101 protein-coding genes, 3 tRNA genes and 3 pseudogenes (1 of these 107 only partly in view) are annotated in these 112251 nt (G+C 70.2%); 40 read left to right on the forward strand and 67 right to left on the reverse strand.

Annotation, left to right across the window (positions count from 1 at the left end):
* Positions 1 to 62: 62 nt before the first annotated feature.
* A complete protein-coding gene (locus Q0863_RS14370) occupies positions 63 to 380 on the forward strand; it encodes a hypothetical protein (protein ID WP_298579816.1) in 318 nt (105 codons plus the stop codon).
* Positions 381 to 393: 13 nt separating this feature from the next.
* On the forward strand, positions 394 to 918 hold the full coding sequence (locus Q0863_RS14375; protein WP_298579819.1) for a hypothetical protein: 525 nt from the start codon (positions 394 to 396) through the stop codon (positions 916 to 918).
* A 22-nt stretch (positions 919 to 940) separates the two neighbouring features.
* Here the strand turns inward: Q0863_RS14375 and Q0863_RS14380 are convergent, their stop codons facing one another.
* Complete coding sequence (locus tag Q0863_RS14380; protein WP_298579822.1) at positions 941 to 1387, reverse strand: hypothetical protein; 447 nt, start codon at positions 1385 to 1387, stop codon at positions 941 to 943.
* A gap of 1383 nt (positions 1388 to 2770) precedes the next feature.
* Between Q0863_RS14380 and Q0863_RS14385 the strand changes: the two genes are divergently transcribed.
* Positions 2771 to 2846, forward strand: a tRNA-Ala gene (locus Q0863_RS14385).
* 48 nt (positions 2847 to 2894) lie between these two features.
* A tRNA-Glu gene (locus Q0863_RS14390) sits at positions 2895 to 2970 on the forward strand.
* A gap of 135 nt (positions 2971 to 3105) precedes the next feature.
* Here the strand turns inward: Q0863_RS14390 and Q0863_RS14395 are convergent.
* Together Q0863_RS14395 and Q0863_RS14400 are read right to left on the reverse strand one after the other, a co-directional pair.
* Positions 3106 to 3600 (reverse strand): DUF1249 domain-containing protein, encoded by a 495-nt coding sequence (locus Q0863_RS14395; RefSeq protein WP_298579825.1) that lies wholly within the window; start codon positions 3598 to 3600, stop codon positions 3106 to 3108.
* Positions 3601 to 3806: 206 nt separating this feature from the next.
* Positions 3807 to 4628: a pyruvate, water dikinase regulatory protein gene (locus tag Q0863_RS14400; protein WP_298579829.1), complete on the reverse strand. Its 822-nt coding sequence runs from the start codon at positions 4626 to 4628 to the stop codon at positions 3807 to 3809.
* A gap of 117 nt (positions 4629 to 4745) precedes the next feature.
* Here Q0863_RS14400 and ppsA point away from each other — a divergent pair, with 117 nt between their 5' ends.
* On the forward strand, positions 4746 to 7157 hold the full coding sequence (gene ppsA / locus Q0863_RS14405; RefSeq protein WP_298579832.1) for a phosphoenolpyruvate synthase: 2412 nt from the start codon (positions 4746 to 4748) through the stop codon (positions 7155 to 7157).
* A gap of 72 nt (positions 7158 to 7229) precedes the next feature.
* Here the strand turns inward: ppsA and Q0863_RS14410 are convergent, their stop codons facing one another.
* Positions 7230 to 8087 carry an EcsC family protein gene (locus tag Q0863_RS14410; protein WP_298579835.1) on the reverse strand — a complete coding sequence of 286 codons (858 nt, stop codon included), beginning with the start codon at positions 8085 to 8087 and terminating at the stop codon, positions 7230 to 7232.
* A 55-nt stretch (positions 8088 to 8142) separates the two neighbouring features.
* Positions 8143 to 8724, reverse strand: coding sequence for an oligoribonuclease (orn, locus tag Q0863_RS14415; protein WP_298580249.1), 582 nt, complete (start codon positions 8722 to 8724; stop codon positions 8143 to 8145).
* A gap of 64 nt (positions 8725 to 8788) precedes the next feature.
* Between orn and Q0863_RS14420 the strand changes: the two genes are divergently transcribed.
* Positions 8789 to 9259: a DUF2721 domain-containing protein gene (locus Q0863_RS14420; protein WP_298579838.1), complete on the forward strand. Its 471-nt coding sequence runs from the start codon at positions 8789 to 8791 to the stop codon at positions 9257 to 9259.
* A gap of 99 nt (positions 9260 to 9358) precedes the next feature.
* On the opposite strand, the gene tadA is transcribed toward Q0863_RS14420, so the two are convergent.
* The 6 genes and pseudogenes from tadA to Q0863_RS14450 all read right to left on the reverse strand — a co-directional run bounded on the left by tadA (position 9359) and on the right by Q0863_RS14450 (position 15766).
* Positions 9359 to 9880 (reverse strand): tRNA adenosine(34) deaminase TadA, encoded by a 522-nt coding sequence (gene tadA, locus Q0863_RS14425; protein WP_298580254.1) that lies wholly within the window; start codon positions 9878 to 9880, stop codon positions 9359 to 9361.
* A gap of 63 nt (positions 9881 to 9943) precedes the next feature.
* Positions 9944 to 10381, reverse strand: a pseudogene (locus Q0863_RS14430) (GNAT family N-acetyltransferase); the annotation flags it as partial.
* Positions 10381 to 11367 (reverse strand): aldo/keto reductase, encoded by a 987-nt coding sequence (locus Q0863_RS14435; RefSeq protein ID WP_298579841.1) that lies wholly within the window; start codon positions 11365 to 11367, stop codon positions 10381 to 10383. The gene Q0863_RS14435 and the pseudogene Q0863_RS14430, both read right to left, overlap by 1 nt.
* Before the next feature lie 135 nt (positions 11368 to 11502).
* Positions 11503 to 13131 (reverse strand): glutamine-hydrolyzing GMP synthase, encoded by a 1629-nt coding sequence (gene guaA, locus Q0863_RS14440; protein ID WP_298579844.1) that lies wholly within the window; start codon positions 13129 to 13131, stop codon positions 11503 to 11505.
* A gap of 66 nt (positions 13132 to 13197) precedes the next feature.
* On the reverse strand, positions 13198 to 14655 hold the full coding sequence (guaB, locus tag Q0863_RS14445; protein WP_298579846.1) for an IMP dehydrogenase: 1458 nt from the start codon (positions 14653 to 14655) through the stop codon (positions 13198 to 13200).
* Between the two features lie 136 nt (positions 14656 to 14791).
* Positions 14792 to 15766 carry a cytochrome c oxidase assembly protein gene (locus Q0863_RS14450; protein ID WP_298579849.1) on the reverse strand — a complete coding sequence of 325 codons (975 nt, stop codon included), beginning with the start codon at positions 15764 to 15766 and terminating at the stop codon, positions 14792 to 14794.
* 3 nt (positions 15767 to 15769) lie between these two features.
* Here Q0863_RS14450 and Q0863_RS14455 point away from each other — a divergent pair, with 3 nt between their 5' ends.
* Entirely contained in the window at positions 15770 to 16288 is a 519-nt protein-coding gene (locus tag Q0863_RS14455; protein WP_298579852.1) for a CopD family protein, read from the forward strand.
* Here the strand turns inward: Q0863_RS14455 and Q0863_RS14460 are convergent.
* From Q0863_RS14460 to folD, 5 genes are all read right to left on the reverse strand, one after another.
* Positions 16231 to 16758, reverse strand: coding sequence for a DUF2231 domain-containing protein (locus tag Q0863_RS14460; RefSeq protein WP_298579854.1), 528 nt, complete (start codon positions 16756 to 16758; stop codon positions 16231 to 16233). The genes Q0863_RS14455 and Q0863_RS14460 overlap by 58 nt on opposite strands.
* Positions 16759 to 16766: 8 nt before the next feature.
* Positions 16767 to 17102 (reverse strand): hypothetical protein, encoded by a 336-nt coding sequence (locus tag Q0863_RS14465; RefSeq protein ID WP_298579856.1) that lies wholly within the window; start codon positions 17100 to 17102, stop codon positions 16767 to 16769.
* Complete coding sequence (gene ctaD, locus Q0863_RS14470; protein WP_298579859.1) at positions 17099 to 19624, reverse strand: cytochrome c oxidase subunit I; 2526 nt, start codon at positions 19622 to 19624, stop codon at positions 17099 to 17101. The genes Q0863_RS14465 and ctaD overlap by 4 nt, the downstream gene beginning before the upstream one ends.
* Entirely contained in the window at positions 19621 to 20298 is a 678-nt protein-coding gene (coxB, locus tag Q0863_RS14475; RefSeq protein WP_298579862.1) for a cytochrome c oxidase subunit II, read from the reverse strand. Before coxB ends, ctaD begins: the two co-directional genes overlap by 4 nt.
* Positions 20299 to 20451: 153 nt before the next feature.
* Entirely contained in the window at positions 20452 to 21330 is an 879-nt protein-coding gene (gene folD, locus Q0863_RS14480; RefSeq protein ID WP_298579865.1) for a bifunctional methylenetetrahydrofolate dehydrogenase/methenyltetrahydrofolate cyclohydrolase FolD, read from the reverse strand.
* A gap of 71 nt (positions 21331 to 21401) precedes the next feature.
* On the opposite strand from folD, the gene Q0863_RS14485 reads away from it, so the two are divergent.
* Positions 21402 to 21710, forward strand: coding sequence for a DUF1244 domain-containing protein (locus Q0863_RS14485; RefSeq protein WP_298579868.1), 309 nt, complete (start codon positions 21402 to 21404; stop codon positions 21708 to 21710).
* Positions 21711 to 21756: 46 nt separating this feature from the next.
* Here Q0863_RS14485 and Q0863_RS14490 read toward each other — a convergent pair whose 3' ends face one another.
* The 11 genes from Q0863_RS14490 to ndk form a co-directional block, all read right to left on the reverse strand.
* Complete coding sequence (locus Q0863_RS14490; RefSeq protein ID WP_298579870.1) at positions 21757 to 22770, reverse strand: DUF2272 domain-containing protein; 1014 nt, start codon at positions 22768 to 22770, stop codon at positions 21757 to 21759.
* Between the two features lie 143 nt (positions 22771 to 22913).
* Positions 22914 to 24041 (reverse strand): molybdopterin-synthase adenylyltransferase MoeB, encoded by a 1128-nt coding sequence (gene moeB, locus Q0863_RS14495; protein WP_298579873.1) that lies wholly within the window; start codon positions 24039 to 24041, stop codon positions 22914 to 22916.
* A 72-nt stretch (positions 24042 to 24113) separates the two neighbouring features.
* Entirely contained in the window at positions 24114 to 25343 is a 1230-nt protein-coding gene (gene glp, locus Q0863_RS14500; RefSeq protein ID WP_298579876.1) for a gephyrin-like molybdotransferase Glp, read from the reverse strand.
* A gap of 4 nt (positions 25344 to 25347) precedes the next feature.
* On the reverse strand, positions 25348 to 25944 hold the full coding sequence (locus tag Q0863_RS14505; RefSeq protein WP_298579879.1) for an NTP transferase domain-containing protein: 597 nt from the start codon (positions 25942 to 25944) through the stop codon (positions 25348 to 25350).
* A gap of 8 nt (positions 25945 to 25952) precedes the next feature.
* Complete coding sequence (gene der / locus Q0863_RS14510; RefSeq protein WP_298579882.1) at positions 25953 to 27344, reverse strand: ribosome biogenesis GTPase Der; 1392 nt, start codon at positions 27342 to 27344, stop codon at positions 25953 to 25955.
* A 338-nt stretch (positions 27345 to 27682) separates the two neighbouring features.
* Positions 27683 to 28909 carry an outer membrane protein assembly factor BamB gene (bamB, locus tag Q0863_RS14515; protein WP_298579885.1) on the reverse strand — a complete coding sequence of 409 codons (1227 nt, stop codon included), beginning with the start codon at positions 28907 to 28909 and terminating at the stop codon, positions 27683 to 27685.
* Positions 28909 to 29541 carry a tetratricopeptide repeat protein gene (locus Q0863_RS14520; RefSeq protein WP_298579888.1) on the reverse strand — a complete coding sequence of 211 codons (633 nt, stop codon included), beginning with the start codon at positions 29539 to 29541 and terminating at the stop codon, positions 28909 to 28911. The genes bamB and Q0863_RS14520 overlap by 1 nt, the downstream gene beginning before the upstream one ends.
* Before the next feature lie 107 nt (positions 29542 to 29648).
* Complete coding sequence (locus Q0863_RS14525; RefSeq protein ID WP_298579891.1) at positions 29649 to 30479, reverse strand: helix-turn-helix domain-containing protein; 831 nt, start codon at positions 30477 to 30479, stop codon at positions 29649 to 29651.
* Entirely contained in the window at positions 30476 to 31291 is an 816-nt protein-coding gene (locus Q0863_RS14530) for a type IV pilus biogenesis/stability protein PilW (protein WP_298579893.1), read from the reverse strand. Before Q0863_RS14530 ends, Q0863_RS14525 begins: the two co-directional genes overlap by 4 nt.
* A complete protein-coding gene (gene rlmN / locus Q0863_RS14535; protein ID WP_298580256.1) occupies positions 31278 to 32468 on the reverse strand; it encodes a 23S rRNA (adenine(2503)-C(2))-methyltransferase RlmN in 1191 nt (396 codons plus the stop codon). The genes Q0863_RS14530 and rlmN overlap by 14 nt, the downstream gene beginning before the upstream one ends.
* Positions 32469 to 32560: 92 nt before the next feature.
* Positions 32561 to 32986, reverse strand: a complete 426-nt coding sequence (ndk, locus tag Q0863_RS14540) for a nucleoside-diphosphate kinase (RefSeq protein WP_298579896.1) — start codon at positions 32984 to 32986, stop codon at positions 32561 to 32563.
* Between the two features lie 199 nt (positions 32987 to 33185).
* Here ndk and Q0863_RS14545 point away from each other — a divergent pair, with 199 nt between their 5' ends.
* From Q0863_RS14545 to Q0863_RS14555, 3 genes are all read left to right on the forward strand, one after another.
* Complete coding sequence (locus Q0863_RS14545; protein WP_298579899.1) at positions 33186 to 33800, forward strand: TetR/AcrR family transcriptional regulator; 615 nt, start codon at positions 33186 to 33188, stop codon at positions 33798 to 33800.
* Between the two features lie 39 nt (positions 33801 to 33839).
* Positions 33840 to 36212: a 3-hydroxyacyl-CoA dehydrogenase/enoyl-CoA hydratase family protein gene (locus Q0863_RS14550; protein ID WP_298579902.1), complete on the forward strand. Its 2373-nt coding sequence runs from the start codon at positions 33840 to 33842 to the stop codon at positions 36210 to 36212.
* A gap of 113 nt (positions 36213 to 36325) precedes the next feature.
* A complete protein-coding gene (locus Q0863_RS14555; RefSeq protein WP_298579906.1) occupies positions 36326 to 37531 on the forward strand; it encodes an acetyl-CoA C-acyltransferase in 1206 nt (401 codons plus the stop codon).
* A gap of 184 nt (positions 37532 to 37715) precedes the next feature.
* Here the strand turns inward: Q0863_RS14555 and galU are convergent, their stop codons facing one another.
* The 8 genes from galU to cmk all read right to left on the reverse strand — a co-directional run bounded on the left by galU (position 37716) and on the right by cmk (position 45987).
* Entirely contained in the window at positions 37716 to 38618 is a 903-nt protein-coding gene (gene galU / locus Q0863_RS14560) for a UTP--glucose-1-phosphate uridylyltransferase GalU (RefSeq protein WP_298579909.1), read from the reverse strand.
* Entirely contained in the window at positions 38615 to 40525 is a 1911-nt protein-coding gene (locus Q0863_RS14565) for a nucleoside-diphosphate sugar epimerase/dehydratase (protein WP_298579912.1), read from the reverse strand. Before Q0863_RS14565 ends, galU begins: the two co-directional genes overlap by 4 nt.
* Positions 40526 to 40527: 2 nt before the next feature.
* Positions 40528 to 41541 carry a hypothetical protein gene (locus tag Q0863_RS14570; RefSeq protein WP_298579915.1) on the reverse strand — a complete coding sequence of 338 codons (1014 nt, stop codon included), beginning with the start codon at positions 41539 to 41541 and terminating at the stop codon, positions 40528 to 40530.
* A gap of 1 nt (position 41542) precedes the next feature.
* A complete protein-coding gene (gene lapB, locus Q0863_RS14575) occupies positions 41543 to 42721 on the reverse strand; it encodes a lipopolysaccharide assembly protein LapB (RefSeq protein WP_298579918.1) in 1179 nt (392 codons plus the stop codon).
* Positions 42722 to 42724: 3 nt separating this feature from the next.
* The gene (locus Q0863_RS14580) at positions 42725 to 42994 is read right to left on the reverse strand and encodes a lipopolysaccharide assembly protein LapA domain-containing protein (RefSeq protein WP_298579921.1); all 270 of its coding nucleotides are present in this window, start codon (positions 42992 to 42994) and stop codon (positions 42725 to 42727) included.
* 26 nt (positions 42995 to 43020) lie between these two features.
* Positions 43021 to 43323, reverse strand: a complete 303-nt coding sequence (locus tag Q0863_RS14585; RefSeq protein ID WP_298579924.1) for an integration host factor subunit beta — start codon at positions 43321 to 43323, stop codon at positions 43021 to 43023.
* Positions 43324 to 43433: 110 nt separating this feature from the next.
* Complete coding sequence (rpsA, locus tag Q0863_RS14590) at positions 43434 to 45122, reverse strand: 30S ribosomal protein S1 (protein ID WP_298579927.1); 1689 nt, start codon at positions 45120 to 45122, stop codon at positions 43434 to 43436.
* Between the two features lie 181 nt (positions 45123 to 45303).
* Positions 45304 to 45987: a (d)CMP kinase gene (cmk, locus tag Q0863_RS14595; RefSeq protein ID WP_298580259.1), complete on the reverse strand. Its 684-nt coding sequence runs from the start codon at positions 45985 to 45987 to the stop codon at positions 45304 to 45306.
* A 163-nt stretch (positions 45988 to 46150) separates the two neighbouring features.
* Between cmk and ykgO the strand changes: the two genes are divergently transcribed.
* From ykgO to Q0863_RS14630, 7 genes are all read left to right on the forward strand, one after another.
* Positions 46151 to 46276 carry a type B 50S ribosomal protein L36 gene (gene ykgO / locus Q0863_RS14600; RefSeq protein ID WP_010342887.1) on the forward strand — a complete coding sequence of 42 codons (126 nt, stop codon included), beginning with the start codon at positions 46151 to 46153 and terminating at the stop codon, positions 46274 to 46276.
* A 209-nt stretch (positions 46277 to 46485) separates the two neighbouring features.
* Positions 46486 to 46812 (forward strand): hypothetical protein, encoded by a 327-nt coding sequence (locus Q0863_RS14605; protein ID WP_298579930.1) that lies wholly within the window; start codon positions 46486 to 46488, stop codon positions 46810 to 46812.
* A gap of 25 nt (positions 46813 to 46837) precedes the next feature.
* Positions 46838 to 47872 carry an agmatine deiminase family protein gene (locus tag Q0863_RS14610; protein ID WP_298579932.1) on the forward strand — a complete coding sequence of 345 codons (1035 nt, stop codon included), beginning with the start codon at positions 46838 to 46840 and terminating at the stop codon, positions 47870 to 47872.
* A 59-nt stretch (positions 47873 to 47931) separates the two neighbouring features.
* Complete coding sequence (locus Q0863_RS14615) at positions 47932 to 48834, forward strand: carbon-nitrogen hydrolase (RefSeq protein ID WP_298579934.1); 903 nt, start codon at positions 47932 to 47934, stop codon at positions 48832 to 48834.
* 134 nt (positions 48835 to 48968) lie between these two features.
* A complete protein-coding gene (locus Q0863_RS14620; RefSeq protein WP_298579937.1) occupies positions 48969 to 49580 on the forward strand; it encodes a TetR/AcrR family transcriptional regulator in 612 nt (203 codons plus the stop codon).
* Between the two features lie 21 nt (positions 49581 to 49601).
* Positions 49602 to 50669: an alpha/beta fold hydrolase gene (locus tag Q0863_RS14625; RefSeq protein WP_298579939.1), complete on the forward strand. Its 1068-nt coding sequence runs from the start codon at positions 49602 to 49604 to the stop codon at positions 50667 to 50669.
* 202 nt (positions 50670 to 50871) lie between these two features.
* Entirely contained in the window at positions 50872 to 52083 is a 1212-nt protein-coding gene (locus Q0863_RS14630) for a TraB/GumN family protein (protein ID WP_298579944.1), read from the forward strand.
* Between the two features lie 172 nt (positions 52084 to 52255).
* Here the strand turns inward: Q0863_RS14630 and Q0863_RS14635 are convergent, their stop codons facing one another.
* Genes Q0863_RS14635 through Q0863_RS14645 form a run of 3 tightly spaced genes read right to left on the reverse strand, consistent with a single transcriptional unit; the run spans position 52256 to position 59893 of the window.
* The gene (locus Q0863_RS14635; protein WP_298579947.1) at positions 52256 to 55342 is read right to left on the reverse strand and encodes an efflux RND transporter permease subunit; all 3087 of its coding nucleotides are present in this window, start codon (positions 55340 to 55342) and stop codon (positions 52256 to 52258) included.
* Between the two features lie 4 nt (positions 55343 to 55346).
* Positions 55347 to 58829: an efflux RND transporter permease subunit gene (locus Q0863_RS14640; RefSeq protein WP_298579950.1), complete on the reverse strand. Its 3483-nt coding sequence runs from the start codon at positions 58827 to 58829 to the stop codon at positions 55347 to 55349.
* A complete protein-coding gene (locus Q0863_RS14645; protein WP_298580261.1) occupies positions 58829 to 59893 on the reverse strand; it encodes an efflux RND transporter periplasmic adaptor subunit in 1065 nt (354 codons plus the stop codon). The genes Q0863_RS14640 and Q0863_RS14645 overlap by 1 nt, the downstream gene beginning before the upstream one ends.
* Positions 59894 to 60269: 376 nt before the next feature.
* Between Q0863_RS14645 and Q0863_RS14650 the strand changes: the two genes are divergently transcribed.
* Together Q0863_RS14650 and Q0863_RS14655 are read left to right on the forward strand one after the other, a co-directional pair.
* Positions 60270 to 60722 (forward strand): c-type cytochrome, encoded by a 453-nt coding sequence (locus Q0863_RS14650; RefSeq protein ID WP_298579952.1) that lies wholly within the window; start codon positions 60270 to 60272, stop codon positions 60720 to 60722.
* Positions 60723 to 60829: 107 nt separating this feature from the next.
* Positions 60830 to 61153 carry a cytochrome c gene (locus Q0863_RS14655; protein WP_298580264.1) on the forward strand — a complete coding sequence of 108 codons (324 nt, stop codon included), beginning with the start codon at positions 60830 to 60832 and terminating at the stop codon, positions 61151 to 61153.
* 318 nt (positions 61154 to 61471) lie between these two features.
* On the opposite strand, the gene Q0863_RS14660 is transcribed toward Q0863_RS14655, so the two are convergent.
* Together Q0863_RS14660 and Q0863_RS14665 are read right to left on the reverse strand one after the other, a co-directional pair.
* Entirely contained in the window at positions 61472 to 63133 is a 1662-nt protein-coding gene (locus Q0863_RS14660; protein WP_298579955.1) for a hypothetical protein, read from the reverse strand.
* Between the two features lie 15 nt (positions 63134 to 63148).
* The gene (locus tag Q0863_RS14665; RefSeq protein WP_298579959.1) at positions 63149 to 63742 is read right to left on the reverse strand and encodes an NfuA family Fe-S biogenesis protein; all 594 of its coding nucleotides are present in this window, start codon (positions 63740 to 63742) and stop codon (positions 63149 to 63151) included.
* Between the two features lie 126 nt (positions 63743 to 63868).
* Between Q0863_RS14665 and Q0863_RS14670 the strand changes: the two genes are divergently transcribed.
* A complete protein-coding gene (locus tag Q0863_RS14670; RefSeq protein WP_298579962.1) occupies positions 63869 to 64210 on the forward strand; it encodes a 4a-hydroxytetrahydrobiopterin dehydratase in 342 nt (113 codons plus the stop codon).
* A gap of 35 nt (positions 64211 to 64245) precedes the next feature.
* Here Q0863_RS14670 and Q0863_RS14675 read toward each other — a convergent pair whose 3' ends face one another.
* The 11 genes from Q0863_RS14675 to Q0863_RS14725 all read right to left on the reverse strand — a co-directional run bounded on the left by Q0863_RS14675 (position 64246) and on the right by Q0863_RS14725 (position 75563).
* On the reverse strand, positions 64246 to 65502 hold the full coding sequence (locus Q0863_RS14675; protein WP_298579965.1) for a glutamate-5-semialdehyde dehydrogenase: 1257 nt from the start codon (positions 65500 to 65502) through the stop codon (positions 64246 to 64248).
* A 101-nt stretch (positions 65503 to 65603) separates the two neighbouring features.
* Positions 65604 to 66743 (reverse strand): glutamate 5-kinase, encoded by a 1140-nt coding sequence (gene proB, locus Q0863_RS14680; protein ID WP_298579968.1) that lies wholly within the window; start codon positions 66741 to 66743, stop codon positions 65604 to 65606.
* Between the two features lie 4 nt (positions 66744 to 66747).
* Positions 66748 to 66987 (reverse strand): YciI family protein, encoded by a 240-nt coding sequence (locus Q0863_RS14685; protein ID WP_298580267.1) that lies wholly within the window; start codon positions 66985 to 66987, stop codon positions 66748 to 66750.
* Positions 66988 to 67013: 26 nt separating this feature from the next.
* Positions 67014 to 68306, reverse strand: a complete 1293-nt coding sequence (argH, locus tag Q0863_RS14690) for an argininosuccinate lyase (protein ID WP_298579969.1) — start codon at positions 68304 to 68306, stop codon at positions 67014 to 67016.
* Positions 68303 to 69286: an N-acetyl-gamma-glutamyl-phosphate reductase gene (gene argC, locus Q0863_RS14695; RefSeq protein WP_298579972.1), complete on the reverse strand. Its 984-nt coding sequence runs from the start codon at positions 69284 to 69286 to the stop codon at positions 68303 to 68305. The genes argH and argC overlap by 4 nt, the downstream gene beginning before the upstream one ends.
* Positions 69283 to 69894 carry a GNAT family protein gene (locus Q0863_RS14700; protein ID WP_298579975.1) on the reverse strand — a complete coding sequence of 204 codons (612 nt, stop codon included), beginning with the start codon at positions 69892 to 69894 and terminating at the stop codon, positions 69283 to 69285. Before Q0863_RS14700 ends, argC begins: the two co-directional genes overlap by 4 nt.
* Before the next feature lies 1 nt (position 69895).
* Complete coding sequence (locus Q0863_RS14705) at positions 69896 to 71218, reverse strand: acetylglutamate kinase (protein ID WP_298579978.1); 1323 nt, start codon at positions 71216 to 71218, stop codon at positions 69896 to 69898.
* Positions 71215 to 72309 (reverse strand): acetylornithine deacetylase, encoded by a 1095-nt coding sequence (locus tag Q0863_RS14710; protein ID WP_298579981.1) that lies wholly within the window; start codon positions 72307 to 72309, stop codon positions 71215 to 71217. The genes Q0863_RS14705 and Q0863_RS14710 overlap by 4 nt, the downstream gene beginning before the upstream one ends.
* 138 nt (positions 72310 to 72447) lie before the next feature.
* The gene (locus Q0863_RS14715; protein ID WP_298579983.1) at positions 72448 to 73698 is read right to left on the reverse strand and encodes an argininosuccinate synthase; all 1251 of its coding nucleotides are present in this window, start codon (positions 73696 to 73698) and stop codon (positions 72448 to 72450) included.
* Positions 73699 to 73750: 52 nt separating this feature from the next.
* Entirely contained in the window at positions 73751 to 74794 is a 1044-nt protein-coding gene (locus Q0863_RS14720) for an N-acetylornithine carbamoyltransferase (protein ID WP_298579986.1), read from the reverse strand.
* Between the two features lie 256 nt (positions 74795 to 75050).
* Positions 75051 to 75563, reverse strand: coding sequence for a hypothetical protein (locus tag Q0863_RS14725; protein ID WP_298579989.1), 513 nt, complete (start codon positions 75561 to 75563; stop codon positions 75051 to 75053).
* Between the two features lie 227 nt (positions 75564 to 75790).
* Here Q0863_RS14725 and cysS point away from each other — a divergent pair, with 227 nt between their 5' ends.
* The 3 genes from cysS (at position 75791) to Q0863_RS14740 (ending at position 79091) form a co-directional block, all read left to right on the forward strand.
* The gene (gene cysS, locus Q0863_RS14730; RefSeq protein ID WP_298580270.1) at positions 75791 to 77245 is read left to right on the forward strand and encodes a cysteine--tRNA ligase; all 1455 of its coding nucleotides are present in this window, start codon (positions 75791 to 75793) and stop codon (positions 77243 to 77245) included.
* A 143-nt stretch (positions 77246 to 77388) separates the two neighbouring features.
* The gene (locus Q0863_RS14735; RefSeq protein ID WP_298579992.1) at positions 77389 to 77829 is read left to right on the forward strand and encodes a SufE family protein; all 441 of its coding nucleotides are present in this window, start codon (positions 77389 to 77391) and stop codon (positions 77827 to 77829) included.
* A gap of 44 nt (positions 77830 to 77873) precedes the next feature.
* On the forward strand, positions 77874 to 79091 hold the full coding sequence (locus Q0863_RS14740; RefSeq protein ID WP_298580273.1) for an MFS transporter: 1218 nt from the start codon (positions 77874 to 77876) through the stop codon (positions 79089 to 79091).
* Positions 79092 to 79199: 108 nt separating this feature from the next.
* On the opposite strand, the gene dksA is transcribed toward Q0863_RS14740, so the two are convergent.
* Positions 79200 to 80174 carry an RNA polymerase-binding protein DksA gene (gene dksA, locus Q0863_RS14745; RefSeq protein ID WP_298579995.1) on the reverse strand — a complete coding sequence of 325 codons (975 nt, stop codon included), beginning with the start codon at positions 80172 to 80174 and terminating at the stop codon, positions 79200 to 79202.
* 99 nt (positions 80175 to 80273) lie between these two features.
* Between dksA and yidD the strand changes: the two genes are divergently transcribed.
* From yidD to Q0863_RS14760, 3 genes are read left to right on the forward strand one after another with little or no spacing between them, the layout of a single operon-like run.
* Complete coding sequence (gene yidD, locus Q0863_RS14750) at positions 80274 to 80507, forward strand: membrane protein insertion efficiency factor YidD (RefSeq protein WP_298579998.1); 234 nt, start codon at positions 80274 to 80276, stop codon at positions 80505 to 80507.
* Positions 80508 to 81854 (forward strand): dihydroorotase, encoded by a 1347-nt coding sequence (locus Q0863_RS14755; RefSeq protein WP_298580001.1) that lies wholly within the window; start codon positions 80508 to 80510, stop codon positions 81852 to 81854.
* Positions 81854 to 82723 carry a M23 family metallopeptidase gene (locus Q0863_RS14760; protein WP_298580004.1) on the forward strand — a complete coding sequence of 290 codons (870 nt, stop codon included), beginning with the start codon at positions 81854 to 81856 and terminating at the stop codon, positions 82721 to 82723. Before Q0863_RS14755 ends, Q0863_RS14760 begins: the two co-directional genes overlap by 1 nt.
* Before the next feature lie 689 nt (positions 82724 to 83412).
* On the opposite strand, the gene Q0863_RS14765 is transcribed toward Q0863_RS14760, so the two are convergent.
* From Q0863_RS14765 to efp, 8 genes are all read right to left on the reverse strand, one after another.
* Positions 83413 to 84363, reverse strand: coding sequence for a hypothetical protein (locus tag Q0863_RS14765; protein ID WP_298580007.1), 951 nt, complete (start codon positions 84361 to 84363; stop codon positions 83413 to 83415).
* A 17-nt stretch (positions 84364 to 84380) separates the two neighbouring features.
* Positions 84381 to 86054: a diguanylate cyclase gene (locus Q0863_RS14770; RefSeq protein WP_298580009.1), complete on the reverse strand. Its 1674-nt coding sequence runs from the start codon at positions 86052 to 86054 to the stop codon at positions 84381 to 84383.
* Positions 86055 to 86104: 50 nt separating this feature from the next.
* Positions 86105 to 87022 (reverse strand): GTP cyclohydrolase FolE2, encoded by a 918-nt coding sequence (gene folE2 / locus Q0863_RS14775; RefSeq protein ID WP_298580011.1) that lies wholly within the window; start codon positions 87020 to 87022, stop codon positions 86105 to 86107.
* A gap of 73 nt (positions 87023 to 87095) precedes the next feature.
* Positions 87096 to 87755, reverse strand: coding sequence for a phytoene/squalene synthase family protein (locus tag Q0863_RS14780; RefSeq protein WP_298580014.1), 660 nt, complete (start codon positions 87753 to 87755; stop codon positions 87096 to 87098).
* A 136-nt stretch (positions 87756 to 87891) separates the two neighbouring features.
* Positions 87892 to 88584, reverse strand: a complete 693-nt coding sequence (gene gph, locus Q0863_RS14785; protein WP_298580017.1) for a phosphoglycolate phosphatase — start codon at positions 88582 to 88584, stop codon at positions 87892 to 87894.
* Positions 88585 to 88595: 11 nt separating this feature from the next.
* The gene (gene ubiG / locus Q0863_RS14790) at positions 88596 to 89312 is read right to left on the reverse strand and encodes a bifunctional 2-polyprenyl-6-hydroxyphenol methylase/3-demethylubiquinol 3-O-methyltransferase UbiG (protein WP_298580020.1); all 717 of its coding nucleotides are present in this window, start codon (positions 89310 to 89312) and stop codon (positions 88596 to 88598) included.
* Positions 89313 to 89433: 121 nt separating this feature from the next.
* A complete protein-coding gene (locus tag Q0863_RS14795) occupies positions 89434 to 90777 on the reverse strand; it encodes a TRZ/ATZ family hydrolase (RefSeq protein ID WP_298580023.1) in 1344 nt (447 codons plus the stop codon).
* A 289-nt stretch (positions 90778 to 91066) separates the two neighbouring features.
* Positions 91067 to 91633, reverse strand: a complete 567-nt coding sequence (gene efp, locus Q0863_RS14800) for an elongation factor P (protein ID WP_298580027.1) — start codon at positions 91631 to 91633, stop codon at positions 91067 to 91069.
* A gap of 86 nt (positions 91634 to 91719) precedes the next feature.
* Between efp and epmB the strand changes: the two are divergent.
* Positions 91720 to 92718 (forward strand): annotated as a pseudogene (gene epmB / locus Q0863_RS14805) (EF-P beta-lysylation protein EpmB); the annotation flags it as partial.
* Between the two features lie 65 nt (positions 92719 to 92783).
* Positions 92784 to 94874 (forward strand): EAL domain-containing protein, encoded by a 2091-nt coding sequence (locus tag Q0863_RS14810; protein WP_298580031.1) that lies wholly within the window; start codon positions 92784 to 92786, stop codon positions 94872 to 94874.
* 139 nt (positions 94875 to 95013) lie between these two features.
* On the opposite strand, the gene htpX is transcribed toward Q0863_RS14810, so the two are convergent.
* Positions 95014 to 95913 (reverse strand): protease HtpX, encoded by a 900-nt coding sequence (gene htpX / locus Q0863_RS14815; protein WP_298580034.1) that lies wholly within the window; start codon positions 95911 to 95913, stop codon positions 95014 to 95016.
* 116 nt (positions 95914 to 96029) lie between these two features.
* On the opposite strand from htpX, the gene gluQRS reads away from it, so the two are divergent.
* From gluQRS to phbB, 4 genes and pseudogenes are all read left to right on the forward strand, one after another.
* On the forward strand, positions 96030 to 96944 hold the full coding sequence (gluQRS, locus tag Q0863_RS14820; protein WP_298580036.1) for a tRNA glutamyl-Q(34) synthetase GluQRS: 915 nt from the start codon (positions 96030 to 96032) through the stop codon (positions 96942 to 96944).
* Between the two features lie 43 nt (positions 96945 to 96987).
* On the forward strand, positions 96988 to 97728 hold the full coding sequence (locus Q0863_RS14825) for a beta-ketoacyl-ACP reductase (protein ID WP_298580039.1): 741 nt from the start codon (positions 96988 to 96990) through the stop codon (positions 97726 to 97728).
* A gap of 370 nt (positions 97729 to 98098) precedes the next feature.
* Positions 98099 to 98524, forward strand: a pseudogene (gene phaR, locus Q0863_RS14830) (polyhydroxyalkanoate synthesis repressor PhaR); the annotation flags it as partial.
* Positions 98525 to 98653: 129 nt separating this feature from the next.
* Positions 98654 to 99394 carry an acetoacetyl-CoA reductase gene (phbB, locus tag Q0863_RS14835; protein ID WP_298580042.1) on the forward strand — a complete coding sequence of 247 codons (741 nt, stop codon included), beginning with the start codon at positions 98654 to 98656 and terminating at the stop codon, positions 99392 to 99394.
* Positions 99395 to 99452: 58 nt separating this feature from the next.
* Here phbB and Q0863_RS14840 read toward each other — a convergent pair whose 3' ends face one another.
* Both Q0863_RS14840 and Q0863_RS14845 read right to left on the reverse strand, forming a co-directional pair.
* A complete protein-coding gene (locus tag Q0863_RS14840; RefSeq protein WP_298580045.1) occupies positions 99453 to 100370 on the reverse strand; it encodes a M48 family metallopeptidase in 918 nt (305 codons plus the stop codon).
* 33 nt (positions 100371 to 100403) lie between these two features.
* Positions 100404 to 102275 carry a formylglycine-generating enzyme family protein gene (locus Q0863_RS14845; protein ID WP_298580048.1) on the reverse strand — a complete coding sequence of 624 codons (1872 nt, stop codon included), beginning with the start codon at positions 102273 to 102275 and terminating at the stop codon, positions 100404 to 100406.
* 131 nt (positions 102276 to 102406) lie between these two features.
* Between Q0863_RS14845 and rnd the strand changes: the two genes are divergently transcribed.
* The 7 genes from rnd (at position 102407) to chrA (ending at position 109410) form a co-directional block, all read left to right on the forward strand.
* On the forward strand, positions 102407 to 103534 hold the full coding sequence (rnd, locus tag Q0863_RS14850; protein ID WP_298580051.1) for a ribonuclease D: 1128 nt from the start codon (positions 102407 to 102409) through the stop codon (positions 103532 to 103534).
* A gap of 13 nt (positions 103535 to 103547) precedes the next feature.
* Positions 103548 to 103623: transfer RNA gene (locus tag Q0863_RS14855), tRNA-Ala, on the forward strand.
* Between the two features lie 324 nt (positions 103624 to 103947).
* A complete protein-coding gene (locus Q0863_RS14860) occupies positions 103948 to 104991 on the forward strand; it encodes a patatin-like phospholipase family protein (protein WP_298580054.1) in 1044 nt (347 codons plus the stop codon).
* Between the two features lie 142 nt (positions 104992 to 105133).
* Positions 105134 to 106303, forward strand: a complete 1170-nt coding sequence (nirK, locus tag Q0863_RS14865) for a copper-containing nitrite reductase (RefSeq protein WP_298580056.1) — start codon at positions 105134 to 105136, stop codon at positions 106301 to 106303.
* A 166-nt stretch (positions 106304 to 106469) separates the two neighbouring features.
* Positions 106470 to 107369, forward strand: a complete 900-nt coding sequence (locus Q0863_RS14870) for a pirin family protein (RefSeq protein ID WP_298580059.1) — start codon at positions 106470 to 106472, stop codon at positions 107367 to 107369.
* A 39-nt stretch (positions 107370 to 107408) separates the two neighbouring features.
* A complete protein-coding gene (locus Q0863_RS14875; protein WP_298580061.1) occupies positions 107409 to 108029 on the forward strand; it encodes a trimeric intracellular cation channel family protein in 621 nt (206 codons plus the stop codon).
* A 166-nt stretch (positions 108030 to 108195) separates the two neighbouring features.
* Positions 108196 to 109410: a chromate efflux transporter gene (gene chrA / locus Q0863_RS14880; RefSeq protein ID WP_298580064.1), complete on the forward strand. Its 1215-nt coding sequence runs from the start codon at positions 108196 to 108198 to the stop codon at positions 109408 to 109410.
* 15 nt (positions 109411 to 109425) lie between these two features.
* On the opposite strand, the gene Q0863_RS14885 is transcribed toward chrA, so the two are convergent.
* The 4 genes from Q0863_RS14885 to Q0863_RS14900 all read right to left on the reverse strand — a co-directional run.
* Positions 109426 to 109827 (reverse strand): SirB2 family protein, encoded by a 402-nt coding sequence (locus Q0863_RS14885; RefSeq protein WP_298580066.1) that lies wholly within the window; start codon positions 109825 to 109827, stop codon positions 109426 to 109428.
* Between the two features lie 179 nt (positions 109828 to 110006).
* The gene (locus tag Q0863_RS14890) at positions 110007 to 111230 is read right to left on the reverse strand and encodes an NnrS family protein (protein ID WP_298580069.1); all 1224 of its coding nucleotides are present in this window, start codon (positions 111228 to 111230) and stop codon (positions 110007 to 110009) included.
* A 138-nt stretch (positions 111231 to 111368) separates the two neighbouring features.
* Positions 111369 to 111647, reverse strand: a complete 279-nt coding sequence (locus Q0863_RS14895) for a DUF6522 family protein (protein WP_298580072.1) — start codon at positions 111645 to 111647, stop codon at positions 111369 to 111371.
* A gap of 141 nt (positions 111648 to 111788) precedes the next feature.
* On the reverse strand, positions 111789 to 112251 hold the end of the coding sequence (locus Q0863_RS14900) for a nitric-oxide reductase large subunit (protein ID WP_298580075.1). Its footprint extends 1820 nt past the window's final position; 463 of the gene's 2283 nt are visible here — the last part of the coding sequence; its start codon lies beyond the right edge, outside the window; it ends in the stop codon at positions 111789 to 111791.

Below are 112251 nucleotides of genomic sequence, written 5' to 3' on the forward strand. Positions count from 1 at the left end.
CGAGGCTACGGGGTCGACCCGGAGGTGCGTAAATCTGGGTGTCGCCTTAGAGGCAAATTAGGGTGTCGCCTTACAGCAAGGACTTCAAGAGCCAGCTGAAGGAGCTCGAGAAGGAATCTGTGGCGGCCGAACGAGCGCACCTCAAGGCAGTCGAGCAGGGCAGCGCCAAAGCTGCCGACGCCATCCGCCAGGCCGAGATCCAGCGGGCGCGGGCCGACGCGCTTGAGCAACAACTGATCAGGCTCCGAGATCTACCCGCAGCCTTGGAGGCGACGCTACGCCGTTCCGCGCGCCCGGCGGCGAAGGCCCGCAAAACTGCCGCAGAGAAGGTGGTCCGCAGATCGACCGATCGCGCTAAAGTCCCTGCCGGAAGCCAGTAGGAACTAGGCCTGCATGAAACACGCCGATTTCACCATCGGGATGGCGTTTGAAACGTCCACAGGTCAGCGCTGGCGCTGTACCGACGTCAGCAGACGTACGATCACAGCCATCGAACTTGCACCCGATTTGGATTTGGCTTGGTTCAATGGGCCCCCTTATTCGGTCTCGGAAGTCGTGTTCGATGAAGTGGACATCGCTCGGGCATTTCGCAGTCAGGAAGAAGCCATTCGCGATGCCCTCGCGGAAGCGAAGAATGCTGTACATCCCGGCTACCCCCACGAGGTTGTTGATCGGATGATGAAGGCGCGGTTTCCCGAAGAGGCTCGCCGTTATCCCCATCCGCGACTGCTGCGCGTTGACCGAGTCGATGCTGACGGTGAGATCCTGCATCCGTACGCGGCGGAGGCGACGCACGATGGTTGGCAGATCCTGCTGTATGCGCCGTTCACGGAAACTTTCAGCGCGCTACCGGAGTCGGACTTCCTCCGCCTGCGGTCGGCAAGCCGAGACGACCTCCTTGCGCGAAAGCATCGCTGAAACCGTGGCTTCTTCGGATTGCTCAGAATCCGCCTAGATTGCCCTCTTCAATGTACTCAACACGCGCGGCTTCAAGAACGGCTTTCGGATCGTGCTGCAGCACGTCAGCAGGGCATTCGCCGTTGAGAAGTACGTGCCCGGACAGGAACCACTCAACTTCACCCCAGCCTGTGGTGCGCCCTTCCTTGTCCAGATACGGGCCGTCTTCGCGAATGATGCTCAGAATCTCAGCGAAATGAGACACAGGTTGCCCATCTGGCTGAAACTGCCAGACCGGGTATCTGAAGTGGTGATGCGGCTCGGTCAAGTACACGCCCAGCAGTTGGCCAGACTTGCGTTGCTCCGTGGCATGCGGGCCCACCTGGGCTGCTGTTGGCCACCGATTGGAGAGTTCCACGCGCTTCGCGGCAGCCGCTTCCAGCATCTCAGAGATTGATGAATGACTAGGCTGTTCTGAATCAGAGTTCATGGATCAGCTCCCAAACGATGGACTCGCATCAGTGTGGCAGCGAATTATGGTCCAATCGATTGGGTACGGTTGGCGCATGTGCTAGGGAGACTTCGACGCGTACAACACTCGCAGCTCGGTATGTATCAGTTTTACTTGTCCCGGCTCTTGACCGCATGCGCTGGAGGGTTGTCGCACGTGCGGGCAAGAAACAGCGGGATCGGTGCACACCGAAATCTACGGAAGTCGCAAGAGTGCACAAACCTTTGTACGGTAGAAATTTGGATGTACACCAAAAGTGTTCACGCGGTACACCAAAGAGTGCGGTGCCCAAGCCGCAGTGCGCTGGGGTCGCGGGCGGGGACGATTGAGCGTGGCGGTCGGAGGATGGGGAGACGTGAGCGCGCCAGCTGGGGAGGGTTAACGCATGTACTGTGGATCCTTCGACGCATCTAATACCTGTACTGGGAATGCTTCGACGCGCCTAGCATCAATCTCTGTACCCCCAAGAATGCGCAAGGTTCCGGTTGGTGCCCACATCAGTGCGGACCTCCATCCGATGTACCCACTGGAGTGTGTGATTTGTACCCTAAATGTGCAGAGTCAGGCCCCACTTGAGTGCGGTGCCCAGCAAGGTTCGCGCATGTATAGGGGTTACTTCGCGGCGTACAACACGCGCACAACTAGAGTTCCAACGCTTGGGGGGCAGTTTGAACGGGCGATCTGCGACGCGGGGACGGTTTCTCAAGCTATCTATCACTTGGGGGCGCTTGTCTGAAGATGCCCGAGTGAGTGTCTGAAGCCCCGGGGGTGATTCAAGTTCGTCAGACAGGGACAAGCCGCCGTACGACGACGACACAGGTCAAAACGAGGTCAGAACGGGCAAGGCTGCCTTGGAATTGCGGATCTCCAATTTCGCATACTGCATCTTATGTAAAGAACAGCCCATTCGAACGGGCCCGGGCACGATGTCATTCCACCGGCCCCTCGGGACGGCGCGCAACAGCGCGCCCCAAGCAACACTGCACGCACCTCGCGACACGTCTATGACGCCCGACACCGCAGCTTTCATTCGAATCCACTGTCGAGGTTCGTTCCAATGTAGCTGCGAATGTCATCGCCTGGCCATGCGCACACAGTCCCACGCCGCGGTGGCTGACGCCCGCTGGCCTCGGTGACCGACATTTGCTGCGATCAGATCGCACCGTCTTCGACGCCAGGAGCCCAACCGGTTGGCGGGTCACGCGCGGACGGTCTCCGCGCAGCTCCATTGCGCCTCGACGCTGTCCAGCGGCGCTGCAACTGAACCGTCGCGACCCGGAATGCCCGTCGTGCGATCCGATCGTTCAAGACTGTTGACGGACTTCGCGGGCGCCCCTACAATTTCGCGCTTTCCAGCCCCGTGGGGCCATAGCTCAGCTGGGAGAGCGCCTGCATGGCATGCAGGAGGTCGGCGGTTCGATCCCGCCTGGCTCCACCACGTTTCCGCTGCAAAGGCCGCAGGGAAACAGGCAACAGGTTTTACAGCGTCCCCATCGTCTAGAGGCCTAGGACATTACCCTTTCACGGTAGCGACCGGGGTTCGAATCCCCGTGGGGACGCCACTTTTCGATGGGCCCGGAGAAATCCGGGCCCATTTTTTTATTTCGTCGATCGGGCTCGGAGCTTGCCTTCGCGGCCGCATCTGGCATCACCGGCAACCGGCGCGCCACTGCCAGCCGCGACTCCCGGGCCGGGGCTCAGTTCGCGTTTGCTTCGGCGACGGCTTCCGCCGGCACAGGCCGCAGCGTGGCCACGCCATGGCCGCTTTCGGCCAGGTATTGCAGCCACTTGCCGAGGAAGGTGTTCATCCGCATGCGGTGGCCCAGCACTTCTGCCGCGGGCGGGTACATGCCGATCACGTCCTGCCAGCGCCGGCCCACGTAGCAATGCGTGGCCTCGGCCTGCCGCGCGTCGCGGTACAGGCGCAGGAAGGCGGACGGGTCCGGCTCGCCGGTGAGCGGGTCGCGCACGGTGTAGGTCAGGCGCAGCTCGGTGGTGTAGGCGTGCTGCTCGAGCACGTCCAGCTGCACGTCCAGTCCGTTGCCGATGCTCGACACGTAGCGCCCCACGGCCAGGTCGGCGGGTTCGAACAGGCGCGTCATGCGCTGGAAGTTCTCCGCGTACAGCGCCATCAGCCAGCCGAAACGGCCGAGCCGGGGGATCTGCGAACTGCGTGCGACGACCTGGTGCATGCATCGATCCTACACGCTGGCGCCGTGCGCGGGCAGGATTGAAGATTCAGCGCGAAGCCCCTACGTTAAGGGAGTTCCGCGTGCGGACGAGGCGCCGGACGGACGTGGAATCCGGGCCGATCACTGCGCCGCACCGTCCCGAACCCGGATCCACCGACCGCAGCTTCCCGGCGGCCGGTCGCCGCGAGCGCAGGCGCCCTCCCCCGTCAGTACATGACCCGCTGGAGGCCCAGGGTCGACATCACCTTGCTGGAGATTTCCTCGATCGAAACGTGCGTGGTGCTGAGCACCGGAATGCGCTCGGCGCGGAACAGCTTCTCCGCGGCCAGCACTTCGCTCCGGCAGGTCTCCAGGTCCGCGTACTTCGAGCCGGGCCGGCGCTCCTGGCGGATCTGCTGCAGCCGCGTCGGATCGATGGTGAGTCCGAACAGCTTGGAGCGGTGCGCGCGCAGGCGGGGCGGCAGGCGGTCGTGCTCCAGGTCCTCGTCGGTGAGCGGATAGTTGGCCGCGGCCACGCCGTGGTGGAGGGCCAGGTAGATGCAGGTGGGGGTCTTGCCTGCCCGAGACACGGCGACCAGGATCACGTCGGCCAGGTCGTAGTTGATCGACATGCCGTCGTCGTGCGCGAGCGCGAAGTTCATGGCGTTGATGCGGCGATGGTAGGTCTCGAAGTCGACCATCCCGTGCGCCTGTCCGACCTTGGCCTGGCGCTGCTCGCCGAGTTCGGACTCGAGGCGCTCGATGAACGGCTCGAACACGTCCAGCATCAGCGCGCCGCTATGGGCCAGCGCGGCGGAGATGTCCGGATTGACCGACGAGTTGATCACGATCGGGCGCTGGCCCTGGGCCTCGCCTGCCACGCGGATGCGTTCGGCCACCTCGAGCGCGCGCTCGACGCTGTCGACGAATGGGATCCGGCTGGTGTTGAACTGCATCCCGCCGAACTGGGTGAGGAGGCTGTGGCCGATGGTCTCGGCGGTGATACCGGTCCCATCGGATACATAGAACACGAGTCTGGTCGTTGACAACGCTGTCTCCCTGGGCGCGGACGTCTGTGGCGGCCGATGTGGGCGCTAAAATAGCGTCTTTTCGACCGGGCGCCGCCCGGTCCTTTCGTCTTTCGCCACGCTTTCGGGAGTTCCGCCTTGAACCAGCCCACACAGCAGCCGTCCGGATCGACGGCCAACATCCTCTGGCTGCACGATCTGCGGCTGACCGACCTGGCCCAGGTGGGCGGCAAGAACTCCTCGCTGGGCGAGATGATCGGCCAGCTGTCCGGCCTGGGGGTGTCCGTGCCCGGCGGCTTCGCGACCACGGCCGAGGCCTTCAAGGCCTTCATCGCATTCAACACGCTGCACCAGCGCATCTTCGACCGGCTGGCGCCGCTGGACGTCGAAGACGTGGCCGCACTCACCGCCGCCGGTGGCGAGATCCGCGGCTGGGTGATCGACGCCCCGCTGCAGCCCGAACTCGACGCCGACATCCGCCATGCCTACGCGAAGCTGTGCGCGGACAACGGCGGCGGCGAAGTCGCGGTGGCGGTGCGCTCCTCGGCCACCGCCGAGGACCTGCCCGATGCGTCGTTCGCTGGCCAGCAGGAAACCTTCCTCAACGTCACCGGTGCCGACGATGTCGTGCGCAAGGTCAAGGAAGTCTTCGCCAGCCTCTACAACGACCGCGCGATCGCCTACCGCGTGCACCACGGCTTCAAGCACGAGGACGTGTTCCTCTCCGCCGGCGTGCAGCTGATGGTGCGTTCGGACGTCGGCGCCTCGGGCGTGCTGTTCACGCTGGACACCGAGTCGGGCTTCCGCGACGTGGTGTTCGTGACCTCGAGCTTCGGCCTCGGCGAGATGGTCGTGCAGGGCGCGGTCAATCCCGACGAGTTCTATGTCTACAAGCCCACGCTCAAGGCCGGCAAGCCGGCCATCCTGCGCCGCTCGATCGGCGCCAAGCAGCTGCGCATGGTCTATTCCGACCGGCCCGGCGAGCGCGTGCGCACCGAGGACACGCCGGCTGAGCTGCGCCGCACGTTCTCGATTTCCGATGCCGACGTGCACGAGCTGTCGAAGCAGGCGCTGGTGATCGAGCAGCACTACGGGCGACCGATGGACATCGAGTGGGCCAAGGACGGCGTCAGCGGCAAGCTGTTCATCGTCCAGGCGCGGCCGGAGACGGTGAAGTCGCGCGCCAAGGCCACCCAGATCGAGCGCTATGCGCTGGAGCGGCGTGGCGATGTGATCGCCGAAGGCCGCGCCATCGGCCAGAAGATCGGCAGCGGCGTGGCGCGCGTGGTGCGCAGCCTCGACGACATGGCCCGTGTGCAGCCGGGAGACGTGCTGGTGGCGGACATGACCGACCCCGACTGGGAGCCGGTGATGAAGCGTTCGTCCGCCATCGTCACCAACCGCGGCGGGCGCACCTGCCACGCCGCGATCATCGCCCGCGAACTGGGCGTGCCGGCCGTGGTCGGCACCGGCAATGCGCTCGATGCGATCGAGGACGGCAAGGAAGTCACCGTCAGCTGCGCCGAGGGCGACACCGGCTTCATCTATGGCGGCGCCCTGCCCTTCGAGCGCATCACCACCGACCTGACCTCGATGCCCGAGGCGCCGCTCAAGATCATGATGAACGTCGCCAACCCCGAGCGCGCGTTCGACTTCGGCCAGCTGCCGAATGCAGGCATCGGCCTGGCGCGCCTGGAGATGATCATCGCCGCGCACATCGGCGTGCATCCCAATGCGCTGCTGGAGTACGACCGCCAGGATGCGGAGACCAGGCGGAAGATCGACGAGAAGACCGCCGGGTATGCCTCTCCGGTGGATTTCTACGTGGGCCGCCTCGCCGAGGGCATCGCCACCCTCACCGCCTCGGTCGCGCCCCACCCGGTGATCGTGCGCCTGTCGGACTTCAAGTCCAACGAGTACGCCAACCTGATCGGCGGCTCCAACTACGAGCCGCACGAGGAGAACCCGATGATCGGCTTCCGCGGCGCCAGCCGCTACGTCGATCCGTCGTTCGCCAAGGCCTTCGCGCTGGAGTGCCGCGCGGTGCTGCGCGTGCGCAACGAGATGGGCCTGGACAACCTCTGGGTCATGATCCCCTTCGTGCGCACGCTCGAGGAAGGCCGCAAGGTGGTCGAAGTGCTGGCCGAGAACGGACTGCGCCAGGGCGAGAACGGCCTGAAGATCATCATGATGTGCGAGGTGCCGTCGAACGCGCTGCTGGCCGACGAGTTCCTGGACATCTTCGACGGCTTCTCGATCGGCTCCAACGACCTGACCCAGCTCACCCTGGGCCTGGACCGCGACTCCTCGATCGTGGCGCACCTGTTCGACGAGCGGAACCCGGCGGTCAAGAAGCTGCTGTCGATGGCGATCAAGGCCGCCCGCGCCAAGGGCAAGTACGTGGGCATCTGCGGACAGGGCCCGAGCGACCATCCGGACCTGGCGCAGTGGCTGATGGAGGAAGGCATCGAGTCGGTGTCGCTGAACCCCGACACCGTGGTCGACACCTGGCTGAAGCTGGCCAGGTCGAAGGCGAAGGCCGGCGGCTGAGCTGGCGCGCGCCGGAGTTCCCGCGGCCGCGGGTCCGGCGCGCCCTCCCGCCGGCACGCGTCCGCGGCGGGGTCAGCGCCCGCCGTGCGCCGCGATCCGGTTGTAGGCCTCGCGCACGGCCGCTTCGCCGTAGCGCAGTTCCAGGCGCTTGACGATGAAGTGGCCGCGCGCCACGTCCTGGTAGTAGTCGGTGAACATCGTATTGAGCGCCGCGCCGGTCGCGGCGCCGACGATCGGCACCGCCTGGGCCGCGAATTTCTCGGTCACGACCACGCCGAAGCGGCTGGCCACCTTCTCCACGAGCTTGGCCAGCCATTTGCCCGTTTCCTTCGAGCCGATCCCGCCGGTGAGGCCGTGGCCGGCGAGGCTCCGGCCGGCCAGTTCGGCGGACAGATGGCGCATCACGTCGGCGGTGAAGCCGCGCGCGAGGTAGTAGCCGGTTTCGCTGGCGTCGTCCTTGCCGGACTTGCCGCCCAGCGCGAACACTTCCAGGCAGGCGTGCCGCGTAGCCGGATCGGACAGGTCGCGACCTTCGCTGCGGGCCACGTCGGCCACCGCGCGCATCATGATCGTGGTCGACACCGGCAGTTCCAGGAACAGCGCGGTGAAGCCGAACGCGCCGCCGACCGCGCCCGTGGTGGCCGCGGCCAGCTTGTGCCAGCGCGTGGACGCGCTCCGACCGGGGCGGTTCTCCATGCTCAACAGCGCGGCCTGGGCCGAGCGGTACAGCGCAGCCTCCACCGCGCCATGGATGCGTCCGGACACCGATGCCGGCAACGCGCGCACCGCGAACTCGAGCGGCGTACCGACCAGGTTGGCCATGCGCGCGGTGATCGTGGGCGCTTCCAGCAGGGCCACCGCACGTTGCAGGTCGGCGCGGTCCAGGGTCGCGGCGGACAGGCCTTCGGCCGGTTCGATCATCTGGTTCATGACGCGATGCTAGCGCCCCCGCGGGCTGCGCTGCAGCCCCGTCGAGCGTCGCGGTTCAGCCCTGCGCGGGCTGTCCCGACAGCGGCCCCATGTGGCGACGGTAGTGGCGCAGTTCCTCGATCGAGTCGTGCACGTCGCTCAGCGCGGTGTGGGCGGCGGCCTTCCTGACGCCGGTCAGCACCTGCGGCGCCCAGCGGCGGGCGAGCTCCTTGAGCGTGCTCACGTCGAGGTTGCGGTAGTGGAAGAAGCGTTCCAGCTCCGGCATCTCCCGGTGCAGGAAGCGGCGATCCTGGCAGATCGAGTTGCCGCACATCGGCGATTGCTTCGGCCCCAGCCACTCCTGCAGGAAAGCCAGCGTGCGCTGCTCGGCTTCCGCCAGCGGCACGCCCTCTTCCAGCACCCGTCGCCACAGCCCCGACTTGCCGTGCTGGTTGCGGTTCCATTCGTCCATGGCCTCGAGCGCTGCCAGCGGCTGCGCGATCGCGAGGGCCGGGCCTTCGGCGAGTACGTTGAGGCCGGCATCGGTGACGACGGTAGCGATCTCCAGGATCGAGTCGCGATCGGTATCCAGGCCGGTCATCTCCAGGTCGATCCAGACCAGCCGGCCTGCACCCTGGGTATTGTCGTGCGATGCCATGCGCTCGCGGAGGTAGTCGGGACGCGGCATCATAACCTGCCGCCCTCCCCCGCCCCGAGCCGCCATGCCCTCCAACGCTTCGCTGGCCCACTACGCGATCCTCACCGCCATGCTGGCGCCCGCGTTCTTCCTGACCGCGACGGCGGCGCTGCTGGCGTCGGCGAATGCGCGTCTGGCGCGCATCATCGACCGCGCGCGCCAGCTGCTGAAGGATCTTGCGGAGATCGAGGACGCCACCGAGCGCGCGGTCCTGGAGCGCCGCATTTCGGTGCAGCGCCGGCGCAGCCAGATCATCCTGCGCGCCAGCCAGCTGCTGTACGTGGCGATCAGCTGCTTCGTGGGCACCAGCCTGCTGGTGGCCGGCGATTCGTTCTTCGATCACGTGTTCGGGCAGGGGCCCACGATCATGGCGGTGCTGGGCGTGCTGTCGATGTTCGGATCGAGCCTGCTGCTGGCGAGCGAGGCGTCGATGGCGGTGCGGGCGGTCAACGACGAGATGGACGACCGCCACCGCCTGGCGAACCGCGGCACGTAGTCGCAGGCTGGCCGGCGGTCCGGATTGGCGGCCGGCAGGCCGGCGAGGCGTGCGCGCGCTGTCATGCGCCCGCCCGGCGACAGCACCCGGCCGCATCCGCTACAGCGGCGGCTTGCCCCGTTTGGCGCGGAAGTAGTTGGACAGCCGGCGCCCCGCTTCCTCGCCCAGCAGGCCGCCCTGCACCGCGATGCGATGGTTGTGCCGCGGGTCGGCGACCAGGTCGAAGACGCTGCCGCAGGCGCCGGTCTTGGGATCGGCCGCGCCATAGACCAGGCGCGCGACGCGGGCATGGACCATTGCCATCGCGCACATGGCGCAGGGTTCCAGCGTCACGTACAGCGTGCTGCCGACCAGCCGGTGGTTGCCCAGCGCGCGCCCGGCTGCGCGCAGCGCCACGATCTCGGCGTGCGCGGTGGGGTCGTGGTCGGAGATGTTGCGGTTCCAGCCCTCGCCCAGGAGTGCGCCCTCGGCCGACACCAGCACCGCGCCGACCGGGATCTCGTCGTCCTCCTGGTGCGCACGTTCGCCAAGGGCCAGCGCATGGCGCATCCAGCGTTCGTCGGTCGCCGGATCGATCGCCAGTGGTCCGGGCGCCTCACGCGCGTCCAGCAGCTTCCACATCACCCGCGTCGCCGCCAGCCCGCCGAGCGGTTTGTAGGCGTACTCGGGGATGTCCCCGGCGGCGCGGTAGCCCAGGCGACGGTAGAACGCGATGGCGCCGTCGACCAGCGACGCATCCAGCGTGATCAGCCGCCGGCCGCGATCGCGCGCGCCCTGTTCCAGTGCACCGACCAGGGCCGCGCCGATGCCGCCGCCGCGCGCTGCGGCCGTGGTCATCACCTTGGTCAGCTCGGCGCGGTGCGGCTGGCTGGGCGCGGACACCAGCGCAAGCGTCCCGGTGGCGACCAGCTGCCCGTCGCGCCATGCGCACAGCACGATGCGCTCGCCGCGCGCTGCCGACTGCAGCGCGCCATCCCAGAATGCGCGCGCCTCGGCCATCGCGAGCGGATGCATGAACCCGACCGAGCCGTTCGCGGCCACGGTCTCCACCAGCATGGCCGCCAGTGCGTCGCGATCGTCCTCGCGGGCGAGAACGATGCGCAAGGAACCTGCGTCGTCCATCACCAGCGCTGGTGCACGTACGGCCGGATGTCCTGTTCGTAGATGCGGGCCACCGCGTCCATGGTGGCCTGCGGCAGCGCCGGCAGCTCGGCGGCGGAGATGTTGGCCAGCGCCTGCTGCGGATTGCGCGCACCGGGAATGACCACCGACACCGCCTCGTCCATCAGGATCCAGCGCAGCGCCAGCTGCGCGAGCGTCGCGCCCTCCGGCACCAGCGGGCGCAGCTTCTCCACCGCCGCCAGGCCGACCTCGTAGGGCACGCCCGAGAACGTCTCGCCGACGTCGAAGGCCTCGCCGTGGCGGTTGAACTGGCGATGGTCGTCCGCCTCGAACCGGGTATCGGCGCAGAACTTGCCGCTGAGCAGGCCGCTCGCGAGCGGCACGCGCACGATCACGGCGACGCCTCGCCGCTGCGCCTGCCGGAAGAGCAGCTCCGCGGGTCGCAGGCGGAACATGTTGAAGATGATCTGGACGCTGGCCACACCCGGGTACTCGATCGCCTTGAGCGCTTCCTCTACGCGCTCGACGCTGACGCCGTAGCGCGCGACCTTGCCGCGCTCGACCAGCCGGTCCATGCGCTCGAAGATCTCGGGGTGGTAATAGGCATCGGTGGGCGGGCAGTGCAGCTGCAGCAGGTCGAGCGTGTCGACCTCGAGGTTGCGCAGGCTGCGGTCGATCCAGGCTTCCAGATTCTCAGCGCTGTAGCCCTCCGCCGTCTGCGCCGGCAGGCGCCGGCCGGCCTTGGTGGCGACGAACGGGCGCTCGCCGCCGCGCTCGCCGAGCACGCGCGCGATCAGGCGCTCGGAATGGCCGTCGCCATAGACATCGGCGGTATCGATGAAGTCGAGTCCGGCATCGAGCGCCGCGTGCAGGGCCGCAATGGACTCCGAGTCGTCGACCTTGCCCCACGCCGCGCCGATCGCCCAGGCGCCGAATCCGATCTCGCCCACGTTGCGGCCGGTTCGGCCGAAGGGTCTGCTGCGCATTGGGGTCTCCTCCCGGCGTACGTTGTCAGGGACGCGGCGACAGGGCCTGCGTCGGATGGAAAGGATCCGCGGTGACGGCGAACGGCCGGCGATCATGCACAGCGTCGAACCCGCGCCGGTCCGTTGCCGCCATGCTCACTCCCACTCGATCGTCGCCGGCGGCTTGCCGCTGATGTCGTAGACCACGCGCGAGACGCCGCGCAGTTCGTTGATGATGCGGTTGCTCACCGTGCCGAGGAAGTCGTACGGCAGGTGCGCCCAGTGCGCGGTCATGAAGTCGATGGTTTCGACCGCGCGCAGCGCGATCACCCATTCGTAGGCACGCGCGTCGCCGACCACGCCAACCGACTTGACCGGCAGGAACACCGCGAAGGCCTGCGACGTTCTGTCGTACAGGTCCGCCTTGCGCAGTTCCTCGATGAAGATCGCATCGGCGCGCGCCAGCAGCTCGGCGTATTCGCGCCTGACCTCGCCGAGGATGCGCACGCCAAGGCCCGGGCCGGGGAACGGGTGGCGGTAGACCATGGTGCGCGGCAGGCCGAGCTCCACGCCCAGGCGCCGCACCTCGTCCTTGAACAGTTCGCGCAGCGGTTCGACCAGGCCCAGCTTCATGTGCTCGGGCAGGCCACCGACGTTGTGGTGGCTCTTGATGACGTGCGCCTTGCCGGTGCTGCTGCCGGCCGATTCGATCACGTCCGGGTAGATCGTGCCCTGCGCCAGCCACTTCGCGTTCGCCAGCCTGCCCGCCTGCTCGTCGAAGATCTCGACGAACAGGTTGCCGATGATCTTGCGCTTGGCTTCGGGGTCGGACACGCCTTCGAGCGCCTTGAAGTAGCGATCGGCCGCATCCACGCGGATCACCTTGACGCCCATGTGCTCGGCGAACATCGCCATCACCTGGTCGCCTTCCTGCCAGCGCAGCAGGCCGGTGTCGACGAACACGCAGGTCAGCTGCTCGCCGATGGCCTGATGCAGCAGCGCGGCGACCACGGACGAGTCGACGCCGCCGGACAGGCCGAGGATCACTTCGTCCGACCCCACCTGCTCGCGCACGCGGGCGATCTGGTCGTCGATGATGTTGGCCGCGGTCCACAGCGTCCGGCAGCCGCAGACATCGACCACGAAGCGGCGCAGCAGGGTCTGGCCCTGCAGGGTGTGGGTGACTTCCGGATGGAACTGCACGCCGTACCAGCGCTTGTCCTCGTTGGCCATCGCCGCGACCGGGATGCGGTCGGTGGTGGCGGTGACGCTGAAGCCCGGGGGCACCTTCGCGACATGGTCGCCGTGGCTCATCCACACGTTCAGGCGGCTCGCGCCCGGATGGTCGGTCAGGCCGGAGAACAGCGCGTCGGGCTTGACCACGTCCACCTCGGCGTGGCCAAACTCGCGCTGGTCCGCCGCCTCGGTGGCACCGCCCAGCTGCGCGGCCAGGGTCTGCATCCCGTAGCAGATGCCCAGTATCGGCAGGCCGCTGTCGAACACCTGCTGCGGCGCTGCCGGCGCGCCCGGCAGCGTGGTCGATTCCGGGCCGCCCGAGAGGATGATGCCCTTCGCCCCGAAACCGGCGATCTCGGCCGGATCATGGTCCCAGGCCCAGATCTCGCAATAGACGCCGATCTCGCGGATTCGGCGTGCGATCAGCTGCGTGTACTGCGCGCCGAAGTCGAGGATCAGGATCTTGTCGTCGTGGAGCCGGGATGACCGGCCTTCGGCCGTTGAAGAACTCTCGGGGTTCGGGAGCCCGGATTGGGAAACGCTGGACATGGTCTTGTTGTGCTACCTGCTTGATCGAATCCCGGATCTCGAATTCCGAATGCCGCCAGGGCGGCCTCAGCCGATCTGGTAGTTCGGCGGCTGCTTGGTGATCGTCACGTCGTGCACGTGGCTCTCCCTCTGGCCGGCACCGGTGATGCGCACGAACCTGGGCTGCGTGCGCATGTCCTCGATGCTGGCGCAGCCCACGTAGCCCATGGTGGCGCGCAGGCCACCGGCGAGCTGGTGGATGATGCTGCTGAGCGGACCGCGGTACGGCACGCGGCCTTCGATGCCCTCGGGCACCAGCTTGTCGGCATCGCTCGCATCCTGGAAATAGCGGTCCTTGGACCCCTTCTCCATCGCGCCCAGCGAACCCATGCCGCGATAGCTCTTGTAGCTGCGGCCCTGGAACAGTTCGACCTCGCCCGGCGATTCCTCGGTACCCGCGAACAGTCCGCCGATCATCACCGTGGACGCGCCCGCCACCAGTGCCTTGCCGATGTCGCCCGAATAGCGGATGCCGCCGTCGGCGATCAGCGGGATGCGGTCCTGCAGCGCCTCGGCCACCAGGTCGATGGCGGTGATCTGCGGCACGCCCACGCCCGCCACCACGCGCGTGGTGCAGATCGAACCCGGACCCACGCCGACCTTCACCGCGTCCGCACCCGCGTCCATCAGCGCCAGCGCGGCGTCGCCGGTGACGATGTTGCCTCCGATCACCTGCACGTTCGGGAAGTTCTTCTTGACCCACGCCACGCGGTCGATCACGCCCTGCGAATGCCCGTGCGCGGTATCGACGATCACCACGTCCACGCCGGCGGCGGCCAGCGCCGCGACGCGTTCCTCCGTGTCGCCGCCCGTGCCCACCGCGGCGCCGACCAGCAGCTGCTCGTCGGGGTCGTAGGCGGCGTTGGGGTTGTCGCTCTTCTTCTGGATGTCCTTGACGGTGATCAGGCCGCGCAGTTCGAACGCGTCGTTGACCACCAGCACCTTCTCGATGCGGTGCTTGTGCAGCAGCCCGATGACTTCCTCGTCCGAAGCGCCTTCCTTCACCGTGATCAGGCGATCCTTCTTGGTCATGATGTTCCTGACCGGATCGTCGAGCTTCTTCTCGAAGCGCATGTCGCGGCCGGTGACGATGCCGACCAGTTGCCCGCCGTCGACCACCGGCACGCCGGAGATGTTGCGCGCCCGGGTGAGCTTGAGCACTTCGCCGATCGTGGTCGTGGGCCCGACCGTGAACGGTTCGCGGATCACGCCGGCCTCGAAGTTCTTGACCCGCGAGACCTCGGCCGCCTGCTGCTGCGCGGAGAGGTTCTTGTGGATGATGCCGATGCCGCCGAGCTGGGCCATGGCGATGGCCAGGCGGGCTTCGGTCACCGTGTCCATCGCGGCCGAGACGATCGGCAGCTTGAGCTGGAGCGAGCGCGTGAGGCGGGTGGCGAGGGAGACGTCCTTGGGCAGGACGGTGGAGTGCGCGGGGACGAGCGAAACGTCGTCGTACGTCAGTGCTTCAGCCTGGATGCGGAGCATCGGCAGTCCCGGGAGAGGTGGGGAAGCGCGTCATTATACCGCGCTGCGGCATCGCCGCGCGCCACCGGCGCTGCCCTGCCGGCGCGATCACCGCTCATCCACCCGGGCCGGCCCAGAATGTCGCCCTGCCCCGCCCTTACCGGGCCTGGCGCAGCCGCCCGAACTCCCGCGCCAGCAGCCAGATCGCCCCGGCCAGGTACGGCAGGCAGGACGGCACCCACATGATCAGGCCCGCCAGCTGCTGGTCGGCGAGCACATCTAGGCCCAGCCGCGGCGCGCGTCCGGCATAGAAGGGGTACAGCGCGCGCCGCGAGAACGTCAGCAAGGCACCGAGGAATCCCATCTGCATCATGACCACGACGATGGCGACCGTTCCGGCAAGTGCACCGCCGGCCGCATCGTCGCGCAGGCGCTGCCACAGCAGGGTCCAGAGCCAGAGTCCGGCCGCGAGGAAACTCGCATGCATGAGCCAGTGCACGGCCTCGCTCGCCAGCGCCAGCGCCAGCGCCGCCGGCATGTGCCAGCCCCACATCACCGCCACGTTGGCCAGGGTAGCCGCGGCCAGCGAGCGCAGGGGGGAGATCGCGCAGGCCTGCAGGCCGCGATGCAGTGCGCGCGACCAGTCCGGCGGCAGCGCGGCGGCCAGCGCGGCGCGCGGCCGCGCCGCCAGCAGCAGCGGCGGCGCGACCGCCAGCAGCAGCATGTGCTGGGCCATGTGCGCGGCCAGCGACCACTCGCCCAGTGCATCGAACGGCCACACCCCGGCCAGCAGCAGCGCCAGCATGCCGCTGACGAAGCCCGCCGCTTCGGCCCGTGAGACGCCGCGGCCGGCATGGCCGCCGCGCCACAGCCGCCACAACCCGCGCAGGTACAGTCCGGCGAACAGCGCCAGCGGGACCAGCAGCAGCGGCGACAGCGTCCACGCCGTCGCCAGGTCGGGGACGCCATCGCCGGTCTCGTGGGCCTGCGCCAGGCCCGGTGCGGCGCAGGCGGCGGCCAGCGCCGCCCGTCCGGCAAACAGCGGCGCGGTCGTGGATCTCGAACCGCCGACGCCCACCCTGCCCCACCCGGGCGGACGCGGGCAGTTGCCCTCTCCCGTCACTGGAGCCATCGCATGTTCTTCTGGCTGAAGGTCGCCCACATCGCCGCGATGGCGGTCTGGTTCAGCGGACTGTTCCTGCTGCTGCGGCTGTACGCCGCACGCAGGCGCGGCGAACGCGACGCGCGGCCGGCCTTCTTCAACCCGGTCGCCAACCGCCTGTTCTTCCGGATCGCCACCCCTGCCGGGGTGCTGACGATCGCGCTGGGCATGCTGCTGATCCCGTGGGTGGAGCCCGGCGCCTGGCTGATCGCCAAGCTGGTCCTGGTGGCATTGGTGGTCCTGGTCCACCTGTGGATGGGCGCGCAACTGCACGCGCTGGGCAAGGGCCAGGCGCGCCGCGGCACGATCCTGGCCCGGCTGCTGGGCTGGGCGCCGCTGCTGCTGTTGCTGGCGATTGCCGCCCTCACCGGCGCCAAGCCGCGCAGCGTGGGCGATGTCCCGCCGCCCGGCGAACATGCAGCGGCCGCGCCGGCTCATTCGTCCAGCGCCCGGTCGGCCGAGGATGCTTCGTCGCGCTCGCGGTGGCCGTAGACGCCGATGCCATGGCCGAAGGTGAGCGTGCCGCCCAGCCAGCCCACCACCAGCACCATGCCCGCGGTCGCCGCGGACTGCAGCAGCGCCCACCACCCCGCCGCGGCCGGCTCGGGATAGCGCAGCCATACGCCCAGCGCGGCCAGGGCCAGCAGCATCACCCCGGCGATGAAATGGCTCCAGGCCGAGACGTGCCGGCGCGCCACGCGGATCAGGAACATGTCGCTGATCCCCAGTATCGCGGCCAGCAGGCCGGCGGCCAGGCCGACCAGGTTCAGCCACCACGCCACGTCGGCCCAGAACGCATCCCCGCTCCACAGGAAGACCACGTCCGCCGGCAGGAGCAGGGTCAGGCAGGCGATCGGATACACCACCACGATCGGGTGCAGCGGATGGCGGTGGATCGCCACCCGGCTCTCCACCGATGGGCTGCGCTGTTCGGGCACCGGCTGCTTGAGCGTGTTGCGCATACCGGTCCCTACTCGCAAGGCTGCAGCAGCAGCGCAGGAATGATCGTGAACGCCATCGCCAGCAGCGAGAGCAGCGAGAGCATCGCGACCAGCCGCGCGGTGAACCGTCGCTCGGAGGCAGCCGACGCCGCGTCCGCCTCGCGCCACGCGCGCAGGCCGATCCATGCCACCGCGGCGACGGCCAGCAGCGTGGCCAGGCCGATCCCCAGCCAGGCGGTCCAGCCCGGCCACCCGCGCCCGCAGGCCAGGCCCTGCAGGGAGTACACCGTGACGAAATGCAGGCCCCAGGCCACGAACGGACTGGCGATCCAGCTCAGGCGCCGCGGGCGTCGCGAGCGGATCATTGCAGCACCGGGAACAGGTGGATGACGGCCCAGCCGATCGCTGCCTGCACCAGCGCATAGCGCAGGAATGCGTGCGCGACGCGCCATTCCAGCGGCCGCGCCATGTCCACCAGCCGCCGCCCGACGCGCACGCACACGTGCAGGCACAGCAGCGCGGCCACCAGCAGGTGCAGTGCGCAGAAACCCGCCAGGGTCCACACCACGGAGGCGTAGGCGTGCGCCTGCGGCGCGCCGGGCGAGCCGGCCAGCAGCGACACGTAGATCGCGACGAACGCCACCGCCGCCGACGCCGCGAGGATCGCCGGCACCACCACGCGGCGGCGACGCCTGAAGCCCGCGCGCACCGCCGCCGTGGCCACCGCACCGCACAGTCCGGCAAATGCCAGCAAGGCCAGCGCCAGCCAGTGCATCGCACCGGGCGCCGCATCGCCCATGCCCGGCGGCGGCCAGCCGTCGCTGCCCAGCCACAGGTAGAAGTAGGCGAACACCAGCGACGCGAACAGCGAGCCGACGATCAGCATCGTCACCACGGTCGCCCACCATCCGGGTGCATTGCGGCAGGCGTACTGCGACGGCAGCGACAGCCCCCCGCCCGCATCCACCGACACCGGTGCGCCGCGCCAGCCCGTGCTCCAGGCCCAGGTGCAGAACAGCGCCACCAGCGGCAGCACGCAGGCCGCGGCCAGCAGGTACCAGCCGGCGATGAAGCAGGCCAGCAGCACCGTGATCACCGCGGCCGCCGCCAGCGGCAGCCACGACGAACCCGACAGGAACACCACCTGCTCGGGCCGCGCCGACACGATGCCGGTGCCCAGCAGCTCGCGCCGGCCGTGCGCCGGATCGCCCAGCAGCCCGTCGGTGCGCGCGGTGCGGGACGCCAGGCCGCGGTCGTGCCACAGCGGGTAGGCGTCGTCGACGTGCGGCGCGGAGGCGAAGTTGTAGTTGGGCACCGGCCGCGGCACCGCCCACTCCAGCGTACCGGCACGCCAGGGATTGGCACGCGCGCGGCGCCCGTGCGCGAAGCACAGCCCGGCGTCGACCAGGATCGCCACGATGCCCACCGCCAGCACGAAGCCCGCCGCGGTCGAGAGCAGGTTGAGCCATTCCACGCCCAGCGCCGGCGAGTAGGTGTACACCCGCCGCGGCATGCCCAGCAGCCCGGTCAGGTGCATCGGCACGAAAGTCAGGTGGAAACCGATGATCACCAGCCAGAACGCCATGCGGCCGAGGCTCTCCGACGGCATCCGCCCGCTTGCCAGCGGCAGCCAGTAGTACAGCCCGGCGAACAGCGGGAACATCATCCCGCCGATCAGCACGTAGTGCAGGTGCGCGACCACGAAATGGGTGTCGTGCGCCTGCCAGTCGAAGGGCACGAAGGCGAGCATCACGCCGGTCAGCCCGCCCAGCACGAACACCACCAGGAAGCCCACGATGTGCAGCATCGGCAGGCGCAGCCACGGCCGACCGGCCCACAGCGTCGCGATCCAGGCGAACACCTGGATCGAGGTCGGGATCGCAACGGCCATGCTGGCCGCGCTGAAGAACGCCAGCGCCAGCAGCGGGATGCCGACCGCGAACATGTGGTGCACCCACAGCCCGAAGCTGAGGAAGCCGGTGGACACCAGCGCCAGCACGATCCAGGCATAGCCCACCACCGGGCGCCGCGCGAAGGTCGGCACGATCATCGACACCACCCCGGCCGCCGGCAGGAAGATGATGTAGACCTCGGGATGGCCGAACAGCCAGAACAGGTGCTGCCACAGCAGCGGGTCGCCGCCCAGCGCCGGATCGAAGAACACGAAGCCGAACGCGCGCTGCAGTTCCAGCAGGATGCTGGCCAGGATCAGCGGCGGGAAGCCCAGCGCGATCATGAAGGCCATCACCAGGATCGCCCAGGCGAACAGCGGCATGCGGCGGATGTCCATGCCCGGCGCGCGGGTGAGCAGGATCGCCACAATCAGCTCCACCGACGCGGTCACTGCGGCGATCTCGGCGAAGGTCACCCCGATCAGCCAGAAGTCCGGCCCCTTGCCGGGCGAGTACGTGGCGTCGGTGAGCGGCACGTACATGAACCAGCCGCCGTCGGGCGCGGCGTCGAACAGCAGGCTCGAATACAGGAACAATCCGCCGAACAGATAGCACCACCAGCCGAAGGCGCTCAGCCGCGGGAACGGCAGGTCGCGCGCACCCAGCATCTTGGGCAGCAGGTACATCGCGAAGCCTTCCATGATCGGCACCGCGAACAGGAACATCATCGTCGTGCCGTGCAGGGTCACGAACTGGTTGTAGCGCTCCGGATCGAGCACGTCGGCGTCGAACCACGCCAGCTGCAGCCGGATGAACATCGACAGCAGGCCGCCGACCAGCATGAAGCCGAACCCGGTGACGATGAACCGCATCGCGATGGTGCTGTGGTTGACCGCCGTGAGCTGACCGCCCAGGCCGGGACCATTGCTCCAGATCCGCGCCAGCGCCTCGAGCCGGCGCGCATGCGGGCTTGCCGCTTCCGCCGCCGCGCTCACCGCCCTGCCCCGCTGACGTCGTTGATGGCGTGGTCGCGCAGCCACCGCGCATAGGCATCCGGCTCCAGCACGCTCACCTCGAAGGCCATCACCGCATGTTCGAGGCCGCAGAATTCCGCGCATTGCCCGCGCATCGGCCCGGCGCGGTCTGCGCGCAGCCGCAGCACGTTGCTGCGCCCGGGGATCGCGTCGATCTTGCCGCCCAGGCGCGGGATCCAGAAGCTGTGGATCACATCCTCGCTCCGCACATGGAACTCGACCATCGTGCCCAGCGGCATCGCCAGGTGGTCGACCGAGGCCGCCTGCGCGGTCCCGTCGCGGGCCAGGTATTCGAATTCCCACTGCCACTGGCGCGCGGTTACGCGCACCACCTGCCCGGCCTGGGCACGCTCGCCGGTGATCTCGTCGCTGGCCAGCGTGCCGTAGACCAGCAGCGCGACCAGCAGCGTGGACGGCAGCAGCACGCCGCCGGCGAGGATCAGGCGACGGCCCGATGCCGGCGCGAGCCTGCGCCTGCGGCGCATGGCCAGCGCGGCCAGGACGAGGACGATGCTCCAGGCGGCCAGCGCGCCCGTGGCCATCAACCACCAGCTGGTGGCGATCGCGCCCGCAGCGGGACCGGCCGGATCGAGCGTCGACTGCGGGCCACCGCAGCCGCCCGCCAGCGGCAGCATGCAGGCCGCACAGGCCGTCCAGGCGATTGCACGTCGATGACGCTCGATGACCCCACCCCTCCGGCAGCCGCGATCGCGCGGCCCATGCACAGGAAAAGCGAGTCTGCAGAGGCGGTCGTGAAGTCCCCGCGATTCCGCGCGCGGCGGCGGCGATCAGCCGTGCACGGCGTCGGCGGCTTCCGCGGCTTCGGTGGCCTCGAGCGTGTTCTGCATCAGCGTTGCCACGGTCATCGGACCCACGCCGCCGGGGACGGGGGTGATCCAGCTGGCGCGGCGCGCGGCGGCGTCGAAATCCACGTCGCCGGTGAGGCGGCCGTCGTCGAGCCGGTTGATGCCCACGTCGATCACCACCGCGCCGGGCTTTACCCAGTCGCCAGGGATCAGGCCGGGACGGCCCACCGCCACCACCAGAATGTCGGCCTCTCCCACGTGCCGGGCAAGCACGTCCCGGGGCGTGAACTTGTGGCAGCTGGTGACCGTGCAGCCGGCGATCAGCAGTTCCAGCGCCATCGGCCGGCCGACGTGGTTGCTCACCCCGACGATGGTCGCGCTGCGTCCGCGCACCGGCTGGTCGGTATAGGCCAGCAGCGTGGTGATGCCACGCGGCGTGCACGGGCGCAGGCCGAACTGGCGCAGGGCCAGGTGGCCGACGTTCTCCGGATGGAAGCCGTCGACGTCCTTGCGCGGATCGATGCGATGGATCAGGTGCGTGGCATCCGCAATCCCGGGCAGCGGCAGCTGCACGAGGATGCCGTGCACGGAGGGATCGGCGTTGAGCCTGTCGATCAGGTCCAGCAGCTCCGCCTCGCTGGTGCCGGCCGGCAGGTCGTAGTCCAGCGCCTGGATGCCGACCTTCTCGGCCGCGCGGCGCTTGTTGCGCACGTACGACTGCGAAGCCGGATCGCTGCCCACCAGCACCACGGCCAGGCCGGGCCGCGGCAGGCCGGCCGCGACGCGCGCGTCCACGCGCAGGCGCAGTTCGTCGAGCAGGGAATCGGCGATGCGCTTGCCGTCGAGGATGCGTGCGGTCATGCCGTCGTGGAGGGCGGAAACGGGAACGCGTATTGTCTCACGTCATCCCCGCACGCCGCCAAGGAGCGCCCATGCCGCCCAGCCACGACGACACCGTCCAGATCGAGGCCGCCGTCTTCCGCCGCCTGCGCGAGCACCTGCTGCAGCGGCGGCCGGACGTGCAGAACATCGACCTGATGATCCTCGCCGGCTTCTGCCGCAACTGCCTGGCCGACTGGTACCGCGACGCCGCCCAGGCGCGCGGCATCGACATGGGCAAGGACGAGGCCCGCGAAGCGGTGTACGGCGAACCCCTCGCGCAGTGGAAGTCGAAGCATCAGCGCGACGCCACGCCCGAACAGCTGGCCGCATTCGACGCCGCTCGCGCGCGCCACGACTGAGGGCCCACGTTGCGCCGCCGCGCGGGCGCGGGCCGGAAGTGCGGTGTCAGGGACCTGCGGGACAGCGCGGCAATCCCACCTCTGGATCGCAGTGGTTGCAGCAGCGCTGCCGTTCGGGGGCCGCAGCGCCGGCCTGCCCGGCGCTGGGCGCGACAGCGGGGTGCCCGGCCGGAGGCGCCGGCTGCGGCGGACGCAGCGACGCCAGTTCACTGTCCGGGCGGAGCTGCAGCAGCACCGACCAGTCCTGGCGGTTGAGGTCGCAGACATGGCGGCTCTCGGGCGTGCACTCGGGATCTCCGGCGGTTCGCATCGGCAGATCGGCAAAGCGCCCGCCGGGACTGAGCGGCAGCTCGCGCATGGTCACGCTGTCGAGCACGTTGCCGCCAACGAGGTAGGCGTACCACGCGCCTTCGCGCACCGACTTGCCCACCACGATGTCGCAGTGCATGCCAAGACCCGGCTCGTTACCGCTCAGCAGCGAGGCCAGCTCGGCGAACCCGTAGATGCGGCTGCCGCCACGCACGCTGCACAGCATGTCGCCCACCGCGGCCTGTCCGGTCTGCGGACTGGAGACGCGGTAGGGATTGCGCAGTGGCTCGCGGTAGGCGCGACGCACATAGCCAAGGTGGCTGGCCGAACCGCCGAAGGCCGGCAGGCCCGCGCGCTGCATCACCCAGGACACGAACGCCGCCGACCAGGGCGTGTCCAGCACGAATGCGCGGCATGCGGGCGACGCCGAATCGCCTTGTGAACAGTCCCCGGCACCGGCCTGCCAGAGCAGGCCACTGCCGCGCCAGTACTCGATCACCCGCTCCCACGCCGGCTGGCCGTTGGCCAGCCGTTCGCGCTGGGCCTCGCGGACCGGCACAACGCCGATGCGACCGTCGGCTTCGATGAAGGGCCGGTACCAGAGGCGGTGTTCCTCGCAGGCCGCCGCGGCAATGCGGCCGCGCACATCCTGCGCGTCGGGCGGGGCCAGGCGCATGCACGGATCGGACGCGCGGGACGGCAGCACCGGCAGGCAGGCGAGCAGCAGGCACAGCATGACCAGACGCAGCAAGGGCACACCTCGGAACGGAAAAGGTCGGACAGCGGCCGCTTAGACGCATGCACCACGGCCGCACCAGCGCGACGCTAGCATGCAGACGTGCAGGCCGCGTGGCGGCTAGCGCGGCCGCAACCGGCCGGCCTGCGGGCGGACGCTCAGCCCGCGCAGAACGCCGCGTAGTCGATGTATCCCGGGAACGGCACGCCTGGCGCGCAGACCGGGCACTCGGGGTCGGCGGCGAGCCGGGTCTCGCGGAACCGCATCGCCAGCGCGTCGAAATGCAGCAGGCGCCCGGTGAGCGGTTCGCCCACGTGCAGCAGCAGCTTCAGCGCTTCGGTCGCCTGCAGCATGCCGACCACGCCGGGCAGCACGCCCAGCACGCCGGCCTCGCTGCAGTTGGGCGCCGCCTCGGGCGGCGGCGGTTCGGGGAACAGGCAGCGGTAGCAGGGCACGCGGCCCCGCTCGCGGCCCGCGTCGAACACGCTCACCTGGCCTTCGAACCGGTGCACGGCGCCGTAGACCAGCGGCTTGCCCAGGTGCACGCAGGCATCGTTGAGCAGGTAGCGCACCGGGAAGTTGTCGCCGCCGTCGAGCACCACGTCGGCCTCGGCGATCAGGCGCTCGACGTTGGCCGAGTCCAGGCGCTCGGCCACCGGTTCGACCGTGACGCGCGGGTTGAGCGCCGACAGCCGGGTGTGGGCGGATTCGACCTTGGCCACGCCGACGTCGGCATCGGTGTGCAGGATCTGCCGCTGCAGGTTGCTGCGCTCGACCACGTCGTCATCGATCAGCCGCAGCTGGCCGACGCCGGCCGCCGCCAGGTAGAACGCGGCGGGCGAGCCCAGGCCACCCGCGCCCACGACCACCACGCTGGCGGCTTCGAGCCTGCGCTGGCCGCTGGCGCCGATCTCGGGCAGGAGCAGGTGGCGCGAGTAGCGCTCGTGGAAATCCTCGTCGACCGCGCCGGCCGGACGCGTCAGCGGCAGGCCTTCGGCCTGCCACATCAGGGTGCCGCCACGCACCGAGCACACGCGCTGGTAGCCCAGCCGCAGCAGTTGCTCGGCAGCCAGCAGCGAGCGGCCGCCGGTCTGGCAGATCAGCAGGATCTCCGCGTCCGGCCCCGGCAGGTACCGGTGCGGCGCAGCTTCGAGTTCGGCACGCGCCACGCCCAGCGCACCCTGGGCCATGCCCAGTTCGCGCTCGTGGTCTTCGCGCACGTCCACCAGCACCGCGCCCTGGGCAAGGCGGTAGCCGGCGTCGCGCGGAGTGATTTCCCTAGCCATGCGGCAATTATCGCGCCGGCCGGGGCGCGACGGTACCCGGGCTGGCATCAGGTGCGATGCGGCCGGGCCGGATCAGTAGGGCAGCACCTCGACGACCTCCCCCGCGGCGTAGTCGCGTTCGCCCTCGCCCAGCACGATCAGCGCATCGGCGTCGGCAGCCGCGCGCATGCGGTGGGATCCGTCGGCCGGATCCGGTTCGACCAGCAGCCCGCCATCGGCGCCGCTGCCGAGCCGGCCACGCAGGAATTCGAGCCGCTCGTGGCGCTTGTGCCAGGGCGCGGCCAGCCGCGCCCGCCACGTCCGCCGCGCCGCCCTGCCCTGCAGTCCGTCCAGCAGCGGCCGCGCAAGCGCCAGGCAGGTGGCCAGCACCGACACCGGATTGCCGGGCAGGCACAGGAACAGGGCCGGCCCCAGCGTGCCGCCATCGGCAAGCAGCACCGGCATGCCCGGACGCATCCGCACCTTCCAGAAGTGCACCTTGCCGCGACGCTGCAACAGCGCGGGCAGGTGGTCCTTCTCCCCCGCCGACACGCCGCCGCAGGTCAGGACCAGGTCGAAGGCCTCGCCAGCGTGGCGCAGCGCCGATTCGATCGCCGCCGGGTCGTCGGGCAGCGTGGGCCAGGCCACCGGCTCCAGCCCTTCGGCGCGCAGCAGGCCCATCAGCAGTTCGCGATTGGAGTTGTAGACCTGGCCGTGCGCCAGCGGCAGACCCGGTTCGACCAGTTCGTCGCCGGTGGAGAACACCGCGACCGTCGGCCGGCGCGCCACCGCCACGCTGGCGATGCCCTGCGCGGCCAGCAGCGCGACGCGCGCGGGCGCCAGCACCTCGCCTGCCGCGGCCAGCAGGTCGCCCTCGCGCACGTCCTCGCCACGCCGGCGCACGTTGCGCCCGGCCGCGACCGGTTCGAGGATGCGCACGCGCGCACCCTCTTCCATCGCGTGCTCCTTCATCACCACCGTGTCCGTGCCCGGCGGCAGCGGCGCGCCGGTGGTGATGCGCGCGCATTCGCCGGCGCCGACCGCGGCCACGGTGGCAGGCCCGGCGAACTGTTCGCCGCACAGCGACAGCACGCTCGCGCCGCTGGCGGCGAGGTCGGCGTGGCGCAGCGCGAAACCATCCATCGCCGAGTTGTCGAAGGCCGGGGTCGCCATCGGCGCCAGCACGTCGGCGGCCAGCACGCGCCCATGCGCGCGCGCGATGGCGACGTGCTCGGGCGCGAGGCGGCGCTGCCCCGCCACCCGGGCGATGGTCGCGAGGGCGTCGGCATAGGAAATGCGGAGGGGAAAGGCGTCGACGGTCATTGCGTCAGGGCGGATCGATGCCGGCGGCCCGCAGGTCGTCCGGCGTATTGAGGTTGCCGAAGCGTACCCCCGCGAAGCGGACCGTGCCCATGCCCATGCGCGCCTGCAGCGCGCGGACCGCCAGCTCGCCCTGGTCCAGCGCCGCGACCAGCGCCGTGCGCAGCGCCTCCACGCGCCACAGCGCGACCAGCGGCTGCAGCCCGGAGTCGTCCTGCGCCGCCACGCCGCTGTCGCCGGCGGCCGCGACCAGGCTGCGCACCAGGCAGTCGTTGCCGTCGACCAGGTCCACCGGCAGGGTCAGCAGCCACGGCGTGCGGCAGGCGGACGCCAGCGCATCCAGCCCGCCCAGCGGACCCGCGCCGTCGATGCGGTCGGCAATGGTGGCGAGCCCGGCCTGCGCGTAGCGCGGCAGGTTCCGGTTCGCGCTCACCAGCACCGCGCCGGCCTCCGCGCCGAAGCGCTGCGACAGGCGCAGTACCTGGGCCTGCCCCCCGCGTTCCAGCCAGGCCTTGTCGCGTCCGCCCAGGCGCGTCGCGCGCCCCCCGGCCACGAGGCCCAGGGTGATGTCCTGCCGCGCGATCCCGGCCGCGCCACCCGTCACGCCGCGGTCTACCTGCGCTTGACGTGGCGGATCAGGCGCTTCTTCTTCGCCACCTGGCGCTCGGTCAGCACGTTCTTCTTGTCCTTGTAGGGGTTGTCGCCCTCCTTGAACACGAAGCGCACCGGCGTGCCGACCAGCTTGAAGCGCTTGCGGAAGAAGTTCTCCAGGTAGCGCGAATACGTGGCCGGCAGCGACTTCAGGCGCGAGCCATGGACGATGAAGGTCGGCGGGTTCTCGCCGCCCGGATGCGCGAAGCGCAGCTTCGGCGCATGGCCGCGCACCACCGGTGGCGGGCTGGTCTCGTAGGCGATCTCGAGCGCGCGGGTGACGTCGGAGGTGCTGAACTGGCGCGTGGCCGAGGCATGGGCACGATGGATCGCGCGGAACAGCTCGCGCAGGCCCGAACCATGCTTGGCGCTGATGCGGACCGCCTCTGCCCAGGACACGAAGGCGAGCTTGCGCGACAGCAGCGACTCGGTCTGTTCGCGCTGGTAGGTGCTCAGCCCGTCCCACTTGTTGACCGCCACCACCAGCGCGCGCCCGGCGTCGAGCACGGCGCCGAGCACGGCGGCGTCCTGGTCGGTCACGCCCTCGCTGGCATCGATCATGATCACCGCGACCTGGCATTCCTCGATCGCCTGCAAGGTCTTGATGATCGAGAACTTCTCGACCACCTCGTCGACCCGGCCCTTGCGGCGCAGGCCGGCGGTGTCGATCAGGCGGTAGCTGCGGCCGTCACGCTCCAGGTCGACCGCGATCGAGTCGCGCGTGGTGCCGGGGACGTCGGAGGCGATCATCCGTTCCTCGCCGAGGATGCGGTTGACCAGGGTCGACTTGCCCACGTTGGGACGACCGACGAAGGCCACGCGCACCCGGCCAGGCTCTTCGGCGGGCTCTTCGCTTTCGGCCGGCAGCCGCGCGAGCACGGCTTCGAGGACGTCGTCGATGCCCTGGCGATGCGCCGAGGACACCGCGAAACTGTCGGCGTAGCCGAAGCGCGCGAACTCCGCCAGCGCGGCGCGCGCATCGATGCCGTCGGTCTTGTTGACCACCAGCATCACCGGGCGCGCGGTCTTGCGCAGCCACTGCAGGATCTCGTCGTCCAGCGCCGACGCGCCTTCGCGCCCGTCCACCACGAACAGCACCAGGTCGGCTTCGGCCGCCGCGGCGCGCGCCTGCCGGGCGGTGGCGCCGGCCAGGCCTTCTTCCTGGCCGGCGATGCCGCCGGTGTCGATGACCACGAACGGCCGCGTCTCGTCCAGGCGGCAGACGCCGTAGTGGCGGTCGCGGGTGACGCCGGGCTGGTCGTGCACCAGCGCGTCGCGGGTGCGCGTCAACGCATTGAACAGCGTCGACTTGCCGACATTGGGGCGGCCCACGAGGGCGACAGAGGGGAGCATGCTGGACCGTTGAGGGAATTCGGAATGGAAGAGCAGGCGGCCGCGGGAACCCGCGCGCCACCGTCGATCGCCGCCCGCGCGGCGCGGGATCGGGCGTCAAGCCTACCTTGCCGGCGCCGTCGGCGCAGCGTGGGCAGCCGTGAGTCCGGCCACCGCGACGGCCGTCGCGCGACGGATCGATGCAGGTCGGCCGGCGAAACGACCGCTACGCCTTTCGGCTGCCAGCCCGGCGGCACAGCGGGCCGGGCTGCGGTGGCCGCGACGCCCCGCCACGCGCAGGCGGCGTCGGAAGAAAGAACCTGTCGACCCAAGGAGCCGGGACTGGCCCGGCATCTCGGTCAGTCGATGCGCCAGGCGGTCAGGTCGCCCTTGACGTTCTGGACCACGAGGATGCCGTCGGCCACCACCGGCGCACCCTTGATCGCGGCGCGGCCGGCGCGCTCGCGGGCCGCGAACTCGCCGTTGTCCAGGCGCAACCAGTGCAGGTAGCCGTCGAGGTCGCCGACCACGGCGTAGTCGCCGTGCACCGCCACGCCGCCGAGGTTGCGCCGCGCCAGGCCGGCCTGCTCCCAGGCGGGGCTGCCGGAGCTGCGGTCCAGGCCCCACACGGTGCCGTTGCGATCGGCGACCAGCACCTTGTCGACCGACAGTCCCGGACGCGAGGAGCCGCCGCGGTCGCTGCCCCAGATCGGGCGGCCGCTCGGGGCGTCGACGGCCATCGTCGCCTGCTTGTAGCTGCTGGCATACAGCACGGTGCCGTCGAGCACCGGGGTGCCGTCGATGACGGCCATGCGGTCGAGCTCGGTGCGGCCATCCGGCTGCGCAACCGGCAGGTCCCACATCTGGCGGCCGTCGGCCAGCGACAGCGCCGCCAGGGTGCCGTCGTCATTGCCGATGAAGACGAAGCCGGGCCCGAGCACGGGGCCGTCGTTGCCACGCACGGTCAGGGTCGGCAGTTCGCGCGTCCAGAACCAGCGACGTTCGCCACTGGCCGCGTCGAAGGCGCTCAGGCGACCATCGTTAGAACGCACGAACACCAGGCCCTGCCCGATCACGGGCGCGGCGATTACTTCGTTGGGGACGGTGGCGTGCCAGCGTTCGGCGCCGGTGGCCGCGTCCAGTGCGACCACTTCGCCATCGAGGCTGCCGACCACCACCAGGCCGTCGCCGACGCCGGGACCACCGCTCAGGCGCAGGTCCGAGTCGTAGTGCCAGACCGACGCGCCGCTCTGCAGGTCGAACGCCCGCACGCCGCCATCGACGGCCGCGGCATAGACGCGGCCATCGGCCACCACCGGCCCCTGGCGGACGCCCAGCTGGTCCTCGCCCTTTCCGGCGCTGGCCGACCATAGCCGCGAGGCGCTGGCCGACGGCGTGAACTCGACCAGTTCGGCCGGCTCGGCCGCGCGCTTGGCGGCGGCCTTCTCGCCATCGCCGCCAAACCAGCCCTTGATCGTGCTGCAGCCGGCGAGCATGGCGACACAGGCGATCACGGCGACCGCGCGCCCACCACGGGGCCAGGCGCCCGCTCGTGCGAGCGCTGGCGTATTGCGTTGCGGCTTCATCAGGATTCGGTCCCCGTCGTTTCCGGCGAACCGCCGGTCTGGGTCAGTTTGAGTTCGAGCAGGCGGCGCTGCGGCGCAGCCGGGTCCAGCTTGCGCAGCGCCTGTTCGTAGTCCTGGCGCGCCTGATCGGTTTCGCCCTTGGCGTAGCGCGCGTCGCCACGCGTCTCCAGGGCGGCGGGATCCCCCGCGTCGGCCAGCAGGGCCAGCGCTTCGTCGCTCTTGCCGGCATCGATCAGCAGCCGCGCGAGACGGTGTTCGATCACTGCGGCGAGCGCCGGTTCCTCGCTGCCCGCGGCACGCAGGGTGGCGATCGCCTCGTCGCGCTTGCCGGCAGCGACCTGCGCCTTGGCCAGGTCAAGCGCGACCAGCGGCGCATAGGCCGTCCCGGCCAGGGTCGCGGCCTGCTCGGAAGCCTTGGCGGTGTCGCCGGATTCGAGGGTGGCCACGAGGCTGCTGTAGGACTCGCCCAGCGCCACGCGCTTGTCGTGCGCCTCCTGCAGCCACCAGCGGCCGCCCCAGATCAGGGCCAGACCGAGTGCGAGGCCGCCGATCAGGCCGAAGCTGTTCTGCTTGAGCCAGTTGCGGACTCGTTCGCCTTGTTCGTGCTCGTCGAGCAGTTCATCCAACGCCATCGTGTGCTGCCATGAAGTCCTGTCCGCGGCCGATGGCGGGACAAGCAAGCGATCGGGAACGCCCGGCGTCTGGGCCGGGCGCGCATTCCACCAGGGCTGTCGCGGCGCTAGTGGCCGGCAGGCTCGATGGAGCCGTCAGAGGATACCGTAAAGCGCGCGACGTTCGCGCGCTGGAACTCGGCCAGATCCTGAATGTTGCCGTTGCCGCGCACTTCCACCGCATCGGCGTTGCCGAGCACGACACGGCCCACTTCGCCCTTGTCGTAATCGCGACGCTCGCCGGCCTTGAGCAGCCCGCGCTCGAGCGCACTGCCATCGGCGGCGAAGATCTCCACCCAGCTGTCGGCGGTGAACCGCAGCGACAGCATGGGCGCCGGTTCGGCCTGCCTGGCCGCACGCGGCGGCAGCGAAGCCATCGACGCCACCAGCGGGCGCGGGCCTTCGTCGGCCTGAGCCGCGGGCTGCTGCCGGACCGGCTCGGCGCTTGTCCCGGCCGGCAGGTCGAGCGAGGCATCGACGCGGATCTGCGAGTCCAGGTGCGAGCGGGTCGCCATCCACGCCGGCACCGCGATCAGCGCGGTGATGACGATGTAGACCATGCGTCCCATCATCCGGTCCAGGGTGCGGCGCAGTGGCGGCGTAAAGGTGCGCGGCTGCAGCCGGGCCGGCTCGATCGGCACCGAGTGCGAGGCCGTGGGCAGGTCCTCGTCGATGCGCACGCCGAGCAGGCGCGCGTAGCTGCGCAGCTGGCCGCGCACGAATACCGGCGCATCGAGCCGGTCCCAGTTGCCCGCTTCGAGCGACTCGACCACCCGCACGGGCATCTTCAGGCGTTGTGCCACATCGGCCACGGCAAGGCCGGCCGCCTCGCGCGCCTGGCGCAGGCGTTCCCCGTGGCCGCGGTCGATCTGGCCAGGCATCTGGTCGGACGACGTCATGGTTGCGTACTGTCCCCTGGGATCGTGTTCCGTGCCTGCGGAAACTCCGTCCTCAGGCGCTGAACATAGCGAGTGGCGGCGACGGTGTCGCCAAGTTGTTCTTCAATCCGTGATGCAAGTTCGAGTGTAGCGGGTGTGGCGGGGGCCGCTGCAAGCCTGCGCTCGGAAAAAGCACGCGCCTCGAGATGGCGGCCGGCGGCGAAGGCATGCGTGGCCATAGCTTCGAGGGCGACGGCGTTGACCGGGTCGAGTTCGAGCGCGGCGCGCAGGTCGCGTTCCACCCGATCGTGCTGCCCCGCCCGGCTCGCGCAGGCGCCGGCATTGGCCAGCGCCCCTGCCCGGTCGCCATAGGACGGGTCGGTGACCGCGTCGTCGAACCAGCGCAGCGACTCCTGGGCACGGCCGTTGCCGCACAGCCACGCGCCGTAATTGTTGTAGGTGGCGCCGGACGGCCCGAGGCGAGCGGCCTCGGCGTAATGCGTTCCGGCCAGTTCGCTGCGCCCCTGGCGGGTGGCGACCAGGGCCATCATGGTGTGCGGCTCGGGCAGCGAGGCGTCGGCCTTGAGCGCCGCGCTGGCCGCGGCCGCGGCATTCTCAAGCTCGCCGGCGCGCAGGTTCCGGTCGGCGATCGCGACCTGGTTGCGGGCTTCGAGCCGCGCCCTGCTCTCCCGCGTTTCCTTGAAGCTGTACTCGGGCGCGACCCGTTCGCCGCCGCGGCGCTCGGCGCTGGGCTTGACGAAGGTCAGCCGGGAGCAGCCGCCAGCGAGCAACGCCACGGCCACCGCCAGCAGGCACCACTCAGGCAGCCGCATCGCTGCCTCCGGCTGCTTCGACGCGCTTGCGGAACTCCGCCTGGCGGCGGGTACGGTCCATCACCTGACCCTTGAGCTGGCCGCAGGCCGCGTCGATGTCGTCGCCGCGGGTCCGGCGTACCGGCGCGATGCGCCCGGCCTCGTTGAGCAGCTTCTGGAAGCGGCGGATTGCCGCGTCGTCCGGACGCTGGAAACGGGTGCCCGGGAACGGGTTGAACGGAATCAGGTTGACCTTGGCCGCATCCTTCATCTGCAGCCGGTTGTCGAACTCCCGCATCAGCCGGACCAGCTCGCGCGCGTGCCCGGGCTGGTCGTTGACATCCTTCATCAGCGTGTATTCGAACGTCACCGACGCGCCGCGCTTGCGCTGCGCATAGCGCACGCAGGCATCCATGAGCACCGCGATCGGGTATTTCTTGTTGAGCGGCACCAACCCGGTACGCAATTCGTCGTTGGGCGCGTGCAGGGAGACCGCCAGCGACACGTCGCTGACCTCGCCCAGCCGATCGATCATCGGCACCACGCCGGCGGTCGACAGCGTCACCCGCTTGTTGGCCAGGCCGTAGCCCAGGTCGTCGCGCATCACGCTCATCGCGCGCACCACGTTGTCGAAGTTCATGAGCGGCTCGCCCATGCCCATCATCACCACGTTGGTCAGCCTGCGCTGCTTGTGCGGCACGTTGCCCAGGTGGCGCGCGGCCGTCCAGACCTGGCCGATGATCTCGGCGGTGGACAGGTTGCGGTTGAAGCCCTGGGTGGCGGTGGAACAGAACTGGCAGTTGAGCGCGCAGCCCACCTGCGAGGACACGCACAGCGTGCCGCGGCCCTTGTCCGGGATGTAGACCGTCTCGATGGCGTTGCTGCCGTCCATCGCCAGCAGCCACTTGTGGGTGCCGTCGCTGGAGGGCTTCTCGAACTGGATCTGCGGTACGCGCACTTCCGCGTGCTCGTGCAGCTTGGCCCGCAGCGCCTTGCCCAGGTCGGTCATCTCCTCGAAATCGGTGACGTGCCGGTGGTGGATCCACTTCATCACCTGGTGCGCGCGGAACCGCTTCTCGCCGAGCGTATCGGCGAAGAAATGCTCCAGCCCCTCGCGATCGAGGTCCAGGAGGTTCTGCTTGGCGGCGGTTGCGGTCACTGGGATGTCTGGGTCAGGGCAGGAGCGTGTGCCACGGATCGAACGGGAACGACGCGGACAGGTCGAGCGGACTGGCGTCCGCCCTTCGTGTTACCCGCGTCCCTCCGCGCAATCCGTGGCAGACGGTACGATCAACGCGCGTAGACGTCGGTCGTCGGGAAGAAGTACGCGATCTCCACGGCGGCGGTTTCGGCCGCATCCGAACCATGCACCGCGTTGGCGTCGATGCTGTCGGCGAAGTCGGCGCGGATCGTGCCCGCAGCGGCTTCCTTCGGGTTGGTCGCGCCCATCAGTTCGCGGTTCTTCGCGATCGCGTTCTCGCCTTCGAGCGCCTGGATCATCACCGGGCCGCTGATCATGAACTCGACCAGCGCGTTGAAGAACGGACGTTCGCGATGCACCGCGTAGAAGCCTTCGGCTTCCTTGCGCGAGAGCTGCTTCATCCTCGAAGCGACGACCTTCAGGCCGGCCTTCTCGAAGCGGGAATAGATTTCGCCGATGACGTTCTTGGCAACGGCATCGGGCTTGATGATCGACAGGGTGCGCTCCAGCGCCATGGATCCTCTCCGGGCAGGGGGCCGCTCGCTGTGGAGACGGCCAGATTAACATGGAAAAACCCGCGTGTGGACGCGGGTTTAGCCGACAAGGCTCCGGTAATTCTATCGGATTGCGCGGCAAAGCAGCAGCCCCCGTTTGCGCCCGGGCGCCGCTGGGCCTAAGATCAAACAAGCGTTTGAATGAGGCGGAGGTGGACGGGTGACGGGCCAGCAGTTCTCCACAAAGGAGCGGATCCTCGGCGCGGCCGAGGAACTGTTCGCCCAGCACGGGTTCTCCGGCACCTCGCTGCGCCAGGTGACGAGCCGGGCCGACGTCAACATCGCGGCGGTCAACTACCACTTCGGCAGCAAGGAGAACCTGGTCAACGAGGTGTTCCGGCGGCGCATGGACGTGATGAGCGGACACCGCCTGGACCGGCTGCGCCTGGCGCTGGCAGAGCGTCCGGGCGACCTCGAGGCGATCCTGGCCGCGTTCGTCGAACCTGCGCTGGACCTGGCCCAGGACCGCCACGGCGGCGCCTTTATCCGGGTCATCGCCCGCGCCTACGCCGAGAAGAACGAGGGCCTGCGCAAGTTCCTGTCCGACCAGTACGGCCACGTGCAGCGCGAGTTCGCCCGCGCCCTCGCCGCCTGCCTGCCGCACCTGGACAAGGAGCAGCTGTACTGGCGCCTGGACTTCCTTGGCGGCGCGCTGACCTATGCCATGGCAGATTTCGGCCTGATCAAGCGTCCGGCCGGGGTCACCGAGGCCGCCCACCGGCGCCATGCCGCGCAGGAACTGATTCGATTCTCTGCCGCCGGCTTCAAGGCATGAAGCCGCTATTTTCCTTTGCCCCACAGATGGATACAGAACATGTCTGAGAAACTGCTTGTACGACGCGCCGCGGTCCTGGGCGCTGGCGTCATGGGCGCGCAGATCGCCGCGCACCTGACCAACGCCGGTGTCGACACGGTCCTGTTCGACCTGCCGGCCAAGGAGGGGGACCCCAACGGTGTCGTCACCAAGGCGCTGGCCAACCTGGGCAAGCTCAGCCCGGCGCCGCTGGCCAGCCGGTCGCTGGCCGAGGCGATCACCCCGGCCAACTACGAAACCGGCCTGGAGCTGCTCAAGGACTGCGACCTGGTGATCGAGGCGATCGCGGAACGGATGGACTGGAAGCAGGACCTCTACAGGAAGATCGCGCCCTTCGTGCCCGCACATGCCGTGCTTGCCAGCAACACGTCCGGCTTGGGCATCAACAAGTTGGCGGAAGTTCTTCCGGAACAGCTTCGCCCGCGCTTCTGCGGCGTGCACTTCTTCAACCCGCCGCGCTACATGCACCTGGCCGAACTGATCCCGGCCAGGACCACCGACGCGGCGGTGCTGCAGGGGCTCGAGACCTTCCTGACCACCACCCTGGGCAAGGGCGTGGTCTATGCCAAGGACACGCCGAACTTCATCGGCAACCGCATCGGCGTGTTCTCGATCCTGGCCACGGCCCACCACACCGCCGAGTCCGGCCTCGGCTTCGACGAGGTCGACGCACTGACCGGCCCGCTGATCGGGCGCCCGAAGTCGGCCACCTACCGCACCTCGGACGTGGTCGGCCTGGACACCATGGCCCACGTCATCAAGACCATGGCCGACACCCTGCCCGACGACCCCTGGCACGCCTACTTCAAGTCGCCGAAGTGGCTGGAGGCGCTGATCGCCAAGGGCGCGCTGGGCCAGAAGACCGGCGCCGGCGTGTTCCGCAAGGCCGGCAAGGACATCGTGGTCCTCGACCTGGAGAATCAGGACTACCGTCCGGCCGACCGCAAGGTCGCCGACGAGGTGGTCGAGATCCTCAAGACGAAGAACCCGTCCGAGAAATTCCGGAAGCTGCGCGAAAGCCAGCACCCGCAGGCGCAGTTCCTGTGGGCGATGTTCCGCGACCTGTTCCACTACAGCGCCTTCCACCTGGCCGACATCGCCGAGACCGCGCGCGACGTGGACCTGGCCATCCGCTGGGGCTACGGCTGGTCGCTCGGCCCGTTCGAGACCTGGCAGGCGGCCGGCTGGAAGCAGGTGGCGCAGTGGATCGCCGACGACATCGTGGCCGGCAAGGCCATGAGCAGCGCGCCGCTGCCGGACTGGGTGTTCGACGGCCGCGAGGGCGTGCACGGCGCGGAAGGCAGCTACAGCCCCGGCCAGAACGCCAAGCTGCCCCGCTCCCAGCTGCCGGTGTACAAGCGCCAGCGCTTCCCCGATCCGCTGCTGGGCGAGTCGTTCGCCCAGGGCGACACCGTGTTCGAGAACGATGGCGTGCGCCTGTGGACCGACGGCGACGACATCGGCGTGGTCAGCTTCAAGACCAAGCTGCATACCGTTTCCGACCAGGTGCTCGACGGCCTGCAGGAAGCGATCGGCATCGCCGAGCGCAAGTTCGCCGGACTGGTGATCTGGCAGCCGAAGGAGCCCTTCTCCGCCGGTGCCGACCTCGCCGGTGCGCTGGGCCTGCTGCAGGCGGGCAAGGTCGATGCCTTCGAGGCGATGGTCGCCAACTTCCAGGCCACCAGCCAGCGCATCAAGTACTCGCTGGTGCCGGTGGTCGCTGCAGTGCGCGGGCTGGCGCTCGGCGGCGGCTGCGAGTTCCAGATGCACTCGGCGCGGACGATCGCCCATCTCGAAAGCTACATCGGCCTGGTCGAGGCCGGCGTCGGCCTGCTGCCGGCCGGTGGCGGCCTGAAGGAACTGGCGGCGCGCGCCTCGATCGCGGCGGGTCCCGGCGGCGACGTGTTCGCCGAACTCAAGAAGACCTTCGAGACCATCGCCATGGCCAAGGTGTCGACTTCCGCGGTCGAGGCGAAGGAGCTGGGCCTGATGCGCGCCGACGACCGGGTCGCCTTCAACGCCTTCGAGCTGCTGCACATCGCCAGGGCCGAAGCCCGCGGCCTGGCCGAGACGGGCTACCGTCCGCCCCTGCCGGCGCGCCGCATCCGCGTGGCCGGCGACGTCGGCATCGCGACCTTCAAGATGCTGCTGGTCAACATGCTCGAGGGCCGTTTCGTCAGCGAGTACGACTACGAGATCGCCAGCCGCATCGCCACCGTGCTGTGCGGCGGCGAGGTCGATCGCGGCGCGGTGGTGGACGAGGAATGGCTGCTGCGCCTGGAGCGCCAGCACTTCGTCGAACTGGCCCAGCAGGAAAAGACCCAGGCCCGCATCGCGCACATGCTCAAGACCGGCAAGCCGTTGCGCAACTGACCGATGTCCGCTGCCCTGCCCGCTCGCGGGTGGGGATCGAGGTGGGGGCCGCCCCCTTCCCAGCCTTCCCCCGCCAACGGGGGAAGGAGCACAACCCAAGGGATTCCAGACTCATGAGCAAGCAAATCCAGGACGCCTACATCGTCGCCGCGACCCGCACCCCGGTCGGCAAGGCGCCCAAGGGCGTGTTCCGCAACACCCGTCCGGACGACATGCTCGCGCACGTGCTGCGCAGCGTGGTCGCCCAGGCGCCGGGCATCGACCTCGGCCGCATCGACGACGCCATCATCGGCTGCGCCATGCCGGAGGGCGAGCAGGGCATGAACGTGGCGCGCATCGGCGTGCTGCTGGCCGGCCTGCCCGACACCATCGCCGCGCAGACCATCAACCGCTTCTGTTCCTCCGGCCTGCAGGCCGTGGCGCTGGCGGCCGACCAGATCCGGCTCGGCAACGCCGACCTGATGCTGGCCGGCGGCACCGAATCGATGTCGATGGTGCCGATGATGGGCAACAAGGTCGCGCTGTCGCCGTCGGTGTTCAAGGACGACCATGTGGCGATCGCCTACGGCATGGGCATCACCGCCGAGAAGGTGGCGGAGGAATGGAAGGTCTCGCGCGAGGACCAGGACGCGTTCGCCGTGGCCTCGCACCGGAAGGCGCTGGCCGCGCAGGCGGCGGGCGAGTTCAGGGACGAGATCAGCCCCTACGAAGTGGTGTCGCAGCAGCCCGACCTGGCCGGCAACACAGTGCGCCTGAAGAAGATGCTGGTGGAGCAGGACGAAGGCCCGCGCGCCGATACCTCGGCCGAAGGGCTGGCGAAGCTGCGCACGGTGTTCCGCAACGGCCAGTTCGGCGGTTCGGTCACCGCCGGCAATTCCTCGCAGATGAGCGACGGTGCCGGGGCGGTGCTGCTGGCTTCCGAGCAGGCGATCAAGGACTACGGCCTGACCCCGCTCGCCCGCTTCGTCAGCTTCTCGGTCGCCGGCGTGCGTCCCGAAGTGATGGGCATCGGCCCGATCGCGGCGATTCCCAAGGCGCTCAGGCAGGCCGGGCTGACGAAGGACCAGCTCGACTGGATCGAACTCAACGAAGCCTTCGCCGCGCAGGCGCTGGCGGTGATCCGCGACTCGGAGCTGGACCCGTCCAAGGTCAATCCGCTGGGCGGCGCGATCGCGCTCGGCCACCCGCTCGGCGCCACCGGCGCGGTGCGCACGGCGACCATCGTGCACGGCCTGCGCCGTCGCCAGCAGAAGTACGGCATGGTGACCATGTGCATCGGCACCGGCATGGGCGCTGCGGGGATCTTCGAAGCGCTCTGAACGTTGACACAGCTGCACTTGGAGCGGCGCCCTCGGGCGCCGTTTCCTTTTGACGCTTCATTCTTGCGGGGCTTACCGGTTCGATACGCTTACCAGCAGCGGAATCCCACACCTCGCGCCACGGACGTGCGAACGGCGCCTCGCGGGGCCGTCCGTGTGCGTCACGCGCGACGGAATCGCATGATCAGCTGATGTCGGTCACGCCCAGTTCGCGCAGCGCGCTGGCCATGGCATCGCGCGCCGCATCGCTGATCTTCTCGTGGTCCAGGGCGAAGCGGATCGTCGCCTCCACCAGGCCGATGTGGGTGCCGCAGTCGAAACGCGTGCCGCGGAAGCGGAAGGCGTCGACCTGCTGCTCGCCGAGCAGGCTGGCGATGGCATCGGTCAGCTGGATCTCGCCGCCGGCGCCGCGCCCGGTCTTTTCCAGGTGTTCGAAGATCGCGCCGGGCAGGATGTAGCGACCGACCACGGCCAGCGTGCTGGGCGCATCTTCAGGCTTGGGCTTCTCGACCATGCGCCGGATCGCGCCGCTGCGATCCTGGAACCCTTCGGTCTCGACGATGCCGTAGCTGGCGGTCTGCTCGCGCGGCACGTCCTGTACGGCGATCGCACCGACGCCATTGGCCTCGGCATGGTCGGCCATCTGCTTGAGCGCGCCGTCGCCGTTGCGGTTCCAGATCAGGTCGTCCGGCAGCAGCACCGCGAAAGGCTCGTCGCCGACCACCGGCCTTGCGCACAGCACTGCATGGCCCAGTCCCAGCGCCTCGGCCTGGGTGACGAACACCGCCTGCACGCCCTTGGGCAGTACGTTGCGCACCAGTTCGAGCTGTTCCTGCTTGCCGGCCTTCTCGAGCTTCTGTTCGAGCTCGTAGGCCTTGTCGAAGTAATCGGCCACCGCGTGCTTGTAGCGGTTGGTCACGAATACCAGGGTGTCGCAGCCGGCCTCGATCGCCTCGTCCACGGCGTACTGGATCAGCGGCCGATCCACGATCGGCAGCATTTCCTTCGGAACCGTCTTGGTCGCGGGTAGAAACCGCGTCCCCAGTCCTGCGACCGGGAACACGGCCTTGCGGATGCGTTGCGTCATGTCCTGCGTGCCTGTCTTGCGGGGAATGCGACGACCGTACCGGCACCATCGCGTGGGGGCGAGGCCTGCGCCGGCTGGAACTCCGGCAAGGCTTCGCGCAGCAGCCTGCCCAGGGCCTCGACGTCGAACGCGATCGACGCCTCCCGCAGCCCGACCAGCGCCTGCTGGATCTTCTCGCGCGAAACCGAACGCGCCTCCGCCTGCAGGATCTTGGGATGCAGGGTCGGCCGATAGCGCTCATCGGCATGGAACAGCGTTTCGTGCAGCTTCTCGCCGGGCCGCAGGCCGGTATAGACGATCGCGATATCGCGTCCGGGCTGCTTGCCGGCGAGCCGGATCATCTGCTCGGCCAGCAGCCGGATCGGAACCGGTTCGCCCATGTCCAGGGTGTAGACCGCCTCCCGGGAGCCGATGGCCACCGACTGCATGATCAGCTGGCAGGCCTCCGGAATGGTCATGAAGTAGCGGGTCACTTCCGGATCGGTCACCGTCACCGGCCCGCCGTTGCGGATCTGTTCGCGGAACACCGGCACCACGCTGCCGGCCGAATCGAGCACGTTGCCGAAGCGGACCGTCACGAAATGGGTGCCGTCGGGTTCGGTCATGGCCTGGCAGACCATCTCGGCCAGGCGCTTGGTCGCACCGAGCACGTTGACCGGGTCGACCGCCTTGTCCGTGGAAATCAGCACGAAGGTGCCGACCTTCGCCGCGGCGGCCTCGCGCGCGACCACCTCGGTGGCCAGCACGTTGTTGCGAACGGCTTCACGCAACTGGCCCTCGAGCACGGGCACCTGCTTGTAGGCCGCCGCATGGAAGACCGCATCGGGGTTGCACAGGCGCAGCGCATGGCGCATCACCGCCGGGTCGCCGCAGTCGCCCAGCACCGGGATGCACTGGATCTGCGGGAAATCCCGGCGCAGCTCCGACTCGGCCATGATCAGTGCAAGCTCGTCGATCTCGATCAGGGCGATGCGGCTGGCGCCGTGGCGCGCGCACTGCCGGCACAGCTCGCCGCCGATCGATCCGCCGCCGCCGGTTACCAGCACGCTGCGGCCACCGAGCCAGCCGCGGATCGCCTTCCAGTCGGGCGTGACCGGCTGCCGACCGAGCAGGTCCTCGATCGCGACTTCCTTCAGCTCGCCCGGCAGCGAACGTCCCTCGAGCATGTCGTCGAGCCGCGGCACGGTGCGGAATGGCAGGCCGGTGCGCTCGCAGGCCGCCACCACGCGGCGCATGGTGGACGCGTCGACGGAGGGCATGGCGATGACCAGCAGCCCGGCCGCCGTTTCCGGCGCGATCCGCGCGACATCCTCGACCTTGCCCAGCACCGGAATGCCCTGCAGGCGGCTGCCGCGAAGCTTCGCCGCATCGTCCAGGAAGCCGACCGGATCGTAAGCGCCCGCGCGGCGCAGGTCGCGGACCAGGGTTTCGCCGGCCTGCCCCGCGCCCAGGATCAGGACCCGGATCGACGCCTTGTCGGTGCGGGCGATGCTGTGGTCCTTCCAGGCCCGGTACAGCAGGCGCGGCATGCCCAGCATCGCGGTCAGCAGCAGCGGATACAGCAGCAGGACCGAACGCGGCACCTGGTCCAGGCGGTTGTAGACGAAGAGCGCCAGCATGATCGCCATCAGGCCGATCACCGACGCCTTGAGGATGTTGAGCAGGTCCGGGAGGCTGGCGAAACGCCACACGCCGCGGTACAGACCGACCTGCCAGAACACGGCGCCTTGCGCCAGGAGCACCAGCAGCACTTCGGCTCCGGTCATGGCCGGGGCCGCGTTGAGCGGCTGCAATGCATAGCGGAACTGGTGCAGTGCCAGCCAGCACAACCAGACCATGCCCAGGTCATGGGCCACCACTGCCAATCGCGGCATGGTGACTGCGACCCGATCCTTCAGATTGAGCATCGTCAGTGGTTCCCGTCTCCGAGAGTGTCAGGCTTCCTGTCCACGGAGCCTCCGCGCAGCAGCATCCATGCCATCCCCCCCAAGGCAAGAAACATCACATACGACACCATGATAACCGCAGCACCCGATGAACGCATGGCAAACGCCGACAGGGAAACCAAGATCGCGGCGCAGGCATAGGCCACGGTCACCCGCCCATGGCCCCGCCGCCGCGCCCACGCCTGGTAGGCGTGCTGGGTGTGCGGTTGCCACCAGCGTTCACGGCGCAGGATCCGCGAAGACAATGTCAACGAAGCGTCAAGCAGGAACGGCAGCAGCGGCATCAGCAGCAGCATGCGCGTGGCCGCGTCGGCCCGCAGTGACGACATCGCGAGCAACCCCGCCAGGGCATAGCCCAGTGCCCCGCTGCCCACGTCGCCCAGGAAGATCCGCGCGCGCGGGAAGTTGAACGGCAGAAAACCGCACGCCGCCGCTGCCAACGCCAACCCGAGCCAGAGCACCGGCCCCTGCGCGGCGAACACGGCGTAGGTCGCGGCCACCAGCGCCGCCTGGCTGGCCGCGATGCCGTTGATCCCGTCCATGAAGTTCCAGACATTGACCAGCACGACCACGGCCACGAACGCCGTCGCCAGGTCGGGGATGCCGGCACCGGCCTGCCACAACCCGAAGCACAGCAGGCCGGCCGCCAGTACATGCACGACCAGGCGCAGCGCCGCCGATAGCGGACGATGGTCGTCGATCCAGCCGATGCCGGCCACCAGCAGCAGTCCCGTTCCGGCCAAGGCCAGGACGGTCGCATGCGCTGGCGCACGCAGGGCCAGCGCCAGCATCGCCAGCAACAGCACCAGCACGATCGAGATGCCGCCCCCGCGCGGGGTCGCGTGCACATGACTGCGCCGCTCACCGGGCTGGTCGATCAACTCCCGGCGCAGCGCATAGCCCCGCGCCAGCCAGGTGCCCAGTCCACCGAGCGCCAGTCCGGCCAGCAGCCAGATCGCAAGCCAGCCCCAGGCCATGTCAGACCACGGCGTAGTTCAGCAGGGGCTTGATGGTTCCCCACTCCTTGCAGCTGGGGCACTGCCAGTGGTGGCTGCGCGCACCGAAACCGCAGCGGTTGCAGCGATAGCTGGGGTTGCGCACGAGCAGCTGTTCGGTAATCAGCCGCAGGTCGTGGAGCGTGGCGGCGAAGCCGGCGTCCTCGGCCAGGGTCAGGTCGATCAATGCCGCCTCGCCCCGCACCGAGGGGCGGTCCTTGAGCTGCTGCGCCAGATAGCTGCGCGCGGCCGTCACGCCGTCCTGTTCCTCGAGCAGCCGCGCCAGCGCCAGCACCGGCGCGATGCCGCGGTAGTGTTCGCTCATCTCGGCCAGGAACTTGCGCGCGCCGGCAGCGTCGCCCACGCGGCCATAGGCCGCCAGCAGCGCGGGCAATACCTCGGGCAGGAAGTCGGTGTCGTGGCGCGCGGCACGCTCATAGGCGCGGATCGCCGCGGCGTCGTTGCCGGCATCGGTCTCCAGCCGCCCCTCGAGGATGCCCGCCCGCACCGACTTCGAGTCGGCGGCATAGGCGCGCGCCACGGCCGCGCTGGCGCCCTCGCCGTCCCCGGCCAGGCGCAGCCGGTCGGCGAGCTCGCATTCGAAGTGCGCGACCAGCTTGCCCATCGGCTCTCCGGTCGCGGCCTCGTAGCAGGTCGCGTTTTCGATCGCCTTGGCCCAGTCGCGCTCGGCCTGGTAGATGCCGATCAGGTGCTTGAGCGCCTGTGGCGCACGCTGGTCGATCCGGGCCAAGTCGGTGAACACCACTTCGGCGCGGTCGAGCAGGCCGGATTTCATGTAGTCCTCGCCCAGCGCCAGCAGCGCCTGCACCTTCTGCGGATCGCTCAGGTCCGGGCGCTGGGCCAGCCCCTGGTGCAGGCGGATCGCGCGATCGACCTCGCCGCGGCGGCGGAACAGGTGCCCGAGTGCGAGCTGCGTCTCGAAGGTTTCCTTGTCGAGCTCGGCGATATGCAGGAACAGTTCGATCGCCTTGTCCGGCTGTTCGTTGAGCAGGTAGTTGAGGCCGCGGAAATAGGTGGTCGACAGCCGGCTCACCTGCGTGTCGCTGTGGCGCTCGCCGCCGCGCCGGCCGATCACCCAGCCGCTGAGTGCGGCCAGGGGCAGCAGCAGGAAGAACCAGAACCACTCGGTGACGAAGGCCATGGCTCAGACTCCCGTGTCGTTAAATGGACGCGGCGCATCGTCGCGCACGCGCTTGAGTTCGAGTTCACGGCGCAATGGCGCGATCACGCCCAGCGCCAGCGCCAGTCCGCCGAGGATGGCGCCGAGCAGCACGGCCGCCAGCAGTGCCACGCCCAGGCCGGCATGCAGCACGGCGCCCCCGAGATCGAGGGCAACGCGCTGCGGATTGAGTACGCCAAGGGCGATGCCCAGGGCGATGAAGACGATTGCGGGGAAAATCCGGAGCAGTCGCATGCGCTGCGGCGCGGCGCGGACGCGCCCTACTCCTCGAGCGGCAGCGGAACCACGGCGGTGACGCGCTCGCGCAGCTCCTTGCCGGGCTTGAAATGCGGAACGTGCTTGCCGGGCAGCGCCACGGCTTCGCCCGTCTTGGGATTGCGCCCGGTACGGGGCGGACGGAAATGCAGCGAGAAGCTGCCGAAACCCCGGATCTCGATCCGCTCGCCGTTGGCGAGCGAGCCGGCCATCATCTCCAGCAGCGATTTCACTGCCAGATCGACGTCGTCGGCCTTCAGGTGCGCCTGGCGCTGGGTGAGGATCTCGATCAGTTCCGATTTGGTCATCGTCGACGCATCCGTGGACACTCGGATGGATGGCCCGGCATGCCGGGCCATCCACCTTTCAAGCCGCCCGGCCAGACGGCCGGGCGACGCGGCTGGCGCCGCAAGCCCGATTACTCGGACTTGTTCTCCAGCTGCTCGCGCAGCAGCGCGCCCAGCTTGGTGGTACCGCTGGAAGCCTCGGCCGCGACCTTGTTGTACTCGGCCAGGGTCTCGGCCGCCTCGGCCTCGTCCTTGGCGCGGATCGACAGCTGCAGCGTGCGGCTCTTGCGGTCCTGGCCGATGTACTTGGCCTCGATCGCATCGCCCACCTTGAGGTGCTGGCTGGCATCGTCGACGCGGACGTCGGCGACGTCGCGCGCGGCGACATAGCCTTCCACGCCCTCGCCCAGGTCGATGACCGCACCCTTGGCGTCGACTTCCTTCACCGTGCCGTTGACCTTGGAGCCACGCGGGTGGTTGGCCAGGAACTGGCCGTACGGATCCTGCTCGAGCTGCTTGACGCCCAGCGAGATGCGCTCGCGCTCCGGGTCGACCGCCAGCACCACCGCTTCAAGGGTGTCGCCCTTCTTGAAGTTGCGCGCGACTTCCTCGCCGGTGGAGTTCCAGCTGATGTCCGACAGGTGGATCAGGCCGTCGATGCCGCCGTCCAGGCCGATGAAGATGCCGAAGTCGGTGATCGACTTGATCTGGCCCTCGACCTTGTCGCCCTTCTTGTGGATGGCCGCGAAGGTCTCCCACGGGTTGGACGTGACCTGCTTGATGCCCAGCGAGATGCGGCGACGTTCTTCGTCGACGTCGAGCACCATGACCTCGAGCTCGTCACCGACCTGCACCACCTTGGACGGGTTGACGTTCTTGTTGGTCCAGTCCATCTCGGACACGTGCACCAGACCCTCGACGCCCGGCTCGATCTCGACGAACGCGCCGTAGTCGGTGACGTTGGAGACCTTGCCGAACACGCGGGTGTTGGACGGGTAGCGGCGGGCGATGTTGTCCCACGGATCCTCGCCCAGCTGCTTGAGGCCGAGGCTGACGCGGTTGCGCTCGCGGTCGTACTTGAGCACGCGGACGTCGAGCTCCTGGCCCACTTCCACGACTTCGGACGGATGGCGCACGCGCTTCCAGGCCATGTCGGTGATGTGCAGCAGGCCGTCGATGCCGCCGAGGTCGACGAACGCGCCGTAGTCGGTGAGGTTCTTGACCACGCCCTTGAGCACGGCGCCCTCGACCAGCTTCTCCATCAGCGCCTCGCGCTCCTCGGAGTGCTCGCTCTCGACGACGGCGCGGCGCGACACGACCACGTTGTTGCGCTTGCGGTCGAGCTTGATGAGCTTGAACTCCAGCTCCTTGCCCTCGAGGTACACCGGGTCGCGGACCGGGCGCACGTCGACCAGCGAGCCCGGCAGGAATGCGCGGACGTCCTTGATGTCGACGGTGAAACCGCCCTTCACCTTGCCGCTGATGCGGCCGACGATGGTTTCGTTCTTCTCGAGCGCTTCTTCCAGCTCGTCCCACACCATGGCGCGCTTGGCCTTCTCGCGCGACAGCACGGTTTCGCCGAAGCCGTTCTCGAGCGAGTCGAGGGCGACCTTGACGACGTCGCCCTCGGCGACGTCGATCTCGCCGGCTTCGTTACGGAACTGCTCGATCGGCACGATGCCTTCGGACTTGAGGCCGGCGTTGATGACGACCACGTCGGTGCGCACCTGGACCACGGTGCCGGTGACGATGGCGCCCGGCTTGAGCTTGGCCAGGTGCGACTGGCTGGCTTCGAACAGTTCTGCGAATGATTCGGTCATTTGGAAATACCCGGTTGATGACTCAGACCGCATGCCCGGTGGGGCGTGGCGGTCCACCCGTTTGTCGGCCTGCGCGGGATTGCGTGGGGCCGTGAGTGTGATGGTGGATGGAACCGTGCGGGACATTCCGCACGGCGTTCTTGCCTGCCGGCGCGACCACGCCGGCGCCCCCGCTACCGGTCTATCGACCGGCCCCGGGGGCGACCAGCGCCAGCACGCGCCCGACCACCGCGTCGATGCCAAGGCCTGTGGTGTCGATGCGGACGGCGTCGTCGGCCGGCCGCAGCGGCGCCACCGTGCGACTGGCGTCACGGGCGTCGCGCGCGAGGATCTCGCGCAGCAGACCGGCCATTGTGACCGAAACCCCCTTGTCCTTCAACTGTTTATAGCGCCTCTCCGCGCGCTCGTCGGCGCTGGCGGTCAGGAACACCTTGTATGGGGCGTCCGGGAAGATGACCGTGCCCATGTCGCGACCGTCGGCGACCAGGCCCGGCGGCTGGCGGAACGCGCGCTGGCGATCCTTGAGCGCGGTGCGTACCTCGGGGATGGCGGCGATCGCCGACGCCGCGGCCCCTGCGGTCTCGGTGCGCAGGTCGTCGGTGGCATCATGGCCGTTGACCAGCACCCGCAGCTCGTCGCCGGCCGCCTCGTGGAAATCCACCCGGGTGTCGAACGCGCAGCGCACCAGGGCGCCGGCATCGTCCAGGTCGATCCCGGCCCAGCCCGCGGCCACCCCGACCGCCCGGTACAGGGCGCCGGAATCGAGGTAGTGCCAGCCCAGCTGGCGCGCGACCAGCCGGCTGATCGTGCCCTTGCCGGACCCGGACGGGCCATCGATGGTGAGGACGGGAGCGGTATCGGGCATGGTCGACGGCTGCTGTGGTGGGTCCACGATTATCCTGCAGCGCGGCCTGCTCCGCCCCGTCCGCACGCCGGCTCGGACTCGTGCGGGCAAGCGCTTGAATCGGCACGGGAATCGCCGCTATAATGCGCGGCTTACTTTTTCAACCCCGTTTTCGAGGTTTCCCATGAAGGTCCTGTCCTCCCTGAAGTCGGCGAAGGCCCGTCACCGCGACTGCAAGGTCGTTCGTCGCCGTGGCAAGGTCTTCGTGATCTGCAAGTCGAACCCGCGTTTCAAGGCGCGCCAGCGCTGATTCGCGCGACCTGCCGGCCACTGGCCGGGCGGGTCGGCCATGCAGGCAGCAAGAGGCCGCAGCGATGCGGCCTTTTTGCGTACCCGCGCGGCAGGACGCGGCTTGCGGTTCCGGCCGGCAACGCGCCCGGGCGCACGGCGCGGCGCGCACGAATCTGTTAAAACGCCGGTGCCCACACACCCACCGGCCCGCGCCAGAGGATCCCGACCATGCGCCTGACTTCCTGCCTCGTCCTGTCCGCTCTGCTCTGCGTCGCGGGCGGCGCCTCCGCCGACACCCTGCTGGTCGACCGCGCGCAGCACAAGGCGCACGTCGCGCTGCCCGAGCGTGGCCTCAGCAGCGCGCAGGTGCAGGCCCGCTACGGCGCGCCCAGCGAACGCCTGGATCCGCGCGGCGGCCAAAAGCGCCAGTGGCCGACCATCAACCGCTGGGTATACCCGCAGTTCACCGTGTATTTCGAACGCGACCGCGTGATCGACGCGGTACTCAACCAGGCCACCGCCAGCGAAACCGGCCCCAGGCCCGCGATCCGCTGAACGCAACGAGACAGTCCGCCCGAAGATGACCCAGCCGTCAGCGCGATTCCCCGCGGAGTGGGAACCCCAGTCCGCCGTGCTGATCGCGTGGCCGAACGCCGACACCGACTGGGCCGACCGGCTCGGCGAGGTGGAGGACACCTACATCGCCCTGGTCGCGGCCATCACCCGCTTCGAGCCCGCGATCGTGTGCGTGGCCGACGCCGACGTGGAGGCCTATGCGCGCGCACGGCTGTCCTCGGCGCGCGTGGACATGGGCCGGGTGCGCTTCGTCGAAGTGCCCTACGACGACACCTGGCTGCGCGATTCCGGCCCGATCGCCCTGCGCGAGGACGGCGGTTTCCGCCTGCTGGATTTCCGCTTCACCGGCTGGGGCGGCAAGTTCGACGCTGCCCAGGACGACCTGCTGGTCGAGCGCCTGCACGGCATGGGGATCTTCTCGAACAGTTCCCGCCAATCCATTGATTTTGCACTGGAAGGCGGCGCCATCGAGACCGACGGTGCCGGCACCCTGCTGAGCACCTGGACCTGCCTGGGCGAACGCCATCCCGGCGCTACCCGCGAGCAGCTGGGTGCGCGCCTGGCCGACTGGCTGGCGCAGGACCGGGTGCTGTGGCTGGAGCATGGCCAGCTGGAAGGCGACGACACCGACGCCCACGTGGACACCCTCGCCCGCTTCGCTGCGCCGGACGCCATCGTCTACCAGGCCTGCGACGATCCGGCCGACAGCCACTACGCCGGGTTGCAGGCCATGGCCGCCGAACTCGCCGCGCTGCGCACCGCCGAGGGCCAGCCCTACCGGCTGTTCGCGCTGCCCTGGCCGGAGCCGGTGCTGGACGCAGGCCGCCGGCTGGCGGCCTCCTACGCCAACTTCCTGATCGTCAACGGCGCGGTGCTGATGCCGGCGTACGGCGACCTTGCCGATCCCGCGGCGGCGGCCGTGCTCCAGCAGGCCTTTCCCGACCGGGAGATCGTGCAGGTGCCCTGCCGTCCGCTGATCTGGCAGAACGGCAGCCTGCATTGCGTGACCATGCAGTTGCCGGCCGGACTGGTCGCCTGATCCATCCTGCGGCCGCGGCGTTGCCGCAGCGGACACGGGCCCGGCCCTACAATGTGCCGATGAACAAGCGCACTCTTCCCGTTGCCCTGATCCAGGAAAAGAACCACGGCGACGCCGACGCCAACCTGTCGGTGATCGCCGAGCGCGTGGCCGACGCCGCGCGGCAGGGCGCCAGGCTCGTGCTGCTGCAGGAACTGCACAACGGCTGCTATTTCTGCCAGCACGAATCGGTCGCCGAATTCGACCTGGCCGAGCCGATCCCGGGGCCAAGCACCGAGCGCCTGGGCGCGCTCGCCAGGCAGCACGGCGTGGTGCTGGTGTCGTCGCTGTTCGAGCGCCGCGCCGCCGGCCTGTACCACAACACCGCAGTGGTATTCGAGAAGGACGGCAGCATCGCGGGCAAGTACCGCAAGATGCACATCCCCGACGATCCGGGCTTCTACGAGAAGTTCTACTTCACCCCGGGCGACCTGGGCTTCGCGCCGATCGATACCTCGGTCGGCCGGCTCGGCGTGCTGGTGTGCTGGGACCAGTGGTACCCGGAAGCCGCGCGACTGATGGCGCTGGCCGGCGCGGAACTGCTGCTCTATCCCACCGCGATCGGCTGGGACCCCAGCGACGGGCAGGCCGAGAAGAACCGCCAGCGCGACGCCTGGGTGCTGAGCCATCGCGGCCATGCGGTCGCCAATGGCCTGCCGGTGCTCTCGTGCAACCGGGTCGGACACGAGCCCTCCCCGCTTGCGGCCGAAGGTCCCGTCGGCGCCGGCGGCATCGACTTCTGGGGCAACAGCCACGTGCTGGGTCCGCAAGGCGAGTTCATCGCCGAAGCCGGCACTGCGCCAAGCGTGCTGATGGCCGAGGTCGACCTGCAGCGCAGCGAACACGTGCGCCGGATCTGGCCGTTCCTGCGCGACCGCCGCATCGACGCCTACGAGGGACTGCTCAGGCGCTACATCGACTGAGGCGGCGCCTGGCGTGAGCGACCGCATCCCGTGCAGCCGCGATCCGACACGCCGCCCGGATTCCTGCCCGGGGCCGGGAGCGATGCCGGACGCCCCCACTTGATTGATACGAACGGTCGTGCTTTTATTGCGCCGTGCGTACCGCGGCCGCCTCCAGCAAGGGTGCCAGCACGCGCGAGGCGATCCTCGCGCGGTCGTACGCGCTGGCCTGCGTCCATGGGCTCGAGGGCCTCACCATCGGCACGGTCGCCGAGCAGGTCGGCATGTCCAAGAGCGGGGTGTTCGCCCATTTCGGTTCGCGCGAGGAACTGCAGCTGGCCACGCTCGACCTGGGCGGCGAACGGTTCGTCCAGTCCGTGCTGGTGCCCTCGCTGAAAGAGCAGCGTGGACTGGCGCGGTTGCGCGCCATCTTCGCCAACTGGGCCGAATGGGTGCGGCATGAAGACGATGGTGGCTGCCTGTTCCTGGCGGCCGCCGCCGAGTACGACGACCGTCCGGGTGCGGTCCGCGACCGTCTGCTGCGGCAGGAAGCCGAATGGCGCGACCAGCTGGCGCTCGCGGTGCGGCTGGCGATGGACAGCGGCGAACTGGATGCCGCGACCGAACCGGAGCAGTTCGCCTTCGAGATGTACGCGCTGGCGCTCGTGATCCACCACCACGCCGGGCTGACCGGCTACACCGATGCCCGTGCCCGCGGCGTCCGCAGTTTCGAGCGGCTGATCCGCAGCTACGCGCCCTCCCCCTGACCCGCCTCGCGAGGTTCCCGCATGGATATGCCGCGCTCCGGAAATAGCACGATCGTTCGTGCCGACAATGACCCACCGGACCCGATTGCCGTCATCGACAGCCACGCCGTCCCGGACGTTCCCTCCGCTCCGCCTGCCGAAGCCGCCTGGATCTCCCGCGACTGGCGCTACGCCGTCCTGCGCAGGACGATGATGGCGCTTTCGCGGCTGTCGCCGACGACGGCGGTCGACGTGTTCGACCGCGTCTGGTTCACCCCGCCCAGGACGCGTCCGGGGATCGAGGGCGCGCGCTGGCTGGCGCGCGGGCAACCAATGGCCCTCCGGCTGCATGGTCAGGACCTGCGCGCCTGGTCCTGGGGCGACGGACCCACGGTGCTGCTGGTGCACGGCTGGGGCGGCAACGCGGGGCAGATGCATGCGCTGGCCGGCACGCTGCTGGAGCGCGGGCTGCGCGTGGTCGGCTTCGACGCGCCCGCGCATGGTGCGTCCGGCCCGAGCCGCATGGGCGGGCGTCGCGTGAGCATGATCGAGATCGCCGACGCGCTGCGGGTCGTGGCGGCGGCGGCCGGTCCACTGGCGGGCCTGGTCGCCCACTCCGGCGGCTGCACGGCGACCGCACTCGCGCTGCGCGAGGGCTGGACCGGACCGGAGAGGATGGCCTTCGTCGCGCCATTCGCCCTGCCCTCGATGGCGATCGAGCCCTTCGGTCGCGCCATCGGCGCCAGCGCACCGGTGACGGCCAGGTTCCGGGATCGGGTCGAGCGCCGGTTCGGGCGGCCCTGGACCGGGTTCGACATCCCGCCCCTGCCCGGCCTGCGCGACCTGCCGCCGCTGCTGCTGGTGCACGACCGCGAAGATCGCGAAGTGCCCTGGTTCCACGGCCAGGCGGTGGCGCAGGCCTGGCCCGGTGCGCGGCTGCTCGCCACGCGCGGCCTTGGCCATCGCCGCGTCCTGCGCGATGCGGCGGTGCTGTCGCAGTTGGCCGGATTCCTCGCACAGGAATCCGCGGCGAGCCCGCGCGCCACGCCGGCCATGGCGCGGGCCGAACTCGACCAGGCGTTCGTATCCTCCGGTATCGCCCACGATTGACGTCGATCGGCCCGGCCGTCGCGCGAAGGAATTCGAACCGGTACGACGACGACAGGCGCGCCGATCCGCCGGGCGCCGACTCCGCATCCGGTGCGCTTTTCCCGTCACCCGCGAAGCTCTACCCTTGTCGTCTTCCGAAGCCCGACGGCGCCGCAATGCGCCGTCGTGTCGAAGCCCCTTTCGTCCATCCACGGACCCGTCCTTGAACGAAATTGCCGACACGGCCGCCGACTGGCGGTCGCAACCCCATGCCGTCGTCGAACGCGACGGCGTGCGCTACACCCTCCTCGGCACCGCCCATGTCTCGCGCGCCAGCGTGGACGCGGTGCGCGATGCGGTCGCCAGCGGCGATTTCGACGCGGTCGCGGTCGAGCTCGACGAACAGCGCCTGGCCGCGGTCACCGATCCCGACGCGCTGGCCCGGCTGGACCTGGTCAAGGTGTTGCGCGAAGGCAAGACGCCGCTGTTCGCCGCCAATCTCGCGCTGGCCAGCTACCAGCGGCGCCTGGCCGAGCAGCTGGGCATCGAGCCCGGCGCGGAGCTGAAGGCGGCGGTCGAGGACGCGCGCGCGCGCGGGCTGCCGATGCACCTGATCGACCGCGACGTCGGCCTGACATTCCGGCGCGCCCTGCAGAGCCTGGGCTGGTGGCAGCGGACGAAGCTCGGTGGCGGCCTCGTTGCGGGCCTGATCATCGACGAGGAGGTCGCCGAACACGACATCGAGAAGCTCAAGCAGGGCGACATGCTGCAGGCCAGCTTCAGCGAATTCGCCGAGCAGACCCCGGAACTGTACGAGGCGCTGATCGCCGAACGCGACCGCTACATGGCCGCGCGCCTGCGCGAGACCGCGGGCGCGGCGCGCGACGTGCTGGCGGTGGTGGGGGCGGGCCACCTCGAGGGACTGGCCCGGCACCTGCGCGAGGAGGACGCCACGCCGGGATCGGTCACCGCTTCGCTGGAGACGGTCAAGCCGAAATCGAAGCTGCCGGTCATGGAGCTGTTCATCGCCGCGTTCCTGCTCGGTGGCTTCGCCTGGGGCTTCGCCAGTGGCGGTCTCGACGTCGGCGCCGACCTGCTGCTGTACTGGGTGCTGTGGACCGGCGGCCTGGGCGCGCTGGGCTGCCTGGTTGCCGGTGGACACCCCTTGAGCATCCTCGGCGCGTTCGTGTCCTCGCCGTTCACGCCCCTGCATCCGGCGCTGGCCTCGGGCACGGTCAGCGCGTTGATCGAGGCCGGGGTGCGCAAGCCGACCTATGCCGATTTCATGGCGCTGCGGGAGGACGTGAACACGGTGCGCGGCTGGTGGCGCAATCGCGTGGCGCGCGTGCTGGTCAATTTCTTCCTCACTTCGCTGGGCACGGCGATCGGCGTGTGGACCGGCGGCGCGAGGATGCTGGCCCGGCTGTTCGGCTGAGCCGGACGCGCGGACCCGCGCCGGGAACGACGCTCAGAACAAGGTGGACGCACCGTTGGCGGCGTTGTGCGCCACTGCTCCGCCTTCGGCGATGTGCGCCGGGGCGGACACAGCGGCAGCGGGCGCCGACAGCCGGTCCGGTGGCGCCATCGCGCCGCCCGGACCGGCCGGATCAAGTTCCGGGCGACGCCGCGGGGACGGCTTCACCGGATCCGCGTGCCCTGTCGCCGCGCGCGCGCCGCACCAGCCGCGACGTGCCGTTGCGCAGGTCGTCGAGCAGCGCGTAGATCGTCGGCAGGAACAACAGGCTGACCACGGTCGAGAACGCCAGGCCACCGGCGATCGCCCGGGCCATCGGGTGGTAGGGCGGCATGCCTTCGGCGGTGTCGGTGTTGAGCGCGATCGGGATCATTGCCAGGATCGCCGTGCCCATGGTCATCATGATCGGACGCAGCCGCTCGCGGCTGCCTTCCACCAGCGCATCGGTACGGGGCATGCCGCGCCGCCGCAGGTTGTTGATGTGCTCGATCATGACGATGCCGTTGTTCACCACGACGCCCATCAGCACCAGGATGCCGATCACGGCCATGATGTTCATTTCGGTGCCGGTGATCCAGAACAGCCAGTACACCCCGAAGATCGAGAACAGCACGCAGGACATGATCGCCGTCGGGAACAGCAGCGATTCGAACACCGCGGCCATGATCACCAGCATCAGCACCAGCGCGATCATGATCGCCTGCACCATCTGCTGCATGCCGTCGAAGTTGATGTTGAAGCCCATGCCGGTGAAGGTGTAGCCGTAACCGGGCGGGAACTGCATCCCGTCGAGCGCCGTTTCGATGGCCTTGCGCGCGTCCTCCATCGACACGTCCTTCGCCAGCCCGGCCTCGATCCGCAGCATGGTCTGGCGGTTCATGCGCTGGATCGCCGTCGAGGCGGGATTGACCGACACGTCGACCATCGCCAGCAGCGGCACTTCGGTGCCCCCGGGCGCGCGCACCATGAAGGTGGCCAGGTCTTCGAAGCCGTAGCTCTCGGAGCCCGCGAAGCGCACATTGACCGGGATCTCGACATCGCCCCGATGGAAATCGCGCAGCGAGGAGCCGCGCAGCGCCATGCCGACGAACTGCGCCACTTCCTGCGCGCTGAAGCCGTAGGCCGCCGCCCGCTCGCGATCCACGCGCACCGACAGCTCGGTATTGGCGTCGCCCGTATCGACCCGCACGTCGCGCAGCGCAGGGTTGCGGTTGAGCATCGGCACGATGTCGTCGGCCAGTTCCTCGAGCGCCTGGGTCGAATCCCCGACCAGGCTGAAGCGGATCCCCTGCCCTTCGCTGCCCATGCCGCCGGGCCAGCCGATGCCGGTGGTCGCCCGCGCGGACTTCGGCAGGCCTTCGCGCACCTGTTCCTCGATCTGCTTGGTCAGTTCGCGATCGTTGATGTCCAGGAACAGGCGCGTGAACGCCCAGCCCTGTTCGCTGTAGCGGCTGTAGACCTTGTCGATGTGGAAGCGTTCGCGGTTGGCGTTGACGAAGTCCTCGACGCGCGCCACCTCGCGCCCCATTTCCTCCTTGGAGTAGGCGCCCTTCCACTGGTAGTAGATGTTGATCGAGCTGTCGTCGCCGTCGTCGCCGCCGCCCTTGGTGTTCATCATCGGGTAGGCGCTGACCAGCGAGATGGCAAGGATGCCGGCGACGCTCCAGCCCCGGTGCTCGAGCGTCCAGCGCAGCAGCCGCGCATAGCGTCGCTGCATGCCGTTGATGAAGGGCGACTTCAGCGCCGGCGGGGTCTTCATGCGCGCCGAGAGCATCGGGATCAGGCTCACCGCCACCAGCCACGAGGCCAGCAGCGAAACCGAGATGGTCACCGCCAGCTGCGAGAGGTAGATGGTGATGATGTTGTTCTCGCCGAACAGCATCGGCAGGAACACCACGCAGTGGCACAGCGTGCCGGCCGACAGTGCGATGGCGACGTGGCGGGTACCGATGATCGAGGCCAGCGCCGGCTTGTCGGGGTATTTCTCCCGCTCCTGGTAGATGCTTTCGACCACCACCACGGCATTGTCCACCAGCATGCCCACGGCCAGCAGCAGGCCCATCATCGAGATGATGTTGAGCGAGATCCCGGCGAAGTACATGAAGCCCAGGGTCATGATGAAGCAGATCGGGATGGCGGTGGTCACCATCAGCGTCGAAGGCCAGTGCCGCAGGAAGGCGTACAGCACGATCACCGACAGCGCCAGGCCGATGGCGCCGGCCTCGGCCAGGGCCAGCAGCGAGCCGGTGACCGCCTCGCCCTGGTCGTCGACGACCTCGATGCCGACCCCACGCATCGCCGGATCGCCCTCGAGCGCCGCGACCTCGGCACGGACCGCGCGCGAGAGGTCGACCAGGTTGGCGGCGCGTTCCTTGTACACGTCCACTGCGACGCTCGGCTTGCCCTCGAGCTGGCGCACGTAGTTCATGCGCTGCGGCTGCAGGCTGACGTCGGCGACATCGGACAGGCGCGTGCCGCGGTCGCCGACCGGCAAGTTGCGCAATGCCTGCAGTTCCTGCAGCTCGCCGCGCGGCTGCACGCGCAGGCGCTGGCCGTCCTGGGTGATCTGCCCCGCGGAGACCGAGAAGTTCGCCGCCTGCAGGCGCTGCACCAGTTCGTTGAGCGCCACGCCATGCGCGCTCAGCCGGTCCTTGTCGAGCGCGACCAGCACCTCCTGGCGGGCCACGCCCTCCACCTCCACGCGCGCCACCCCAGGCAGCCGCTCCAGGCGCTGCTTCACGCTGCGCTCGATCAGGTCGGCGCGTGCGGTCAGGTCCTCGTCGCTGGTCAGGCGCAGGCTCATCGCCTCGCGATCGCTGGTGCTCCAGCGCTGCACGTAATAGCGGCGGAAATCGTCCGGCAGCTGGTCGCGCACCGCGTCGATCCGCTCGCGCGCCTCGGAGGCGGCGATGGCGATGTCGCGGTTCCAGTCGCTGAACTCGACCTGGATCTGGCCGCCCTCGGAATTGGCGCGCGAGTTCATCGACTTGATGCCCGCCATCGTCGCCAGCGCTTCCTCCACCGGCCGTACGATGTTGCGCTCGACCTCTTCCGGGGTGGAGCCCGGGTACGGCAGCGAGACGAAGAAGAACGGGATCGTCGCCTCCGGCTCGGCCTCCAGCGGCAGCCGGAACGAGGCGATCAGGCCGATCGCCACCATCGAGACGAACAGCATGATGGTGGTGACGGGGCGGCGGATGGACAGCTCGGTGATGTTCATCGGCTCAGCTCCGCGTGCCCGGACCGTCCAGCGCGTCCTGCTCGTGCGCCAGCACCTGCGCGACCTGGCTGGCGGTGGCCTGCGCGCGGCGGCCGCGCTCGGCGTAGTACTCGTCCGGCTTGCGGTCGAGCAGGTCGTACACCACCGGAATCACCAGCAGGGTGAGCAGGGTCGAGACCAGCAGGCCGCCAATCACGGTGACCGCCATCGGCGAGCGGACCTCGGCGCCTTCGCCGAACGCCAGCGCCAGCGGCATGAAGCCGAACACGGCGGTGAGCATGGTCATCATGATCGGGCGCAGGCGCGAGCGCGCGCCCTCCACCAGCGCATCGCGCTTGGCCATGCCGGCCTCGCGCAGCTGGTTGACCTTGTCCACCAGGATGATCGCGTTCTTGACCACCAGGCCGACCAGCAGGATCAGGCCGATGAACACCACCACCGAGATCGGCGAACGGGTCAGCAGCAGCGCGGCGATCGCGCCGACCAGCGCCAGCGGGATGGTGAACAGGATCACGAACGGATGCAGCAGCGATTCGAACTGCGAGGCCATCACCAGGTAGACCAGGAACACCGCCAGGCCGAAGGCGAACAGCAGCGAGCGCACCGACTCGCCCAGCTCCTCGCCCTGCCCGCCGATGCGCATGTCGACCTCGGCACCCAGCGGGTTGGCGGCCACCATCTGCTGCACTTCGGTGATCGCCGCGCCCAGGTCGATGTCGCGCAGGTTGGCCGACACCAGCGCCACGCGGCGCTGGTCGGCACGGTGGATCTCGCTCGGCCCGGTCGTCGACACCACGTCGGCCACCGATCCCAGCTCGACCGGCGCGCCCGAGCCGGGATTGACGATCAGCCGGCGGATGTCGTCCACCGACGAGCGTTCGGACTCGCGCACGCGCACCAGCACGTCGATCTTGCGGTCGCGGAAGCTGTAGCGCGTGGCCACGTTGCCGCGCACCTTGTTGACCACCGAGTCGGCGATCTGACGTGTGGTCAGGCCGAGCGCCGCGGCACGATCGTGGTCGAACACGATCTGGATCTCCGGGTAACCCTGCTCCACCGTCGACTTCACGTCGGCGTAGTGCGGGTTCTCGCGCAGCATCCCGGCCAGGCGCACGCCGGCGACGCGGATCGCCTCCAGGTCGCTGCCTTCGATCTCGATCTCCAGCGGCGGCGAGAGCGCGAACAGCTCGGGCCGGGCGAAGTCGACCTGTGCGGCCGGGTATCCGGCCATGGTCTCGCGCAGGCGGTCGGTCAGCGCCTGCTCGCGCGAGGTGTCGTCCATCACCACCGACAGCTTGCCGATGTTCTCGCCGCTCTCGGTCGGGCTCGCGTCCAGGCGCGTGCCGGTGCCCGAGACGCCGTACAGCAGGCGCACGCCCTCCTCGCCGGCATGCTTGCGCTGCACCTCGCGGATCAGCGCGTCGGTCTGCGCCAGCGGCGTGCCCGGGGGCAGCTTGGCGGTCATCTCGAACCGGTCCTGGGCCAGCTGCGGAATCAGGTCCATGCCCATGAACGGCAGCACCGCCAGGGTCAGCGCGAAGGCGAGTACCGAGCCGGCCAGCACCGGCAACGGGCGCACCAGCGCGCGCGGCAGCAGCCGCAGGTATGCCGCTTCGGCGCGGTTGTAGGGCGCCATCGCGATGTCGCTGGCCTTGCCCATCACCGGCGAGACCACCGCCACCAGCCCGCGCCACAGCCGCACCACCAGCCAGAGCGCGCCGAAGGCCAGTCCGCGCAGGGACGCGCCAATGCCGCGTCCGGTCGCCGCCACCGGCTTCTTCCAGCGGCTGTCCGGCCGCCACTGCGCATGCGGCGGCTCTTCCGGGAACGCCATCGGCGCGCGGCCCTTGAGCGAGCTCAGCATCGGGATCAGGGTCATCGACACCAGCAGCGAGACCGCGATGGCGATCGACACCGTCAGCGCCTGGTCGCGGAACAGCTGGCCGGCGATGCCCTCGACGAACACCAGCGGCAGGAACACCGCGATGGTGGTGAGCGTGGACGCCACCACCGCCATGAACACCTCGCGCGTGCCGGAGATGGCCGCCTCGAGGATGCCCATGCCACGCTCGCGCGCCTTGGCCACCGATTCGAGCACCACGATCGAGTCGTCCACCACCAGGCCGGTGGCGAGCGCCAGGCCGCCGAGCGACATCAGGTTCAGGCTCAGCCCGAGCTGGCCCATGAAGAAGAAGGTGGCGATGATCGAGATCGGCAGCGACAGCGAGATGACGAAGGTGCTCCAGCCGTCGCGCAGGAACAGGAAGATGATCAGCACCGCCAGCAGGCCGCCCAGCACCGCGTCGAACTTGAGGTCGCTGATCGCGTGGCGGATGAAGACCGACTGGTCCTCGACCACGGTCAGCTCGATGTCGGCCGGCAGGTCCTCGCGCACCTGCTTGAGCCTGGCCTCCAGCGCATCGGCGGTGGACACGGTGTTGGCGTCGCCTTCCTTGTAGACCGCCAGTTCGACCGCCTCGTTGCCGGCGGCGCGGATCACCGCCTCGCGCTCGCTGTAGCCCTGGCGCACCACGGCCACGTCCTTCAGCCGCACCGGCGACGCGCCGCCGCCACCGCCCGCATCGCTGCGCAGCGCGGCGATCACGTTGGGATCGCGGCTGCCCAGGATCGCGGTCATCAGCTGCGGGTTCTCGCCCGACGAGGTTCCGGCGGAGGCGCCGCCCCCGGCCGGGTTGAGCAGCATCTCGCCCATCTGCTCGACGGTCGCGAACTGGTTGACCGTGCGCACGAGGTAGCGCTGCGAGCCTTCCTCGAGGCGGCCGCCGGACAGGTTCACGTTCTCCTGCTGCAGGCGCTGGATCACCGTATCGAGCGGAATGCCCAGCTGCGCGAGCCGGCGCTGGTCGATGTCGACCTGGATCTCGTCCTCGAGGCCGCCGCCCACCTTGACCGCGGCCACGCCGGCCACGGGTTCGAGCTTGCGCTTGAGGTCGTCGTCGGCATAGCGGCGCAGCTCCATCAGCCGGCGCACCGCTTCGGCCTCGCCGCCCGTGTCCTGCTTCGAGGACAGGGCCAGGCGCATGATCGGCTGCGTGGACGGGTTGAAGCGCAGCAGCACCGGCGGCTTGGCTTCCAGCGGCAGCTGCAGGGTTTCCATCTTGTCGCGCACGTCCAGGCCGGCCTGCTCCATGTCCGTGCCCCAGGCGAACTCGAGCACCACGTCACTCTGCCCGGTGCGCGAGATCGACTTGAGCTTGCGCAGGCCCTTGACCACGCCCAGCGCTTCCTCGGCCGGCTGCGAGATCAGGGTCTCGACCTCGGTCGGCGCGGCGCCCTCGTAATCGGTGCGCACGGTCAGCGTGGGATAGCTCAGGTCCGGCAGCAGTTCGACCTTCAGCCCGCCCAGCGAGATCAGGCCGAACAGCACCAGGGTCAGCGTCATCATCGCGACGGTGACGCGTCGCCGGGTGGAGAACTCGACGACGTCGAAGCCGCCGGCGCCCGGCGGCACATCGTGCGGCGCCATCATTCGGCGGCCTGCTTCGCCGCGTCGCCGGAGTCGGCCTTGACGTCGGTCTTGGCCACGGCCTGCTCACCCAGCACCTGCACCGCCGTGCCCTCGCGCAGCGCCGCCTTGCCGGCGACCACCACCGCCTCGCCCTCGGCCAGGCCCTTGCGCACCTCGACCCAGCCGCCGTCGGAATAGCCCAGCTCCAGCGGCACGCGTGAGGCCTTGCCTTCGCGCACCGCGTACACGGCCGGCTCGCCGCCGTCTTCCAGCAGGGCGCGGCGCGGCACCACGAGCGCGTCCTCGCGCTGGTCGTAGCGGATCGCAAGGCGGCTGAACATGCCCGCCTGCAGCTCGCCGTCGCCCTCGAAGCCGGCCACGACGCGGAACGTGCCGCTGCCGGTGTCGACCACCGGCGCCACGCGGTCCACCGTGCCGGTGAAGCGGCGGCCAGGCAGCGCGTCCACGGTTAGTTCGACCGTCTGGCCGGCGCGCAGCTTGGTGATCTCGCGCTCGGGCACGTTGAGCGTGGCCTCGAGCCGCGCGGTGTCGACGATGCGGAAGATCGGCGAGTTGATCTGCACGAAGTTGCCCGGCTTGATGTCACGCGAGGCGATCACCCCCGAGATCGGCGCGACCACGTTCGCGTACGACAGTTCGAGGTTGGCCAGCCGGTTCACCGCGCGTGCGTTCTCCAGGTCGTAGCGCAGCTGGTCGAGGTCGTTGGCGCTGACCATCTGCTGCGCCTCCAGCTGCTGGGCGCGCTTGAAGTTGGCCTCGAGCTTGCGCATCTGCGCGGAGCTCTGCGCGGCCTGCAGGCGCGCGCGGTCGGGATCGAGGCGCACCAGCACCTGGCCAGCGCGGACGGTCTGGCCTTCCTCGACCAGGACCTCCAGCGCCACGCCCGAGGTCTTGGCGACCACCTGCGATTCGGCGCGCGGCTCGAGCGTGGCGGTGTTGCCGTAGCTGGCGGCGATGGCACGGCGGGAGACCTTCTCCACCTCCACCGGGATCGCGTCGGGCCCCTTGTCCTCGTCCTGTTTCGCCTGCGCGTCGCCGCCGCCTCCGCAGCCGGCGAGCATCAGGCAGGCGGACAGCGCGGCAGTCGCAAGCACGGGGCGAAACCCCGGAAACACGTGGTTCGTGGACATGGACGTAACTGGACCCCTATGGTGTTGTAGCAAGGTATATCACCCGGCTGGCGGGCGACATCCGCCGAAGGTCATGGTGACTCCCGGCAGCAGGACACGTTCGACGCTTGCAGGGATGCGGAAGTGACCGAGGTGGTTGCACGCGGCGTGCGCATCGTACGGGGTCGGACGGGGTTGCCCACGGCGTCCGCAGTCGGCGACGCGTTAACAGCCCGTGGAGCGCAAGCTATACTGCGGCGATTGCGCGACGGCCAGGCCGTCGCCATCGGTCCACCCAGCCATCAGCCACAGGATTGCGGAACACTCCATGACGCGACCGTTGACGATCGCCGCCAGCCTCGCCGCCGTGCTCGTGCTGGCCTCGCTGCCGCACAGCGCCCAGGCGCAGGAAGCCACCCCGAACACCGAGCAGGCCGCCCCGGCCGAAGCCCAAGCCGTCCCGGCCGAGGCGTCCGCCGCCCCGGCGCAGCCGGCGGCACCGGCCGCCGCCACCCAGGCCGCGCTGGCCGGCAACGCCGACAACGGCCGCCAGCTGACCTACACCTGCGTGGGCTGCCACGGCATCGTCGGATACCGCAACGTGTACCCGACCTACCACGTGCCCAAGATCGGCGGGCAGTCGGCGGTCTATCTCACCAATGCGTTGACCGAGTACCGGAGGGGCACCCGCAAGCATCCGACCATGGAGGCGCAGGCGCAGAGTTTTTCCGACCAGGACATCGCCGACATCGCCGCCTTCCTGTCGGAGCTGAAGCCATGAGTCTTGCGCGTTTCACCGGCCGCGCCGGCCGCATCACCCTGCCTGCCCTGTTCGCGCTCGCGCTGGTCGCCTGCGGCGGCGGCGGCGAGGCCACCCACGGCAGCCAGATGTCCTCCTCGGCCGGCCTGCCCGAAGGCCGCATCGCCGAAGGCGAGGCCCAGGCCAACGTCAAGGGCCAGGCCACGGGCCAGTCGTGCATCGACTGCCACGGCGCCGACGGCAACCAGCCGCTGGACGAGACCTATCCGAAGCTGGGCGGCCAGTACTACGACTACATCGAGCACGCGCTGGTGCAGTACCGCGACGGCCGCCGCGAGCATGCGCTGATGTCGCAGCAGGCGGCCACGCTGGACGACCAGCAGATCGCGGACCTGGCGGCCTATTTCGCTTCGCGGCCCTCGCAGCTGCGCGACCTGCACGGCGCGCACTGAGCGCACCGTCCAGCGACTGGAGAAGCCCGCCGCGTGCGGGCTTTTTCATGCCCGCATCGTGCAGGCGCGTCCGGCTTCATTGCCGGTCGGCACCCTGCTCGCTGCGGCCACGCCGTCCCGCGGACCTCATTGCCCGCGCCCGTTTTCCGGGGGCGTCACGCCTTGGTCGGAGGGAACGCCGGGTTCGGCACGCATCGTCAGGGGCGGGGATGCAGCGAGTGCTCGCGCTCCCGCCGGGCACTCCCGGCTCCGGAGCTTTGCTGCGGAAAGCCATGACCCGCGAAACGCGCCAGACCTGCGCCGCCACCGACTTCCGCCTCAGCCGCCCGGCGGCGGCCGCAGGCTCTCCTGGTCCTGCTGCAGCTCCGGCTTGAACGGCACGTCGGGCGGCTTGCGCGCCTCGGCCTCGACGTCGAGCATGTTCGGATCGGAGATGCCGCAGGCGCCCCCGAGCATCAGCATCGCCACCGAGCACTTGATGCGCTTGCCGGTCCCGGGGATCGGGATCAGCACTTCCTTGATGCTGCGCCGGACCCACTCCTCCAGCAGGTTCTCGTGCGGCACCCAGAAGCGGTCGAACGCGGTCGGCTCGTAGCCGATCGGCGGCCGCTTGAGCCAGGTGCCCATGCGATCGATCTTCTCGTAGTCCTCGGTGATCGTGCCCGGCGGCAGACCGCCGCCGACCGCGCCGGTATTGCCCGCCAGGCGCGGGCTGCCGTCCGCATTGAACAGGCCGGAGGGACTGCCGGCCTGGCCGCCCGGCACGTTGCGGTCCGAATCGCCCCAGTCGTCGCCGCGGCGCGGCGACGGCAGCGCCCCGGGCGGGGCTCGGGGCGTAGCGCCCGAACCCGAGGTCGACGCGGTGGCCGACGCGCCCTGCCCGGCCTCGCGCTCCCCGCCGGCATTCGCACTGCCCGCGGCCACCTGCCCGCTTGCGGCCGGAGGACCCTCGGCGCTGCCGCGTTCGGGCGTCGCCTGCGCGCTGCCGGTGCCCTGCGCCGGGGCGCGCAGTTCGATCTCGCGCTGGGCCACGGCGGGCCCGTCGCGCCGCAGCTCCGGCGCGGACGGCACCGGCCGCGGCGCACGCAGCGCGACCTCGGGCAGCGGCGCCGCCACGGCGCGCTCGACGATCTCGACCTCGGGCTGGCGCACGTCGGGCACGTTGATCTCGCGGCGCGGCAGCGGCTGCACTTGCGGCGGCGGTACCGCCAGCGGCACCTCGACCACGTGCAGTTCCGGCGTCGGCGCGGTCAGTTCCGGCGTGGCGATGGCCGGCACCGGCGGCGCGTCGATGCGCGGCGGCGCCAGCACGAACTCCGAATCGGGCTGCGCGGTTTCGGTGACCTCCAGCCGCTGGTCGGCGACCGGCGGCGGCACCTCCTCGGGCGGCGTTTCGAGTTCAGCGATCGACGGCGGCGGCGGCGGGGCCGCGGCCTGTGGCGCGCTCGCGGCCGGCGCCGGCGAGGCCGCGGCAGGGGCGGCCGCGACCTGCGGCACCGGCTCCTCGGCCAGTTGCGCGCCGCCGCCCTCGTCCTGCGGAGTACCCTCGCCGATGAATTCGACCTGGGTGATGTTCTCGCCCAGACGCGCGGCCTCTTCTTCGCCCGGCGAGGTCGCGACCATCAGCAGGACCATCAGCTGCAGCCACAGCACGTGCAGCAGCAGCGACATCGACATGGCGGCAACGCGCGTGCGGCGGTCCGGCGACGGTTGCTCGCGCCAGTCGTAGCGCCACAGCCGGACGAACGCCTGCCAGCCGTTGAGTCGCCGGTAGCCGGTCGCGTACACCGGCTGGCGCGCCAGCATCACCGCGAGCACCGCGGCGACCGCGCGCGCCGAGCGACGCGGACGCGCCGGATCCTCGGCGAACCACTCGTCCCATCCCGGCGGGAACTCCCCGGCCGGCCGCGGCGGCCGGATCGAACGTCCCTTGCGCAGCCGGCGCTGGATCGCCTCGAGCAGTTCGCTGGACGAGAACACCCCGCGCGCGTTCCGTCAGCCCGCGCCGCGCGGCATGTACGGGGCCGTGCCCGTCTCGTGGTCGGTGGCGTCGCGCACCGCGGTCACGCCCGGCACCTTCTCCATCAGGGTGCGCTCGATGCCGTTCTTGAGCGTGACGTCCACCATCCCGCAGCCATGGCAGCCGCCGCCGAAGCGCAGCACCACCGCGCCATCGGCGGTGACTTCCTGCAGTTCGACGTGGCCGCGATGCGAGGCCAGCTGCGGATTGATCTCCGACTCGATCAGCCAGCGCACCTGCTCGACCATCGAGGCCGATTCCGGCGGCGCCTGGCCCTTGATTTTGGGGGCGCGGATCTGCAGCTGGCCGCCGGTGGCGCGCGCTTCGTAATCGATGCGCGCGCCATCGAGGAACGGCGCACTGCCCGCGTCGAGCCACAGCGTGAAGCCTTCGCAGTCGATCGCCCATTCGTCGCCGTGCAGATCGCCGGGTTCGGCGAACTCCAGCTGCACGTCGGCCTTGGGCGTGCCCGCATGCACAGCGGCCAGCCGCACGCCGAGGCCGGGCAGCGCCTCGCGCTCGATCAGCTTGCGGAAGTGCGTCTGAGCGGTATCGGTAATCTCGATCATGGGTCCTGTCCGTCTTTGCACGTATTCTAGGCCAGCCCCGCGCCCTGCCCGTCCACCGCGCCGCGGATCGGGCCTTGTGAACAAGGTTCGTTCATTCCCGCGCCGCCCCGCACCGGAGATCCCGCCATGTCGGACCTCGTCCCGCTCGTCCAGGCCCACTGTATCCCGCGCCGCGGCGCCGGCCACCGCCTCGGCGAGGCCCGCCTGCGCGAGCTGCTGCCGCAGGTGCCCGGCTGGGAACTGGCCGAAGACGGCCGTGCGCTGACCCGTACCTACCGCTTCGAGGACTACTACCGCACCATGGCCTTCGTGAACGCGCTGGCCCACGTGGCCCATCGCGAGGACCACCATCCGGACCTGGGCGTGCATTACGACCGCTGCGTGGTGCGGTTCTCCACCCACGACGTGGGCGGCCTGAGCGAGAACGACTTCATCTGCGCCGCCAAGACCGACGCCCTGGCGCCGTAACCGGCCGGCCACAGGGCCGCGCCGACGCGCGTGGCTCAGCCGTGGATGTTGCGGGTCTGGCCGTCGCCGCGGACCACGAAGCGCTCGATGGTGAGCGCCTCCAGGCCCATCGGGCCGTAGGCGTGCAGGCGCGTGGTGGAGATGCCGATTTCCGCGCCCAGGCCGAGTTCGCCGCCGTCGCTGAAGCGCGAGGAGGCGTTGACCATCACCACCGCCGAGCGCAGCCCTTCGACGAAGCGCCGCGCCCGGTCCTCGTCGCCGGTGGCGATCACCTCGGTGTGGTCGGAGCCGTGGCGACGGATGTGGGCGATGGCCGCGTCGATGGACTCGACCACGCGCAGGTTGATCGCCAGGTCGAGGTGTTCGGTATCGAAATCGGCCTCCTCGGCCGGCGCGATGCCGTCGTCGATGGCGCGCACGCCGGCGTCGCCGCACAGGGCCACGCCGTGCCCGCGCAGCGCCTCCACCGCACGCGGCAGGAAGCTGCCGGCGACCGCGGCATGCACCAGCAGGGTCTCGATGGCGTTGCACGCGCTGGGACGCGAGACCTTGCCGTCGACCAGCAGGCGCAGCGCGAGGTCCTGGTCGGCCGCGGCATCCACGTAGAGATGGCACACGCCCTTGTAGTGCTTGATCACCGGCACCCGCGCGTGCTCGGCGACGAAGCGGATCAGTCCTTCGCCGCCGCGCGGGATGGCGAGGTCGACGATGTCGTTGAGCTGCAGCAGCTCGATCATGGTCTCGCGCCGCAGGTCCTGGACCAGGGTCAGCGCGGCGGCGGGCACGCCGGCCGTTTCCAGTGCGCGGTGCAGGCTTGCGGCGATCGCGGTGTTGGAGCCGATGGCCTCGCTGCCACCGCGCAGGATCACGCCGTTGCCCGCCTTCATGCACAGCGCCGCGGCGTCGGCGGTCACGTTGGGGCGGGCCTCGTAGATCATCGCCACCACGCCCAGCGGCATGCGTACGCGCTCGACGCGGATGCCGTTGGGTCGCGATTCGCGCCGCGTCGTCTGCCCGACCGGATCGGGCAGCCCGGCGACCTCGCGCAGCGCGGAGGCGATCGCAGCCACCCGCGAAGGGTCCAGCCGCAGGCGATCGAGCATCGCGGCGCCGACGCCTTTGGCCGCGGCGGCGTGCAGGTCCTGCGCGTTGGCCGCGAGGATCGCGTCGCGATCGGCTTCCAGCGCATCGGCCATCGCCCGCAGCATCGCGTCCTTGGCCGCGGTCGGCAGCGCGGCGAGCACCTGCGCGGCGTCACGGCACTGGAGGGCGAGCTGGCGGATGTCGGTCATTGCGCTGCGGCTGTCGTTGCGGAAGAAGGCGAAGTGCGCGATCGACGATGTTAATGCAGTGGCCGCGCGTCGGGCGCGACGGTTGCCGTCGCAACGGTGCGCTACACCAGCATCAGGTCGTCGCGATGGATGACGGTGCCGCCATAGCTGTAGCCCAGCACCGCTTCGATCTCGCGCGAGTGGCGGCGAGCGATGCGGCGGATGTCGGCGGCCGAGTACTGGCTCACGCCGCGTGCCACGCGCTGGATGCCGGCTTCCTCGCGCAGCAGCACCTCGACCATGTCGCCGCGGCGGAACTCGCCTTCGGCGGCCAGCACGCCGCCCGGCAGCAGCGAGGCGCCCTTCTCCACCAGGGCGTTGGCCGCGCCGGCGTCGATGTAGATGCCGCCGGGTTCGGCCGGCGCGTTCTGCAGCCAGTGCTTGCGCACCGCCACGCGGCTGCGCAGGGCGTGGATGCGGGTGCCGCGAAGGCTGTCGCGGGCCAATCCCTCGAGCACGTCGGCGCGGGTGCCGTTGAACAGTACGGTGGAGACCCCTGCCGCGGAGGCGCGCTGCGCGGCCTCGAGCTTGGTGCGCATGCCGCCGGTCCCGACCGCGCTGCCCGATCCGCCAGCCGCGGCGAGCAGCGCGGGCGTGAGCTGCGAGACCACCTCCACCGGATTGGCGTCCGGATGGCGGCGCGGATCGGCGTCGTACAGCCCGTCGATGTCGGTGGCGATGAACAGTACGTCGGCATCGACCAGTGCCGCGACGATCGCGGCCAGGTTGTCGTTGTCGCCCAGCTTGAGCTCGTCCACCGAGACGGTGTCGTTCTCGTTCACCACCGGCACGGCGCGGTGGCGCAGCAGCGCCGAGAGCGTGGCGCGTGCGTTGAGGTAGCGGCGGCGGTTGCGCAGGTCGTCGTGGGTGAGCAGCACCTGCGCGACCTGGCGGTCCAGCAGCCCCTGCCAGAACCCGATCAGGCGGGCCTGCCCCAGCGCGGCCAGCGCCTGGCGCTCGGCCATTTCGGCACCATCGTGCGGCTGCTCGCGCATGATCGCGCGTCCGGCCGCGACCGCGCCCGAGGACACCACCACCACCTGCCTGCCAGCGCCATGACAGGTGTTGACGAAGCCGGCGATCGCCTGGGCGTAGCCGGTCGACAGGCCGCCGCCGTTCGCGGCCAGCAGGCTGCTGCCGACCTTCAGCACCGCGCGCCGCCACGGCGGCAGGCGCTGTTCGGAGAATGCGGACGGACTCACGGGGTCAGCGCGCCAGCCACTCGTGGACCGTGATGTCCGAGGCGCCGTGTACCGCCAGCGGGTCGCGCGCGACGATCGCCTCGGCTTCCTCCAGGCTGGCGATGCCGCGCAGCAGGTAGGCGCCGCCGCGGCGGTCGGCGAAACCGCCGCTGAGTTCGAGCAGGCCCTGCGCGCGCAGCGCGTCGAGGAAGGCGGCATGCGGTGCGATCAGGGCCTCGTCGAAGCCGGGGCGGCGCATCAGCATGACCAGGTAGCGCGGGCCAGGCGCGCTCACAGGGCCTCCCAGCGGCTGCGCAGTTCGTCCAGCCGCAGGTCGGCCGCCGCGCCGGGCGACGTCCGTGCGGCGAGGCTGCCCTCGGGCGAACGGCCCTGCCCCGCGCTGTCGGCCGATGCCGCCGCGGCGCGGTACGCCTCGCGGAACGGCACGCCGGCAAGCGCGGCCTCGACCGCCACGTCGGTGGCGTACATGCCCGAATCGACCGCCGCTCGCATCCGGTCCTCGCGCCATTCCAGGTTGGCCAGCAGCGCGGGCAGCAGCTGCAGCGCGGCGAGGCCGCGGCCGAAGCCGTGGAAGATCGCGCCCTTCGACGCCTGCAGGTCGCGGTGGTAGCCGGACGGCAGCGACAGCAGCTGCTCGATCTCGGTGCGCGCCGCCGCCACGCTGGCGTGGGTGGCGCGCATCAGCTCGATCACGTCCGGATTGCGCTTGTTGGGCATGATCGAGCTGCCGGTGGTGTACTGCGCCGGCAGCGCGACGAAACCGAACTCGGCGCTGGTGAACAGCGACAAGTCCCAGGCGATGCGGCGCAGGTCGAGCGTCGCCGCGCCGAGCGCCTCGAGCGCGGCCAGCTCGAACTTGCCGCGCGAGAGTTGCGCATAGACCGGCGACACCTGCATGCGCGCGAAGCCCAGCGCCTGGGTGGTGTGTTCGCGGTCGAGCGGCAGGTTGACGCCGTAGCCGGCCGCCGTACCCAGCGGGTTGCTGTCGACCAGCGCCAGCGTATCGGCGGCGCGGATCGCGTTGTCGATGAAGGCCTCGGCCCAGCCGGCCCACCACATGCCGGCCGAGGACACGACGGCGCGCTGGATGTGGGTATAGCCGGGCAACGGCACACCGCGCTCGGCTTCGGCGCGGTCGAGCGCGATCTTCGCCGTCTCGCTCGACAGTCCGGCCACGCGCGCCAGCTTTTCCTTCAGCCACAGGCGCGTGGCGACCAGGACCTGGTCGTTGCGGCTGCGGCCGGTGTGGATCTTGCGGCCGGCGTCGCCCAGGCGTTCGGTCAGGCGCGCCTCGATCGCGGAGTGCCCGTCCTCGAAGCGCTCGTCGAGCACGAAGTTGCCGGTGCGGAAATCCGAAGCCAGCGCAACCAGCTCGCGCCTGAGTCCAGCCAGTTCCTCCTCCGACAGGATGCCGATGCGCTGCAGCCCCTCGGCGTGCGCGGTACTGGCCTGGATGTCGTGCAGGAAGAACTCGCGGTCCAGCACCACGTCGTCGCCGGCCAGGAAGCGCTGGATGTCCGCATCCACCGCCACACCGGGCTTCTGCCACAGCAGTCCGCTCATCGTCCATCCTCCGCCGGAAGCAGCGCGTCGCCGGGCACGCCGGCCAGCTCCTCGAAGCCGAACGCGAGATTGAGGTTCTGCAGCGCCTGGGTCGCCGCCCCCTTGAGCAGGTTGTCGAGCGTGGCGACCACGACCAGGCGCTTTCCGCCCGGCGCGACGGTGAAGCCGCCGATCTCCACGCCGTGGCAACCGGCGATCCGGCTCACCCAGGGCGCATCGTCGCGCACCCGCAGCAGGCGCTCGCCGGCATAGCGCTGGCGGTACAGTGCGCGCGCCTGCTCGAGCGTGAGCGGCTGCTGCAGCCACAGGTTGGCGGTCAGGCAGATGCCACGGAAATGCGGTGCGACATGCGGCATGAACTCCACCGGCACGCCCAGCCGGCGCGAGACCTCGCGCTCGTGCAGGTGGTCGGCCAGCGAGTACGGCATCAGGTTGTCGCGCAGCAGCTCGACGTTGTTGCGGTCCGAGGGCGTGGTGCCCGCGCCGGAGTAGCCCGACACGCCGAAGCACTGCGGCGGCCCGGCGAGTCGATCCAGCACCGGCGCGATCGCCAGCTGCATCGCCGTGGCGTAGCAGCCCGGATTGCTGATCCGCGTCTGTCCAGCGCCATTGGCCCGGGTGAGTTCCGGCAGGCCGTAGTACCAGCGGTCGTCGAAGCGATGGTCCGCCGACAGGTCGACGATCACCGTGGCCGGCCTGGTCGCGTCCAGCGCCGCGACGAAATCGGGCGCCTTGCCGTTGGGCAGCGCCAGGATGACCGCGTCGGCCGCCTTGGCCGCGACCGCGTCGGCATCCAGGTGTTCGAAGCGCAGTTCGCCGGCGTAGCCGTCGTTGTGGTCGGCGACGCGCTGGCCCGCGAGTTCACGCGAGGACACGAACGCCAGTTCGAAGGCCGGGTGCGACTGCACCAGGCGGATCAGCTCGCTGCCGGTATGGCCGCGCGCGCCGACGATGCCGAGGGAAACGCTGGACTTGCTCATGGATGGGATTCCAGGCGGAACTGCAGGTGGGTGCGCACGGCCGGCCATTCGCTGTCGAGGATGGAAAACACGACGGTGTCGCGAAGCGATCCGTCGCGATGCCGGGCCGCGTTGCGCAGCACGCCGTCCTGCCTGGCCCCCAGCCGCGCGATCGCGGCCCGCGACGCGTGGTTGAACCAGCTGGTCTCGAAACTGACGTTCGCGCAGCGCAGCGCCTCGAAGGCGTGCCGCAGCAGCATCAGCTTGCACTCGGTGTTGAGTCCGGTCCGCTGCACGCGCGGCGCGTACCAGGTGTAGCCGACCAGCAGCTTCGGCACCTGCGGCTCGAGGCCGTAGAAGCGCGTCGCGCCCACGATCTCCCCGTCGCCGTCGCGCACGACAAACGGCAGGACCCGTCCGGCCGCCTGCGCCGCCAGCACATCGTCCACATAGTGCGCGACCTGGTCGGGCGCGGGCACGTTCGTGTACCAGAGCCGGTCCAGCCCGCTGCCCTCGACCGCCGCGCGCAGTCCGGCCGCGTGGCTGGCGTGCAGTGGTTCGAGCACGGCGTGCCGGCCGGCGAGTCTCGGCACCGTGCACCATGCGGGTGGGAGCGTGGTTGCGTCCATGTCAGTCCTGCAGCGTCGGCGGGCGCGTGGCGCAGTGCGCCACGCAGCGCTCGATCTCGGCAAATCCGTCCAGCCCGTACCAGAACACCTTCCACTTGTCCTGCTTGAGGCAGCCGTCGGATTCGGCGTAGTAGAAGATGTTGATCTGGTTGTTGTGGCGTGAGCGCCAGAACAGCCGCGGCGTCTCCTCGCGCATGACGTTCCAGACCGCGCGCCCCAGGCCCTCGCCCTGGGCGTCGTCGAGTACCGCGAACTTGTCCAGGTAGGTGACCCCGCCACCGTCGGTCAGCACCACCGCGGCGCGGTAGTTCTCGCTGACGTAGGCGCGCAGCAGCGGCGTGCGTTCGAAGTAGTCCGGCACCAGGCGGCGGCCGAAGCTCGATTCGATCAGTTCGCGCAGGCGCTCGAGGTCGAACGCGTCCCAGCTGGTCCCGCGCAGCACCTTCTCGCCGCGCCGCACCAGGGTGCCCGAACCCTTGTGCGTGAACAGCTCCTTGGCCAGGTCGGCCGGACGCGTGATCGAGACCGAGGACTCCAGCGGCAGGTGGTCGAGCAGTTCCTTGATCTGCTGGATCTTCACCTTCATGCCGCCGTTGATCCACGGCTGCTGCATCAGGTGCTCGTACTCGCTGGAGAGGTTGATCGAATCGATCACGCTGCCGTCGGCATCGAGCAGGCCACCGGTGCCGGTGAGGAAGATGATCTTGTAGGGCTGCAGCACGCGCACCAGTTCGCTGGCGGCGAAGTCGGCGTTGATGTTGAGGATCTGGCCACCGGGGGTCTCGCCGAGGCTGGCGATCACCGGGATCGAGGTCGCCTGCAGGCTGGCCTCGATCGGCGCCAGGTTGACCCGGCGCACCTCGCCGACCAGGCCGTAGGTGGCCTGGTCGAGGTAGTCCGACTCGAACACCCCGCCGGTGATCGAGGTGGCGCGCACGCCGTTCTGCTGCAGCGCCTCGACCAGCGCCAGGTTGGAGACCTGGAACACGCGGCGCACGATCGCCAGCGCCTCGGGCGAGGTCACGCGCAGGCCGTTGACGGTGTGCTTCTCGATGCCTGCCGCGGACAGCTCCGCGTCAAGCTGCGGACCGGCGCCGTGCAGCACGATCGGAGTCAGCCCCACCTCCTGCAGGAACGCCAGCGACGAGGTCAGCGCCTCGAGGTCGTCGCGCAGCACCGCGCCGCCGACCTTCACCACGGCGAAGCGCTTGGCGTCGATCTGCGAGAAGCGCTTGAGGTACTGGCTGATCTCCTTCGCGCTGGCCATGCTCGAGAGCAGGCGCACGATGGTCTGGCGGGTCTGGCGGTTGGCCTGGATGTTCATGCGCTCAGGATGTCGCGGACGATGCCGCCGTAGCGTTGCAGTTGTTCGAGCGAGACCCACTCGTCGGCGGTATGGGCCTGGGCGATGTCGCCCGGGCCGAACACGAGTGCGGTCAGGCCGGCCTGGGAAAACAGCGAAGCCTCGGTCCAGAAGTCCACCGCGTTGCCGATCGGCAGGCCGAGCTCGTCGGCCAGGTCGCGCGCGGCCAGGCGGCGATCCTCCGCCGCGGCGACGTCGCCGGCCGGAAGCGAGGGTCCGCGGAACGTCTCTTCGTAGGCGTCCAGCCCTTCGGGCGCGGCGAAGCCGCGGAAGGCCGCGTGCAGCTGGTCGATGTCGTGCGAGGGCAGCGGCCGGAAGCCGAAGCGCAGCTCGGCCGCGGGCGCGATCACGTTGGCCTTGATCCCGCCGTCGATGCGGCCGATGTTGAAGCGCAGCCCGGTCAGCCCGCCGAAGCGGCGGTGCGATTCCATGCCGACGAAATCCAGCGCGCGGCTGCTCCAGCGCACCGCGTGGTGCACCGCGCTCGCATCCAGCGCGCCGGCGCCCGAGGCATGTCCGGCGCGGCCGCGGAAAGCCATGCGCACCGAACTGATGCCGCGATGCGCCAGCACCGCCTCGCACTGCGTCGGCTCGGCGACGACCACGTGGCCGAAGCCGTGGTCGGTAGCCAGGAAGGCGGCGACGCCACGTGCGTCGTTGGCCTCCTCGTCGCTGGTGAACAGGAAGGCAGCATCGCCCCGCGTCACCTGGGCGGCGGCGATCAGCCCGGCGGCCGCGCCCTTGATGTCGCAGGCGCCCAGGCCCGTCGCACGCTCGCCGTCCACGCGCAGCACGTGCGGGTCGGCGCTCCAGTGCGGCGACGACGGGACCGTATCCAGGTGCACGTTGAACAGCCGCGTCGGGTTGCCGCGCACCGCGAACAGCGACACCGCGCCCGCGCCGTGGTCGACCACCTCCACGCGGAAGCCGGGCAGCTGCGCGCGCACGTAATCGAAGATGCCGCCGGTGCCGATCTCGCGCGGCGGATTGCGGGTGTCGAAGGACACCAGCCGTTCCAGGTGCGCGAGGGTGGATTGGAGCAGGTCGTTCATCGGATCGCTTCAGTCGGCCGCCGCGGCGGCGTGATCGGTGTCTGCCGGGCGCGTGCCGGCTCCGGGATTCCGCCGGAAGGACGACAGCCCGTCATGCCGGCACTGCGCGGATGCATGGCGACGGCTGCCGCGCTCACGTCAGCGGTTGACCTCGGCCCAGAGCGTGCTGCTCATGCCGAACAGCTTGATGAAGCCTTCCGCCTCCTCGACGCCCCAGTCGGCGGACTGGGCGTAGGTGGCGCCCTTCGAATGCAGCAGGCGCGGCGACTTGACCGCCACGGCATCGACGCGGCCACCGCGGGTCTCAAGCACCACTTCGCCCTCGACCATCGCCTGCGACGACGCCAGGAACGCTTCCAGGTCGGTCTTGAGCGGGTCGTGGTAGAAGCCCTCGTACACCAGCTCCACCCACTTGCGCGCGACCTCGGGCTTGAAGCGGTTCTGCTGCTTGGACAGCACCGCTTCCTCCAGCGCGCGGTGCGCGGCCAGCAGCGCGACCAGGCCCGGCGCTTCGTACACGATCCGGCCCTTGAGGCCGATCACCGTGTCGCCGGTATACATGCCCCGGCCCACGCCGTAGGGCGCGAACAGGCGGTTGAGCTTGGCCAGGATCTGCTCGCCCGGCAGGGTCTTGCCGTCGAGCTCCACCGCTTCGCCGCCGGCAAAGCGCAGGCTCACGGTGAGCGGCTCGACCGGCCATGCGCTGCGCGGCGCGCACCAGCCGCGCGCGCCCTCCCCCGGGGTCTCCCAATGGTCGATCTCGCCGCCGGACATGGTCACGCCCAGCAGGTTCTCGTTGATGGTGTAGGCCTTCTGCTTGGCGCGCACGCCGAAGCCGCGCTCCTCCAGGTAGGCCTGCTCGTAGGCGCGGGTCTGGGTGTGTTCCTTCTGGATCTCGCGGATCGGCGCCACGATGCGGTAGCTGCCCTGGGCCTTGATCGCCAGGTCGAAACGCACCTGGTCGTTGCCCATGCCGGTGCAGCCGTGGGCGATGGCGTTGGTGCCGAGTTCGGCCGCGCGCCCGAGCGCGGCGTCGACGATCAGGTAGCGGTCCGAGACCAGCAGCGGGTACTGGCCCTGGTAGCCCTCGCCGGCCCAGACGAACGGCTTGACGAAACCTTCCCAGATGGCGGGGCCGCCGTCGACAGTGACGTGGCTGGCCACGCCCAGCTCGGCCGCGCGCTTCTCGATGAAGGCGCGCTCGTCGGCGTCGACGCCGCCCGTGTCCGCGAACACCGTATGCACGGCCCAGCCGCGCTCCTGCAGGTAGGGCACGCAGAAACTGGTGTCGAGCCCGCCGGAGAAGGCGAGGACGATGTCGCGGCTTTCAGCCGCGACGGGATTCGGGATTCGGGATTCGGGATTCGGGGAAGCGGAGTGCTGGGACATGGGGGAGTCTCTGGACGATTGGATGAAAGCGTGGGCAGGATCGGGGCGGCGCTTACGAATCCCTCATCCCCGATCCCGAATCCCCGCGGTGATGGCCACGCGCCAGCGCGGCCATCACCGCCTTCTGTACGTGCAGGCGGTTCTCGGCTTCCTCGATGGCGATGCAGGCCGGCGAATCCATCACCGCGTCGCTGGCCTTGACGTTGCGGCGCAGCGGCAGGCAGTGGCTGAAGACGGCGTCGCGGGTGAGCGCCATCTTGGCCTCGTCGACCATGAAGTGCCGGTACTGGTCGCGGATCGGCTTCTCCGGCGCCCAGTTGCCGAAATACGGCAGCGCGCCCCAGCTCTTGGCGTAGACCACGTCGGCGCCCGCATAGGCGCTCTCGATGTCGTGGCTGACGGTGAGCGAACCGCCGCTCTCGGCGACGTTGTCGCGGGCCCAGCCCATGTAGCGCTCGTCGAGCACGTACTCGGGGGCCGGGCAAAGCAGGGTCACGTCCATGCCCAGGCGCGTGGCGATGGTCAGCGCCGAGTTCGCCACCGCGGTATTGAGCGGCTTGGGATGGTAGGTCCAGGTCAGGACGTACTTCCTGCCGCGCAGGTCGGCGGTGCCGAAGTGCTCCTGCAGGGCCAGCGCGTGCGCCAATTCCTGGCAGGGATGGGTGATGGTCTCCATGTTGATCACCGGCACCGGCGAATACTTCGCGAAGGACTTGAGCACCAGGTCCTGGCGGTCGTACTGCCAGTCGACGAACTTCGGGAAGGCGCGCACGCCGATCAGGTCGACGTAGCGCCCGAGCACGCGCGCCACTTCGGCGATGTGCTCCTCGGTGTCGCCGTCCATCACCGTGCCCAGGTCGAACTCGATCGGCCAGGCGTCCTTGCCCGGCTGCAGCACCACCGCGTGGCCACCGAGCTGGAACGCGCCCAGCTCGAAACTCGTGCGCGTGCGCATGGACGGGTTGAAGAACACCAGGGCGATCGACCGCCCCTTGAGCTCGTCGCCGATGCGGTTGCGCTTGTAGAGCGCGGCCTGCGTGAGCAGCGCATCGAGATCGGCGCGGCTCCAGTCCTGCGTGTTGAGGAAATGCTTCATCGGCGGCATCCAGTGTCGGAAAAGCGTTCGGTAGGGCGGTGCAGAAACGAAAAAACCCAGCCTTCGGGCTGGGTTTCGGCATGACGGAAACAACGTCCGGTCGACCCAGCTCAGGTACAGGGATCCGGTCGGCGCGCGCGCGAGGTCATCCCGGCCGCCATGCGGGCGGAGGTCAGGATGTCGGCGTGGGCAAGGGCGTTTTTCACCGCGCGCATCGTCGCACGAGGCGGCCGTGCACTGCAACAAAAAGCTGCGGTCAAGGGGTTTCCGCTGAAACCACCGGCGTCACCGAGACGCGCACCTGCACCCGGTTGCCCGGATCCACCGGCAGCCGCGAGCGGTACTTCACGCCCCTGTGCACGTAGTCCACGTCATAGCCCATCGGACGGCGGAACTCGCGCTCCATCGGAACCATGCGGCATTCGCCGCCGGCCGACGGCGCCACTTCCTCGACCTTCGGGTCGGGCGTCAGCGCACCCTTGACCGCACCGATGACCCGGGCGAAGCCGGTCTTCTCCTCGGTGTCCTCGACCGGGGTCGAGGCCTCGCAGCGCTCGACCATGCTGGTCGCGCGCAGGGTCTGGTAGACCGGTTCGGCGCGCAGCACCTGCGCGTACTCGATGCGCACGTTCTCCTGAGGCGCAGGCGGCTGCATCACCACCTGCGACGGCGCCGCGGGCTGCTGGGCGGCCGCGGGCAGCGCCAGGCACAGCAGCCCCACGCCGGACAGGCGGCGACAGGCGGCAGTGAAGGTTTCGGAACGGACCATCGGCATCAGTGTAGGCCGCGACGCCGGTGCCGGGCTGAACCCTTGCCGCATGGGGCGTCTCACCCATGCGCGGCGGCGCGGCGCGCTCCTGCCCGCGGGTCCGGGCAGCCGCCGCAGCGGCTACCACGCAGGGCCCGTCTGCGCCCGGAGACGCGCCGGCCGCGTGGCGCGGTATCCGCTGGCCCGCGTACGTTCTAGAATCGCCTGCTTTCGCCCGTTGCGTGCCGATGTCCCTGCGCCTGTTCAACAGCCTGACCCGCCAGGTCGAAGCCTTCTCGCCCCTCGACCCGGCCAGCCCGACCATGTACCTGTGCGGGCCGACGGTCTACAACTACGTGCACATCGGCAATGCGCGCGGGCCGGTGGTGTTCGGGGTGCTGGCCGCCCTGCTCCGCCGCCGCCACGGCGCGCTGCGCTACGCGCGCAACATCACCGACGTCGACGACAAGATCAACGCCGCCGCGCGCGAACAGGGCGTGCCGATCTCGGTCGTCACCGACCGCTTCGCCGCCGCCTACCGCGAGGACATGGCCGCGCTGGGCGTGGACGGCGCGTTCGCGCCGGACATCGAGCCGGCCGCGACCGCGCACATCGCGGCGATGGTCGCGATGATCGAACGCCTGGTCGAATCGGGCCACGCCTATGCGGCCGACGGCCACGTGCTGTTCGCCGTCGACACCTTCCCTGGCTACGGCAAGCTCTCGCGCCGCGACCCGGACGACATGCTGGCCGGCGCGCGCGTCGAAGTGGCGCCGTACAAGCGCAACGCCGGCGACTTCGTGCTGTGGAAGCCGTCCACCGACGAACTGCCCGGCTGGGACTCGCCCTGGGGCCGTGGCCGCCCGGGCTGGCACATCGAATGCTCGGCGATGGCCGCCGCGCACCTGGGCGAGACCATCGACATCCATGCGGGCGGCGTGGACCTGCAGTTCCCGCACCACGAGAACGAGGTGGCGCAGAGCGAGTGCGCCCACGGTGGCCGCATCTTCGCCCGTACCTGGCTGCACAACGGCATGCTGACGCTGTCGGGCGCGAAGATGTCCAAGTCGGTCGGCAACATCGAGAAGGTGCACGACCTGGTGCGCGAACACCCGCCCGAAGCGCTGCGCTACGCGCTGCTGTCGGCGCACTACCGGCAGCCGCTGGACTGGTCGGATGCGCTGATCGAGCAGTCGATTTCCACATTGAATGGACTTTATGGTGTCCTGAGAGACCGAAAGGTCCTGACGGTCTACGGCTTCCTTAAGGGGAGCTGGCCGGAACCGGACCTGGACCAGCTGGAGATTCCGGCAGAGATCGAAGCCGCTCTGGATGACGACCTCAATACGCCGCGCGCGCTTGCAGAGCTCTCTCGAATCGCCGCGAATGCCCGTCGCTTGATAAACGACGCGTCCGGCAGGGCGCAGCCTGATCGTAGTCAGGTCGAGGCCGCATACAATGCTTGTGCGTGCGTGATTGCGGCGGGCAGAGCACTCGGTTTGCTTCAACAGGATCCTGATGACTGGTTTCAGGCGGGGGTCTCGACAGAGGAAGACTCGCGCATCCAGTCGCTGATAGACGAACGGGCGGCAGCGAAAAAGGCGCGCGATTTCGCCCGCGCCGACGCCATCCGCGACCAGCTCGCCGGCGAGGGGATCCTGCTCGAGGACACGCCGCAAGGCGTGCGCTGGAAGCGGGCCTGACATCCCGATTTCCCCGCCTGCGCATTCCGCCTTGCCGCCGCCCGGCGTGGGAGCTGCAATGGAGGCCTGCCTGCGCGGGCAAGCCCGCCCCACCCCCAGCCCTCCCCGCGGCGCGGCGGAGGGTGCACACCGGACAGTACGACGTGAACGCTTCCCCCTTTCCTATTGAATCCACCGCCGCGCAGGCGCAAGCCGCGATCCGCGACGAGTTCGCGTTCTTCGGCGACTGGTCCGAGCGCTACCAGTACCTGATCGACCTCGGGCGCAAGCTGCCGCCGTTCCCCGAGCCGCTCAGGATCGAGGAGCACCGCCTGCTCGGCTGCCAGTCGATGGTCTGGATCGTGCCCTCGGGCGATGCGGCGCGCCTGGACTTCGCCGCGGCCAGCGACTCGGCCATCGTCTCGGGCCTGATCTACCTGGCGCTGCGCGTGTATTCGGGCCGCAGCGCGCGCGAGATCCTCGACACCGACGCCAGCTACATCGCCGACATCGGGCTGGCGAAGCACCTTTCGCCGACGCGCAGCAACGGGCTGGCCTCGTTGCTGGCCTTCATCCGCGAGGCCGCGCAGCGCGCACTGGCGTGAACGCGGCCGCGGCCGGGCCGTCTCCGGACAGTCGCGCGGCACCGCTGCGCAACCGCGATTTCCGGCGGCTCATGGGTTTCCGGATCTTCACGATCCTGTCCTACCAGGTGGTCGCGGTGACGGTCGGCTGGCACGTCTACGAACTCACCCGGGACCCGTGGATGCTGGGCCTGATCGGCCTGGCCGAAGTGCTGCCCTACTTCTGCGTGGCGCCGTTCGCCGGTTACCTGGTCGACCACCTGCCGCGCCGTCGGCTGGGTGCGTTCGCGGCCGGCGGCCTGGCGATCACGCCCCTGCTGCTGGTCGCCATCGCCGCGGGCTGGTGGCAGGCAGGCACCCCGGCCATCTACGCCGCCATCGCCCTCACCGGCTGCGTGCGCGCGTTCCTGGGGCCGGTATACAACGCCGTGTTCGCGCGCGTGCTGCCGCGCGAGCAGTACGTGCGCGGGGCCAGCCTGGGCAGCATCGTGTTCCAGTCGGGCCTGGTCACCGGCCCTGCGATCGGCGGATTCCTGGTGGGCTGGGCCGGCAAGCCCGTGGCTTACGGCGTCGCCGCGGCGTTCGCTGCCTGCGCGGCGGCGGCGATGCTGCGGCTGCGGGTGAGCGAACCGGCGCCGCAGCTGCAGCGCACGCCGATCTTCGCCAGCATCGCCGAGGGCGCGCGCTTCGTGTTCGGCCACCAGGTGCTGCTGGGCGCGCTGGCGCTGGACATGTTCGCGGTGCTGTTCGGCGGCGCGATCTCGCTCGCGCCGGCCTTCATCAAGGAGATCCTGCACTACGGGCCGGAGGGGCTGGGTATCCTGCGCGCGGCGCCGGCGCTGGGCGCCGTGGCCGTGGGGGTCTGGCTGGCGCGGCATCCGCTCGACCGCAATGCCGGACGCATCCTGCTGGCCGCGGTGGTGGGTTTCGGCCTGTGCATGGTGGGCTTCGGACTGTCCACGGCGTTCTGGCTGTCGGCCTTCTTCCTGCTGCTGTCGGGCGTCTGCGACGGCGTGTCGGTGGTGACCCGATCCACCATCATGCAGCTGGCCACGCCCGACCACATGCGCGGCCGGGTCTCGTCGATCAACGGACTGTTCGTCGGCTCCTCCAACGAGATCGGCGCCTTCTACGCCGGCTCGATGGCGCGCCTGCTCGGCCTGGTGCCTGCGGTGGTGCTGGGCGGCTGCGTGACGATGGGCGTGGCCGCGGTAACGGCATGGCGCGCACCGGAACTGCGGACGCTCCACCTGGGGAAGCTGGGATTGGGGAAGCGGGATTAGGGACTGGAAGAAAGCGCGGGCAAGCCTCTCCGCTCTTCCGGATTCCCGATCCCGAATCCCCGATCCCGCCCATGAAAAACCCCGCCGAAGCGGGGTTGTTCATGACTCTCAGTCGCCCATCTGCTTCTGCATGTGTTCCCAGCGTTCCTGGGCGTCGATGGTGCGCTCGGCCTGCGGGCGCGCCTCGAGGCGGTCGAGGCCGATCTCCTCGCCGGTATCCACGCAGTAGCCGTAGTCGCCCTCGTCGACCCGGCGGATGATGCTCTCGATCTTGTTGATCAGCTTGCGGTAGCGGTCGCGCGTGCGCAGTTCCAGCGCGTTCTCGGTCTCGCGGCTGGCACGCTCGGCCTCGTCGCCGACGTCGCGCACTTCGTCCTTGAGGTTCTCGATGGTCTGGCGCGATTCCTCGACCAGCTCCTCGCGCCGGGTGATCAGCTTCTGCCGGAAGTACTCCAGCTGCAGCGGATTCATGTACTCCTCGTCCGCGCTGGGCTTGTAGCCCTGCGGCAGGATCGGCCGCCCGCTCTCCGGATCGGTGTCGTACGGCACCACCTTCACCTTGGCGCGCGGCGCCGGGGCCGAGGACCGGTTGGTCACCGCCACCGCCACCTTGCCCTGCACGCGCGGGCCATTGCTCACGCGCGCCGGCGAAGCCTTGCTGGCCTGCGGCGCGGCGGGCGCCTTGCCCTTCCTGGCGTTCGCGGCGGCCGGGACAGCAGCGTTCGCCACGGCCTTCTTCGGCGCGGTCGCGGGCTTGGCGGGGGCGGTCTTCACCGCCGGTGCGGCCGCCTTCTTGGCAATCGGCTTGGCCGCCTTCTTCACCGGCGCGGGCGCCGCCTTGGCGGCCGGCTTCTTCGCGGGCGCCGGGCTGGCCGCCTTGCGCACCACCGGAGCGGCCTTCTTCGCCGGGGTCTTCTTGGCCACCACCTTCTTGGCCACGGCCTTCTTCGCGACAGTCTTCACTGCCGCCTTCTTCGCCGGAGCCTTCTTCACTGCCTTGGCGGCGGGCTTGGCCTTGCTGGCGCTGGTCTTGGCCGTTTTCGCGGGCTTCGCGGGCTTTTTCGCCGACTTCTTGACTGCCACTTGATGCAATCCCTCTGGATTCCCTTGGACGGGAAAAGCGGGGTGTTATACCCTGCCCCGGCGGCAGCGGCAACCGCGCCGGAGTTTTCCACCCACGCCGTGATCGATCGCCTCCTCATCGCCCTGCTCCGCGGCTACAAGCGCTTCATCAGCCCCCTGCTGGGCCCGCGCTGCCGCTTCGTGCCCACTTGCTCGGAATACGCGATGGAGGCGATCGGGCGCTTCGGCGTGCTGCGCGGCAGCTGGCTGGCGATCCGACGGGTCGGGCGCTGCCACCCCCTCCACCCGGGCGGCCTGGATCCTGTGCCGCCCAAGACCGATGGAAACGGCTGAATGTCCGACACCCTGATCGTCAACGCCCGCCTGGTCAACGAAGGCCGGGAATTCGAGGGCGACCTGCGCATCGCCGGCGGGCGCATCGCCGCCATCGGCGGCGGCCTGTCCGCGCGCCCGGGCGACACCGTGGTCGATGCGGCGGGCCGGCGCCTGCTGCCGGGCATGATCGACGACCAGGTGCATTTCCGCGAGCCGGGCCTGGAGCACAAGGCCGACATCGCCAGCGAGTCCGCCGCCGCGGTCGCCGGCGGCCTGACCAGCTTCATGGACATGCCCAACACCAGTCCGCCGACCCTGACCGCGGAGGCGCTGGAGGACAAGTACGCGCGCGCCGCCGGCCGCGCCCGCGCCAACTACGGCTTCTATTTCGGCGCCAGCAACGACAACCTCGAGAACGTGCGCGGCATCGATCCGCGCGCCACGCCGGGGCTGAAGGTGTTCATGGGCGCGTCCACCGGCAACATGCTGGTCGACAACCCCGAGACGCTGGACGCGATCTTCCGCGACGCTCCGGTGCCGATCATCACCCACTGCGAGGACACGCCGACGATCGACGCGATCCTCGCCGAGTACCGGGCGAAGTACGGCGACGACATCCCGGCCGCCTGCCACCCGGACATCCGCTCGCGCGAGGCCTGCATCAAGTCCACGCGCCTGGCGCTGGAGCTGGCGCGGCGCCACGACACCCGCCTGCACGTGCTGCACATCTCCACCGCCGACGAGCTGGCGCTGTTCGAGCGCGGCCCGATGATCCGCGCCGACGGCAGCCGCAAGCGCATTACCGCCGAGACCTGCATCCATTTCCTGCGCTTCGACCGCGCCGACTACGCGCGGCTGGGCCACCAGATCAAGTGCAATCCGGCGATCAAGGACGCGAGCGACCGGGCGGCCCTGCTGCAGGCGCTGGCGGACGACGTGATCGACGTGCTCGCCACCGATCACGCGCCGCATACCTGGGAGGAGAAGCAGAATCCCTACGTGCGCGCGCCCAGCGGCCTGCCGCTGGTGCAGTTCGCCCTGGTCGCCGCGCTCGAATGCGTGCACGAAGGCCACTTCGACACCGCGCGTGTGGTGCAGAAGTTCGCCCACGCCCCTGCGCAGCTGTTCGACGTGAAGGAGCGCGGCTTCCTGCGCGAAGGTTTCTTCGCCGACCTGGTGCTGGTCGAGGACACGCCGTTCACCGTCCGGCGCGAGGACGTGCTGTCCAAGTGCGGCTGGTCGCCGTTCGAGGGCACCACGTTCCGGTCGCGGGTCGCCTCGACCTGGGTCAATGGCGCCCTGGCCTGGGATGGCCGGCAGCTGGCCGGCGCGCCGGCCGGCACGCGCCTGGAGTTCGCGCGTTGATGTCGTCCCGCCGCCCGCAGCCGCGGGCGCTCTGGGCACGCCTGGTATTGCTGTGCGGGCTGGCCTGCGCCCTGGCCGCCGGTGCGGCGACCGCCGCCAGCGCCGATGCTCCGGACCAGCGCGTGGTCTTTCCCGCGAGCGTCCCGCAGGGCGCGATGGTGATCGGCAAGGTACCGCCCGGCAGCCGGGTCGAGTACGCCGGCCGCAGCCTGCGCACCACCGGCTACGGCACGGTGGTGTTCGGCGTGGGCCGCGACACCCCTGGCCCGCTGACGGTGCAGGTCACCCGACCCGATGGCAGCAGCGAGCAGGCGCGCGTCGCGGTCGTGCCACGCGACTGGCCGCTGCAGCGCGTGGACGGCGTGCCGCGGAAGACCGTCGATCCTCCGCCGGCCACCGCCGAACGCATCCGCCGCGAGCAGGCGCGCGTGGCCGAGGCACGGCTGCGCGACGATGCGCGCGCCGACTTCGCGCGCCCCTTCGTGCGCCCCGTCGACGGCCGCATCAGCGGGCGCTTCGGGCGCGCACGCGTCTACAACGGCAAGCCGGGCGCGCCGCATTCGGGCATGGACATCGCCGCGGCCAGCGGCACGCCGGTCCGGGCGCCGGCCGCCGGCGTGGTGACCTTCGCCGACACGGACCTCTACCTCACCGGCGGCACCCTGCTGATCGACCACGGCCACGGCATCAGCAGCAATTTCCTGCACCTGTCGCGGATCGACGTGAAGCCGGGCGACCGGGTCGAACAGGGCCAGGTGGTGGCGGCGGTCGGGTCGACCGGGCGGTCGACCGGGCCGCACCTGCATTGGGGGATGAGTTGGTTCGACGTACGCATCGATCCCCAACTGGTCCTGGAACGCAGCGACTGACGGCCAGTTTGTCTGCCGTTCGCGGCGCGTGGCGACGCGTTCTTCAACCTGGCGGCCTGAGGGATGGTCTGGCACGGTTCGACGTGCGCATCGATCCCCAGCTGGTCCTGGAACGCAGCGACTGACGGCCAGGTTGTCTGCCGTTCGCGGCGCGTGGCGACGCGTTCTTCAACCTGGCGGCCTGAGGGATGGTCTGGCGCGGTTCGACGTGCGCATCGATCCCCAACTGGTCCTGGAACGCAGCGACTGACGGCCAGGTTGTCTGCCGTTCGCGGCGCGTGGCGACGCGTTCTTCAACCTGGCGGCCTGAGGGATGGTCTGGCGCGGTTCGACGTACGCATCGATCCCCAACTGGTCCTGGAACGCAGCGACTGACGGCCAGGTTGTCTGCCGTTCGCGGCGCGTGGCGACGCGTTCTTCAACCTGGCGGCCTTGGGGGATGGTCTGGCGCGGTTCGACGTGCGCATCGATCCCCAGCTGGTGCTGGAACGCAGCGACTGACGGCCTGGTGGTTTGCCGTTCGCGGCGCGTGGCGACGCGCTCTTCAACCTGGCGGCCTTGGGGGATCGTCTGGCGCGGTTCGGCGTGGGCATCGATGCCCAGCTGGTCCTGGAACGCAGCGACTGACGGCCAGGTTGTCGGCAGTTCTGGGCGCGTGGCGACGCGTGTATCGGCGTGGTTGGCAGGGATCAGGCTGGCGCGTCGTCGCGTTGCATCAGCCGTCCCAGCAGCCTCATGCTGGGGGAGATGGCAAGGTCCTGCGGCGACACCAGGCGCGGGTTCGGATCGGGGACCACAGTGCCGGGGCGTCCGCCGTGCAATGCGACCACGTCGGTCTCCGCCTCCGCGTGCAGTCCGGTCTGTCCCAGCACCGCGCGACGGGCGGATTCGAGTTCCTGGTCGCTGATCTCGGGAACACCACCGGCCTCGGATTGCAGCATCGGAAGCTGGTCGCCGCGCAGGGCATTGAGCCGCATCCGCGGCGCCTGCAGCCGTTCGCGCCCCGAAGGCTGCAGCAGCGGCCAGATCTCGTCGAACAGCGCCTTCCAGTCGATGTCGGGGAACGGCGCGGTCGCGCGCTCGCCAACCACGATCACCGGCGCCAGGCGGCCCTGCGGCGCCGCCGCGCACTGGGCATAGGCGCGGTACACCAGCTCGCTGCAGACCACGCTGCCGGTCTTGTCCGGCAACGCGTGATCCAGCGCCACGCGGGCCAGCAGCCTGCCCAGACGGTGCTCCGGCCACTTGCCGCGCACGGCCATGATCGCGCCGAACAGGGCGAGCTGGTCGATCGGGTACGGCGTGCCCAGCAGGGAGACGGCCTTGGCCAGCACGTCCGCGATATCGGCCTTATCCAGTGGTGAACCTGTTGGTCCTGCCCAGCGCAGTGCGTCGACGAAGTGGTACTTCACCTTGTTGTCCAGGCGCGCGGCAACCGGGTAGCGACGCACGCCCGAACTCGATGCTTCGATCAGGTCGCCCGCATCGGCCACGATGGCCGCGTGGCTGTAAAGGCTGTCGCTCGCCCAGGCGATCAGTTCCGAGAGCGGGCCATCGCCCCTCATCAGCAGCACGTCGCCGGTGCGCAGTTCCGCCGCAGCCAAGAGGGGTGCCGCTGCATTGTCCGCTTGCAAATCCATGGTGCCGACTCCTTGGGTCAGGTGGTCCAGAGGCCTTCCGGCGGGGAGGCGGCCATGGCGCGGTCGCGTCCTGCCGACTTGCTGGCATACAGCGCCGTGTCGGCGCGCTCGAACAGGCTGGACATCGACTCGCCCGGCATCAGTTCCGCCACCCCGATGCTCAGGGTCGACAGGACGCTGGCACCGGACATCGACAGCGGCCTGCAGTTCACCGCCACCCGCATCCGCTCGGCGATCTGCAGTGCCGAGTCCGCGGCGTGTCCCGGCAGCACGACCAGGAACTCGTCGCCACCGTAGCGCCCCAGCACACCCTCTCGCCCGAGCTGGGTGCGCAGGCGCCAGGACACGATGCGCAGGCACTGGTCGCCCACACTGTGGCCGTGCCGGTCGTTGATTTCCTTGAAGCAGTCCACGTCGACGACAGCGATCGACAACGGGTCCAGGCGGGTGCGCGCCGCCTCGACTTCCTGGAAAAGCCGCTCCTCGATGCCGTGCCGGTTCATGGTCTTGGTCACCGGGTCGATGGAGGCCTGGCGGCTGGCGTGGTCACGGTCGCGCCGCAGCTGCAGCAGCTTGTCCGACAGTCCCAGCGTCAGCAACAGGCTGGCGATGACGAAACTGCCCGCCAGTCCCTGTCCCAGCCAGGTGGGGCCTACCCACAGGTCCATCATCTCGGCCGCGGCGAGGCCGCAGAAGACCATCAGGCCGCTCCACGAGGCCAGCACCACCCGCGCGGCGCGTTCACCGCGCAGCGCAAGCAGGCCGCTGGCCAGCAGCAGCACGCCGGCCGAGAAAAGCAGCGCGAAGTTGCCCGCCAGTGCGAGCACCTTCCAGCTTGCGAACAGCGAGATCGCGGCCGCAACCGCCGCGACGACCGTACTTCCCCGTAGCAGCCGCTCGAACACCGGCGCCTTGCGGCGCAGGTCCAGATAGGCGCTCTGGAACAGGTTGCTGAACACCACGCCCAGGCAGCCGAGGACACGATTGGCCCTGACGTCGCCGAGCACGCCTGCGCCGGGGAGCCAGCGCAGGTCGCCGCTGATCGCCGCCAGGTAACCCACGGCGAAGATCAGCATCGCGCTGAAATACGCATAGCTGCGCTCGCCGGTGCCGCCCCAGAACGCCAGCCCCAGCACAGCCAGCACCGCAAGCGTGGTCAGGACCAGGCTGCGCCACGCGACGAACAGCAGATCCTCGCGATGCACCTGGTCGAGCGGTTCCACCGACAACGGCGACACGTTGCTGGATCGATGATCCACGCGCAGCCACACCGCCTCCCCTGCGGGAATCCCATGGGGCAGGCCGATGACCAGCGCACGGTGCGAGTAGCGGTCGTCGGCGTACTCACCGTAGAGCGCGTGCCGGGTAGGCGCCCTGGCGCCCGGCGCCCAGGCTTCCACCTGGTAATAGCGCGGCGAGCGCATGACCAGCTGCGGCGCACCGGTCGCGGCAATGGGCGCCGCCGCCTCGATCCGCCACCACTGGACCTCGCGCTGGTTCTGCTGGAGGTAGGGCCGGGCCTGGGGGGGCAGCAGCCGGTTGTCGTGGCGGCCGGCGAGGACCTCGGCGGCAGGCGGGTCGTCGCGCAGTTCGCGCACGGTGAGGGTCTGCGCCGCCGCGAACGACGGACACAGGAGCAGCAGGCACAGCAGCCAGCCGCACCATCCCCCACGATGCCGTAGATCCCCCATCGCGCGATCCTAGCCCATCGCGTCGACGGAGTGTGCGACCGCTGGGCCGGTCAGCCGGCCGAACTCACCCTCGCCACCGCGTCGTGCGCGTGCAGGCTCTCGAAATGCGACACGGTCGCGTCGAAACGCTCGACCCGGGCGTCGGCCTGCAGCGCGGCGGCGACCCGGCGCGCGGCGTCCTCGCAGAACATGAGGTTGGCGGCATTGAGCGCCGCGAAGGCCTGCTCGTCTTCGCGCTTGACCGCGGTCTGCACCGGCGTGCCGAGGGCACCCTCGATCGCGTCGACCAGTTCGGCCAGCGGCAGGCGGTCGAAGGCCGGACGCAGGCGCAGGCGGATGTCGGCGCGGCTGCGCTGGGCGTGCGGCGTGGCGGCCAGTCCCCGCGGCGAGGCCAGCCAGTCGTGCACGAGCGTGGCGGACAGCGGCGCGGCGCCGGCGAAGTCCTCGGCGAAACGCTGCGCGTTCAGCTGCCGCGAGAGCGCGGCCGAAGCCGGGCAGGTGCTCGAATATTCGACCGAGAACGCCAGGTCCAGGTCCAGGTGGCCGTCGCCCAGTTCCGCCGCCAGCTCCACCGGATAGGTCTTCCAGCCGCTGTGGCCGCTGGCGAGCGCCGGACGGCGCAGCATGTGGCCGTAGCGGATCACCACCCGCGCACGCGACGACAGGCCCTGCTGCGAATCGATGCAGTCCTGCAGCACCCGGCGCAGCATGGCGTGGCCGGGCAGTTCGCTGGCCAGCGCGTCCTGCAGGCGCAGGTACAGCCGCGACATGTGGATGCCGCGGGCGTCGGGATTGCGCAGGTCCACGGCCACGTCGACCGACGCCGGCACCAGGTGCGTGTCGCCGCCCTCGTCGGCGATGCGCAGCGGCAGGGCGATGCGGTCCATGCCCACCCAGTCGAGCGCACGGGCGGCGCGGGCGGCATCGCCGGCGACGTCGGGCAGGGTCCGGGCGGGGATCTGGGTCACGGGGCGTCCAGCAGCGGGAAAGGCGACAGTTTAACGGTCCGGCGCTCGCCGCCCGCGCAACGCTGCGTTGCCGCTAGCCGCGGCGGGCGGCGCGCCAGCCGGAAAACAGCAGCCGCAGCGTGGCCGGGCGGATGCGCGATTGTCCCCTCGCCTGCCGGCGCAAGTGCTCGCGCAGGGCGACCTGCTGCAGGCGCCGCGGCCGGCTCAGGCCCGCAGGCGCGTCCGCACGCGGTCCGGGAGCCGGCGCAGGCCCACCCTGCACCAGGGCGCGCATGGCCTGCAGGTCCTCGACCACGGCCGCAAGCGCCGGCGCATCCGTGGCGGAGGCACCGAACAGCGCCGCCTCGCAGGCCAGCACGGCCGAGCCGAACGCCTGCAGCCCACGCGCCTCGTCGCCTCCGCCGCCGGGCGTGCGGGTGGCCGGCAGCGAGGCCAGCGCGCGTCCCAGCGTCTCCCAGGGCGCGGAAAGCCGCTGCAGCGCCAGGCCCAGCGGATGCCGGCGCGCACCCCGGCTCCAGCCCACGAGTTCTTCCTGCCACCAGGCCAGTTTTGCGAGTCCGGGCGCGGGTTCCGCGCCCGCCCAGGCCGCATCGCCCAGCTCCTGCAGCAGGGTGAACCAGGCCGCCGCGGGGGCGCGCTGCGGCGCAGGCAGGAACACGGCGAGCAGCTCCCATTCGGGCCAGCGGGCGCGCCACTTGCCGAGGAAGCTGTCGAGCGAATCGGGATCGTTCATCGCGCCATTGTAGAAGCGCACCTGCGCCAGGGCGGCGGTGCGCCCGGCCCGGCAGCGTGCGAAGGGGCGAGCTCACACCCGGAAGACGCGTCGGCCGGCGACGCGGTCGCGCATGCCCGCGCGAGCCTCGTCGACGCTAGGAAAGTACCGGCCAGGCCGCGGGATCGAGCAGCGCTTCGGGCGCGTGGATCATCGCGTCGCCCTGCCAGGCCACCGGATCGTCGTCGTCGAGCCGGTAGCCCCACAGCGCGACGACCGAGGCCATGCCCGCGGCGCGCGCCGCGTCGATGTCGCGACGGTCGTCGCCCACGTAGGCGCAGGCAGAGGGCGCGATGCCGATCGCCTGCGCCGCGTGCAGCAGCGGCAACGGATGCGGCTTGCGCTCGGCCAGCGAATCACCGCCGACCAGCACGGCGCTGCGCCGGTCCCAGCCCAGCATCGGCAGCAGGTCGCGCGCCAGGCGTTCGGGCTTGTTGGTGACGATGCCCCAGCGCACGCCATCGGCCTCCAGCGCCGCCAGCATCGCCTCGATGCCGTCGAAGGGCCGGCCGTGGCGGCCCAGCTCCTCGCCGTAGATCGCCAGGAACTCGGGGACCAGCCCGGGCACGTCTTCCGGCGGCACGTCTGGAAACGCGGCCGCCGACATCGCCCGCGCGCCGCGCGAGACGTGCGGGCGGATCGCCTCGAGCACCATCGGCGCCCTGCCCCGCGCCTGGCGCATGCGGTTGACCGTGGCGAGCATGTCCGGCGCACTGTCGAGCAGGGTGCCGTCGAGGTCGAACAGGACGCCGCGCGGGAAGCGGCGCGATGGATCGGGGGGACCTGGCATGGACGCGGCGGTCAGGGCTTCAGCGCGCAGGCCAGGTAGTTCACGTCCGTGCGCGACACCACCCGCGCCGAATTGCGCCACGGCTCGTACATCAGGCCGCTGACGTCCTCCAGCTCGAGGCCCGCCGCGCGCAGCCAGCCGGCCAGCTCGGAGGGGCGGATGAACTCGCTGTAGCGGTGGGTTCCCGCCGGCAGCAGCCGCGCGATGTATTCGGCACCGACGATCGCCAGCGCGAACGCCGCCGGCGTGCGGTTGATGGTGGAGACGAACAGGCGCCCGCCCGGACGCAGCAGGGTCGCGCAGGCGGCCAGGATCGCGGCCGGGTCCGGGACGTGCTCGAGCATCTCCATGCAGGCGATGGCGTCGTAGCTGCCCGGCTCGGCGCTGGCCAGCGCTTCGACCGCCTGCACCCGGTAGTCGACCTTCACGCCCGATTCGAGCGCATGCAGCCGCGCCACCTTCACCAGCTCCGGCGCCAGGTCGATCGCGGTGACCTCGGCGCCCGCCCTGGCCATCGCCTCGCTGAGCAGGCCGCCGCCGCAGCCCACGTCCAGCACCCGTGCGCCGGCCAGCCGCGCGCGCGCGGTCATGTAGCCCAGGCGCGCGGGGTTGAGCGCGTGCAGCGGCTTCTGCGGACCATCCGGATCCCACCAGCGGTTGGCGAGCGCGGCGAAGCGGTCGAGTTCGGCCTGGTGGAAGTTGGAGGCGGGGGCGGATGCACTGCTCATGTCATCGATCTCGATGGGGTGTCGCTCCGGCGCAGGCCGGACGTCGACGGTGGTTCGGATCCCGGCGCAGGCTCCTTGGCGGACCCTGCGCCGGGACGGGCACGCCATGCGGCGCGCCGGTTCAGCTGATGCGGATCCCGGCGATCCGCTCCCGCCACTGCCGCGCATTGGCGACGATCGCGGCGGCGTCCATGTCCACCAGCTGGCGCCCGCGCAGCTTCGCGCGTCCGGCGATCCAGACATCGTCCACCTGGTGGCGGCCGGTCGCATAGACCAGCTGCGAGACCACGTGGTGCAGCGGCTGGGTTTCCAGTGCAGACAGGTCGACGCAGGCCAGGTCGGCCTGCTTGCCCGGCTCGATCGAGCCGACCAGGTGGTCGAAGCCGATGGCCCTGGCGCCGCCCAGGGTCGCTGCGCGCAGCGCGCTGAACGCGTCCAGCGCCGCGGCGTCGTCGGCGACGGCCTTGGCCAGCAGCGCGGCGGTGCGGGTTTCGCCGAACATGTCCAGGTCGTTGTTGCTGGCCACGCCGTCGGTGCCGATCGCCAGGGTCACCCCGGCGCGCTCCAGCGCGCAGGCCGGGCAGAAGCCCGATGCCAGCTTGAGGTTGGACTCGGGACAATGCACCACGCCCACGCCGCGCTCGGCGCACAGGTGGATCTCGGCCTCGGTCAGCTGGGTCATGTGCACCGCGATCAGCCGGTCGTTGACCAGCCCCAGCCGGTCCAGGCGCGCGATCGGGCGCTGGCCATGGTCCTTCAGCGACTGCTCGACCTCCTGCGCTGTCTCGTGCAGGTGCAGGTGCACGGGCACGTCGAGCTGGTCGGCGAGCATGCGCACGCGTTCGAAATTGGCGTCGTTGACGGTGTACGGCGCATGCGGCGCAAACGCGGTGGCGACCAGCGGATCGTCGCGCCACTGGTCGTGGACCGCACCGGCCTTGTCGAAATACTCGTCGTCGCTGCCGGCCCAGGCGGTGGGGAAATCGATCACCGGCAGGCCGACGCGCGCACGGAAACCGTGCCTGCGGTAGGTCGCGGCCTGCACGTCGGGGAAGAAGTAGTTCTCGTTGACGCAGGTCACGCCGCCGCGCAGCAGTTCGGCGATCGCCAGGGTCACGCCGTCCTCGACGAAGGCCGGACTCATCACCGCGCCCTCGATCGGCCAGATGTGCTGCTGCAGCCACACCTTGAGCGGCAGGTCGTCGGCGATCCCGCGCAGCAGGGTCATCGGATTGTGGGTGTGGGCGTTGACCAGGCCGGGAATCAGCGCGGCATCCGGGCGCGACACGGTCTCGCGCGCGGCAAAGCGCCTGCGCGCCTCGGCGGTCGGCAGCACGGCCACGATGACGCCGTCGCGCACGGCGACCGCATGGTCCTCGAGCACCACCGCATGCGGCTCGACCGGCACCACGAAGCCGGCTTCGATCAGCAGGTCGCAGGTCTGGGGAGGGGATGATTCGGTCATGCCCCACATTCTGACAGGTCGGATTGGACAGCGCGTTGACGATGGGCGCTTGCGGCTGCGGCCGCGCACCGTCGCGGCGCGAACGCCGGCGGCCGTGCATCGGTCGATCATCGCCGTGCACCGCACGCGCGGGCGGTGCCGGGGGAGACTCCGCGCCAGCGACCGCAACCACCCGGGCATTGCGCGCCGGGCGGCGCTGGCGCAGGGATCACGACGACGACTGATCGAAGACAGGATCCGGGCCCTTGGCCCGGGAAGATGCGGGCCGCGACGGCGCGCGGCCCCTGCCTTACTTGACGCGGCTGACGTACTCGCCCGAACGGGTGTCGACCTTGATCACTTCCTCCTGGCCGACAAACAGCGGCACGCGCACCACCGCACCGGTTTCCAGGGTGGCCGGCTTGCCGCCGCCGCCCGAGGTGTCGCCGCGCACGCCCGGGTCGGTCTCGGTGATCTTGAGTTCGACGAAGTTCGGCGGCGTCACCATGATCGGCGTGCCGTTCCAGAGCGTCACCACGCAGGTTTCCTCGCCCTTGAGCCACTTCTCCGCCCCGCCCATGCCGGCCTTGTCCGACTGCACCTGCTCGAAGCTCTCCGGATTCATGAAGTGCCAGTACTCGCCGTCGCTGTACAGGTACTGCATGTCGGTGTCGACGACGTCGGCCGCTTCGACCGAGTCGGTCGACTTCATGGTGATTTCCTGCACCCGGCCGGACTTGATCAGCCGATAGCGCACGCGGGTGAAGGCCTGGCCCTTGCCGGGCTTGACGTAATCGGTCTCGGTGATGATCGCCGGTTCGTTGTTGACCAGGATCTTCTGGCCGTTCTTCACGTCGTTCATGCCCAAACTGGCCATGGGGTCTCCTGCTTGGCCGCGCGTGGGCGGCTAGAATGATGGGATCGGGACACCCGGCGGCGCCGGGCAAGGAATACGGACCGCTCATGATAACTGCTGCCCCCACCCGGCTGCAGCCGCAGGGCTGGCAACAGGCATGGCGCGAGGCCATCCGCGACCCGCGCGAGCTGCTCGCGCTGCTTGGCCTGGATGGCGTGGTGCCCGCCTCCGAGGCCGCGACCGAGGCGTTCGCGCTGCGCGTGCCGCGCGGATTCGTGGGCCGGATGCGGCACGGCGACCCGCACGACCCGCTGCTGCGCCAGGTGCTGCCGCTGGACGAGGAGCTGCGTCCGGTGCCCGGCTTCGACCTGGATGCGGTGGGTGACGCGCAGGCCGGCGCCGGCCAGGGCGTGATCCGCAAGTACGCCGGGCGTGCCCTGCTGGTGGCCACCGGCAGCTGCGCGGTGCACTGCCGCTACTGCTTCCGTCGACACTTCCCCTACGCCGAGCAGAGCGCGGCGGCGGGCGGCTGGCAGGGCGCGGTCGAGGCGATCGCGGCAGACCCGTCGCTGCACGAGGTGATCCTGTCCGGCGGCGATCCGCTGTCGCTGGCCACGCCGAAGCTGGCCGAACTCACCGCCGCGCTGGCCGGCATCGCCCACGTGCGCCGGCTACGCATCCACACCCGTCTGCCGGTCGTGCTGCCTGAACGGGTGGACGCCGCGCTGGTGGACTGGATCGCGGCGCTGCCCTGGCCGGTGGCCGTGGTGGTGCACGCCAACCACGCACGGGAATTCGACGCCGAGGTGGATGCCGCGATGGCCCGCCTGCGTGCGGCCGGCGCGCTGCTGCTCAACCAGGCGGTGCTGCTGCGCGGCGTGAACGACAGCCTCGACGCCCAGGCCGCGCTGCACGAGCGCAGCTTCGCCGCCGGCGTGCTGCCCTACTACCTGCACCAGCTCGACCGCGTCGCCGGTGCCGCCCATTTCGAAGTCGACGACGCGGCGGCCCTGGCCCTGCATGCGGCGATGCGTGACCGGCTGCCCGGTTACCTGCTGCCGCGGCTGGTGCGCGAAGTGGCGGGCGATGCATCCAAGCGGCCGCTGCTGCCCGCGGCCATGGACGCCGGCGGACGGCCATGGCATAACGCCCCACACGGGGGAGAGAACGCATGTCGATGAAGTCGGACAACGCCCTGCGCCTGCTGATCGTCGACGATCGGGTCGAGGACGCCGAGGCGCTGGTCAGCGGACTGCGCAATGCCGGGATCGCGGTCCGGCCGGTACGCGCGGCCAGCGCCGACGAGCTCTCCGCGGCGCTCGCCGGCCCGGCCGACCTCGTACTGGCCGCCCTGTCCTCGCAGGCGCTGCCCTTCGCCGAGGCCGTGCAGCTGGTCACGGGCTGCGGCAAGGACCTGCCGGTGGTGGCCATCGCCGACCAGCTCGACGAGGCCCAGTACGACGCCGCGCTGACCGTCGGCGCGCGCGCGGTGGCGGTCAGGCACCGTCCGCAGCAGGTGCTGTCGCAGGTGCAGAACGAATGGGCCGACCTCGACGCGCGGCGCGCGCAGCGCCGGCTCGAATCGCGGGTCCGCGAGACCGAGCGCCGCTGCGACGCGCTGATCGAGTCCTCGCGCGACCCGATCGCCTACATCCACGAAGGCATGCACATCCGCGCCAACGCCGCCTACCTGGAGATGTTCGGCTACGAGGACTTCGAGGACATCGAGGGCATGTCGCTGCTGGACATGGTCGCGCCGCAGCACGTGGAAGGCTTCAAGCAGCTGCTCAAGTCGATGGCCAAGGGCGACGCGCCGCCGCCGCGCTACGAGCTCGAGGCGCGCGACCTGGAGGGCAACGCCTTCCCCGCCTCGATGGAGTTCACCCAGGCCCAGTACGAAGGCGAGGCCTGCCTGCAGGTGGTGTTCCGCCGCCAGGAGTTCGATCCCGAGCTCGCCCAGGAGCTGGAGGAGCTGCGCAAGCGCGACCAGGTCACCGGCCTGCTCAACCGACCGACCTTCCTGCGCTCGCTGGAGGACGCGGTCGACGATGCCGGCCAGAACAACGGCCAGCACGGCCTGCTCATGCTCGAGCCGGACCACTACCACCGGCTGCTGCAGGAAATCGGCCTGGAGTCCGCCGACGCGCTGCTGGCCTCGATCGGCCAGCGCCTGCAGGCGCTGCTGCAGCAGGACGACCTGGGCGGCCGCGCGATCGCCGCGCGTTTCTCCGAGCACACCCTCGCGGTGCTGCTGCGCGACAGCGACTATGCGGCCACCTGCGCGCTCGCCGAGCGGATCCTGGCCGCGTTCTCGGCCGACGTGTTCCAGATCGGCGCGCGTTCGAGCGTGATCACCCCGAGCATCGGCGGCGTGCAGATCGGCGAGAAGATCGCCAGCGTCTCGCAGGTGCTGGCCAGGGCGACACAGGGCATGGAGTCGTCCAGCGGCGTGGGCGGCAACCGCTTCGAGATCTTCGATCCGGCCGCGGTCGACCGCGCCGAGGAAGAGCACGTCCAGGCCTGGGTGGCACGCCTGCGCGATGCCCTGGACAACGATCGCTTCGTGCTGCACTACCAGCCGATCATCAACCTGCAGGGCGACACCGGCGCCACCTACGAGGCGCTGATGCGCCTGGATCCGGGCGACGGCCAGCTGATCGCGCCGACCAGTTTCCTGCAGATCGCCGAGGACCATGCCCTGCTCGGTGAAATCGACCGCGCGGTGCTGGGGCAGGCGATCACCGCGATCGGCCAGCGCATCGCATCCAACCGGCCCACGACCCTGCTGGTCAAGGTCAGCCAGGCGGCGCTGGACGATCCGGGTCTGGCCGAGTTCGTCGGCCAGCAGCTGCAGGCGCACGGCGTGCCGGGCGAGTACCTGGTGCTGCAGCTGCCCGAGGCCAAGGTGTTCACCCACCTCAAGGCGACCCAGGCCTTCGCCGATGCGATCGGGCGCTTCGATTGCCGCCTGTCGCTGGAACAGTTCGGCATGGGCCTGGATTCGTTCCAGCTGCTGGCCCACCTCAAGCCGAACCTGCTCAAGGTCGACCGCAGCTTCATCGAGGACCTGCCGCGCAGCGCGGACAACCAGGCGCGGGTGCGCGAGATCGCCAACCGCGCGCGGGAACTGGGCATCCGCACCATCGCCGAACACGTGCAGGACGCGGCCAGCATGTCGATCCTGTTCTCCTCGGGCGTCGACTACGTGCAGGGCTACTTCCTGGCCACGCCTGGCCCGGCGATGAACTACGACTTCGAGTGACTCACGGGGGCCGGCGCCCCGGCTGCCGGCAGATCCGCGCGTGCGGATCCCTGGCGCAGTCAACTACGGGGAAAGGCGCCGGTTGCCCGGCGCCTTCGCGTTTGGCCTTCGTTTGGAGCGCTGGTCGAGCCTGGGCGGCTCAGACCGCGATGCCCTCGCGCAGCGTTTCCGGCGGCGCATTGCGCAGGGCGGCGATGCGCTCCTCCAGCGGCGGATGGCTGAGCAGCAGCCGGCGCAGGCCGTGCCCCATCGCACCGCTGATGCCGAAGGCGGCGATCTGCTTGGGCAGGGTGTTGGCGCCCTGGTTCTGGGCCAGCCGCTGCAGCGCGGCGATCATCTTCTCGCGACCGGCCAGCGCCGCGCCGCCGGCGTCGGCGCGGAACTCGCGATGGCGCGAAAACCACATCGCGATCATGCTCGCGAACAGGCCGAACACCATGTCCAGCACGAACACCACCGCGAAGTAACCCAGCCCGCCACCGCCGTTGTCGCGGCCGCCGCTGAGGTAGCCATCGACCACCCGGCCGACCACGCGCGCCAGCACGATCACGAAGGTGTTGAGCACGCCCTGCAGCAGGGCCATGGTCACCATGTCGCCGTTGGCCACGTGCGCCACTTCGTGGGCGAGCACGGCCTCTGCCTCGTCGCGGTCCATCGAACGCAGCAGGCCGGTCGACACCGCGACCAGGGCGTTGTTGCGGTTGGCCCCGGTGGCGAAGGCGTTGATCTCGGGGGCGTCGTAGACGGCGACCTCGGGCATGCCGATGCCGGCCGCCTGGGCCTGGCCGCGGACCGTTTCCACCAGCCAGCGCTCGACCTCGTTGCGGGGCTGGGTGATCACCTGCGCGCCGCTGAACCGCTTGGCGGTCCACTTGGACATCGCCAGCGAGATCAGCGAGCCGCCGAAACCGAACAGCGCGGCGAACACCAGCAGGCCGCCGAAGGTGGACGGGTTCACGCCGAGGACGGACATGACGACGCTGACCAGGGCCAGCACCGCCAGGTTGGTGAGCAGGAACAGGGTGATGCGCTTGAACATGGGGTTGCTTCCTGGCCGGCGTCATGGGGCGCCGGTCGCCGTGATCGATTATGGTTGCGAGCGATGAATTTCAAGTCGCGGGGCCGCTCGCGCACGTCCTCCATTCAGTCCGACCGATGCCCGCCCCCGCCCCCTACCGCGGCCGCTTCGCGCCCTCGCCGACCGGCCCCCTGCACTTCGGCTCGCTGGTCGCCGCCCTGGGCAGCTGGCTGATGGCGCGACGCGCCGGTGGCCAATGGCTGGTGCGGGTCGAGGATCTCGACCCGCCACGCGAGGTGCCCGGCGCCGCCGACGCGCAACTCGCCACGCTGCGCGGCTTCGGATTGCACAGCGACGGGCCCGTGGTCCGGCAGAGCGATCGAGGTCATCTCTACCGGGCCGCGCTCGACCGGCTGCTGGCCGGCGGCGATGCCTTCGTCTGCCACTGCAGCCGCGCCGCGCTCTCGGACAGCGGCGGCATCCATCGCCGCTGCGTGCCCGGCGCCCGGCGCGAGGACCCGGCGATCCGCCTGCGCGTGGCGGACGGCACGCTGGTCGGTTTCGACGATCCCGTCCACGGCCGGATCGAGCAGGACGTGGCCGCCGGCGTCGGCGACTTCGTGCTGCGCCGCGCCGATGGCCCCTGGGCCTACCAGCTGGCGGTGGTGGTCGACGACGCCGCCCAGGGCATCAGCCAGGTGGTGCGCGGCGCCGACCTGCTCGACTCCACGCCGCGCCAGATCCTGCTGCAGCAGCGGCTGGGATTGCCGACACCCGGCTACCTGCACCTGCCCCTGGTGCTGGACGAGGCCGGCCACAAGCTGTCGAAGTCGCATGCGGCGCTGGCGGTGGATCCGGCGGCACCGATGCAGGCGTTGTCCGCCGCCTGGCGCGTGCTGGGCCAGGCGGACGGCGCCGCCCTGTGGGCCGCCTCGACGCCAGCGCGGTTCCTCGCCCTGGCGACGGAGGCGTTCGATCCTGCGCGCATCCCGCGCGGGCCGGTCGCGCTTCGCGCCGCGATGCACAACACCGCTGTCGCCTGTCGCGACTAGACTGGAGACGGTGCCGCGGCAGCGGCGGAAGAGGACAAAGGACATGACGACGCGCGTGGCTCTGGTGACCGGCGGAACGGGCGGGATTGGCACGGCGATCTGCAAGCGGCTTGCGGACCAGGGCCACAAGGTGGCGACCAACTACCGCAACGAAGAAAAGGCGCGCGCCTGGCAGGCGCACATGAAGGCCGACGGCTACGACTTCACCCTGGTCAAGGGCGACGTCACCTCGCCCGACGAAGCCGCCGCGATGGTGCGCGAGGTCGAGCAGCAGCTGGGGCCGGTCGAGATCCTGGTCAACAACGCCGGCATCACCCGCGACGGCACCTTCCACAAGATGTCCGCGCAGCAGTGGACCGACGTCATCAACACCAATCTCAACTCGGTGTTCAGCGTCACCCGCCCCGTGATCGAGGGCATGCGCGAGCGCAAGTGGGGCCGGATCATCCAGATCAGTTCGATCAACGGCCTCAAGGGCCAGTACGGCCAGGCCAACTACGCCGCGGCCAAGGCCGGCATGCACGGCTTCACGATTTCGCTGGCGCGCGAGAACGCCAAGCTCGGGATCACCGTCAACACCGTCTCGCCCGGCTACGTGGCCACCGACATGGTGATGGCGGTGCCGGAGGAAGTGCGCGCCAAGATCGCCGCCGACATTCCCACCGGTCGTCTCGGCAAGCCGGAGGAGATCGCCTACGCGGTGGCCTTCCTGGTCGACGAGCAGGCCGCCTGGATCACCGGGTCCAACCTGGACATCAACGGCGGCCACCACATGGGCTGGTAGTCCCGGGCGGGACTGCGCAGGATCCGCGGAAGGCCGGCCTTGCCGGCCTTCCGCATCTGGGTGCGGCGCACGGACCGGAACGCGGGCACGCCAGCCGGCCGCCCTCGCCGGCTGCGCCCGCGCTTCGCCCGCCAGCGGCAGAGCCGCGTCCGGCGCGTCGCACCCGCAATCCGGGCGGGCGCGGCCCAACCGATGGACGCGCGTCGTCCGGCTGTTTCCCTGCAGGTGCGGCGATCCGCTCCGACGGCGCCGCTCGACAGGCGCCGTCATGCCGTCCCTGACGCCCCGGCGCGAGCCGCCAGGCCACGGCTTGCAAGCCGTGCTGCGCTGCGCCATGCTGCGAGGCACCAATCCTTCGAGCAATTGCTCCATGGCCTCGACCCGGATCATCAAGAAGTATCCAAATCGCCGTCTCTACGACACCGAGATCTCGAGCTACATCACGATCGAGGATGTGCGCCAGCTGATCGTCGACGGCGAGGAGTTCGAGGTCCGCGATGCCAAGTCCGGCGACGATCTCACCCGATCGGTGCTGCTGCAGATCATCGCCGAGCACGAGTCGGACGGCGAGCCGGTGCTGTCGACCCAGCTGCTGAGCCAGATCATCCGCTTCTACGGCGATTCGATGCAGGGCTTCATGGGCAGCTACCTGGAGCGGTCGATGCAGGTGTTCCTCGACCAGCAGGCGCAGTTCCGCCAGCAGATGGGCGGCATGCTCGGCCAGACGCCGTGGGCGATGATGAACCAGCTCACCGAGCGCAACATGGAAATGTGGAAGGAATTCCAGAAGAACCTGACCGGCAGCGTCGGCCAGAAGCCGGATCCGGAGCGCCGCGGCCGCTGACCGCGCCGCGCAGATCCGCCGCGGCGTCGCGCGCCGCCCGCACTCCAGCACCACTTCCCAGCTCCAGTTCCCGGATATCCCATGAACAATCGCGTCGCCGTCGTGACGGGCGGCATCGGCGGGCTCGGCTCGGCGATCTGCATCCACCTTGCCCGCGCCGGACGGCGCGTCATCGCCGCCGACCTGGGCACCGATCCGGAGCGCGTCGCGCGCTTCGGTCAGCAGGTCGAGGGACTGGACATCCGTTTCGCGGCGCTGGACGTGTCCGACTTCGATGCCTGCGCGGCTTTCGTGGCCGGGGTGGAGCAGGCGCACGGCTCGCTCGACATCCTGGTCAACGCCGCCGGCATCACCCGCGACACCACCCTGCGCAAGATGGAGCGCGCGCAGTGGGACGCGGTGATGTCAGTCAACCTCGACAGCGTGTTCAACCTGTGCCGGCACGCGGTCGAAGGCATGATGTCGCGCGGTTTCGGCCGCATCGTCAACATCAGTTCGGTCAACGGCCAGACCGGCCAGTTCGGCCAGACCAACTACTCGGCCGCCAAGGCCGGCATGCACGGCTTCACCATGGCCCTGGCGCGCGAAGTGGCGCGCAAGGGCGTGACCGTGAACTCGGTGTCGCCCGGCTACTGCGAAACGGCGCTGGTCGCGGCGATCCCGGACGAGATCCGCCAGGGCATCGTCGACCGCGTCCCGGTCGGCAGGCTCGGGCAGCCGTCGGAAATCGCGCGCACGGTCGAGTTCCTCAGCGCCGACGAGGCCGGCTACGTCACCGGCGCGAACATCCCGGTCAACGGCGGCCTGTACATGGGGTTCTGAAGGCGGCAAGGCTCGCGCCGTCCTGCCGTTTCGGCAGGCACGGTGCCCTCGCGACCGCTCAGCGCTGGCCGCTCGCGGCCTGCGCGGGGGAACAGAAACGCTCCCGGTATTCCATCGCCTTGGGCATCAGCGACTGCAGGTTGGCGATGCGCGTCCCCGGATTGGGATGGGTGGAGGAGAACTCCGGCTGCGCCTGCCCGCCGCTGGCCTCGCTCATCCGCTCCCACAGCGGCACCGCCTCCTGCGGATCGAAACAGGCGGCGGCGGCCAGCATCAGCCCGACCTCGTCGGCCTGAGTCTCGTGCTTGCGCGCATACGGCAGCAGGTAGCCGTAGCCCATCGCGGCCATGATCATCTGCTGCTGCTGCGGATCCATGCCGCTCATCGCGCCGGCCATCTGCCCGACCTGGCTCAGCTTCTGCTGGGCCATGCGTTGGGCGCCGTGGCGCAGCAGCGCATGGGCGATCTCGTGGCCCATCACCACGGCCATCGCGTTCTCGTTCCGCGCCACCGGCACCAGCCCGGTGTACACGGCCATCTTGCCGCCGGGCAGGCAGAAGGCGTTGGCCTGCTCGGACTCGATGACGTTGACCTCCCAGGCGAAGCCCTGCGAGAAGGTCGGCGCCGGCTGTCCGTTCTCGGCGGCCAGCGCCTGCTCGACCACCGGCACCTTGTCCACCAGCCGTTCCGCGATGCCGCGCACCTGGCGCGCGATCGGCGAGTCCGGATCCACCGGGCGCTCCTGGCTCAGGATCTCCTGGTAGGCCTGCAGCCCCAGCGTCTTCTCGTCCTCGATGGAGAGGTTGCGGTCGATCAGCACCGATTCGCCGGTGACCGCATCCACCGACTGGTTGGAGAACCAGTAGTACACGCCATAGCCGGCGAACAGCAGCAGGATGATGAAGCGCGGATTGATTCCGCGCCTGCCGCCGGAAGGTTGTTGCCGGTGGCGCCCACCGAACGGGTCACGTCGCATCGTTGCTTTCCTCCAACCCTGTCCAGACCAGCGCTACAGCTCACGTACCACGCGAAACCCGAGCCGCGCATTGGTGATGTCCACCGATGCCGGCGCGCGCCAGGCCGACCGCGTCTGCGCGGGCGAACTCGCCCAGGAGCCGCCGCGGATCACCTGGTCGCGGCAGCCTGGATTGATCCAGGCCGAGCCGTCGCCGGGTGCACGGCGGTAACCATCATGCCAGCAGTCGGCGACCCATTCGCTGACGTTGCCGGACAGGTCGTGAAGGCCCCATGCATTGGGTTCCATGCTGCCCACCGGCGCGGGCCCCCAGTAGCCGTCGCCGTAGCCGGTGAACGCGTTGGCCCAGGTGCGCCCGGCCGGCGAGCGGTCCAGCCCGCCGGTGGTGTTGGCCACCCGCGGCGGCGGTTCGCCTTCGCCCCAGGGGAAGCGCCCGCGGCCGCCGGCGCGCAGCGCGTACTCGAACTCGGCTTCGCTGGGCAGGCGGTAGCGCTTGCCGGTCTGCGCCGACAGCCACTCCACGTAGGCCTGCGCATCGCGCGCGCTCACGTGCAGCACCGGCAGGCCGTCGTCGGCCGGGCGGCCGAGGTAGTCGGTATGCCAGTCGGCGCCGCTGCTGCGCACGAAGTTGTTGCTGCGCTCGTCGTAGACCATCGAGAAGCCGCGCCGCGACGCGCGGGTACGGTGTCCGGTGGCGGCGATGAAGCGCCGGAACTGGCCGACGGTGACCTCGCGGATCGACATGCCGAAACCGCGGCCGAAGCGGATCGCGTGTGCCGGCCGTTCGTAGTCGCTGGCGTCGCGTTCGCCGTCCGCGGCGCCCATCGTGAATGCGCCGTGCGGCACCACCGCCATCTGCGGGCCGCGACCGCCGGTCTGCAGCGCGTCGGTGAAGACCTGGCCGGGCGCATACATGCCGTAGTGCACGGCCAGGTCGATGCGCTCGCGCAGCTCCACCGCGGCGGGATCGCCCGGACGGGCGATGCGCAGCAGGTCGGCCAGATGGCGCCGAGCCTGGTCGATGCCGCCGAACCGGGGCAGCGCGCCGATGCCCAGGTCGCGCAGGCGGGTGATGCGGGTGGCGCGGATCCGGGAAACGCGCTCGCGCGCGTCGGCCACGGTGTCCAGCCCGTCATCGGGTCGCACTTCGGTGGCATGGGCGAGCCAGCGCGCGGCCGTGTCGAAGTCCGCGGTCTCTGCCGCCGCCTCCGCGCGCCGGATCAGCGCGCTTTCCACCGCCGCCAGGCCCTGCTGCGCGCGCGGCTGCCCCGGCACCAGTTCGAGCGCCTCGCGGAACGCCGCCAGCGCGCCACCGCCGGTCTCGCCCAGGTCGCCGGCGGCCAGCGCCTGCTCGCCGGCCTGGTTGGACGCGGACACGCGTTCGGCCAGGTCGACCCGGGCCAGGAAGCCCTGCACCGCCTCGGCCTGCGGGTCGATCGCGCGCAGGATCGTGGCCAGCTCCAGTGCCTCGCGCAGCGCCGCATCGTCCTCGCCTGCCGCGGCCAGCGCGGCGTCGCCTTCCTGCAGCAGCTGGCGCTGGGCGCGCTGCAGCCCGGCCTCGGCGAAGCGGCTGTGCTCGGGCAGGTTCGACAGCGCCAGATAGATCGGCACGGCGGCGTCGGCATCCTCGTACAGCCGGCCATCGGCGAGCGCAGCGCTGGCGCGTTCGCGCAGTTCGGCCGGATCCGCGCCCGCCAGGTCCACCGCCGGCGCGCGCCAGGTCAGGCTGGCCGCCGCACTGTCGTCGCCGCTGATGGTGACGCTGCCTTCGGCGACCTCGGCCGCCGCGGGCTCGTCGCCGGCCACGTCCGGATCCGCGTCCTCGCGCGCGCAGCCGGCGCACAGCGCGGCACCCAGGGCGCACGCGATCCAGGCCCAGCGCAATCGGGACTTGCTCGACGACATCGGCGCCAGATTAAGCGATCGTGTCGACCGGCGCGAAGCCGGGCAGCGCCCGCGCACTGCGGCCATGCACGGTTCCGTGCCGTGGATGCGGCATTGCCAGCCCGCCCCGCGCGCCGTTAGGCTGCCGCCCCATGTCGTCTACGCCACACTGGGTCGCGGACCCCGCCGTCCTCCGCACGCACCTCGCCGCCGCCAGCACCCGCGTCGCCGTCGATACCGAATTCATCCGCGAACGCACCTACTGGCCGCAGCTGTCGCTGGTGCAGGTGGCGATCGGGACGCCGACAACGACCGAGCCGCTGATCCTGCTGGTGGACATGCTCGCCGATGGCATGGCCGCCGCACTGGCGCCGCTGCTCTCGGACCGTTCGGTGCTCAAGATCATGCACAGCGCCAGCGAGGACCTGGTGGCGCTGCGACAGGCCTGCGGCGTGCTGCCCGATCCGCTGTTCGACACCCAGATCGCGGCGTCGCTGGCGGGCGTCGGCGCCGGGCTGGGCTACCAGCGGCTGGTGCAGGAGCTGCTCGGCATCGCCGTCGACAAGGGCGAGACCCGCTCGGACTGGATGAAGCGCCCGCTCTCGCCGTCCCAGCTGGCCTACGCCGCCGACGACGTGCGCCACCTGTTCGCCGTGCACGATGCGCTCGATGCCAGGCTGCAGGCGCTGGGGCGCGCGGAGTGGTTCGCCGAGGACTGTGCGCGGATGGTGGACGTCGCGCGCCGCGATGAATCCGAGCGCTGGCCGCACCTGGCGCTGCGCAGCGTCCAGTTCCTGGACGCGGACGGCCAGCGGCGGCTGCTGCGGCTGCTGCGCTGGCGCGAGCAGCAGGCCCGGCGCAGCGACCGCCCGCGCACCTGGGTGCTGGACAACGACCTGGCCGCGACCCTCGCGCGCGAAGCGCCGGACGACGCGCCCGCCCTGGAACGGCTGCTCGACGCCCACCCCAAGGCGCCGCGCAAGCTGTCCGGCCCGATCCTGGCCGCCCTGCAGACACCGCTCGACGACGAGGCCGACGCGCCGCCGCCACGCACCAGCGAGCGCGACCGCAAGGCGCTGCGGCGGCTGCAGGACGCGGTGGCCGCGCGCAGCACGGAACTGGGCCTGCCCGACGGCGTGCTGGCGTCGCGGCGCTGGCTGGAGACGCTGCTCGATGGCGAAGACTGGCCCGGCATGCTGTCGGGCTGGCGCCGCGCCCAGCTCGAGCCGGTGCTGGCGCCGCTGCTGGCCGTTGGCAGCGGGGCCGAGGCACCGGTATAATGCGCTGCCTCGTGGGGCCATAGCTCAGCTGGGAGAGCGCGTCGTTCGCAATGACGAGGTCGGGAGTTCGATCCTCCCTGGCTCCACCACTCGATGGACAGGGAAAGGCCGGGAAACCGGCCTTTTTCTTTGCCTTCGCTTCGCCCGGGAACAGCTGCCGCTGCGCTGAGACGCCGGGTGCCATTCCGGATGCCGGCAGCGCACCCCAGGGCGACGGGTGTCCGGTGCCGCAGCCGGACGCGACGGACGACCGGAACGGGGTGATCGAAAGCCTTCCACTGCCGCGCGGCCCGCTTCAGCCGGCGACAGGCCGGCGGTCGCTATGCTCGCTGCCACCCTGCCTCGTCGGCACGGGCTTACGGCCCGCCGTCCGGGCGCTTCCCGCCAACGTCCCTTTCCCAGCCTCGCGCCGCATGCCCGCCAACGCCGCCCTGCCCCGCTTCACTTCCGCCGCCGTGCTGCTGGCGGCGCTGGCCGCCTGTGGCGGCGGCAAGGCCGTGCGCGGCGACGAGGCGCCCGCGTCCGCGCCGGTGCCCGCCGCGTCCGCGCCTGCTTTGCCACCGCTGCGGATCGGCCTGGCGCTGGGCGGCGGCGCAGCCAAGGGCTTTGCCCACATCGGCGCGATCAAGATGCTCGAGGCCAACGGTATCCGCGCCGACGTCGTGGCCGGCACCAGCGCGGGCAGCGTGGTGGGTGCGCTGTACGCCAGCGGCATGGACGCGTTCACCATGCAGGAGCGCGCGGTGGCGCTGGACGAATCGACCCTGCGCGACGTGCGCCTGTTTTCCGGCGGGCTGGTGCAGGGCCAGGCGCTGCAGGACTACGTCAACCGCGAGATCGGCACCCAGCCCATCGAGCGCCTGGCCAAACCGTTCGCGGCGGTGTCCACGCGCCTGGACACCGGCGACCGCGTGGTCTTCGTGCGCGGCAACACCGGCCAGGCGGTGCGCGCCTCGAGCAGCGTGCCGGGCGTGTTCGAACCGGTGCGCATCGGGGCGCACAGCTATGTCGATGGCGGCGTGGTCAGCCCGGTGCCGGTGGATGCGGCGCGCCAGCTGGGCGCGGACGTGGTCATCGCGGTCGACATCTCCAGCAAGGCAGGCGGCACCGCGCCGACGGCACTGGCCGGCATCGTCAACCAGTCGATCACGATCATGGGCCAGACCCTGGGCCGGCAGGAACTGGCGCGCGCGGACGTGGTGATCCGTCCGCAGGTCAACGCGATCGGGCCGGTCAGTTTCGAACAGCGTAACGCCGCGATCCTCGAGGGCGAACGCGCCGCGCTGGCCGCGCTGCCGCAGGTCCGCGCCCGGATCGAGGCGGCGGACCGGGCGCGTCGCGACGCTGCCGCGCGCCGCAAGGCCGATGCCGCCGCGCGCGCGCCGGCCGACATCGACTGCGGCGACAGCTGGGTGCGCCGCCTCAACCCGTTCGCGAAGGACCGCCCCTGCGGCTGAGCTGCGCGGCTTGATCCAGGTCAAGCCGCGCGCGATCGACCCCCATACGCGGGGGTCCGGTTGATTTCAATCAAATCCAATCGCGTGCCCGGTGCCCACGATATCCCCGTACCCAACAACGTGGATATCGAGGAAAAACCTCATGAACCTGCTGCACACGAGTCTTCTTGCTTCGGCCCTTGTCCTGGCACTGGGCGCCGGCGCCTCCACCCCCGCACACGCGGTGGATTCGCTGGAACTGGTCAACGCGACGCTCGACCAGGCTTCCGACCTGGCTGCCCTGCCGCGCCAGCAGGTCACCCTGAAGCGCCCCCCCTTCGTCCACGACCACGACCAGGTGGCCAAGGGCGGCCCGAAGGTGGTGCAGTTCACCCTGCCGATCGTCGAGAAGGAAATCACCATCGACGGCGAAGGCACCAAGATGCACGCGATGACCTTCGGCGGCTCGATCCCCGGCCCGCTGATGGTGGTGCATGAAGGCGACTACGTCGAGGTGACGCTGGTCAACCTGGCCACCAATACGATGCCGCACAACATCGACTTCCACTCGGCCACCGGCGCGATGGGCGGCGGCGAGATCACCGTGGTGCAGCCGGGCGAGGAAGTGACGATCCGCTGGAAGGCCACGCGCGCCGGCACCTTCGTCTACCACTGCGCCCCGGGCGGCCCGATGACCCCCTGGCACGTGGTGGCCGGCATGCACGGCACGGTGATGGTGCTGCCGCGCGAGGGTTTGACGGACGGCAACGGCAAGCAGCTCAAGTACGACCGCGCCTACTATATCGGCGAGACGGAGTTCTACATCCCGCGCGACGAGAACGGCAACTTCAAGTCCTATGACTCGCACGCCGAGGCGCTGCCCGATACGCTCGCCGCGATGAAGACCCTTACCCCCTCGCACGTGGTGTTCAACGGTGCGGCCGGTGCGCTGACGGGCGAGAACGCCCTGACGAGCAAGGTGGGCGAGACGGTCCTGTTCATCCACTCGCAGGCCAACCGCGACACGCGCCCGCACCTGATCGGCGGCCACGGCGACTACGTCTGGGAGGAAGGAAAGTTCGCCAATGCTCCGCTCAAGAACCTGGAGACCTGGTTCATCCGCGGCGGCTCGGCGGGGGCGGCGCTCTACACCTTCCACCAGCCGGGTCTGTACGCCTACGTCAACCACAACCTGATCGAGGCGATCCTGCTCGGCGCCGCCGCCCACGTGATGGTCGATGGCGATCGCTGGAACCACGACCTGATGACGACTCCGTCGCCGGTGGGCACGATCCAGCCCGACACCGACCAGTCTCTCCCGGTCGGCAAGTAATTACGGCGTACTCCCCGTCGCCGTTGGCCACTCCCGCTCGCGCGGGGGTGGCCTTTTTCTTTTCCGGGCGCGCAAGACCGCCCGACCCGTCGTACCCCCGCATCACGCTTGCCGCCTGCAGCTGCGATGATGTCGCCTCCGCAACCGGATCGGCAGGTGCAGGCGCATGATCGAACTCCTCATCCGGCAGCGTTCCCGCGACCTTGGCAGCTTCGAGGTCGGCCGGGTGCTGCCTTTCGCCAGGCGCCGCATGGTCGGGCCCTACATCTTCTTCGACCGCATGGGTCCCAAGCGGATCGCGCCGGGCCTGCCGCCCGAGGCAGACGTGCGCCCGCACCCGCACATCGGCCTGTCCACCATCACCTACCTGTTCGATGGCGAGATCATGCATCGCGACAGCGTCGGCTCCGAACAGGCCGTGCGCCCCGGAGAGGTGAACTGGATGACCGCAGGCCGCGGCATCACCCACTCCGAGCGCTTCGAGCGGCTGCGCGCGGAGGGCGGGCCGATGGACGGGATCCAGGCCTGGGTGGCGCTGCCCGACTCGCGCGAGGAGACCGATCCGGGCTTCTGGCACTACCCGGCGCAGGCGCTGCCTGTGTTCGAGGACGACGGCGTGACCGGTCGCCTGATCGCCGGTCGCCTGGCCGGCGTGGAATCGCCGGTGCGCGTGGACTCGCCGCAGTTCTACCTGCACTGGCAGCTGGGCGCGGGCGCGCGCGTGTCGCTGCCGGCCGAGTACCCGGAGCGCGCGGTCTACGTCGCGCGCGGCGAGGTGGAGATCCGCGGCCAGCGCGTGGAGGCCGGCAGCATGGCGGTGCTTGCGCCGGGCGACGCGGTCACCATCGAGGCGCTCACCGATGCGGTGCTGATGGCGCTGGGCGGCGAACCGGTGGGGCCGCGCTACATCGACTGGAACTTCGTATCCTCGTCGAAGGAGCGCATCGAACAGGCGCGCGCGGACTGGGCCGCCGGCCGGATGAAGCTGCCGGACCTGGACGACGGCGAGTTCATTCCGCTGCCGCCGAAGATCGCCGGCATGCGCGAGCCCGAACCGCTGTCCTGAGCCTGCGTCGTCGATCCTCCGTACTTTCCGCAGCACGCCATGACCTCGACCTTCGTCGCCCTGATCGACTTCCTCGGCACGTTCGCCTTCGCGATCAGCGGCGGGCTGGTGGCGGTACGCCACCGGCTCGACCTGTTCGGCGTGCTGGTGCTGTCCTTCGCCGCCGCCACCGCCGGCGGCATCATCCGCGACGTGCTGCTGGGACTGGTGCCGGCCTCGGTGCTGGACTGGCGCTACCTGGCGGTGTCGGTGGCGGCCGGGCTGGTGACGTTCCGCTGGCACGAACAGGTCGAGCGCATGCGCAACCCGGTACAGATCTCCGATGCGATCGGGCTGTCGCTGTTCGCGGTGCTGGGCGCGGGCAAGGCGCTGGCGGCCGGGCTCGGCCCGACCGGCGCGGTCATGCTCGGCATCCTGTCGGGGGTGGGCGGCGGCATCGTGCGCGACGTGCTGGTCGCGACCATCCCGGGCGTGCTGCAGCGCGAGCTGTATGCGGTCGCGGCCCTGGCCGGCGCGCTGGTGGTCGTGGCCGGACACGCGCTGTCGCTGCCGGCCGCGCCGGTGGCGGTGGCCGGCGCGGTGGCCTGTTTCGTGCTGCGCTGGCTGGCGATCCGGCGCGGCTGGCGGCTGCCGGTGGCGCGCGACGGCGGGATGCCGTGAGCGTCGCGATGTGCGGGCATGCCGGCGGTCGACCGGACCGACGCGGAAACGCCGCAGGTCGTGCGCCAGCCCTGGCGGGCCGGGTCCGCAGCGCTACCGGTGCGATCGGTCGTCGCGAACAATCCGGCTGTCCGCAGCGCGCCTGCGGTTCCCGTTGAGCGCCTGCTTGCCCACGCAGGATGCGGAACCGCGCGGCTCTGCGCGCGAAGTCTTCGCGACCTTCCTGCGGCTGGGCCTGACGTCCTTCGGTGGACCGATCGCCCACCTGGGCTATCTGCGCCGCGAATGCGTCAGCCGCCGCGGCTGGCTCGACGACGCGCGCTTCGCCCAGCTGGTCGCGCTGTGCCAGTTCCTGCCCGGCCCGGCCAGCAGCCAGCTCGGCTTCGCGCTGGGCCTGCTGCGCGCCGGCTGGCGCGGTGCGCTGGCCGCCTTCGTCGGCTTCACCCTGCCCTCGGCGCTGGCCATGTTCGCGTTCGCGGCGCTGCTGCCGCTGCTGGCCGGCAGCCCGTGGCTGCCCCCGGCCGTGCACGGGCTGAAGCTGCTGGCGGTGGCCGTGGTCGCGCATGGGCTGGCGGGAATGGCGCGCCGGCTTGCGCCGGACCCGGCACGCGCCGCGATCGCGATCGCCGCCGCCCTGCTTGTGCTGCTGGCGCCAGGCGGCGCGTGGACGCAGCTGGCCGCCATCGCGCTGGGAGCCGGCGCCGGCCTGCTGTTGCGGCGCCACGGCGAAGCGGCGTCGACCGATCGCCTTCCGCTGCCGCACGGTGGTCGCGCCGCGCTGTGGCTGCTGGCGGCGTGGCTGGCGCTGCTCGGGTTCGCGCTGGTCCAGCCGGCCGCGCCGTCGCCGGGCGCGGGGTCGACCTTCGCCGCGTTCTACCGGGCCGGCTCGCTGGTGTTCGGCGGCGGCCACGTGGTGCTGCCGCTGCTGCACGAGGCGGTGGTCGCGCCCGGTTGGATCGAGGACGACACCTTCCTGGCAGGCTACGGCGCCGCGCAAGCGGTCCCCGGGCCGATGTTCACGCTGTCCGCCCTCCTCGGCGCGAGCCTGCCCGGCGCGCTGCCTTCCGGCCTGCTCGCCGCGATCGCCCTGCTCGCCATCTTCCTGCCGGGCCTGCTGCTGGTCGCCGCGCTGCTGCCGCTGCAGGCGCGGCTGTCGCGGTCGCCGCGCGCGGCGTGGACGATGGCCGGCGTCAACGCCGCCGTGGTCGGGCTGCTGGCCGCGGCCTTCTACGACCCGGTCTGGCGCGAAGGCATCCGCACGCCGCTCGACCTGCTGGTCGCGGCGGTGGCACTGGCCCTGCTCGCCAGCGGCCGCGTGCCGGTGCTGCTGGTGGTGCTGTGGTGCGTGGCCGCGTCGCTGCTCAGGGCGGCCCTGCCGTAGGCACGCGGCCTGGATTCAGCCCGTCAGCAGGTACAGCGCGCCCAGCGGATGGTGGCTGCGGGCGATGAAGTAGATCTGCGCGAAGACCAGCAATGCCGCGACATAGCTGATCGCACGGGCGCGACGGCTGCGGCCGCGGCGCAGCGCGAACACGCCCAGCACCACATAGACCACGATCAGCACCACCTTCACCGCCAGCCAGCCGTTGGCGTAGAGCGCGGACGGCAGGATCGTCAGCAGCATCAGCGCCGCGGTGAGCAGCGCGGTGTCGATGGTGTAGCTCAGGTAGCGGACCGGCGCGGCATTGGGCCAGCGCATGCCCAGCAGCAGCAACAGGCCGCGCACGGCGAACAGGCCGCCGCTGAGCAGGGCGAAGCCGATATGGGCGTGCTTGATTTGCGGGTAGAACTCGATCATCCGAAACAGACCTCCGGCCACGGGCCGAGCATGGTGCCTTTGCCGACTGGCGAAGGCGAGCCGTCCGCGAAACGGACGACGGGAACGGGGTCGCAGCGCGCCGGCATGACCGCCGGAGGCGCGCAGCGCGCGGCCGGCATTCCAATCACCCGGCCAACGTGCGGCCGCGTTGGCGCGGATCAGCCCGGCTTGCCGTCCGCCCGCGGCGACAGGTAGATCGCACCGATCCGGAACACCCACGGCGACAGCACCAGCAGCCAGCCGATGGCCGACAGCGCCTGCCACAGCAGCACGTCTGGCATCACTTCCGCCGCGATGCGCATCGCCGCCACCACCTGGATGCCGACGAAGGCGAACCAGGCCAGCCCGTACATCCGCAGCGGGCGCCCGGAATGGCCCTGGGTGACGCGACTGACCATCGCCACGAGCACGCTGCCGAACAGGCCGATGAACAGCGCATGCGCCGGCGCACGCCCGAACACGAACGCCTCGGTCAGCAGGTAGACCACGCTCTGCAGCGAGAACAGGGCGAAGGTCACCGGCCACCACAGCAGGCCCAGGAACAGCACGCGCAGCAGCCCCGGCGCCGCGCCGCGCGGCCACCAGCGCCACAGCACGCCGATCGCGAGCGCCAGCATCGGCACGTCGACCAGCCACAACCAGGCGTAGGCGTGCAGCAGTTCCAGCGCCAGGTGCGCCATCGCCAGTGCCCAGATCGCCGCCAGCACCCACATCGGGCGCCAGGCCACGTAGCCGGGCACCGAGTTGCCGGCGAAGAACGGGAACATGCGGTGCGCCACGGTCAGGTACACCGGCAGCAGCAGGCCGAACGTGCCGAGCTTGATCGCGAAGAACACCCACCACGGTGAACCGGTCATCAGGAACGCGCCGAAGCACAGCACCCCGGCCAGACCGAGCAGCATCGCCGCGAAGCACGAGCGCGCATGCCAGGTGGTGCCGCGTTCGGACAGCAGCAGGCGCCCGAGGATCCACACGCCCGAGATCCATCCGGCCAGGGTCATGAACAGGCCCACGAACAGCGCCACTTCCAGCCCCAGCGCGCCCAGCAGCATCGCCGCCTGGCCGCCGAACATGCCCACGCCCACCGGCACGTAGCGCCAGCGCGGGATGTCGGGCAGCCCCAGCCAGCGCGGGAACACGGTCAGCAGGAAGCCGAAGAAGAAGCTCGGCAGCACCTGGAACTGCATCACGAAGGCATGCAGCCAGCCCGGGAAGATGGCGGCCTGCGGCACCGGCAGCAGGCCCGGCCAACGCTGCGCGGCCAGCCAGGCGGCCCACCAGGCCATGGCCAGCAGCAGGTTGCAGGCGCCGATGAAGAACATGAGCCGGTGCGGCGCCACGGCCAGCAGGCCCGGCGAGGGTCCGGAAGGGGATCTGGTCATGCGGTCCATCTTCACGAAACCGGGTGCAGGCGACGTTGATGCAGGTCAAGCGATGCCGGATCGGGGCGATCCATGCCGGCCGCAGCCCAGGCGGCCGGCGACGATGCGTTCGCCGCGTCGCCCCGACGTTCGCGGATCTCAGCTGGATCCGTCGTCCGCTGCCTGCACCGATGCCTCCGGCACCGGCGTTCCGCTGGCGTCCACCACCAGCCGCACGCGCCGCTCGCCGTGGTAGAAGCTGGCGCGATACAGGCCTGCGTCCTCGCCGGTGCCGCGCTCGCACAGGACCGAGATCTTGCGCTGCTCCATCAGCTGGCGGAACTGCTCCACCTCCAGGTCCAGGCCGCTGGCGACCAGGGCAGCGTCGATTTCCACTTCCGGATTGACGGCGATGTCGATGCGCCTGCCGGTGTCCATCGTTTCCTCCTTCGCTCTTCTCGGTAAGGCGGTGCGCGCGCCCTGTCCGGACCTGCGCACCGCCGCCCGCAAACGCGGGAAGGCCGGCGCCTGTTTCGAGGCACCGGGCTCCCGCGGGTGGTTTCGATCCCGTGTCCGCGCCTAGCTGCGGGCCTCGGCCACGCCCTCGCCCAGCGGCAGCGGCTCGCGCTTTGGCACGATCCACAGCCGCAGCATGAACCAGGCCAGGGACAGCGCGCCGACGCTGAAGATCGTGTCGCCCGGTACCCGCAGCCACACCAGCAGGTCGATCAGCGGCTGCTGCATGAACTCCGCCGAGCGCGCGTACCAGTAGCCGTGCTCGAGCGCGGCGGCCAGCTGCAACACACCGATCGGCAGCAGGGTCAGCGCCGCCATCAGCGCCAGGCCGATATTGAAGGCCCAGAACGACACCTTCAGCGCGCCGTCGTTCCACGCCACGTCCGGCTTCAGTCCGCGCAGGCAGAACAGCACCAGGCCGACCCCGAGCATGCCGTACACCCCGAACAGCGCCGTGTGTCCATGTGCCGCGGTCAGGTTCATGCCCTGCATGTAGTACAGCGGCAGCGGCGGATTGATCAGGAAT

It is taken from the genome of uncultured Luteimonas sp. (genome assembly GCF_947492465.1).
In the GTDB taxonomy this organism is placed as follows: Bacteria; Pseudomonadota; Gammaproteobacteria; order Xanthomonadales; family Xanthomonadaceae; genus Luteimonas.

What these genes read in the sequence shown, in the direction of transcription:
- Q0863_RS14375 (WP_298579819.1), top strand. Translation starts at nt 394, where the DNA reads ATGAAACACGCCGATTTCACCATCGGGATGGCGTTTGAAACGTCCACA.
- Q0863_RS14380 (WP_298579822.1), bottom strand. Translation starts at nt 1,387, where the DNA reads ATGAACTCTGATTCAGAACAGCCTAGTCATTCATCAATCTCTGAGATG.
- Q0863_RS14395 (WP_298579825.1), bottom strand. Translation starts at nt 3,600, where the DNA reads ATGCACCAGGTCGTCGCACGCAGTTCGCAGATCCCCCGGCTCGGCCGT.
- Q0863_RS14410 (WP_298579835.1), bottom strand. Translation starts at nt 8,087, where the DNA reads ATGAACCAGATGATCGAACCGGCCGAAGGCCTGTCCGCCGCGACCCTG.
- orn (WP_298580249.1), bottom strand. Translation starts at nt 8,724, where the DNA reads ATGGCATCGCACGACAATACCCAGGGTGCAGGCCGGCTGGTCTGGATC.
- Q0863_RS14420 (WP_298579838.1), top strand. Translation starts at nt 8,789, where the DNA reads ATGCCCTCCAACGCTTCGCTGGCCCACTACGCGATCCTCACCGCCATG.
- tadA (WP_298580254.1), bottom strand. Translation starts at nt 9,880, where the DNA reads ATGTGGAAGCTGCTGGACGCGCGTGAGGCGCCCGGACCACTGGCGATC.
- Q0863_RS14435 (WP_298579841.1), bottom strand. Translation starts at nt 11,367, where the DNA reads ATGCGCAGCAGACCCTTCGGCCGAACCGGCCGCAACGTGGGCGAGATC.
- guaA (WP_298579844.1), bottom strand. Translation starts at nt 13,131, where the DNA reads ATGTCCAGCGTTTCCCAATCCGGGCTCCCGAACCCCGAGAGTTCTTCA.
- guaB (WP_298579846.1), bottom strand. Translation starts at nt 14,655, where the DNA reads ATGCTCCGCATCCAGGCTGAAGCACTGACGTACGACGACGTTTCGCTC.
- Q0863_RS14450 (WP_298579849.1), bottom strand. Translation starts at nt 15,766, where the DNA reads ATGGCTCCAGTGACGGGAGAGGGCAACTGCCCGCGTCCGCCCGGGTGG.
- Q0863_RS14455 (WP_298579852.1), top strand. Translation starts at nt 15,770, where the DNA reads ATGTTCTTCTGGCTGAAGGTCGCCCACATCGCCGCGATGGCGGTCTGG.
- Q0863_RS14460 (WP_298579854.1), bottom strand. Translation starts at nt 16,758, where the DNA reads ATGCGCAACACGCTCAAGCAGCCGGTGCCCGAACAGCGCAGCCCATCG.
- Q0863_RS14465 (WP_298579856.1), bottom strand. Translation starts at nt 17,102, where the DNA reads ATGATCCGCTCGCGACGCCCGCGGCGCCTGAGCTGGATCGCCAGTCCG.
- coxB (WP_298579862.1), bottom strand. Translation starts at nt 20,298, where the DNA reads ATGCTGCCGCTGGCGGGCGGCTGCGGTGGCCCGCAGTCGACGCTCGAT.
- folD (WP_298579865.1), bottom strand. Translation starts at nt 21,330, where the DNA reads ATGACCGCACGCATCCTCGACGGCAAGCGCATCGCCGATTCCCTGCTC.
- Q0863_RS14485 (WP_298579868.1), top strand. Translation starts at nt 21,402, where the DNA reads ATGCCGCCCAGCCACGACGACACCGTCCAGATCGAGGCCGCCGTCTTC.
- moeB (WP_298579873.1), bottom strand. Translation starts at nt 24,041, where the DNA reads ATGGCTAGGGAAATCACTCCGCGCGACGCCGGCTACCGCCTTGCCCAG.
- glp (WP_298579876.1), bottom strand. Translation starts at nt 25,343, where the DNA reads ATGACCGTCGACGCCTTTCCCCTCCGCATTTCCTATGCCGACGCCCTC.
- der (WP_298579882.1), bottom strand. Translation starts at nt 27,344, where the DNA reads ATGCTCCCCTCTGTCGCCCTCGTGGGCCGCCCCAATGTCGGCAAGTCG.
- bamB (WP_298579885.1), bottom strand. Translation starts at nt 28,909, where the DNA reads ATGAAGCCGCAACGCAATACGCCAGCGCTCGCACGAGCGGGCGCCTGG.
- Q0863_RS14520 (WP_298579888.1), bottom strand. Translation starts at nt 29,541, where the DNA reads ATGGCGTTGGATGAACTGCTCGACGAGCACGAACAAGGCGAACGAGTC.
- Q0863_RS14525 (WP_298579891.1), bottom strand. Translation starts at nt 30,479, where the DNA reads ATGACGTCGTCCGACCAGATGCCTGGCCAGATCGACCGCGGCCACGGG.
- Q0863_RS14530 (WP_298579893.1), bottom strand. Translation starts at nt 31,291, where the DNA reads ATGCGGCTGCCTGAGTGGTGCCTGCTGGCGGTGGCCGTGGCGTTGCTC.
- ndk (WP_298579896.1), bottom strand. Translation starts at nt 32,986, where the DNA reads ATGGCGCTGGAGCGCACCCTGTCGATCATCAAGCCCGATGCCGTTGCC.
- Q0863_RS14550 (WP_298579902.1), top strand. Translation starts at nt 33,840, where the DNA reads ATGTCTGAGAAACTGCTTGTACGACGCGCCGCGGTCCTGGGCGCTGGC.
- Q0863_RS14555 (WP_298579906.1), top strand. Translation starts at nt 36,326, where the DNA reads ATGAGCAAGCAAATCCAGGACGCCTACATCGTCGCCGCGACCCGCACC.
- galU (WP_298579909.1), bottom strand. Translation starts at nt 38,618, where the DNA reads ATGACGCAACGCATCCGCAAGGCCGTGTTCCCGGTCGCAGGACTGGGG.
- Q0863_RS14565 (WP_298579912.1), bottom strand. Translation starts at nt 40,525, where the DNA reads ATGCTCAATCTGAAGGATCGGGTCGCAGTCACCATGCCGCGATTGGCA.
- Q0863_RS14570 (WP_298579915.1), bottom strand. Translation starts at nt 41,541, where the DNA reads ATGGCCTGGGGCTGGCTTGCGATCTGGCTGCTGGCCGGACTGGCGCTC.
- lapB (WP_298579918.1), bottom strand. Translation starts at nt 42,721, where the DNA reads ATGGCCTTCGTCACCGAGTGGTTCTGGTTCTTCCTGCTGCTGCCCCTG.
- Q0863_RS14580 (WP_298579921.1), bottom strand. Translation starts at nt 42,994, where the DNA reads ATGCGACTGCTCCGGATTTTCCCCGCAATCGTCTTCATCGCCCTGGGC.
- Q0863_RS14585 (WP_298579924.1), bottom strand. Translation starts at nt 43,323, where the DNA reads ATGACCAAATCGGAACTGATCGAGATCCTCACCCAGCGCCAGGCGCAC.
- rpsA (WP_298579927.1), bottom strand. Translation starts at nt 45,122, where the DNA reads ATGACCGAATCATTCGCAGAACTGTTCGAAGCCAGCCAGTCGCACCTG.
- cmk (WP_298580259.1), bottom strand. Translation starts at nt 45,987, where the DNA reads ATGCCCGATACCGCTCCCGTCCTCACCATCGATGGCCCGTCCGGGTCC.
- ykgO (WP_010342887.1), top strand. Translation starts at nt 46,151, where the DNA reads ATGAAGGTCCTGTCCTCCCTGAAGTCGGCGAAGGCCCGTCACCGCGAC.
- Q0863_RS14605 (WP_298579930.1), top strand. Translation starts at nt 46,486, where the DNA reads ATGCGCCTGACTTCCTGCCTCGTCCTGTCCGCTCTGCTCTGCGTCGCG.
- Q0863_RS14610 (WP_298579932.1), top strand. Translation starts at nt 46,838, where the DNA reads ATGACCCAGCCGTCAGCGCGATTCCCCGCGGAGTGGGAACCCCAGTCC.
- Q0863_RS14615 (WP_298579934.1), top strand. Translation starts at nt 47,932, where the DNA reads ATGAACAAGCGCACTCTTCCCGTTGCCCTGATCCAGGAAAAGAACCAC.
- Q0863_RS14625 (WP_298579939.1), top strand. Translation starts at nt 49,602, where the DNA reads ATGGATATGCCGCGCTCCGGAAATAGCACGATCGTTCGTGCCGACAAT.
- Q0863_RS14635 (WP_298579947.1), bottom strand. Translation starts at nt 55,342, where the DNA reads ATGAACATCACCGAGCTGTCCATCCGCCGCCCCGTCACCACCATCATG.
- Q0863_RS14640 (WP_298579950.1), bottom strand. Translation starts at nt 58,829, where the DNA reads ATGGCGCCGCACGATGTGCCGCCGGGCGCCGGCGGCTTCGACGTCGTC.
- Q0863_RS14645 (WP_298580261.1), bottom strand. Translation starts at nt 59,893, where the DNA reads ATGCTCGCCGGCTGCGGAGGCGGCGGCGACGCGCAGGCGAAACAGGAC.
- Q0863_RS14650 (WP_298579952.1), top strand. Translation starts at nt 60,270, where the DNA reads ATGACGCGACCGTTGACGATCGCCGCCAGCCTCGCCGCCGTGCTCGTG.
- Q0863_RS14655 (WP_298580264.1), top strand. Translation starts at nt 60,830, where the DNA reads ATGTCCTCCTCGGCCGGCCTGCCCGAAGGCCGCATCGCCGAAGGCGAG.
- Q0863_RS14665 (WP_298579959.1), bottom strand. Translation starts at nt 63,742, where the DNA reads ATGATCGAGATTACCGATACCGCTCAGACGCACTTCCGCAAGCTGATC.
- Q0863_RS14670 (WP_298579962.1), top strand. Translation starts at nt 63,869, where the DNA reads ATGTCGGACCTCGTCCCGCTCGTCCAGGCCCACTGTATCCCGCGCCGC.
- Q0863_RS14675 (WP_298579965.1), bottom strand. Translation starts at nt 65,502, where the DNA reads ATGACCGACATCCGCCAGCTCGCCCTCCAGTGCCGTGACGCCGCGCAG.
- Q0863_RS14685 (WP_298580267.1), bottom strand. Translation starts at nt 66,987, where the DNA reads ATGCTGATGCGCCGCCCCGGCTTCGACGAGGCCCTGATCGCACCGCAT.
- argH (WP_298579969.1), bottom strand. Translation starts at nt 68,306, where the DNA reads ATGAGCGGACTGCTGTGGCAGAAGCCCGGTGTGGCGGTGGATGCGGAC.
- argC (WP_298579972.1), bottom strand. Translation starts at nt 69,286, where the DNA reads ATGAGCAAGTCCAGCGTTTCCCTCGGCATCGTCGGCGCGCGCGGCCAT.
- Q0863_RS14700 (WP_298579975.1), bottom strand. Translation starts at nt 69,894, where the DNA reads ATGGACGCAACCACGCTCCCACCCGCATGGTGCACGGTGCCGAGACTC.
- Q0863_RS14705 (WP_298579978.1), bottom strand. Translation starts at nt 71,218, where the DNA reads ATGAACATCCAGGCCAACCGCCAGACCCGCCAGACCATCGTGCGCCTG.
- Q0863_RS14710 (WP_298579981.1), bottom strand. Translation starts at nt 72,309, where the DNA reads ATGAACGACCTGCTCCAATCCACCCTCGCGCACCTGGAACGGCTGGTG.
- Q0863_RS14715 (WP_298579983.1), bottom strand. Translation starts at nt 73,698, where the DNA reads ATGTCCCAGCACTCCGCTTCCCCGAATCCCGAATCCCGAATCCCGAAT.
- Q0863_RS14720 (WP_298579986.1), bottom strand. Translation starts at nt 74,794, where the DNA reads ATGAAGCATTTCCTCAACACGCAGGACTGGAGCCGCGCCGATCTCGAT.
- Q0863_RS14725 (WP_298579989.1), bottom strand. Translation starts at nt 75,563, where the DNA reads ATGGTCCGTTCCGAAACCTTCACTGCCGCCTGTCGCCGCCTGTCCGGC.
- cysS (WP_298580270.1), top strand. Translation starts at nt 75,791, where the DNA reads ATGTCCCTGCGCCTGTTCAACAGCCTGACCCGCCAGGTCGAAGCCTTC.
- Q0863_RS14755 (WP_298580001.1), top strand. Translation starts at nt 80,508, where the DNA reads ATGTCCGACACCCTGATCGTCAACGCCCGCCTGGTCAACGAAGGCCGG.
- Q0863_RS14760 (WP_298580004.1), top strand. Translation starts at nt 81,854, where the DNA reads ATGTCGTCCCGCCGCCCGCAGCCGCGGGCGCTCTGGGCACGCCTGGTA.
- Q0863_RS14765 (WP_298580007.1), bottom strand. Translation starts at nt 84,363, where the DNA reads ATGGATTTGCAAGCGGACAATGCAGCGGCACCCCTCTTGGCTGCGGCG.
- Q0863_RS14770 (WP_298580009.1), bottom strand. Translation starts at nt 86,054, where the DNA reads ATGGGGGATCTACGGCATCGTGGGGGATGGTGCGGCTGGCTGCTGTGC.
- Q0863_RS14780 (WP_298580014.1), bottom strand. Translation starts at nt 87,755, where the DNA reads ATGAACGATCCCGATTCGCTCGACAGCTTCCTCGGCAAGTGGCGCGCC.
- gph (WP_298580017.1), bottom strand. Translation starts at nt 88,584, where the DNA reads ATGCCAGGTCCCCCCGATCCATCGCGCCGCTTCCCGCGCGGCGTCCTG.
- ubiG (WP_298580020.1), bottom strand. Translation starts at nt 89,312, where the DNA reads ATGAGCAGTGCATCCGCCCCCGCCTCCAACTTCCACCAGGCCGAACTC.
- Q0863_RS14795 (WP_298580023.1), bottom strand. Translation starts at nt 90,777, where the DNA reads ATGACCGAATCATCCCCTCCCCAGACCTGCGACCTGCTGATCGAAGCC.
- efp (WP_298580027.1), bottom strand. Translation starts at nt 91,633, where the DNA reads ATGGCCAGTTTGGGCATGAACGACGTGAAGAACGGCCAGAAGATCCTG.
- Q0863_RS14810 (WP_298580031.1), top strand. Translation starts at nt 92,784, where the DNA reads ATGTCGATGAAGTCGGACAACGCCCTGCGCCTGCTGATCGTCGACGAT.
- htpX (WP_298580034.1), bottom strand. Translation starts at nt 95,913, where the DNA reads ATGTTCAAGCGCATCACCCTGTTCCTGCTCACCAACCTGGCGGTGCTG.
- gluQRS (WP_298580036.1), top strand. Translation starts at nt 96,030, where the DNA reads ATGCCCGCCCCCGCCCCCTACCGCGGCCGCTTCGCGCCCTCGCCGACC.
- Q0863_RS14825 (WP_298580039.1), top strand. Translation starts at nt 96,988, where the DNA reads ATGACGACGCGCGTGGCTCTGGTGACCGGCGGAACGGGCGGGATTGGC.
- phbB (WP_298580042.1), top strand. Translation starts at nt 98,654, where the DNA reads ATGAACAATCGCGTCGCCGTCGTGACGGGCGGCATCGGCGGGCTCGGC.
- Q0863_RS14840 (WP_298580045.1), bottom strand. Translation starts at nt 100,370, where the DNA reads ATGCGACGTGACCCGTTCGGTGGGCGCCACCGGCAACAACCTTCCGGC.
- Q0863_RS14845 (WP_298580048.1), bottom strand. Translation starts at nt 102,275, where the DNA reads ATGTCGTCGAGCAAGTCCCGATTGCGCTGGGCCTGGATCGCGTGCGCC.
- rnd (WP_298580051.1), top strand. Translation starts at nt 102,407, where the DNA reads ATGTCGTCTACGCCACACTGGGTCGCGGACCCCGCCGTCCTCCGCACG.
- Q0863_RS14860 (WP_298580054.1), top strand. Translation starts at nt 103,948, where the DNA reads ATGCCCGCCAACGCCGCCCTGCCCCGCTTCACTTCCGCCGCCGTGCTG.
- nirK (WP_298580056.1), top strand. Translation starts at nt 105,134, where the DNA reads ATGAACCTGCTGCACACGAGTCTTCTTGCTTCGGCCCTTGTCCTGGCA.
- Q0863_RS14870 (WP_298580059.1), top strand. Translation starts at nt 106,470, where the DNA reads ATGATCGAACTCCTCATCCGGCAGCGTTCCCGCGACCTTGGCAGCTTC.
- Q0863_RS14875 (WP_298580061.1), top strand. Translation starts at nt 107,409, where the DNA reads ATGACCTCGACCTTCGTCGCCCTGATCGACTTCCTCGGCACGTTCGCC.
- Q0863_RS14885 (WP_298580066.1), bottom strand. Translation starts at nt 109,827, where the DNA reads ATGATCGAGTTCTACCCGCAAATCAAGCACGCCCATATCGGCTTCGCC.
- Q0863_RS14890 (WP_298580069.1), bottom strand. Translation starts at nt 111,230, where the DNA reads ATGACCAGATCCCCTTCCGGACCCTCGCCGGGCCTGCTGGCCGTGGCG.
- Q0863_RS14895 (WP_298580072.1), bottom strand. Translation starts at nt 111,647, where the DNA reads ATGGACACCGGCAGGCGCATCGACATCGCCGTCAATCCGGAAGTGGAA.